Origin of the sequence: Chryseobacterium culicis, from assembly GCF_002979755.1 — a bacterium.
Classification (GTDB): domain Bacteria; phylum Bacteroidota; class Bacteroidia; order Flavobacteriales; family Weeksellaceae; genus Chryseobacterium; species Chryseobacterium culicis_A.
In genome coordinates this window covers 1-115,343 of sequence record NZ_PCPP01000003.1, presented here as the reverse complement: position 1 = coordinate 115,343, position 115,343 = coordinate 1, and the positions used below count along the sequence as shown (strand labels likewise).

Below are 115,343 nucleotides of genomic sequence, written 5' to 3'. Positions count from 1 at the left end.
ACAGTAGGAATAATTGGTGCTAACGGTTATACAGGAAGTGAGCTGGTACGCTTACTGGCTTTTCATCCCCATGTGACATTGAGTTTTTTATATAGTCGTTCGAATTCGGGAACAAGAATTTCGGATCTGTACCCGGATTTAACGACCGTTTGTGAAATGGTTTTGACAGATAAACCTGAAGACGTAGATATTCTTTTTCTGTGTCTTCCCCATAAAGAAAGTCAAAACTGGTTAACTCAAAATCCTGTAAAAGATGAAACGCTGGTGATTGATCTCGGAAACGATTTCCGTTTAGAAGGAAACTTTGAGAACAGAAATTTTATCTACGGATTACCTGAAATCAATAAAAAACAACTATCGGGAGCAAAAAGTATTGCGAACCCGGGATGTTTTGCTACAGCGATTCAATTGGCTTTACTGCCATTAGCAGAAAAAGAAGTGTTAAATGAAGTTTTTACTACAGGGATTACAGGTTCTACAGGAGCTGGGCAATCTTTGCAGGCAACCACTCATTTTACCTGGAGAAATGATAATGTTTCAGCGTATAAAACTTTAACGCATCAGCATGTAGATGAGATTTTACAACAGCTGGTTGCATTTAATAATAAAGAAGTAACCCTGAATTTTGTTCCATGGAGAGGAGATTTTGCAAGAGGAATTTTTACAAGTTCTACAATGAAGACGGATTTGGATTTGGAGGAAATAGAACAATTATATCAGGATTTTTATGCGGAGGAGCCTTTTGTTACCGTAAGTAGCAGGGCAATTGATTTAAAGCAGGTTGTCAATACTAATCGCTGTGTGATTCAGATTGAAAAGAGTGGAAATGTTGCCGTTATTCACTCAGCGATTGACAATTTGTTAAAAGGAGCCTCAGGACAGGCAATACAGAATATGAATCTGGCAATGAACTGGGAGGAAAATGCAGGATTAAACTTAAAACCAATAGCATTCTAAGGTAAAATGTATTAGGTAGAAAAGGTTGCAGATAATAGGTTGCAGTAGTATAAAGAATAACTATTTGAACCTGTAAACTTTCAACCATCAACTAACAACTAGCAACAAAAAAATGAATTTATTCAACGTATATCCATTATTCAATATAAATCCGGTTAAAGCAAAGGGATCTTTCCTTTGGGACGATAAAGGAGAGCAGTATCTCGATTTTTACGGAGGTCATGCTGTGATTTCCATTGGACACAACCATCCATATTATCAAAATAAATTGAAGGATCAGCTGGAAAAAATTTCATTCTATTCCAATTCGGTTCAGAATGAATTGCAGACTGAGCTGGCAGAAAAGCTGGGGAAACTTTCTGGATATGAAGATTATAATCTTTTCTTGTGTAATTCAGGAGCGGAAGCTAATGAAAATGCATTGAAACTTGCTTCATTTCATAATGGGAAAAGCAAAGTGCTTTATTTTTCAGGTTCATTCCATGGAAGAACATCCGCAGCGGTTTCGGTAACAGACAATCCAAAAATTGTAGCTCCGGTTAATTTTTCAGAAAGATTCATCAAATCAGAATGGAATGATGTGCAGCAGCTTGAGGAAACTTTTGAGAAACAGGGAAGTGAAATTTCTTCCATTATCATTGAAGGAATTCAGGGAGTAGGCGGAATTATGATTCCTACCCCGGAATTTTTATCTAAAATTAAAGAACTGTGCGACAAGTATGATGTTGTTCTTATTTTGGATGAAGTACAGTCAGGATATGGAAGAAGCGGATATTTCTTTGCTCATCAGGAGTTTGGAGTAGAAGCGGATATTATTACAACCGCAAAAGGAATGGGGAATGGCTTCCCTGTGGGTGGAGTTTTAATTCATCCTAAATTTCAGGCAAGCAATGGTTTGCTGGGAACTACATTCGGAGGAAATCATCTGGCTTGTGCCGCTTCAATTGCTGTTCTGGATGTCATGAAAGATGAAAATCTTATCGAAAATGCTCAGAAAATGGGTGAGTATATTGAAAATGAAATTAAAGATTTACCACATATTAAATCCATCCGAAGGAAAGGGTTGATGATCGGAATAGAACTCGACAGAGACTGTTCAGAAATAAGGAAAAGCTTATTGTTCGATCATCATATTTTCACAGGAAACTCTAATGATAAAAGTGTCTTAAGGATTCTTCCTTCACTGAATATCAAACAAGAGGAAACTGATCTTTTCATCAATGCCCTGAAAATGGTATTGGGGAAGATTTAAACCGCAAAAGCTACAAAAGAATTTAAACACTTAAGTGATTTTAAGAAAATACTAAACGCTTAAGAAGTATCCTTAAGTTTTCGAAAATTTTTGATTTTCTTCTTATGTGAGCTTATATATTTTAAAAAAATAAACTTTTGTGCCTTTTGTGGTTAGATCAACAATTAATGTGTAAACAAAATCTTTAAAATCAATTTTAAAATGAAAAAATTTACCTCTGTAAGTGATGTAGAAAACTTACAGGAAATCATAAAAAAAGCTTTACAAATAAAAGCAGATCCCCTTACTGAAACAGAAAAAGGAAAGGGAAAAACAATTGGACTTGTATTTTTGAATTCAAGCTTAAGAACCCGTTTGAGCAGCCAGATTGCAGCGCAAAATCTAGGGTTGAATGTTTTGACATTAAATGCAGCACAGGAAGCCTGGAATCTGGAGTTTGCTGATGGAGCTGTAATGAACGGTGATACTGTAGAACATATCAAAGATGCTATTGAAGTTTTAAATCAATATTGCGATATCATTGCAGTGCGTTGTTTCGCAGGGATGAAGAGCAAAGAAGATGATGTGAATGAAAGTATCTTAAGCCAGTTTGAAAAACATGCAAAAGTTCCTGTTGTTTCATTGGAATCTGCAACACGTCATCCGCTGCAAAGTCTGGCAGATTGTATTACCATTACAGAAAACTGGAAAAAAGACCACAAACCCAAAGTGGTATTAACCTGGGCGCCACATATCAAACCTATTGCCCATGCTGTTGGAAACTCTTTTGCAGAATGGATGCAGGAAATGGATGTGGAATTGGTGATTGCTAATCCTGAAGGCTATGATTTGGACAAAAAATTCACAAAAGATGTGAAGGTAATCCATGATCAGGATGAAGCTTTAAAGGATGCTGATTTCATTTATGTAAAAAACTGGTCTTCTTTTGATGACTATGCAGCAATGCCTGAAGTAAAAGGCGACTGGATGCTTACCAATGAAAAATTAGCCCATACCAATGAAGCGAAGGTAATGCACTGTCTTCCGGTTCGCCGTAATGTTGAGCTGAGTGATGAAGTGATGGATGGAGATCATTCTATCATCTATAAGCAGGCGAAAAACCGTATTTTCTCTGCACAGGCTATTTTCAGTGAGATTTTAGATGAACTGAATGCCGGATAATTTTTTCAATCTGGAATCTTGATTACTGATCCTTGTCAAGGTTCAAAACCTTAACAAGGATTGAAGTAAGGATCACAAAACGTTTACAATGAAAGAAAAGTTATACATCATAAAAATTGGCGGAGCTTTAATTGATGATGAAGAATTGTTAGCCCAATTCTTAGCCCAATTTTCTGAAATTCAGGAAAAGAAGATCCTTGTTCATGGTGGAGGAAAGTTGGCTACAACGTTGGCTGATAAACTCGGTATTGAACAGAAAATGATCAACGGAAGGAGGATTACGGATAAAGAAACATTGGATATTGTAACCATGGTATATGCAGGAGGAATCAATAAAAATATTGTTGAAAAGCTGCAGCAGAAAAAATGTAACGCCATAGGATTTTCCGGTGCAGACGGAAATCTGATTAAAGCTAAAAAAAGAGAACATCCTGAAATCGACTTTGGATTTGTGGGGGATATCAATAAGAAAAGCGTGAACAGAAAGCTGGTTTCAAAACTCATCAAGCTGGATCTTGTTCCTGTATTTTCTGCGATTACCCATGACAGAAAAGGGAATCTTTTCAATACCAACGCAGATACCATTGCTTCTGTAATTGCACAGGCTTTGTCAGAAAAATATGAAGTTGAACTGTTGTATTGTTTTGATAAAGAAGGCGTTTTAGAAGATGTAAACGATCCGGAGTCAGTGATTAAAAGTGTAAATGAGGAAGAATTTACGGCATTAAAAGAAGAAGGGAAACTTCACAAAGGGATTTTACCCAAACTTGAAAATGCTCTTGGAGCGATAAAAAATAATGTAGATAAAGTGTTTCTGATTAAAGAGACACAATTGAAAAATCATATAGAAAATCATCATGCAGGAACTGAAATCTGTTTATAATAAAGAAGAGCTATTGAATAATGCAGTCGGATTGCTTAAAAATTTGATTGAGATTCCTTCATTCAGTAAAGATGAGTTCAATACATCAGTAGAAATTGAGAATTTTTTCAAAAAACATCAGATTCCTACTAAACGTTTTAAAAACAACATCTGGGCGGTGAATAAACATTTTGATGTATTTAAGCCTTCCATTTTACTGAATACCCACCATGATACGGTAAAACCCAATAAAGCCTATACGCTGGATCCGTTTATTCCTATTGAAAAAGAGGGTAAGCTGTTTGGTTTGGGAAGTAATGATGCCGGAGCTTCTTTGGTTTCTATGGCCCAGGTTTTTTTACATTTTTATGATAAAGAAGATTTAAAATATAATTTAGTTATTGCTTTGACGGCAGAGGAGGAGATTTCAGGATTTGATGGAATTGAAGCCTTATTTCCGCAGCTACCCAATGTAGAACTCGCTATTGTAGGAGAACCCACGCAGATGAATCTGGCGATTGCAGAAAAAGGACTTCTTGTGATTGATGGAGAAATGAAAGGGACTCCTTCTCATGCCGCTCATCCTAATGATGATAACTCGATTGTAAAATGTATGGAGGATCTCCAGAATATTTTAGCCTTTAAATTTCCAAAGGTTTCAGAATATCTGGGTGAAGTGAAAGTTACTTTATCTGGAATTCATGCAGGAGTACAGCATAATGTTGTTCCGGAGTCATGTAATTTCACACTGGATGTGAGGGTTACAGATGAATATTCCAACGAGGAAGCGTTTGAAATTATCCAGTCTCAGATGAAATCTACATTGACGGCAAGATCGTTCAGACTGAATTCTTCAAAGATTGAAATGGATCATCCGTTTGTGAAAGCAGGTCTTGAAATCGGAAGGACTACTTATGGATCTCCAACCTCTTCGGATCAGGCGATTATTCCATGTACATCAGTGAAAATAGGCCCGGGTGACAGTAGGCGCTCTCACACGGCAGATGAATTTATCTATATCCATGAAATAGAAGAAGGAATAGAAATCTACATCAGAATTTTAGAAAAAGTGTTATAAAGAAAGGAAGAATGAAGTGGGAAGATGGAAGTTGTTATAGTTTGTAATTCACTTCCAGCCTCCAGCTTCGGGCTTCCAGCTCAATATATGTTTTGACTCCGCCCGGCAGGCACTAGAAGTTTAGTTTTTAATAAGATTTATGCAAAAAGAAAATTAGAAATGAAGGCTTTACATAAGGAAATGTTTTTTTATAGTTAATAGTAATAAGGATTGCCTTGCTGGGCATGTCAAAACCAATCAATATTTTAAATAAATCATATGAAAAAGATATGGCAGAAGGACGACCTTGCCACCAATATATTAGTCAATAATTTTACCGTTGGAAAAGATCTTGACTTTGACGAGCGTTTAGCAAAATATGATGCTAAAGGTTCTATGGCGCACTGCAAAATGTTAGCAGAAACCGGGATTATTTCTCAGGAAGAATCAGAGCAGATGTTATCTGTTTTAAATAGTATTTTACATAAAATTGAAGACGGTAGTTTTGAAATTGATAAAGATGCTGAGGATATCCATTCTCAGATAGAAGCTATTCTCATTGAAGAATTAGGAGACACTGGAAAGAAAATTCATACGGCACGATCTAGAAATGATCAGGTTTTATTGGATATCAAATTATATGTATTGGATGAGATCCGTGAGATCACAGTTCTTACCGATGAGTTTTTCCAGATTTTAATTCAGTTGGCAGATCAGCATAAAAATGTTCTGCTTCCTGGATATACCCATTTGCAGATTGCGATGCCTTCATCATTCGGATTGTGGTTCGGGGCTTATGCGGAAGCACTTTTGGATGATGTGGAAATGTTATTTTCAGTAAAGAATATTATTAATAAAAACCCACTGGGATCTGCAGCAGGTTATGGATCTTCGTTTCCGATTAATCGTGAAAGTACAACGTATAATCTAGGCTTCCAGTCCATGAATTATAACTCTGTATATGCGCAGATGACTCGTGGAAAGTCGGAAAAAATGCTGGCAATGGCCATGGCAACCTTAGCGGGAACTCTTGGGAAGTTCGCTTATGATGTATGTCTGTATCTGAGTCAGAATTTTGACTTTATCAGCTTTCCAAAAGAGTTTACCACAGGAAGCAGTATTATGCCGCATAAAAAGAATCCGGATATCTTTGAGCTGGTTCGCGCACGATGCAACAGAATTCAGTCACTTCCAAACGAACTGATCCTTTTAACGACGAATCTTCCTTCCGGATACCACAGAGATGTACAGCTTACGAAGGAAATACTTTTCCCTGCCATAGACTCTTTAAAGGAGTGTCTGGAAATTTTAAGCTATACTTTACCTAATATTAAGGTGAAAGACGGGATTCTGGAAGATGAAAAATACAAGTATCTTTTCAGTGTAGAAAAGATCAATGAAGAGGTAAAGAATGGAAGTTCTTTCCGTGATGCTTATGTAAAAGTAGGGCAGGAGATTGAAAACAATGCGTTTGATTTTGAACCTGGAAACCTTGAACATACCCATCAGGGAAGTATCGGTAATCTTTGTCTGGATAAAATAGAATATCAGTTCAATAAACTGAAAAATAAATTATTGGGTTAGAATCTAAGCCATTGAGATCATCAAAACTTAAGCAATATCAGTAGAAATTCTAAAAGTTATTTTTAGCCTGCTGTCTTTTTCGTTTGTGAATCTTAATCTTTAATAAATCTTAATTGCTTAAGTGATCTTAATGGCTGGATTGTAATTCCGCTCTTTGAATTTGATGATTGATTATCTTGAACCGTTAAGGAAGATGAAGATTTTAAGGTAAGTTAAGAAAATCTACGATTTTTTAGCCTCATAGTTTTAAAATTCGCTGGTGAATTCCTTAATTATTCTTCACCTCTTAAAAGCTCTTAATGGTTTAAAAATAGAATGATTATTCCAGATCAATTTTAAACTTGGTAGATTTTTTTACCTCATGAAGTACAATTGAACTGTGGTATTGACCGATATTAGGAATGTTTGAAATGACATTAACAGCAAATTCGTTATAAGAATTGATATCTTTGGCAATGATCTTCAACATATAGTCATACTCTCCGGAAAGACTGATGATTTCCTGTACTTCATCATATTTTCCAATGTGATTCTCAAAGGTTTCCAATACTTTCTTGGATTGTTCCTTAAGGCGGACATTACAGTAAACTACAATATTTAAACCCAGTTTTTCACGGTTTAAAAGTCCTACATACTTCTGAATGATTCCTTGCTTCTCCAATTGCTTGATTCGCTCATACGTAGGAGTAAAGGTAAGACCTATCTTTTCGGAAATTTCTTTAACCGATAATGTAGAGTCTTCCTGAATAATACTGAGAATCATTTTGTCTTTTAAATCCATAGAATAAATTTGAGTTTTAACAAAAATATTAATTTTAAATGAGAATAAGGAACGACTGAAGTTTTTAATTTATTTTAAACATAATTTTTGTAGGTTCATAAAATTGTTGTATCTTTGCACCTAATGAATAAAAAAGCATTTATATCATTAGATTTACCGGGCGAAAGCGCCCTTTACGATATTTATTGTTATTAAGCGAAGATAGTTGTCTTCGCTTTTTTTATGCCCAAAAATTAGAATTATGTTTACGATTACAGAACTAAGCACCGAGAGAATCAACAGTATACTGACAGAAGCATTGGCTTTTGCGAACGGTAAAACTGCTAAAATTGAAGGAGAAGTTTTTTGCTCAAACCTTTTCTTCGAAGACAGTACAAGAACGAAAACAAGTTTTGACCTTGCAGAAAGAAAACTGGGATTGCAGGTAGTTCCTTTTGATGCATCACACAGTTCGGTAAACAAAGGGGAAAGCCTTTATGACACCGTAAAGACGATTGAAAGTATAGGAGTAAACCTTGTGGTAATCAGAGATAAGAAAGACAGATACTTCGAAGAACTGAAAAATATTGAGATTCCGGTAATCAACGGAGGAGACGGAACAGGAAACCACCCTTCACAGTGTATGCTGGATCTGATGACCATTTATCAGGAATTCGGAAAGTTTGAAGGTTTAAAAGTAGGAATTGTAGGTGATGTAAAACATAGCCGTGTTGCCAATTCAAATGCTGAGGCATTAAGAAGATTGGGCGCAAAAGTATACTTCTCAGGACCGGAACAATGGTTTGATGAAGGAGCACTGATCAACGGGACTTATATGTCTGTAGATGAACTGATCACTGAAGTGGATGTATTAATGTTATTAAGAATCCAGCACGAAAGACATGATGCTGCAATGAGTTTTACCGCTTCGGAGTATCATAAAAGATACGGTCTGACCAAAGAAAGAGAGCAGGCGATGAAAAAAGAAGCAATCATCATGCACCCTGCGCCTATCAACAGAGGAGTGGAAATAGATTCAGACCTTGTAGAATGCAAGAGATCAAGAATCTTTAGACAAATGGAAAACGGTGTTTTCGCCAGAATGGCCATTTTGAAAGAAGCGTTAGAAAGCAAAGGGTATACATTTAAGTAAATTGTAAAAAGTAAAATGTACAAGGTAAAGAATACATTTTACATAAGACATTAGAAAAAAAAAGAAAATAATAGAAAATCTAATTTTTAAAAATGAAGAAAAAATTAATACTGGAGTCCGGTGAAGTGTTTCATGGAGAAGGTTTCGGAGCAGAATTGGAAACTGCAGGGGAAGTAGTTTTCAATACCGGAATGACAGGGTATCAGGAATTGATTTCTGACCCATCATACTGCGGTCAGATAGTTTGTATGACCTATCCGCTTATCGGAAATTATGGTATTAACCGTGATGATTATGAAAGTATCGAGCCGGCAATTAAAGGGCTTATCGTAAAAGAACTTTGCGATCTTCCTTCCAACTTCCGTACTCAGATTACTTTAGATGAATTATTTAAAAAGAAAAACCTTTCAGGAATTTCAGGAATCGACACCAGAAGACTGACAAGAGTTCTTCGTAACTATGGAGTCGTAAAAGGAAAAATTGTAAATGCTGATGCTGACGAAGCTGCTGTAGCTTCTGAGTTAAAATCAACAAATTTCCCTACCAATCAGGTAGAGGAGGTTTCTACAAAAACACCTTACGCAAACCCTAACAGAGGTTTCAAAGTAGTATTGGTAGACTTTGGTGCAAAACTGGGGATTATCAGAGAATTATCTCAAAGAAACTGTGATATCATCGTGGTTTCTCAGGATACTACAGCTGAAGAGATCCTATTGATGAATCCTGACGGAATTATGTTATCAAACGGTCCTGGTGACCCGGAAGATGTACCACACGCGTTGGATATGATCAGAGGATTGTTAGGAAAAGTTCCCATCTTCGGAATCTGTTTAGGACACCAGTTAATTGGTCTTGCTTGTGGAGCGAAAACTTTCAAACTGAAATTCGGACACAGAGGAGGAAACCACCCGGTATTGGATCTTGAGAAGAATACGGTAGCAATCACATCTCAAAACCATGGATATGCTGTAGATCAGGAAAGTTTAAAAGGAACAGACCTTATTGAAACACACATCGCCTTGAATGACAGAACAAACGAAGGATTGAAACACAAAATCCACCCTTGTTTCTCTGTTCAGTATCATCCTGAAGCGAGCCCTGGCCCTGAAGATGCAAACTACCTGTTTGATGAGTTCATTCAAATGATGGAGGACTTTAAGAAGTAAGATTTAAGAGCCAAGAACCAAGATTCAAGAATTAAGACTTAAGAGAAAAAGGACATGCATAACTTTGAAAAATTACTTTTCTGGCAAAAATCTATTGTGTTGGCAAAAAATATATACATGATTTGCCCGGAGATCAGTAGTGACGAAAAGTATGGGTTAATTTTACAGATTAAAAGATGTACTATTTCTATTCCGTCTAACATTGCTGAAGGTTCTGGAAGAAATAGCAATAAAGAGTTTAATCATTTTCTTGCTATCGCTTTAGGTTCTGCATTTGAATTGCAAACTCAGTTGATTTTGGTAAAAGAGTTGGATCTTTTATCTGAAGAAAAAGTAAACGCTTTACTCAATGAAGTTTCTGAAATTCAAAGAATGATTTATTCATTCAAAAATAATTTAAAATAAAGTCTGGAAATCTTGGCTCTTGGCTCTAGGTTCTTGACTCTAATAAAAAAAGAAAAATGGCAAAACGTACAGATATAAAAACAATTTTAGTAATCGGTTCAGGACCTATCATCATTGGTCAGGCAGCTGAATTTGATTACGCAGGAACGCAGGCTTGTCTGTCTCTGAAAGAAGAAGGCTACAAGGTAATTTTGATCAACTCAAACCCTGCAACAATCATGACGGATGTGGAAATCGCTGATAAAGTATATATCGAGCCGATTTCATTACAGTTTGTAAGCCACATCATCAGAAAAGAACGTCCGGATGCATTGTTACCAACATTGGGAGGTCAGACAGGACTGAATATGGCGGTAGAATTGGAGAAATCAGGAATTCTTGAAGAGTGCAAAGTGGAAGTATTGGGAACAAAGCTTTCTGCCATCAACAGAGCTGAAGACAGAGATCTTTTCCGTGAGTTGATGAGAGAATTGAACGAGCCGGTTCCGGAATCTGATATCGTAAACACGGTAGAAGGAGCCCTTGCTTTCGCCAATGAGATCGGTTACCCGGTAATTGTTCGTCCTGCCTTTACAATGGGAGGTACCGGAGGAGGTATTGCTTCTACAGAAGTTGAATTGAAAGAGATTGCTGAATTGGGACTAAAACACAGCCCGGTTACTCAGTGTCTTATTGAAAAATCAATCGCAGGTTTCAAAGAAATTGAATACGAAGTAATGCGTGATGCAAACGACAACGCCATTGTGGTTTGTAACATGGAAAATATAGATCCGGTAGGAGTTCACACAGGAGATTCTATCGTAGTAGCACCTTCTCAGACACTTTCAGACAGAGAGTATCAGTTACTGAGAAATGCTTCCTTAAAAATCATCAGAGCCTTAGGAATTGAAGGAGGATGTAACGTACAGTTGGCCTTAGATCCACACTCTTTCGAGTATTATATTATCGAGGTAAACCCAAGAGTTTCCCGTTCATCAGCGCTAGCAAGTAAAGCAACAGGATATCCGATTGCGAAAATTGCTGCAAAGATTGCTGTAGGATTAACACTGGATGAAATCATGAATCCGGTAACAGGAAAAACATACGCATGTTTTGAACCTGCTCTTGATTATGTGGTAACGAAGTTCCCAAGATTCCCATTCGATAAATTCGAAACGGCAGACAGAAGACTTTCTACTCAGATGAAAGCGACTGGTGAAGTAATGGCAATCGGAAGAAATCTGGAAGAATCTTTACAGAAAGCTATCCGTTCATTAGAAACAGGAATCAAACATTTAGGATTAAAAACTAAGCAGGCGGAAGCGCTTACTGCTGAGGAAATCGAAAGAAGAATCAGAGTATGTGATGATGAAAGATTGTTCATTATCGGAGATGCTTTAAGAAGAGGATACGACTGGGAGCAGATTGTAGAATGGAGTAAAATCGATAAGTTCTTCATCTGGAAACTGAAAAAACTAGTTGACTTCGAAAAAGTAATCGCTGAAAACAAATTCGATAAAGAAACTTTAATTGAAGCGAAGAGATTAGGTTTCGCAGATATCAATATTGCTGTTCTTTGGAATGTAAAAGAACGTGAGGTTTTCAACTTCAGAAAAGAAAACGGAGTAATGCCGGTGTACAAAATGGTTGACACTTGTGCTGCTGAATTTGAATCTGAAACCCCTTATTTCTACGGAACTTACGAGGAAGAAAACGAAAGTGTTGTTTCTGACAAAGAAAAAATCATCGTACTAGGTTCAGGACCTATCAGAATCGGACAGGGAGTTGAGTTTGATTACGCAACAGTTCACTCTGTATGGGCAATCAAAGAAATGGGTTACGAAGCGATTATCATCAACAACAACCCAGAAACAGTTTCTACAGACTTCTCAATCTCTGATAAACTATACTTCGAGCCGCTTACAGAAGAAGATGTAATGAACATCATCGAGCTTGAGAAACCTAAAGGAGTAGTGGTACAGTTCGGAGGGCAGACTGCGATTAACCTTGCAGATAAACTAGCCTCTCACGGAGTACAGATCTTAGGAACTTCATTAGAAGATCTTGACAGAGCTGAAAACAGAGATAAATTTGAAAAAGCACTTCAGGAACTGGGAATTCCTCAGCCAAAAGGAAGAACTTCAACTTCAAAAGAAGAAGCGATAAAAATTGCTAACGAAATCGGATATCCGGTATTGGTACGTCCAAGCTACGTTCTTGGAGGTAGAGCGATGGAAATTGTATACGCAGAAGCAGAATTGGCCCACTACATGGAAAATGCTGTAGAAGCAAGCCCTGAACACCCTGTATTGGTTGACAAGTACATGGTAGGAAAGGAAATTGAAGTAGATGCCATCTGTGACGGAGAAACTGTAGTGATTCCGGGAATTATGGAACACATCGAAAGAGCGGGAGTTCACTCCGGAGACTCAATCGCAGTATATCCACCACAAAATATCTCTCAAAGTGAGATTGATACTTTGGTAGACTATACAAAAAGACTGGCAAAAGGACTGAAGGTGATCGGATTAATGAACATCCAATACGTTCTTTTCGAAGGAAACGTCTATGTAATCGAAGTAAACCCTCGTTCTTCAAGAACAGTTCCTTTCTTATCTAAAATTACAGAAGTTCCTATGGCTAACCTTGCTACAAAGGCAATTTTAGGACAAAAACTGAAAGACTTAGGATACGAAAACGGACTAGTTCCAAACAAAGAAGGAGTATTTGTAAAAGTTCCGGTATTCTCTTTCTCCAAACTAACGAAAGTTGACATCTCTTTAGGCCCTGAAATGAAGTCTACAGGAGAGGTAATGGGGAAAGATACAACCCTTGAAAAAGCATTGTACAAAGGATTGGTTGCAGCAGGAAGAAAAGTTCCTATGCACGGATCTATCCTTTTCACAGTAGCAGATAAGCATAAAGACGAAGCAGCAGCTCTTGCGGCAAGATTCCATGAAGTAGGATTCAGAATCTGGGCTACGGAAGGTACTGCGAAGTTCTTCGAAGAAAAAGGAATTCCTTGCAAAATAGGATATAAAATCGGAGAAGAAAGTGTAAACCTTATCGACCTGATTCAGAAAGGAAAAGTTCAGTATGTTGTAAACACCACTACAAAAGGTAAACAAGCTGAAAGAGACGGATTCCAGATCAGAAGAATGAGCGTGGAAAACGGTGTTCCTTGTTTAACTTCAATGGATACTGTAGAAGCGATCTTAAAAGTAATCGAAAGCATGAGCTTCAAAATGGAGACGATGTAATTTCGAGTAAGAATAAATAGTGTAAGCCTCATAGATTTGTGAAATCTATGAGGCTTTTTTAATTTAAATTTTTAAGAAAAGAAGTAATTTTGAAACTTATTATTAGGATTTTTAGAAGCAGGATAAATATTTAAGAGCTCTGATTGAACATAATGATAAATACAAACTCAACAAAAGAAAAACTGAGAACTAGTTGAAAAATTGAAAACAGAATGAAAGAAAAATTACTATTTATTTACAAACCATTTTTATTAATTGCAATAGGTTTTACTTTAATATATACCTTTCTGAATTGGTTACTTTTTATGAAGATAGGTATCCCATTGAAAGAAGACATTACTGAGTTTTGGCTACCTTTTGGATTATCTTTTATTCCAATTTTGATTTGGCTTCGACCAAGGATAAAATTGTTGAAACTTAAAAACGAGAACTCTTCTTTTGTTTACCAATTCTTAGCTTGTATGGCTATTGCTATTCCGACAATTATTGCCCAAAAATATTTAGCAACTTCTACCGGGGAGCTAACAAAGCTTAATGCTATTTCGGAAATGTACAAAACAGAACATACAAAATATTATACCCTCAAAAATTATTATATAGATAAACGACATATTGCCATACAGAATACTGTATCTGTTACAGGCAGAAATAATGAGCGTTTTAATATGCTTATTTATGTAGCAATGCCAATCTTGGAAAAGGCGTCCGATACAATTAATCTTACTCATCAATATTGGCTTGGTAAGCTATATTCGGAGCAAATCAGTAACAGTCTTTCAGATGAAGAAAAGAATGAAAAATATAAACTGTTTGCTGAACAGTCACAGAAAGAATTTGAAAATACAGATTTTCATGAATTTACTTATTTAGAAACCATTGGAAATACAGAAGATCATGATGAATATAATAAAGCTCTTAAAAAAGCAGAGCAAAATTTATCTCAAGATAATATAATTTTTGAAGCAAGAACAGAACCATTTGAAACACGAAATGGAAATAAGTTTTCCTGGGTATTAGGTTCCTTTGCAATAGGAGCTATTATCTATTTTGTCTTATTGTTGTTTCCTAAGTTTAATGAAAATAAATTAGAAAGTTTTAAGGAAAAAGGTGTTACGAAAATAGATTCAGAATTAAAGGAAATGCTGGATATGTTTATTCCAAAAGAAGGATTTTTTATAACTCCTATTTTAATTGATTTAAATCTACTAATTTACATCTTAATGGTATTTTCAGGACTGGGATTAGTTTCTTTTAAAAGTGATGATTTGTTGAATTGGGGAGCTAATTTTAAACCATTGACTACAGATAATCAATGGTGGCGATTGTTGACAAATACATTTCTACATGGAGGATTAATGCACATTTTCGCAAATATGTTTGGGTTATTATTTGTTGGGATTTTCCTTGAACCATTATTAGGCAGAGGGAAGTATTTATTGATATATTTAATAGCAGGCATTTTGGCTAGTCTTACAAGTATTTTGTGGTATGATGCAACGGTAAGTGTAGGGGCCTCTGGGGCAATTTTTGGTTTATATGGTTTTTTTCTTGCTTGTATGCTTTTAAAAGTTTTCCCTGTGGATTTTAATAAAGCTTTTTTTATCAGTACAATTGTTTTTGTTGGTTTTAACTTGCTTATGGGGTTCACAGGAGGTATTGATAATGCTGCTCACATAGGTGGATTAGTCACTGGATTTATTATAGGAATGATTATGTCAGGACCATTAAAAAAAGAAATAAAGTTTACTGCAGAATATTATAGTAAAGATCATAAACCCCAATAATTTATTAATTATTTCTATCACCTTAGCATAATAATATATCTTGCTGGCTTTATGAAAAAAATTTAAAGCTATTGTATAGGAAGCATGAGCTTCAAAATGGAGACGATGTAATTTCGAATGCAATAAATATTCAAAATCCCACAAATTTTCTTGTGGGATTTTTTTATCAGAAAAACTAATAAATTAAAGTAATCTGATTATTTTTACAAAAGCCCTCTAAACTTCAATACAATGCGTATAAAATCAATGATGATAGGATTCTTAAGTTTTGTTTTCATAACGGTTCTTTCAGGATGCTCCTGGTTGACTGATTTTTATATTCAAAATCTCACTGGGGCCAAAAAAATAATCAAGATCAATTATAATTATCCTGTATCGAAAGCAATTGATGATGAATCCGGCAGTTTTGCATTTAATTACGAAAATGGAATATTGTCACCGCGCTCTTTTTATAAAATTAAAAATCCAAAGGCTCTTGAAAAAATACAAGTGAGAGATTCTTCCATTGTTATTGAGCTTTATCCAAATTCAACAACAAAAATTCACAAAAGTCATAATGGAAGCTGGAGATACATGATTAAAAGTGTTGAGATTGATGGAACAATATTTTATCCTGCAGAATTGAAAGATAAAATTAAGTTTATCCGTAATGATTATGTTTACAAAATTGAATAAAGAAACTTATGGTAGTTCAGAAGAATAGGATGGTATTATGAGCAATTTTATGAAAAAAACATTTTTAGTATTTGTAATAATATTAGTTGTTATGCTTATTCTCAATATTAATTTTCCATTAAAGAAGCAAGATATCTATGGAAAGTATATTAACAAGAATTTTGATAATTCAGTTTGTTGTGTAGAAGCTCCACATATGGCAGACACTTTAACTTTGTATGAGAATAAAACGTTTGAAAGTCATTTTTACGGAGTTGGAACATATAAATTATACAATGGAATAAATCCTGAAATAGAACTTTATTATAAAGATTTTGATCAATCAGCAGTCTATAAAACCTATTTTTCAAATGAAGTATTTGAAAATCCAAAAATCATGTTGAATGCAGATTTAAATCATTATTATGAAAAACTTAACAATAATGAAGAATGGATAAAAAAGCAATAAAGATTTTACTCAATACAATAAAAACTTCCCAGAACGAAAGTTTAAGCGACTGGTTTTATTGGGAAACCTATATGCAATACATCACCGAAGATGATTTTGAGTACGCAAAGAAACAGTCTGTCATGTATGATCAGGAGGAAATAAGCCATGATGAAATTTGCCGTAGAATTAAAAAAGCTGTTGCTAATATTACAAAGCAGGACGTTGTTGATGCCTTTATTTACAGCCTGAGTACAAGACAATTGGAATACCGTTCATTCTTATCCAGCTACTGTATTGCCCAAAGTCTGACTGAGCATAGCTTTACACCAAGCCCACAACCTAATGAAGGTATCTGTGCCGTATGTGGCATTCATACGTATGAATTTGAAGAACCTATCGAATTCAATACGATCAATTATTTCAAGTATAAAGATGGAGCCTGTTTTGATAATTTAATTCAGGTTTTATTTGATGTAGAACAGTTCCCAAAGCTTCCGGCTGTCAAACCCAATGAAAATGATTACAGAATACTCAATGAACTGAAAGGAATCATTGAAACAGCAGATCCAAACGACAGAATTTCTCAACTCAAAAAGAAAATTTCTAAAACCTTCAAATCAAATGATGAAGAACGGTTAGGAGTATTGGAAATTTTAGGAATCATTGGAATTTTACATGATGATGAGCATTTTGGATACGCAGATCACTACATTACCTATCCTGAAAGAGAACACAGACCTATAAGAAATGATGATGTTGGCTACCCCGCTAGATGGTGGCAGGGAAAATTCGGGATTGATAATGAAAAGTGGGAATACTGGTTCGGAAGCAAATAATAAGTTGTTCAGATACATATTTGAAAGCAAATTTTTATTATAAAAAAGATTCTCAGAATTAATTCACAATAGTTTTTATTCTATCATCTTAAAAGTAGATTATGTTTGAAGAATTATTTATAAATTAGAGCGTTAAAATTCAAGCTGTTAATGCGATCTAAAAACTAATAAAAACTTCACCAAATCCAGATATAACCATGGCAGAATATTACGCGAAATCAAGCAATTCTTTATCTTTTGAAGTCACAAAAGAAGAGACATTAATTGGAAAACTTACTTATACAAGCTGGTTTAAATTTAATGCTGTCATTGAAATTGCAGAGGGTCAGAGCTATCAGGTAGAGCCGAAAGGTTTTTGGGGAACCACCATTGAGCTGAAAGATCATGAAAGAGTACTTCTGAAATTCAGGATGAACTGGAATGGTGAAATTGTGGTACAGACTTATTTTGACGGTATAAAGAATGGTTACCTTTTTAAACACAGAGGGATTTTTAAAGAATCATTTGTTCTTACAGATCAGGAAGGGGTAGAACTGATGATTATAAAGCCACATCTGAAGTGGACTTCCCTGAATTACGAATATCAGATCACAACTTCTGATGCCTTTGAAACCTTTCCGGAGAAAGAAATTGTGTTAATTAATGCTCTACACTGCGCCAATTACTTTATGTCTATGATGGCTTCTGCTGTGATTTGATAGATAATTGTAGACATTAAAAGCAATGTCATTTTCACGAAAGAAGAATCTCATTGATAATAAACTTGTTTAAACTTTTTTGAAACATTAAGATCACATTAAGGTGTTTAGAGTATTAAGATAAGCTTCGCTTTAAGCTTAAAAATCAGTATGATTTATCTTAACTTAATTATGCTTTACTGCTTAAATCCTTCTTAATGGTTTAAGAAATATCCAATATTTTTTGATAAGTTTAAACAATTCCAATGTATGTTGTTATCAATAAGATAAATAATCTTTAGCTATTTATCCAAAGCCTTTGAAACTGCCAAACTATCTTCCAGTAGTCTATAGCGTATAATTTTATCGTTCTGAATGCGCATCTGAATACAAAATAAAGACTCTACAACATTACCTGTTTCCAGCATCTTTGTTTCAAATTCTCCCGTAATAACAACATTTTCATCATCATTGAAAATATGGTCAATTTTAGCAGAAACGGGTTCCGTATTCTTCCATAATAATTCAAAAAAATCAGATACTTCCTGTTTATTGTTTCTTACTCCCAGCCACGCTGCTTTTTGCTCATCTCCAGGGATATACCAGTCTACGGTGTCAGAAAATAGGTTCGTTAGTTCTGTCAGTTTTCTTCCTGAAAGAAATTGAAGAAAGTGCTGAATGGTCTCTTGGATATTGTTGTTCATTTCTGGAAATTATAATGAATAATGAGATTTATATAACATCACATTAAGATAAGAAAAATTTAAACATGAATTATCGTATTGACCACATATCACAAATTATTTAATTTTTTTTCTTTTCGTTAAACCCTTTATTGGTGGGCCATTTCACAAATGTAATTTTATGATTTGTGTCATGTTTTTATTTAGAATTAATAAAAATAAGATAATTTTGCGGAACTAACTTAATTATAAACATGAAAAAAACAATTATTTCTGCAGCTCTATTAGCCGTAACGATGCTGAGTGCCCAGGAAACGGATACCATTAAAGTGGCTGAAATCCAGTCCGTATCACTACAGGGAACTCATAATTACAGAACCAAAAAATCCGAATCTATCGCACGACTTCCTCTGGAAAATCTGGAAAATCCTACTGTTTACAATCTTGTTCCTAAAGAAATCATCAGTGAAATGGGAGCAATGGACTTCAATACAGCCATGGCCTCTGCTCCCGGAGTAGTAGTAAGCAATAGTGTGAACGACAGCGGGAATGATATTTTCATGAGAGGATTCAGTTCAAATGCCAGTTTCAGAAACGGACTGACCCAAAACCCAAGGGTACAGTCTGAAATTGCTAATATTGAAAGAGTAGAAGTAATTAAAGGACCATCCGGAACTTTATTCGGAGGAACCTTAGCCAACTATGGTGGAGTGGTGAATATTGTCACTAAAAAACCCCAGGAAAACTTCGGGGGAATTATCAATTATACCACCGGAAGCTGGGGAATGAACAGAATCACAGCAGATGTAAATACCCCTTTGAATAAGGAAAAAACAGCATTAGCAAGATTCAATGTGGCGGCATATTCACAGGATTCTTTTCAGGATGCCGGCTACAACAAAGGATTGTTCTTTTCAGGAAGTGTTTTATATAAAGTAAGCGACAAAACCACAGTAACGTTGGATACTGAGTTTCATGCACCGGATAAAACATTGAATGCGTATGTAAGAAACTCAGAAAAACTGACGCTGCACTCCATGAAAGACCTGGAAGTTGCTTATAAAAGAGCGTTTACAAGCAATGACATCGGTTCCAAAAGAACCAATTTTGTAACGATGGCTGAGGTTACGCATCAATTCAATGATCAATGGACTTCCAGAACATCTTACCAAAGAGGGGAAGCCAATGAGAATGAATCTATCTTTTTAGTCCTTCGATATTTGAATAACAATCAGGTAGAAAGAATGATCCGCCCTTTTGACAGCTTTAAAGTGACAACAGATAATATCCAGCAGAACTTTACAGGAGATTTTAAAATTGGAAACTTAAGAAACCGTTTGGTGGTGGGAATTGATTATTTCCAGCAAAGAACAAAATATCAGTTTCCTTATTATGAAGCCAACGGATACAGCAATGTGTTCATGCCTTATGACAAAGTGAATCTCGACAGCTCTTCAGCATGGGATCCTATTTCAAGAAATAAATTCATGAATAAGGAGAGAAAATCCACAGAATCTGATATTACAACATTCAGAACAATCAGCGGTTACATCTCTGATGTTTTGAATATCACAGATAATTTTCTGGTAATGGCAAGTTTGAGAGTAGACAGCTATAAAAATGATGATACGGTTGTAAACGGTGTAGAAATCTCTACGAAAAACGGATATCCTGAAAATAAAGTGACAGGGTACAGCCAGACCCAGTTTTCACCAAAATTTGGATTGGTCTATGAAATTGTAAAAGATCAGATTTCATTCTTTGCCAATTACGTAAACGGATTTAAAAATTATGCTCCTTCACTGAATGAAGTAGGTGTTTTAACAAAATGGGATCCTGAGCAGGGAAATCAGATTGAAACAGGTTTTAAAGTAGATCTTTTCCATAAAAAATTACTGACAACCGTAAGTTATTATAATATTAATGTTAAAAACAGATTGGTTGCAGATCCAGGCGGAATAGGAAGTATTCAGGATGGTAATATCAAAAGTCAGGGACTGGAAATAGGAATTATTGCCAACCCTTTCAAAGGATGGAATATCGTTGCCGGATATGGTTATAACGACAATAAATATGATGACCGTAGCAAAGACAGCGGAAAAAGAATTGCATGGACACCAAAACATGTAGCGAATCTATGGACGAGCTACAAAATTATGGAGGGTGCTTATGAAGGGCTTGGCTTTGGGGCTGGGTTTAATTTCGTGGATAAAACCTATATCAATATTATTAATCATTTTCTTGCGCCTTCTTATACCACTGTTGGTGCTACAATTTTCTATGACAAGAAAAAATACAGAATCGGTTTGAAAATGAATAATGCCCTGAATGAAACCTATTGGAACTTCTACGGACAACCACAAAAGCCAAGAGAAATTCTTGCCAATTTTGCCTTCAAATTTTAATAAAAAACAAAAAATAATCTCAATTACAATATAAGGATGAAAACCGCAAGGGCGCAAAACTTTGATTTATAATACATACCTATTTCTGATGCCTTCAAGTATGCTAAAGTAAATGGCAGCAGGAATAACTCTTTTCACTTTACAAACACGCCATTATAAATACAATTGCGTCCTTGCATTTTCTACACTTACATTTTTTGGAGAATGGAAACAGATATGGAAAATAAAAAAACTAATCCTAAAAAAAAACAGGGAAAATCCCTTACCAAACGGATCATCGGCTGGCTGCATCTCTGGCTCGGGCTGGTTTCCGGAATCATTGTGCTTACGGTTACGCTTTCAGGAACCGTATTTGTCTTTTGTGACGAAATTATTGATCTGTGCGGAGGAAGCGCCAAATATGTTCAGGTTCCGGCGAATACCAAGAAAATGACTCCTGAAGAATTACTGACCCAATTCCATCAGCAGGTTCCGGATAGAAAAGCATTCTATTTTGATACTTATAAAGATGCAGACAGAAGCTTCAGAGTAGCATCAGCCACTAAACCGCCTAAAGATAAAAATGCTGACAAAGCAGAAAAACCCAAAAAGAAAGAACGTGGTCCAAGAGGGGTATTTGCCTATCATTATCTTGACCCTTACACCGGAAAAGTAATGGGTTCCACAAAAAGCTATGAATTTTTCTATGTTGTAGCGCATATCCATGCCCAGCTGCTGGCAGGAAAGTTTGGAAAAACGGTGGTTGGAATTGCTTCTATCATATTTTTTATCCAGTTAATTGGCGGATTGATTCTCTGGTGGCCTAAAAAATGGAATAAAACCACAAGAACGACAGCTTTTAAAATCAAATCAGGAACAAAATGGCGCAGGAAAAACTACGATTTTCATAATGTCTTTGGGTTTTATTCATTGCTGCCGGCAGTGTTCATTACCATTACAGGACTGATTATGGCTTATAAGGTTTTAACGAATCTTACCCAGCAGACTTTCGGAGGTGCTGTTGATGCCCATAGTATTGCAGAAAAATATGAGCCTAAATTTGATCCTGAGAAAAAAGCATTGTCCTATACTGATTTTGTAGAGAAAAAATTTAAAGAGTTTCCTGAAGCAAAGCAATTCAGAATGAGTATTCCCAGAAATGATTCAGCAACAGTTTATCACGTGGGCATAGCTCAGTTTATTGGTTTAAAAAGCCTTGTCAATGGCAAAAGTATAGAAACGAATAAATATACCGGGAATGAGATAGATTATCCCAAAGAAGTTCAGATGCATGAAATCATTGAGCATATGAATTTTGACCTGCATGTAGGCTATTGGGGCGGAATGTTTGGTAAAATATTCACCTTCGTTATCGGGATTATCTGCACCAGCCTCCCGATTACCGGATTCCTGATCTGGTGGGGAAGAAGGAATAAATCCCCTAAAAAGAATAAAGAAATTAAAAATATTCATCAACACAGAAAAGATTCACACCATGAACAACTGGTTTAAAATTGTATACCTCCCATTATTTCTACTGTTTACGTTGGGGAAAGCCCAGGAAAAACTGACCATTGGAGAGAAGCAAAATTTATTTTCAAAAGTTTTAAACGAAAACAGAGAAATCTGGGTTCACCTGCCTAAAACGTATAATGACAATACCATCAGCCCTGCAAAATATCCGGTGATCTATCTTTTAGACGGAGAAATCAATTTCGAATATTACACAGGATTAACAGATTTTATTGCCCGAACTCCTTATGCCGATATTCCGGAATGTATTGTGGTAGGCATTAAAAATACAGAACGAACAAGAGATCTTACACCCACTAAAACTCAGAAGAAAAGTCCTGTAAATCCCAATGTTATTCTTTTTGCAGACAGTGGAGAAAGTGAAAATTTCTTGAAATTTATGCAGGAAGAACTGAAACCATTCATCAGTAAAAATTACAGAACTCAGGATTATTCTGTGTTGGTTGGACATTCTTTCGGAGGATTATTTGCTATCAATACATTTCTTACAAATCCTGATTATTTCAATGCCTATGTTGCCAATGATCCTAGCTTATGGTGGGATAATAAAGTAATGATTGCAAAAACAAAAGAATATCTGGAAAAGAATAAGAAATTCCCGGTCAAAAAATCTTTGTATGTTTCTCAGGCTGATAATGAAGAACAGCAGAAAAACTGGAATTCCGATATGACCCAGGCCATTGAAGAGTTTAAAGGAATCATAGAAAAGAACGGATCTTTAAACTATAAACATAGTTTCTTCGAAGGTGAGACCCACGGAACTGTTTCCTATCCCGGAAATTATGAGGCTTTAAAATTCATATTTAAAGGATTCAGATCCGATATAAAGCAGCTTGCTAAAAATCCAACGTTGCTTGAAGAAGATTATAAAAAGTTTTCCGAAAAAATGGGAACAGATTTTATCCCTTCAGAAAACTATTTGAATGTAGTGATCAAGTTTATGAAGAGCAATGGCTTCAAAGAATCTGAAACCTATTTTATCCATCTGAAAGAGAGATATTATCCTAAGAAATAATAAACTGAACATAAAAAAGCCAATCTGTTAATCAACAGATTGGCTTTTTTTGATCTATAACGATTCTAAAAATAAGTTTTGGCTAAAGCCCGTTCCTATTTAATTTTTCTCGCAGATTCTGCTGATTGAGCAGATTTATTCTAAAAGCATATTCACACAGTTTGTCATTCCGTAGGAATCTATGCAGATTTTCTCCGAAAGTCTTTCCTAATGTCTGTTATCACAATTAATCGGGAAATCCTTCTCTTTTTTATCTAAAAAACTAATGGAAGGACAGCCAAATGACTGCGCAATAAATCCAAAAATAACCGGAGGTTTTCCTTTGAAAAGATGACCTGTAAATTGGAAAATATTGGCTTCATCAGCATCTATTCCATAAAGAGGAAGAAATTCTCCACCATCACTTCCTGCAAGGCTGAATGTTTTCTCAGCAATCTTTTCTTTACGATCATTGATAACGGCCAGCTTACGTTCTACGGGATTTCCCTCTTCAAGATAATCCTGAAGATAGTAGGTCATATTTTCATATTGTGCCTGATAGGACTTTCCTGTAGCTAACTTTGATGGACTGAAATATTTTTTAGAAATATCAGCATTTGCTTTTTGCCATTTTACAGCTTTCATTTTATTTTCTACAAAAGGATTTTTATTCCCGAAATAAGCGATGGCATTATTGTATCGGTCGTAGTCTGTTGTCTTTTGGTGAGTGGCAACCTGAAATCCCATCATATAAGAATCAGGATCCAAATCTTCACTATCTGTATAAGGACTTAGGTAAGCCACTGCTTTTAATTTACTGACAGCCATTTTTTGCAGCTTGTTAGATCCATACTCATAAATATAGAGAGAATCATTTTCAGTGAGATGAATTCCGGTGAGGAGTTTTTTTCTGCTGGGAGCATCCAGTTCAAAATGCTGGCGTTCTTCATACGTCATCTGCTTCTGGTTTTTAAGAATAGCAGCAGGAATAGGCTGCTCTCCTTTATAGATATCCGAGACAGAAATAAAAATTTCCATATCAGAATCTTTTTCGGCTGATGAAATGATAGAAAGACTGTAAATATTAAAGTTGGTATAATCTATTTTCTCTTCAGTTTTTGTTGTTTTTACAGAATCAATCGTAGTTTTTGTTTCTGTGACAACGGTTTTCTTTTCTTCTTTCTGACAGCTTACTATAACCAGTTGAAAAAACAAAAGTGCTGCGGCAGTTTTGATCTTCATTATCTTTCTTGGCATTAAGGTGTTTATCATATTCTAATTCATTTTGTAATAAGGTTCCGAAAAGTATTTGCTGGGTTTTATGTATGCCATTTTTCTCTCTGCATCAAATATCCAGATGAATCTGCGGAGCATATCGGCACCGAGGTAGCTTACATTTTGTGTTTTCAGCTCTCCTGAGAAAAATCCTACAGAAACATCTTTAAAAACCTGATTTCCCAATTTAAAATAAGGAAGAACTGCCTGTTTGGTAATTAAGCTTTTCCCTTCAGAATTTTTCAAAGTTTTTTCTCCGGTTACTTTTAGTTTTTTGTCCAGTTCCTTTTCTTCTGCGAAGGTATTGCTGTACAAAATTGTTCCTGAAAATCCGGATTGTAAAACAAAATAGGCTTCCTGCTGCTGATCCCCATCAATGATATTATCTCCGGCAAGGTAGAATCCATCATGATCTAAAATGATATTAATAGGTTGATAATCTTTCAGATCCGGCATTTTATCGTACATCACAAATTGATTGTTGTCATAATCAATTTTAAAAGCTTTGCCTTCAAAAATTCCGGTACCTATTTTTCCGTCAGCCTCATGACCTGTTAATTGGTTATCAAAAAAGCGTACATTTTTCTGGGTAATTTTTCCAATTTCTACGGTATTATGATCACTTATTTCGTCTTTATTGAAAATAATATGACCTGCTTTCAGCTTGTGTTCGGGAGAGATTGAATAATCTTTCATGGCAATCTGGAACATCAGATTCAGTGAATCTTTTTTGTTGACCAAAGTTTTGACAATGATATTATGATGTTTGGTGATCCGGAAAGGAATGGTCTGCTGTGCTTTCATTCCGGAAAATCCGATAGAAAGCAGCATGAAAAAGGCTGTTCTTTTGAGCATTATCAGTGATTAGTGTTTTAAAACTTTAAAATTACCTATTATCTTTGGAAAAGCAAATAATAAAATGAAATGGTTGAAAAATTACTTCAAAGCGGAATCCATTGGGAAAAGAAAGAATTCAGGCGAAATGAATTTCTTAAGATTTCGGGGAGTACAGATACCTCTATTTATTATATTGAAAAAGGAAGTGTCCGGATTTTTATGATGGATGAAAAGGAAGAAAGAATCATTCGTTTCGGATATACCGGAAATATTATGGTCTGCCTTGATTCGTTTTTATCAGAAAAACCCTCGGATCTTTATATTCAGGCGATTAAAAAAACAATCGTAAAAACAGCTTCAAAAAAGGATTTTTATGGGTTTGTACAATCAGATGATGAACATATGAAATTCTGGATCAGTATCCTCGAAGATCTGGTATTGCAGCAGCTGGAAAGAGAAACAGATTTACTGATCAACGCTCCGGGAGAACGATTTGAGAGGGTTTTAAAACGAAGCCCAAAGCTGTTTCAGGAAGTTCCCAATAAATATATTGCCAATTACCTGAGGATGTCCCCGGAAACTTTATCCCGACTTAAAAAATCTTGAGTTCAGTCAAGATTTAAGAATAATCAGATCAGGATATTTGTATAAAAAATATAATGAAAATTTCAACATCAGCATTATTGGATGAATTAAAAGGAAGAACCAGCCAGCATATTCAATATGCGCAAATGCTTATGCAAAAAACGGAAGAAGAGCTGAACTTCAGAATTTCGGCAGACAGCTGGAGTCCATTGGAATGTCTGGAACATCTCAACCGATACGGAGACTTTTATATTCCTGAAATTACCAACAGAATAGCTGCATCCAAAACTTCTTCGAAAACTATTTTCAAACCAGGAATTCTAGGGAATTATTTTGCGAAAAGTATGCTTCCCAAAGAGAAACTGAATAAGATGAAAACCCTTAAGAAAATGAATCCTCTACACAGCCAGTTGAATAAAAATGTTGTGAATGAATTTATTGTCCAGCAACAGCAGTTCCTTGAATTATTAGAAAAAGCCCATAACGTTGATCTGCAAAAAACCAAAACAAGCATCAGTATTTCAAAGCTGATCAAACTGAAACTGGGGGATACTTTCCGTTTTGTTATCTATCATAATGCGAGGCATATGAGGCAGATTCAGAAAATAGTCAGTTCATAATGTTGGAGTTATTTATGAACTTTTCATAGTTTTGCGGAGCTAAAAACCTTTTATGAAAAAATATTTATTAGGAATTTTATTCTTTTCGATTGTAGCATGCGGAAGTTCAGATGATTTAGACAATCAACCCCCCAATAATGATCCACCATTAGGTAAAATTAAAACGCTTACTATTAAAGATGAAGAGCAGGTAAATGGGGTAGTTTCTATGATTGAGAAACTTGATTTTAAATTTGAGTACGACAATGATAAATTGGTTAAGGTTTGGGATATTAATGGAAATTATACTGAAAATCTTAGCTATACCAACGGATTACTCACCTCAATTTCTATTGAAGGAAACACTTATCCCGGACTTTCTGATGCCTCTCCATTCAGCGAAAAAAGAAAGCTTATTTATGATAATAATCAAAGACTTATAAAGGTAGAAAACATAGATGTGAACTATGTGAAGAATTACAAAACCTTTGAATATCCCTCTGGAGATATCATTATTGTGAAAAACTATATTAATAATTATTCTGGTATACCATTCAATACAGATATGCTTAAAATCTATATGAATAATAAGAATGTAACAAAGGTTGAAAGATATGAAGAAGGAAATTTATCTAAGTTAGGAAATGTTATCACTTATGAATATGACAATAATATAAATCCTGATTTTTTGATTGACAGGAACAGAATATTGGCACTACCTGAATATGCTTATAACATTTTCATGCTTCAGGATTACTCACAGATTTCCAGGAATAATATAAGTGAAAAAGTTGTGTATTATTTCGGTTCGCTGCCTGATAGCCCGAAAAAAGAAATTAAAATGGTTTCTCAATATCAAAATAGTGATCTCCCTTTCACTATTTATTATCAGGAGAAGATCGATAATACTCCAAATGATTATGTAAGAGTATCTGCTGTTTATGGATATTAAATTATTTTTTATATAAATTTAAACCTCGTAAGAAAGCTTATGAGGTTTTTTATTGTCATGAAATGGAAATACACCAAAAAAACATATCAACTCCACTGGGAGAAATGATTGCCTGTGCTGTAGATCAGGGAATATGTCTGCTTGAATTCACAGACCGGAAGAATATTGATAAACAACTGAAGGCTTTGGCAAAGGTTCTGAAAGCTGAGATTGTAGAGAAAGAACATCTGCATTTCACACAGCTGGAAAAAGAACTGGAAGAATATTTTGAAGGAAAAAGAAGCCATTTTGAAACACCTTTATTGACCACAGGAACTGAGTTTCAGGAAAAAGTATGGCAGTTGCTCCGTGAAATTCCCATGGGAGAAATAAGAACGTATAAGCAGCAATCAGAAATATTAGGAAATCCGAAGGCGATACGTGCCGTAGGAACAGCCAACGGAATCAATAAAATCGCCATTTTAATTCCCTGTCATCGTGTAATAGGTTCTAATGGTGAATTGGTAGGTTATGCCGGTGGTATTTGGAGAAAGCAAAAGCTGCTGGAACTTGAAAAAGCAATTTTATTTTAACCCCGAACTTCAGTTTTACATGATAATTTAAAAAATAGTTGTTCATTTTTCGGTTGTATAGAGCGCAATGATCTTTCTACTTTTGAATAAAAAAAATATGATTGGTTTTAAGCAATTACCTCATGATAAAGAACCATTACTCTTTGGGAATGGAGAAAGTGCAAAAGTACATGAAAAGCCAGACTGTTTTATGTACAGAGAGCTTGAAAAAACAAGTAAGACGATGACAACAGCAGGAAGATTTTCACCCCTTTTTATTGAATCATGGAACTCACAGAAAAAATAATGTACGAGGCATCTTATATGAAGGATGTTTCATTCGAGGGAATATTCTGGATGGGCGTAAAGACTACAGGGATATTCTGCAGACCCACCTGTACGGCAAGGAAACCTAAATTTGAAAACGTAGAGTTTTTTTCCAATACTAAAGATGCGATGTTAAAAGGCTATCGCCCGTGTAAAGTATGCAGACCTTTGGAAAACCTCAATGCAACTCCTTCATATATCAAGGAATTACTGAAAGAAATTGCTGATGATCCCACCTTGAAGTTTAAAGATTATGATCTCGTAAAAAGAGGGCTGGAACCCGCAACAATCCGGAGATGGTTTCTGAAACACCATGGAATAACTTTTCATGCCTTTCAGAGGATGTCGAAACTCAATACTGCTTTTAAAAAACTTCAGCAGGGAGAATCAGTTACAGAAGTTGCATTTGATACAGGATATGAAAGTCTGAGTGGTTTTAATGAGAGTTTTAAAAATATTTTTGGGGTTTCTCCTAAAAAGAATAGCATGGAAAAAGTGATTGACCTGAAGAGAATTGAAACCATGCTGGGAACGATGATAGCCTGTGCTGATGAATTTGGGATCTGCCTGCTGGAATTTTCAGATAGAAAAGCGCTTCCTACAGAACTTAAAAGTATCTCAGAATATTGTAAAGCGAATATTATCCAGGGGGAAAATCCCCATTTTACTATGCTGGAAGAAGAACTCAAAGAATATTTTGAAGGAAAAAGAACTCAATTTACGGTTCCTCTTTCTTTGGTAGGAACGGTTTTCCAGAAAGAAGTCTGGAATATTCTCAGAGAAATTCCTTACGGAGCAACAAGAAGTTATCAGGAACAGGCTGATATCCTTGGGAACCCTAAGTCCGTAAGAGCGGTGGCTAATGCAAACGGGTTAAATAAAATTTCAATTTTAATTCCCTGTCACCGTGTGATCGGAAGTAATGGGCAGTTAACCGGATATGGAGGAGGAATCTGGAGAAAACAAAAGCTATTGGAGCTTGAAAAGGCTATTTTGTTTTAGTAATCTTCTCAAAAGAATTTATGGCATAGATTTTATTCATTAGAATCCTATTTTACCATTTTATGACATCAAAAATTCCGATTATTTTAATTTTCTCAAGGCTTATTATTGGGTTTGTTATTATTTCCTTAAGCCTTATTAAAGTAGAGTTTTATCAGACAATCGCTGTTGTTCTTTTATCTTTAGGATTATTAACCGATATTTTTGATGGAATTATTGCCAGACATCTTAATATTTCAACGCAAAAACTCAGACGTCTGGATTCTACTGTTGATCAGATTTTTTTCATCTCAGTAGGTGTTGCTGCTTATATACAATGCCCTGATTTTTTCAAAACCAATGCTTATAAAATCATAATTCTTACAGGTGCTGAAATTCTGATTTATCTGGTAAGTTTTTTGAAATTCAGAAAGGAAGTGGCTACACATTCCATTGGCGCCAAGATCTGGACTTTATTTCTTTTTGGAACACTGATTCAGGTTATTTTACAATGTCAGTCAGTGATTTTATTTAATCTTTGTTTCTGGGTTGGACTCCTTACTAGAGCAGAAATTATAGCGATTCTTTTACTGCTGAAAACATGGACCAATGATGTTCCTTCCGTTTATCATGCCATCCTGCTTAGAAAAGGGGAAACGATTAAGAAAAATAAATTGTTCAATAGTTAATCATTTACTTTTTATAAGAATTTGATTAAAAATATCTTCATAGAAAAATATCGGTAAAACAAAAATTAACGAAGTTTGTGAAAGCTATTTCGTTTTGATTTTTGTAATTTTAAGCAAAAATTTACACGTGAAAAATTTAATAATAGCAGTTTGCATTTCAGTTTCAGCATTCAGTTTTGCTCAGGATTATTCTGTGCCGGCAGCAAGTCCACGTCAGAAGGTTGAGCAGCAGTTTTCAATGTCTAAAATCTCTATTGACTATGGAAGACCGGGAGTGAAAGGACGTAAGATTTTTGGAGAATTGGTTCCTTATGGCCAGGTTTGGAGAGCAGGAGCTAACTCATCAACAAAAATTACTTTCGGACAAGCCGTTAACTTCGGTGGAAAAACAGTACCTGCAGGAACTTACGGACTATTCATCGTTCCTACAGAAAAAGAATGGAAAGTAATCCTGAATAAAGATTTCCAGCAATGGGGAGCTTATACTTATGATCCTAAACAGGATGTAGTAGATGTTACTGTACCCGTTAATAAATTGACAGACAAACAGGAGTGGTTTGAAATTACCCTGAATCCTACAGACGAAAACACAGGAAACTTAGTTATCAAATGGGATATGGCTCAGGCAGAGGTTCCGTTGAAGCCGTCAAAATTAGATACAGTAATCAAGATTTCTGACAAACTGAAAGAAATCAAGAAAATAGAATCAGATTCTTCTAAAAAGAGTTAAACAATGAATTTTTCTGTTCAGCCTGTTTTAGAGAATGAAGAATTTCAATTAATCCCCTTACAGCAAGGGGATTTTGAATCTTTATATGAAGTAGCTTCCGATCCTAAAGTTTGGGAACAACATCCGAACAAAGATCGTTATAAGAGAGAAGTTTTTGAAAACTTTTTTACAGGAGCTATGGAGAGTAGAGGAGCTTTCAAAATTATGGAGAAAGCTACCGGAAATGTATTGGGAAGCAGCCGTTATTATAACTTTGATGAAGAGGATAATCATATTTTCATCGGATATACTTTCTATGGAACAAACTCCTGGGGAAAAGGGATCAATCCTCAGGTTAAGAAGCTGATGCTGGATTATATTTTTCAGTTTGTAGACAAAGTTCATTTCCATATTGGAAAAGAAAATTTCCGTTCACAGACTGCTTTGGAAAGGCTTGGAGGACAAAAGATTGCTGAAGAGGAAGTAGCGTATTTCGCAGAGCCTTCAAGAACCAATTTTGTTTATGAAATTAAAAAAGATGACTGGGCATGAAAAAATATAAAATCCAACAATCTCCATTTGTAGTTCCCACTACAGACGGAAAGCTGATCGAAGAACATTGGGGAAATTCTACCGGAAATTCTAATGTTTCCATCGCTCATATGGTAGCACCTCCGGATTGGAGTGAGCCTCATCAGACTCCTGAATTTGATGAATTCACTTATATCATTTCAGGGAAAAAGCAATTTGAAATTGATGGCGAAATTGTTGTTTTGGAAAAAGGACATAGCATTCTTATTGAAAAAGGGGCGAGGATCCGTTACAGCAACCCATTTTCAGAACCATGTGAATACCTTGCGATCTGCCTGCCTGCTTTCTCTATGGAGTTGGTAAACAGAGAAGAATAAGGAATAAATAAAATCAAAACATAAAAAGGCAAATTGGCGAATCAGCGAATTTGCCTTTTTCTATTATTTTATTCTCTTAATAATCCGGAGAAACTCATCTTTTTTCCTCTGTGATACCTGTAAAGATGTTTCATCGCTCATAATGATATAGCCGCCGCGTCCTCTGATGTATTTTTCAACATGCTGAAGATTGATGAGGTGCTGATGATGAATACGGACAAAGCCTTGCTCTTTCAATGCTTCTTCAAAATAGGCTAATGTATGGGAGATCATCATTTTCTTTCCTCCTTTGAAGAAAATAGAAGTATAATTGTCATCAGCCTGAAGACGTACAATATCAATGGTGTGAACATATACAAGACCTTCCAGGGTTGGCAGCGCAATTTTGCTCTGTTCTACAGGACTTTTAATATGATGAAGCAAAGCAGATAACTGTTGGATTTTATTTTTATCTTCCAAAAGTCTGGCAACCCTGTTTACGGTAATGATCAGCTCGTGGATCACAATAGGTTTCAACAGATAATCTACTGCATGATGTTTAAAGGCCTGCACAGCATACTGATCATAAGCGGTCACAAATACAGTGTAAAAATTACGGTCTGATATCTTTTCAAATAACTTAAATCCGTTTTCAACAGGCATATTGACATCCAGAAAAACCAGTTCCGGAGACATTTCCCTGATAACTTCCACTGCTTCGTTCACTGAACCGGCTTCCCCGATGAGTTCAACGTCCGGACAATATTTAGATAGAAAACGAAGAAGAGTTTCGCGTGATTCCTGTTCATCATCTACAACGATAGACTTTATTCTGCTCATAGAAATGGAGTGTTTTTAATGGTTATTTTTACAATAGTTCCCTGAACATCCGGATTTATACTCTTTTTATCCGTGATTTCTGTAGAAATGGATGTTCCATATAGTTCGTTAATTGCGGAAATTCTGCCGGCAGTAATTTTCAGTCCCATGGATTTATAATCGTCCGGTCTGCTGTCAAATTCACGGGCTTTTTCAAACCCCACACCGTTGTCTTCTACAATGCATATGATAGAATCTTCACTTCTGCTGCAGGAAATTTGCAGAATTCCTCCTGTTTTTAAATGTCTCAACCCATGGCTGATGGAATTTTCAGTATAGGTTTGAAGGAGCATAGTCGGAATTTTTAACTGTTCCAATCCTGCATCCACAGATATTTCATACGTGAAATGATTCTTAAAACGCATCTGTTCCAGTTCGATATACGTTTTCAGCATAGCCATTTCTTTCTCAATGGTGTTCCAGTGTTCTTTGGAGTGAGTAAGGGTTTTGCGGATCAGATCTGAAAAGGCTGCCATATAATAATTGGCATTCAACTCATCCTCTTTACCATAATAATTCTGAATAGCATTCAACACATTGAAGATAAAATGTGGGTTGATCTGAGCACGGAGCGCCTGCATTTCCAGTTCAGCAATCATCTTTTTTCTTTCGGTTTTTTCAGCTTCCTTTTTGCGGATAATATTGATGCGGTGCCTGTATATCACAATAATTAAAATCAGCAGCAGCAGGAATATTCCGCCCATAAACCAAAGCTCTTCCCAAAATGGTGGTTTTACAGCAATAGCCAGTACGGCAGGTGTTTTATTCCAGCTATTGTTTTTTCCGGAAGCCCAGACGTTGAGCTGATAGTTTCCAGGTTTTAAAGCACCCAGATTTAATGTACTTTCTTCTGTAATTACGGTATCATTTTCTGCTCCGGACAAAAGATATTTATACTTAATGTCTTTTTCATCCAGATAAGAAATGGCGGTGTAAGAGATCTGAGCATTATTCTGGTTGTATTTCAGGCTGATCTTTTGGGGATAGTACACAATGCTGTCTTTAAACGATGCTTTAAGGAAATACACTTTGTAAGGCTGGCTTTTGCTGACCTGATCCTGATTGATCACAATAATACCATTAGATGTAGCGAGAAAAGCTTTTCCTTCTCCAAAGGTAATATTATTGATCATGTGGCTCGGAACTCCGTCAGCTGCCGAAAAATGATAAATAGAGTAGTGCATACGGTCATCGAAAGTAACCCTGGATAACCCTTTGTCTGTATTGATCCATAATCTTTCCTTTTCGTCTATATAAGCTTTTTCACAAATATTACTGATGAGACCATTTGTGGTATTCAGCTTTATTACTTTTTGGCCATCCCGTATAAAAATACCATCAGAATGAGTACTGATGACAAGCCTGCCTTTCAGAAAATTCAGTGAGGTAATACGGTTTTTGCCTAAATAAGGATCCTGAATAAATTTTTTTAAAGATTGATTATAATAAAATAAACCCTGTATTGTACCCAGCCAATACACACCCTTTGCATCAATGGCTGTTGCCGGAGCTGCAATGGAAATCTTCAATTCAGGCAACTGACTGAATTTTCCTTCTTTTAGATCATAAAGAAGATGATTTCTCGGTTTGGTTTCCGTTTGGCTTAGAAGGATGGTATTATTTCTGATGGCGGCTGATTTCTGAGAATATTCAAGAAGTTTTGTGTATTGATTTCCGCTTAGGCTGCATTGATATAAACCTCTGTCTGTTCCAGCTAAGAAAATATGATCATTAATAGGTAAAATATACCGGAGTCTGTTCCATTGTCCGTCACCCAGCGTATATAATGGTTTGAAGCTGTTTTTTTCTCTTATCATAACAGCACTGTTGTTATATCCTGCCAGAAGTTTTCCTCCAGACAGGTATTTTACTATTAAAACATTATTATCAATAAGCCCGTCTGCTGTAGTATACACGAGGGTCTTATTGGTGGGCTGCATATAAACACCCTCATTGGTAGGATACCAGCTATTGCCTTGTTTATCTATAAAACTGCTATAGCTTACAATGCCTTTCATTGCAATATACCGTGGATTTTGATTCGTACCTTCATCAGGATTGTATTCCAGAATTCCGCTTGTGGTACAGATCCATATTTTGCCATTTTTACCTATTGTAAGATCAAGGATATTGCTGGGCATTTCAATTTTTTTGACAACAGGTATATTTTCTTTAAATACCAAATCATAAAGAATATTATAGTATTTCGCATACAAATGGCCATTGAGATAAAAAAAAGGTTTTATGGCTTTTTCCTTAAATGTATAAACAAGGGTGGATCCCGGATGATTTTTCCTTATGATTCTTTTTGTAGAGATATAGTACTCATTCCCTTGATCAGAGAAGTGCAGGTGCGGAGATTGTGCTGTGCTGTCTTTTGGATTAGAAATGCTGTTCTTACCTATATTGTATTTTTTATGCTGATCAGCGTATGGGCTCCATCTTGGAGCAATATCATAAAAACCTATTTTCCTTTTTTCCATGAGACGGCATAGCTTGTCATTCTGTGCAGAATATACCTTTCCATTATAAATATAGGTGGGGCTTCCATTATAGGTGCTTACCCATAATCGCTGCCATTCATCTTCCCATGCCTGAAAAGTTTCATTATCCGGAAGTCCGTGATTGCTGGTGATGGTCTCAAAATGATGCCCGTCAAACCTTGAAATTCCCCAGCTGGTACAGAACCAGATAAACCCTTTACTGTCCTGATACACAGAATATACTGTGTTACTGGGCAATCCGTCACTTAAGCTATAGTGCCGGAGCTGTGGCTTCTGACTGTATATCAGCAGGCTATGAAACAGCAGGAATAATATGAGACGGTAATGATGCATAGTTTTCAGGCTAATATAGAAAATTCCCCAGAATGAGAAATGCCCCCAAACATCATATTTACAGCTTTTTTACGCATTCAAAATAACAAAATACTCGCCTGTGTTTTTATCCTGCTCACTTACTCATTGGTTCTTTTTTTTTCCTTAAAAAAGAGACAACTTGTACCTGTTTATCGGTAACGGCGTCCCGTGATAAGAAAGAACGCTATCACCAAAATATTACTTTATGAAAAAAACTTTAACAACGATCTTTAGATCATCAGAATCATTTTTAAGAGGAAGAAAAGCAGGTTTTCTTCTTGTAGCGGCTGTATTTTGCAGTACAGTTTTAAGTGCTCAGTTTGTTCCCGTTGACCCCTCAGGTACAACAGTAAGTGTAAAGAGAGAAGACCAATCCCCGGTTCCATTACCTAATGCTCCCGGATATGTTCCCTCTTCGGTATCATTACAGTTTAAGACAGGTTCAATAGTAGAAACAAAAGGTTTTCCGGAAGGTCAGATTACTACTCAAAATTTTTTACTTCCGGATGTCTTTACAACTATAGGAAGCCCACCTGTAATACGTACTTTTAAAGTATCTTTTCCTAATCCGGGTCTGACAAGCCGTTATTATCCAATTCCAATGGCAATTGGAGGAGCTACAACCATTATTCCGGGATGCTGGACCCCTGAGATGGATCGTGGATTATTTTATGATATTGGCTCAAATAGCAGTTATGGATATGGAGTAACTCTTACCCGTACTACTTCTACAACCTATATTCTTCAATGTACTAAATTTCTCTGCTACATATGTGATACTAACCCATGTACTCCTATAACTTCAACTTTTAGTAAAACTTCAGCTGGGCAGAACAAAGCGAAACTTTATCCCAACCCAAGCAGCGGATTTTCAGAGTTTGAGTATACTGCTTCAGGAAGAGAGACCATTACGGTAATGGTAACTGATATTGCAGGTAAAACATTATATGGATATAAGACAGATATTGAATCAGGGGTTAATAAACTGCCGATAGATCTTCAAAAAGGATTATCAGGAACTTATTATGTAAACTGGAGCTCCAGTAATGGAAATGCAGGTTCATTACCCATTATAAAAAAATAAAGATGTACCGGTAAAAACTAATATTGATGAAAGAGCGCACTAAGGTGCGTTTTTGTGATTTATTATCCTGTAATCCTTATGATTACTATGTTTTGTAAGATATTTGCATCCATTGATAGCGTTTGTTTTTGAATTATTTTGTAAGTTCGCGGACTTAAAAAAATGAACTAATTAAGATCTATGAAAAACAAATTATCAATTGTATTGATGCTGGGGATTGCCTTTTCTACCACTTCATGTGCAACCATTTTTACAGGAACTCAGGATTCAATAGCTTTTTCTTCAAATCCTGAAGGGGCAAAAGTGTTTCACAAAGGAATAGAAAAATGTACAACACCTTGTACAACTAAAATCCCAAGAGCTTTGGGTAAGCAGATGGTTACCTTTGAAAAAGAAGGATTTGAGAAGAAAGAAGTAAAGCTTACCAAAAACTTTAATGCTGTGACTTTACTGAATATTATTCTCGGAGGAGCAATAGGAGTGGGAATTGATGCTGCTACAGGCTCTCTGACCAAATATTCCCCAAAGAAATATGATGTAGAGCTGCAAGCTAAACCATAATTAATTCTGATAAAAAATAAAAGGCAAATCCACTGAACTGCGGATTTGCCTTTTTTATTTTGGTTAGTAATTCTATTTCAGTATTTCTTTCAGGAACATCAGAGTATGGTTCCATGCTCTTTTAGCCATTGTTGCATTATAATCCGGAGATTTCGGATCTGTAAACGTATGTTTTGAATGGGCATACGTAATAATCTGCCAGTCGGCATTTCCATCGTTCATTTCTTTGATGAGGTTATTGTAATCATCCGGAGTTACACTTTTATCATCAGCCGGATTCTCAACCAGAATTTTTGCGGTTAAGGGTTCATTTTTTCTGCTTTGATCTCTGCTCAGGCTTCCATGAATAGACACCACACCCGCTACAGGCAGATGTCCTCTTGCGGATTCCAACGCACCTGTACCCCCAAAACAATAACCGATAACCGCTATTTTATCAGAAATGGCTCCGTTTTTCTTGAGTTGTTCTAATGCCAGTGAAATTCTTTTCTGGTACTCCTGATAATTCTGTTTATAATATCCTGAGCTCTTTGCCGCAGATTCATTGTCGGCAGGAATTTTTCCTTCCCCGTAAATGTCAGCGATAAAGGCAATATAACCTTGTTTTTCAAGCTCCGCAGCTGCTGTTTTAGCTTCTTCATCAATACCTTTCCAGGCAGGAAGAATCAATACACCCGGAAGTTTTTTTCCTGCATTGGACGTAATGAGACCATTCAGTTTCTGCGAACCATCCTGATAAGAAACAGTTTTAAGTTTCTGACTGAAAAAGGTTCCCGAGGTGATCATCATGGTGGTTAATAAGATGGAACGTATCATAATTAATTGTTTGTGAGTTAGAAATTGATAAAAGCAGTATTAAAATTAAGAAAATATTTTAAAGACTAAACCTCAACTCCAAATTTCTTCAATTCCTTTGCTAAGTCTGTCTCCGGGAAAACCTGAATCGTAATAAATCCCAGTGATTTTGCCATTTCAATATTCTTCGTATTATCATCTATGAAAAGAGATTCTTCTGCTTTGATGTTGTATCTTTCCAACAATACATGCCAGATTTTAGGGTCAGGTTTGATCAGTTTTTCTGTTCCGGACACTACAATTTTACCTTCGAAGATCTGGAAGAAATCATAGTTTTCCAATGCATAAGGGAAGGTTTCTGCAGACCAGTTGGTCAGTCCGAATAAATGATAATCCGTATTTTTAAGCTTTCGGAGCACCTCTACATTCTGTGGAATATCGCTTTTCAGCATCACAGTCCAGTTGTCATAGAAAGCGCGGATCTCTTTTTCCCATTCCGGGAATTTTTTCACCTGAATTTCTGTTCCTTCAGCAAGACTTCTTCCTCTGTCCTGTTCTACATTCCATTCATCCTGAGCGATGTTTTCAAGGAAGTATTCCATTTTTTCATTATCATTAAAATATGTTTTGAAATAATATCTGGGATTCCAGTCCATGAGTACCCCTCCGAAATCGAATATGATGTTTTTTATTTTCATAATAATTAATAGTGTTTTGAAGTCGTAATATTTTTGTGAATCATCCCTCCAAAGGATGGGAATTTTTTACCGTTCTTATCAATATTGGTAAACGGAAATGATTTTGTGCTATTCCGGTCTGTAAAACTGATACTGTCCGTCTTTATAGTAAGCATTGATATGCTGAAGTCCGTTGGTAAGGATGATTTCCCGGGCTCCGATAATGGAATTGTATCGGGCTGTCTGTTCAAAAGTCTTTTCTGTTAATTTAATCTGTGGAGCTTTACATTCGATCAGAATTATAGGTTCTGTTTTTTCTGTAATCAGGAGATCAATTCGTTTGGTAAGACCGTTCAGCACAATCTTTTTTTCGGTAATCAGGGCAGAGGTGGAGTAGGATTTTACGGTAAGGTAATAGTGTATCCAGTGCTGTCTGACCCATTCCTCAGGAGTGAGCAGAAGATAAGTTTTACGAACCAAATCATAAATAAAAAACTTATCTTTGTCTTTCTTGAATTTAAAATCAAAAGTTTCCTGAAAATTCAGTTTTGGAAGTTCCATTAGTAAGATGAAAGAATTAGATTTAATCCTCAAAAATATTAAAAATAAAGAAGTTTTACCTATTTATTTTTTCCACGGAGAAGAAGCTTACTTTATTGATGTTGTGGTAAAAGCGCTTGAGCATAACTTTTTGGAAGAAGATGAAAAAGCTTTCAACCAAACGGTTACCTACGGAAAAGATACGTCCTATCAGGAAGTTCTTTCCCTGGCGAGACAGTTTCCGATGATGGGTGATAAGCAGGTGATTATTGTAAAAGAAGCACAGGATTTAAGATTCAATGAAGAGGAAAACAGAATTCTGGAATCTTATGTAGAAAATCCGGTGCCTTCTACAGTGCTGGTTTTTGCGCATAAACATAAGAAACTTGACAGCAGAAAAAAAGCGACCAAAGCGCTAGACAAAGCCAAAGCTCTTTTCCTGAGTGAATCTGTAAAGGAAAATAATCTTCCCAAATGGATCTCAGATGAATGTATAAAGCTGTCTATCAAAACGGCTCCCAATATTTCTCATCTTCTGGCAGAATACTTAGGGAACGACCTTTCAAGAATTGCTAATGAACTGAACAAGTTAAAGATCATTCTTAAAGAAGGAGAGATTCTTGACGGATCGATCGTGGAAAACCATATCGGGATCAGTAAAGAATATAATATTTTTGAACTTCAAAAGGCTTTGGGAACTAAAAATGCCAATGCAGCCTTTAAAATTGCCCATTTTATGGGAAAAAATCCGAAGAATAATCCTTTTGTCATGATGCTGGCAAGCCTGTACAATTATTTTTCAAACGTTATTATCTACCAGACTATGGCAGGGCAGTCTCCACAAACGATTGCCTCACAAATGGGAGTAAATCCTTATTTTATTAAAGACTATGCAGAAAGTGCAAGACTTTATCCTTTAAAACATGCGACAAGGGTTATTTCTATTCTTCGCGAATTTGATATGAAAGGAAAAGGACTTGGAGCAGTGAATATGGGTGATGCGGAACTGATCAGAGAATTGGTATATAAAATTATCAATGTAGATAAGATTAAGATGAAAGTGTAAACAGGATGTGTGGCAATGAGTTACGTGATACGTGGTGATGAAGTGAGTCTGTGATGCTTGATGCGGGTTATGAAAACAGAAGTTTTTAATCTTCGCATCAAACCCCTAAACTTGAATCCCGAATACCGAACCCAAAAACAACTCCTATCGAAATTCAACATATCAGATATTGACAAGTATCATTAAAATAACTTTAAAGAGAAATTAAAAATTCCGAAATTAGCAGTCTTAATTCAAATTAAATCTTTTCGAATAAAGTAAATTATGGAGCAAAACATTTTAGATTGTGTGATCGTTGGATCCGGGCCTTCTGGCTTCACCGCTGCTATCTATGCAGCAAGAGCAGACTTGAAACCTGAATTGTATACAGGTCTGGAGCCGGGCGGACAATTAACAACCACTACAGAAGTTGATAACTTCCCAGGGTATCCAGCCGGGATTACAGGTCCTGAAATGATGATGGATCTGCAAAAACAGGCAGAAAGATTTGAAACCAAAGTTCACTACGAAATGATCACTAAAGCTGAATTCTCTAAGGAAGTAGGCGGTGTTCACAAATTATATGCAGGAAACAAAGAAATCCTTGCTAAAACAGTGATTATCTCTACAGGAGCTACAGCAAAATATTTAGGTCTTGATGATGAGAAAAAATATGCAGGAGGTGGTGTTTCGGCTTGTGCTACCTGTGACGGATTCTTCTACAGAGGAAAAGATGTAGTGGTAGTAGGAGCGGGAGATACTGCGGCTGAAGAGGCTACTTATCTTGCGAAATTATGTAAGAAAGTAACCCTGTTGGTAAGAAAAGACGTTTTCAGAGCTTCAAAAGCAATGGTTCACAGAGTAGAAAGCACTCCGAATATTGAAGTGAAATTCCACCACGAGTTAATCGGGATTGAAGGAGAAAACAGTTTAGTAGAAAGAGCAGTGATCATCAATAACCAGACTCAGGAGAAATCTACAGTGGATGTTGAAGGGATCTTTATTGCGATTGGTCACAAACCGAATACCGATATCTTCGTAGGTCAGGTAGATCTTGATGAGAACGGATATATTCTTACTGAAAAAGGTTCTACAAGAACGAATCTTCCGGGAGTATTTGCTGCTGGTGACGTTCAGGATCATATCTACAGACAGGCTATTACCGCTGCAGGAAGCGGATGTATGTCTGCAATGGATGCAGAAAAATATTTAGCTGAATTACACTAATCGTATTCAACTTATACAATACAAAGCGTACCCCATGGGTACGCTTTTTTTATTGGAAAACACAAAGGAGAAGAGATCTTCAAATTATTTTAAACCATTAAGGAACTTGAAGCTGTGAAGGAAAGTTAAGGAAACATCTAAGATGTTTTAGAAATTGTGGCGCTTTATCTTAATGTTCTTAATTATTTAATTCATCTTAATGGTTTAATATTATAAAATGTTTCAGAAAATTTTCAGTGAATGTTCTCGCAGATTATGGAGATTACGCAGATTTTTTTCATAATAATTGATCTGCTTTATCTGCAAAATCAGCGAGAGATTTAAAAATGTGCAGTTATCAATTTTATCGGAGATAAAATCTTTGCGCCTTATAACAGTCTTTTTTAAGATTACTTGCGCCTTTGCGTTTTCCAACAAAAATATTTCTTCATATCAAATATTCAATGAGAAATTCGTGAAATAGGTAATCAAAACATTAATATATTTGTGAAACTGCAAAACACATTAAATTTGCATCAGAAAACTATAGACTGAATAAAAACGAATAAAAAATGAAAAGAGTAACTGCTATCGGAGGAATCTTCTTTAAGTGCAAAGATCCGGAACAAGTAAATGAATGGTACAAAACCCACCTTGGATTACCCACCAGTCCCTACGGAGCGAAATTCGACTGGAAAGACGCAGAGTCCGGGAAAGAAGGATATACGCTGTGGAGCCCTTTTAAAGAGTCGACTCAGTATTTTGAACCTTCTGCCAAAGAATTTATGATCAATTATCATGTAGAAAATATTGAAGCATTGGTAGAAGAACTGAAAAAAGAAGGGGTAACGGTATTGGATGAGGTTGCTACTTATGAATACGGAAAGTTTGTGCACATCCTGGATCCTGAAGGAAATAAGATTGAATTATTCGAGCCAGCAGGAAAGTAATGTCTGTCTGTAAATACATTTGTTCTCATTTGTCATTCCGAAAGAATCTAAACAATCTTTTTTGTCTTTTAATAAAAAGTATCAATCTAGATTCCTACGGAATGACAGAATAACAATGCAGGTTTTATGTATAAAAAATGGTCATTTGCAGATCCTGAAGGGAATAAGATTGAATTATTCGAGCCGACAGGAAAATAATGTCTATCTGTAAATACATTTGTTCTCATTTGTCATTCTGAAAGAATCTAAACAATCTTTTTTGTCTTTTAATAAAAAGTAACAATCTAGATTCCTACGGAATGACAGAATAACAATACAGGTTTTATGTATAAAAAATGATCATTTTGCGGGATGCTGAAGGAAATAAGATTGAAACTCTTACCCTGAATATTCATACTGTTTGTCATTCTGACGAAGGAAGAATCTTATTGATGTTTGGGATTCTTCCTGCGTCAGAATGACAATTCTAATACAGCCGTTTTCTGTAATTATATTTCTAATCCAGAATATAGATTTTCTTCTCCTTAAGATTGAATCCCAGTTTTTTCCCCAGCCAGTTGATGCTTGTTTTACCTTCATAAATAAGACCGTCTACAAAAAAGACCTTAGGCTTTTCAACTGTGGCAAAAGGGGTAGAAATAGAGCCGATATCACTTTTATAAAACTTGGTCGTCAGATCAGGATTGAATTCACTTTTCTTTTCAACCACATTCAGGCCTTCTTTTTTGATATCCATCGTATTCATCAGGCGTTCACTCAGCCAGAAAGAATCTTTGCCGGAACCGGAATCCAGAAGAACGTTAATCTTATATTTATTGTTCAGAAGCACATAGGTTGTAATGTCCATGGACTGGTCTGCATTGGTAGAAAGCTGGATATCCATTACTTTCTTGCCATTCAGTTTTTCTTTTGGAAAGATAAGCTCGTTGGTGGTATAATCTATGATAAACTCTGTATCATAAAGCATTGGAAGGGAAATTAAACCGTCAATTCCTTTCATCTCCATATCATGCGTGGAGTACCAGGTATCTTTAAATTTTTTACCATTAAAAATAATCTCTTTTGATTTGAAAAGAGGAATCGTCATTTTCTCACCGGTTGCCCGAAAAGCCGTTAAATAGTTATACGTTTCTTTGGGTTCCAGACCTTTGGAAAAGTTTCCCAGGAAAAGATTGATTCCTCCTCCTGTGTCAAAAATAAAATTTCCCTTTTTACCATCTATTTCAGCGCCTACCACCAGATGACCGGAAGGAAGAACAGAAATAGGCATTTTTTGGGAAAAAGCCATAGAGGTGATGGCTAATGAAGCGGTAATAACCGATTTTTTAATAAAGGATTGAATAAGCATCTGAATATAGTAGTATTAGTTTTTATTATAGTATTGAAACCTTACAAATATAATACAATCTGATGACTGACAGGGTATATACCCTTTGAAAGGGTCTGGAGGGACTTGCTCAAGGGTCTTCAGGGACTTGTATAACCCCCTGTAGGGTGTTCATGTACGGTCTCCAGCCACTTCGGAAGAGGTTCTACCCCCTTAGTGAAGGGGCTTTACCCCCTTGGGTAAGGGGGTAAAGGGTGTTGGTGAACGGTCGCCCGACCCTTATTGAAGTGGCTTTAGGGGCTTTAGAAGGGGGTAAATGGATGTTTTGATAATAATAAAAGAAAAATGGCTTCCACTGAAAGGCATTATAATAACCAGTTTGTATCTGCCAGCTTGTCTATCTTCCTGAAAATATCTTCATACTTAAAGTAAAATCCTTACATTTAATTCCTAATCAAAATGTATATGGAAACCAAAGTTATCAAAATCACACATGTTACAGGAACTTATATTATTGAGGCTGCTCATGGAAAACTTAATGATCTGAAAACCCAGTTGGACAAATGCCTGAACGATGAGCAGGGAGCTATTGTAGTAAAGGGAGAAGATGGTGATCAGTTTGTATATCCTTCCGATCTTTTAAAAAATAGCTTCATTGCAATTGTAGACCGTGAATAGGAGCTTTTTACAGGTATAAAATAAAAACGGCTTCCATTGGAAGCCGTTTTGTTCTTTATGTAGAGGAGATTATCCCTTTTTTAAATTTTCATTTTCTTCTTTTAAAGCCTTAATCTGCTCTTTCAGAAGATTAATGTATTCCTGTTGATTTTCTAATAAGTAATTTGGAACGTTACAATTATAGATGCCAGACTGATGAAATGAACTAGTGTCATTAAATGTTATGTTTTCATTTTTCTGTACAACATTCGGTTCTTTCTCTTCTTTGATATCTTCTACAGGAACTTCCAAAGCTTTAGCCAGTTTTTCCCATTCGTCATCAAATATTCTGACATCTCCATTTTCTTTTCTGCTATAGTTGGAGACATCCGTAGCAAGAAGATCAGCAATCTGCTGCTGAGTATAGCCTTTCTGCTTTCTTAAAGTTCTTAGTTTTTCCATTGTCATAGGATACCTGTGTTTTTACAAATGTAGTGAAAAATGTGGATGTTTGTAAATAGAGTTTGGAAGTTTTTGTATTATGGAAAACCGTAGAGTAATAGCTTCAATAATGATTATTTTTGTTTTTAAATCTATATAACTAAAACTAATCATATGAATATATTATCAATTGAACTTGAAAATTGCTTTGGTATAGGTAAATTAAATCAAAACTTTAATTTTGAAGAATCAAATTCTCTTATTATATATGCTCCAAATGGCACTATGAAGACTTCATTTGCTAAAACTTTAGATTTAGTTTCTAAAGGTGATAATAAAGACATTCCAAAAGATTATGTATATAATAGAAAATCAAAGTATAAAATTTTATGTGATGGAAAACCAATAAATCCAAATTCTATTCTAGTTATTAATGCAGAAGATAGCACTTTTGATGCAGCTGATAAGATAACATCGTTTATTGCAAGTACAGAATTAAAAGATAAATATGATTCTTTATATAAAGAGATAAATAATGCTAAAGGAGATCTTCTTAAAAAACTTAAGCAAATTTCCAAAAGTAATGATTGTGAAGGAGAATATGTAGGTAGTTTTCGTGAAAATACAAATGATACATTTTTAGATATTTTAATTAAAAACAACTCTGAATTAAGTGATAATAATAAAGCTATCACGTTTAAATATAATGATGTATTTGATACAAAAGGAAATGTAAAAAAGTTTTTAGATAAAAACGAAGCTATTTTGGAAGATTATATTAATAACTATAATGATATAATCTCTAATTCAAGACTTTTTAAAATTAACTCAGATAATTCTTTTGGAACTTACCAAGCGAATGAAATAATAAAATCAATTGAAGATAATGCTTATTTTGAGGCAGGTCATATTTTTATTTTGGAAGATGGGACAGAAATTAAAAACTTCCAAGAATTAAAGACTTTATATGAACAAGAAATCGAAAAGATATTTGCTGATGAAAAGTTAAAAAAGTCTTTTGATAAAGTGGATAAAGCTATTGGAGCAAATGGTGAACTTAGAGCATTTAAAAAAGTTATTGAAGATGATAATTCATTATTAGTTGAACTTAAAGATTATAATGAATTTAAGAAAAAAGTTTGGAATAGTTACCTTTCTGAAATAAAAGAGGATGTTAATGATTTAACAAATTTGTATGAAAATAAAAAGAAAGAATTAGAAGATATAATCAAGGATGCCAATGAAGAAAAATCTCGCTGGATTGAAATTATAAAAAAGTTCAATGAGAGGTTTTATGTTCCTTTTACTGTGGGAATAAAAAATCAACAAGATGTTATTCTTAAACAGGAAACTGCTAATTTGGAATTTATTTATAAAGACTCCAATGACACACCAGTCAAGCAGACAAAAGAAAATATTTTGAAAATTCTTAGCAAAGGGGAACAAAGGGCTTATTTTATCTTACAATTTTTGTTTGAAATTGAATCTAGAATGCTTATTGATAATACTACGATACTTATTTTTGATGATATAGCTGATTCCTTTGATTATAAAAATAAATATGCAATAATTGAATATATAAGTGATCTACATTTGCTATCTAAATTCAAACTATTGATTTTAACTCATAATTTTGATTTTTATAGAACTTTAGCATTAAGATTAGAACTACCTGAACAATCACTTTTTATGGCTATAAAAGATGAAAATAGGTTGGTCGAGTTAAAACATGGATTATATGCAAAAGGAGTTTTTAAAGAATATTTGAAAAAATGTCATGATTCAAAGATTTTCATAAGTTTAATTGCATTTGTTAGAAATCTAATTGAATATTCTGAATCGTCTAAAGTAGACGATTGTCAATTACTTCTTAGCTGTCTGCATCATCGAGAGAATTCAAAAGATATTACTGTTGGGAATGTTTTTAATATTTTCAAAAATAGAATATCCAAATTAAAAGATGTTAATATTAATTTTGATGTTGATTTAAATATTCAGGATTTTATTTTTGCTGTAGCAGATTCAATTGTGGCTGAACAAAATGTTAATGAAATTTTATTGGAAAATAAAATTACTTTAGCATTAGCCAGTAGATTAAAAACTGAACAATATTTATTAAGTAAATTAACGGGAATAGACATGAAAAAGATTCAATTTAATCAAACAAAAGCCTTGTCTAAAGAATATAAGAAAAAATATAATGGAAGTATTAATTCATCTATTGTTGATAGGGTTAATTTAATGACGCCTGAAAATATTCATATTAATTCTTTCATGTATGAACCATTAATCGATATGTCAGTTTTTCATCTAATAAGTTTGTATGAACAAAGTAAAACCTTAAGATAGAGCTGATTCAAAATATAAATATTTGATTTTTATTTTAAATATTCTATATTTGTAAGTACCAAACAGATCATAGTGATTTTAAGTTATAATTAATTTAATTTAAATAATTATACTATGAGAACAAGATGTTTGGTGTGCGTAGGATTAAAGTCCGTCTTTGTAAGAGCTTATATTAGGGTCCGTTATGGGCGCGTTGAACATGTAAGTCAATACTGTAGAGCAAGGCCTGGCCAACGTATTTTTGAAGCAAGGTAACTTGCTTCTTTTTTTTTATTAATAAGCATTAAATTATAAATATAGATTTGTTTGCAAAATTGAACAGTTTATTTAATAAAAAATAATTCCCCTGATTCCTAGTCTATTATTAAGTTTTGTTAAAATTTGTGTGGAAAAAGTTTTGCAGAAATTAAAAATCGTTCTATATTTGCACCACTGAAAACAACGGTATAGCCGGAGTTTAGGGAGAGTTGGCAGAGTGGTCGATTGCGGCAGTCTTGAAAACTGTTGACTGTAACAGGTCCGGGGGTTCGAATCCCTCACTCTCCGCTTAGGGAGACATTCATTTTTGAATGTCTCCTTTTTTTATATATTCTATACGTGTTGATTTTCAACTGGTTATATTATTTTGGAATAATGTAAAAATGTGTTCGAGTTTTGAATATTTCTTAATATAAGAAAATATTTGCTATTAGAAGATTTCTATTATTATGTGTTCAATATTCCCTTAACCATTCAATCTCATAGCTCAAGATACAAGAGGTAATTTATAATTTTGTTGAAGATATATGCAGTTCAAGTATTGAAAACTCTTTTGGAATTTTATTATTTTTGTTTAAAAAGGTAAAAAACATGAATAATTGTGTGAATGGAATGAAGAAGGTAGCTACGCTATGTATATTAAGAAACAAGGATAAATTTTTGTTGCTAAAACGACTAAAAGAACCAAATAAAGATATGTATGTTCCTGTTGGTGGAAAAATAGATCCATTTGAAAATCCTGACGATGCCGTTGTACGTGAAGTAATGGAAGAAACGGGAATTCATATTACTTCGAAACAGTTTTGTGGGATTTTAACTGAAACTTCACCTGTAAAATACAATTGGATAAGTTATGTATATGTATCAGATATCGAATTTGTAGATGCCCCATATTGTAATGAAGGAGAACTAGAATGGATAGAAGCTGAAAATTTGGCGGATATTCCAACACCTTTAACTGATTTATATATATACGATTATGTTTCTAAAGGTGAGGTTTTTGCGTTTAATGCTATCTATGATTCAGAATTAAATCTGATATCTTTATGGGAACAGTACAGTAATACCCAAATTAGATAATATTAAAAATTGAATAATTAATATAATGAATATAAATAGAGAGTCCATCAAGATTATAGCCTTTGATGCGGATGATACTTTATGGATAAATGAACCCTATTACCAAAAGGCAGAGGTTGAATTTTGCCAATTATTAGAAAATTATCTTCCTCAACATTCAATATCAAAAGAACTGTTTGAAACGGAAATGAATAACCTGTCCTTATATGGATATGGAGTGAAAGGTTTTATACTTTGTATGATAGAAACAGCGAGTAGAATCTCAGCAGGCCAATTATCTTTAAAAACAGTGAATAAGATTATAGAAATTGGGCAGGATCTATTAAGGATGCCAATTGAATTGCTGGATGGGGTAGAAGATACATTGGCTCAACTTAATAAAAACTACAAATTGATAGTAGCCACCAAAGGCGATCTTTTGGACCAGGAAAGGAAACTAAATAATTCGGGTCTCCAAAAGTATTTTCATCATGTTGAGATTATGAGTAATAAAAAGAATAATGATTATTTAAAGCTCATGAGTAAACTTGAATGCGAGGCAGGAAATTTCTTGATGATTGGGAATTCAATAAATTCAGATATTTTGCCCGTTTTAGAAGTCGGAGCGCAAGCAATACATGTTCCGTATCATATAACCTGGGAGCATGAAAAAAATGATGAGAAAGTCAAACCAAATAATTTTTTACAGATAGAAAGTTTGGCTCAGCTTCTACCTATCCTGTTGTAGAAATGTACATTTTGGGTAGTTTTTTAATGGCTAACTATTAGATTAAGTCATATCTATTACAATGTACGAATTATCGTTGATGGAATTTTTGAAAAATATTCAATAAACTTAAGGAGACATTCAAAAATGAATGTCTCCTTTTTTTATGTCCTAAATTGCTTGATTTCTGGTCGGCTATACTGATATTCATCATTGTAAAGGCTTCATTAGCTACACGGCTAAAACGGTCAAGCTGGTCTACAACCAGATAGTTTACTGTTTTATGACGCTTTGTTATGAAATCTTTTAGTTTTATAAAATCAGACGGTCAAATGTTATAGGTTAGATTATTCTTACTTGCTATGAAAAAATTGCATACCTGACGAGAATCGTATTTGTTTTCATGCAAGACAACCATCAATTCATCTTTTCTTCTAATTCCCGCTTCAAAGTAGAAATCCGCTCATCTTTATCATTATGATGCCAGCCCGGAGCATTGAATATATACCCCAATTTCGCTTTCCATGTAGGTGCATTTCGGACATCCTTTATCATATTTCCAAACTCATCAAAGACGATATGAAAAACATTATAAGTATGAATGTTATGATAAATGCCGTAATCCATCGTTTTCTTTTCTTCGGCTTTGTACGTGCCGAAAAGATGATCCCAAATCATCAAAATGCCGCCATAGTTATTATCTAAATCCTCAATTTTTCTAGAATGATGCACCCGATGGTTGGAAGGAGAATTGAATACTTTATCGAACCACCCTAATTTTCCAATAGCATTGGTATGTGGCCAAAATTGAAAAATCAAGTTAAATTGATGCATCATAGCAATCATAATAGGATGAAAACCAATAATGATAAAAGGGATATACCAAATGTCTCGATATACGATTTCAAACCATCCTTGACGCAATGCAATAGCAAGACTCAAATGACTAGCCGAATGATGATTGACATGACCTGTCCAGAATAATCTGATTTTATGACTCAACCGATGATGCCAGTAAAAGCCAAAATCCTGAACAATCATAACCAATAACCAAAGCCACCAGTGATCTGCATGCCATTTTAAAGTGAAGAATTTGTTGAAATCTTTGATCCCGAAAATATCAGTAAGTCTAAAATGATTGTAAATCCAAAAAAAGTAGGACAATGAAATAGCTTTCATCCCAAAGTCTAACATTACTGCCCCTATCCCCAATCCGATACTCGATACATTATCTTTGATGAGTCTTTTTGTAAATACTTTTTGAGGAATTTGATACAAAAATATTTCCCCTACTATCAAGAAGATAAACACAGGAATAAAATAAGTAACAGGATCAGTAAAATCCAATGGACAGAATAGCCCGATACTATGAAAAAATCTTTTCATAAGTCTTGATTTTATCGAATAATTCTGTTCTTTTTTTCAATACCAACCACTCCCAACACCAACATCAATTGGGCTAAAACATAAGTAATCATCACAACAAGTTCTTTCTCAATACTATGCTGTACAAACATATTAATGGCCAATACAGAATCTGATATTACAAACAAAATCGCTCCTAGGATTAATAATGAAGAATAAGTACTGATACTAAAATACAGCATCGTAGCAATGGTAATTCCGTAAATCACCACGGGTATCTTCATTTCGTTTAAATAGGGATATATATAGTAAATAAATGAACCTAAATATAGAAAAACAAAGGGAAGCCAACTCCATGCATTTTTCTTTTTAATCTTAAAAAAATAAGCGATGTAAAAAATATGAGCCAATAAAAAGCTTCCCAAACCGGGCATAAATCCCCATCCAAATAACAAAAACACATCACCCAAAAAGCTCAAAATTAATCCAGATAAAAACCATTGGTTGATCCGAAATACATTTTGTTGAGAATACGTAAAATAAAACCAGATAATAATAGGTAACAAAAGTGGCTTGGTAAAAAACCGCCATGAACTATGATCCATAGCTATAAATACTAAATCAAATGCAAAAACAATGGCAAGAAGGACTAATAACAATTTGATATTGACATATTTTATCATGGTACTATTTTATTGCAATCTTTTAATTATCTTTTTTCTTGTTACAATATGGATATATCTCAGGTTTGCGCCAAATCATTCTATATGTGACACTTAGCTCAGATTGTTAAATTACAAATAAAATTAAGATAAAATACTTTTGAAATATAAAAATACAATGCATCACACTTTAGTTTATTTTATATTTTAGAAATAGGCTATTATTAGAAATATTATTTAAGTTTATACAGTTTAATTACATCTTTTCCAAATTAATTTTCGAATTTTCTGGAAAATTCTTCATCCTTGAACTTTAGGATTGTATGACTACTATCAAAAGTATTGAATGTTCTAAGGATTTTGCAACACAGGCAGGATTTAATGCATCATGGGGAGGAAGTGCTTCTCCAAGATATATGTTAAATACTGCTGCCAATTATGCTACTCATAGTTCCAAACCTAAAACAATTCCAAGAATAAAGCAATTAATGACAGAAGGAGATATTGTTGTAATTTATGGCGTTAAAGATAAATATCACATAAAAGGAACTTTTGAAGATTCCACAATAGGACATTGTTTTGTAGGGTTGAAAAAAGGTGGAGAATTGCATTTGTTTGATGGTCAAACTGGCGAATATGTAATATATACGAATAATGACAAAGCCCGTAATTTTCTTCAAAGAGGTTATCCCAAGCGCAGAGTTCATTTCAAAAACTTCGGAATGTGATGCTTTGATACAAAACGGTTTTTTTTTCATGGAACTTGATGCAGTCGCTATTATGGAGCTTGTTGGGGGGAAAAGGAGATGTTAATCCTGAAGAATAATCCAAAAACTTAATGAAGATAAAAAGTAGGGAATGTGTAATCCACAAAGATGATCTAATACTGAGACTATTTGTACAACTCCTTTTCTATAAAATTATTGAATCGTTTTAAGAATTCCTTTGCGCGCGTTTCTTTGTTTCTGATTAATTCTTGTTTGCTCAGGGGATTTTTGGTATTTGAATCAAACATTATGGTTTCTGACATTCCAGAGGAGCTGTGCATTAGTTTGATGTTTTTAGCAGGATCTTTTATATATTCATGCCAAAGTTTATTGAATTTTTCCTTTGTCAGGAAGATTTCTGCGGTTTTTGCATCGATAAGTGAAAAGCTGTCGGTGAGCTTCTGGCTTCCAACCATATTGAAAATATGAGTTCCCTCTTCATCTTCAATATGTAAGATCAAGCCGGGCAGGCCGCAAAATTTATAAGGTCCGTCCTGAATTTGAATGTCATTGGTAAACCATGCAATCCAGTTTCTTCCGCCGAAATGGGTGATAGCCTTCTGCGCTTTAAAACCTTCGAAGGTTTTTGTTTCAGGAAGAACCTCCCAATTGATTTTATTGAGTTCTTTTACGGCAACATTACTGGCATTAAGTGAAGTGTGGTACACTGTTTCTAAGCCTGGGTATATTTTGGAAATTCTGAAATTAGCTTTCGGATGTTGGATCTTTCTAAGATCAATATGGATGGTATTTGAAACCTTTCCTTTTTCAAGTTCTGCATTGAAAAGAGAATCCCGCGTAATCAACAAAGCGCTGTAAAAATAAGATCCCTTTTGGGTAATATCGAGATTCATAATCTCCTTTTCAACCTTATCTTGGTTTAAGGTATCCATCTTGAACGAATATTCATAGATAAATCTTTGATTTTGAGAAAACAAAATTCCAGAGATAAAAAGTAAAAGAGTAATGATGATTTTCATTTTCTATTTTGAATAAGGGTCAGTTTTAAATTAACGGATGACTCATGACATCATTCAAATATAAGCAATGTTTCTAAAAATAGACGGTCTGTCTATCTATGAACCAGCAAAAGCGAAAGTTTCAGGAACCTTAAGCTCTTACTTTCTTGTACTTTCTGATGTATAAATTGTTCCTACAAAAAAGAACAATGATATTCCGGTCTTGCTGAAAATCTTGATCTATGGTATTTTGTGAGTCATCATAAAAATCTACTTTTGCATTGAACAGCATAAAAGGCATTATAACTGATCATGTTGTTTTCTTAAAAAACTAAACCTTAAAACTAATTAAACCATGAAAATGAACAAAACTACACCGTATTTGTTTTTACGAATACACGCTCTTTTTTCCCAGTAATTTAAAACAACAGTAAGTCCTTAAAATTTCTTAAGGGCTAGAGCTGACATCTGCAAAAATCTTTCAAAATCAACGCTTATTCATTGGTTAACATCCCTGTTTCTCTATGAATTTATTTGATTCTGAGTGTTTTGGGTGTTCAGATGACTTGTGGTATGGAGTTCAGAAACCATGTAAACGAAGCGGAACCGAAAAGCTATACGAGTAGGAAAATAACATGAAAATTAAAATATGAGAAAAATACTTTTATTAGGTGTATTCATCAGTATACACTCCTTTGCGCAATGTTGGCAAAGTCTTAATGCAGGAAATGAGCATTCTGCAGGAATCAAAACAGACGGATCATTGTGGGGATGGGGAACTAATTTTTCAGGAGAATTAGGTGACGGAACCTCGATGACCAGAAAAGCACCACACCGAATAGGAAAAATTACAGATTGGAAAATGATCAGTGCCGGAGGCAACCAGACTTTCGCCATTAAAAATAATGGAACATTGTGGGCATGGGGACGTAACGAATACGGACAGTTGGGAGATGGAACTACCACTACAAAGAATATCCCAACACAGATTGGAACAGATACGAATTGGCAAAGTGTTAGTATTGGGGAGGACTTTTCGGTAGGAATCAAAACAGATGGAACGCTATGGACGTGGGGACGTAATGATTCCGGACAATTGGGAGATGGAACTACCATTTCAAAAAAGACCCCAACGCAAATTGGAACAGATACCAACTGGCAAAGCGTTGATACAGGATATAAGTTTGCCTTAGGAATCAAAACAGACGGGACATTATGGGCATGGGGTACTAATACTTCCGGACAACATGGAGATGGAACTAACATTTTAAAAAAGATCCCTACGCAAATAGGAACAGATACGAATTGGAAAAATGTTGACGCTGCAGATAATTATTCATTAGGTCTGAGAACAGATGGAACACTCTGGGCATGGGGTCAGAATGTTTATGGGCAATTAGGGGATGGCACTAACGTTTCAAAAAAAATCCCACAGCAAATTGGAACGGCAACCGATTGGCTTTATATAGGGGCTAAAAATGGAGCTGCATTTGCAACAAAGACAGATGGAACCCTTTGGTCATGGGGATATAATGCTTTTGGACAATTGGGGCATGGAAACGACACTTCAAGTGCTACATTTCCCCCTACACAAGTAGGCTCTTCTACGGACAATCTTCAGATCTATGTCGGAAAAAATCATGTTCTTGTAAAAAAAACTGATGGTACTTTTAGATCTTGTGGCCTAAATAGCTCAGGTCAGTTAGGTGATAATACCACTATTGAAAGAGATTCGTTTGTAGAGATTGCCTGGCCTGAAGTTTGCATCTCTCCGACACAGTTTTCTACAAATAATATTACTTCGGCAGCAGCTACTATTAGTTGGACGGCAGCAACCCAAGCTCCCAGCAAAGGATATTTGTACATGTATAGCACAAATCCTACGATGAGTGGAAATAATGGAACTACTGCTTCTACAACCGTAAATTTAACAAACTTGCTGCCTGCAACCACTTATTACTGGTGGGTGGCCTCTGATTGCGGATTCAGCCAGGCGGTTTGGTTGGAAGGCGGATCCTTTACTACACTTCCTGCAACTGAACCAGGCTGTTGGAAAAATGTGAGTGCCGGTCTTAATCATTCCATAGGATTAAAAAAAGACGGAACATTATGGGGATGGGGAGATAACTCTGATGGTGCGCTGGGAGATGGAACTACGATTAACAGAAATATACCCACACAAATAGGAACTTCTGATAACTGGGTGAAAATAGTAGCCGGACTTTCTTATTCGGCAGGAATAAAAGCAGACGGAACACTGTGGACTTGGGGATGGAATTATGACGGGCAACTAGGGGATGGAACTACAGTGAATAAAACCTTACCTATACAAGTCGGAATAGCAACAGACTGGGTAAATATTACAACCGGAGATGGTAATATGGCCGCCATAAAATCTGATGGAACGCTTTGGGGCTGGGGAAATAATAAGAGTGGACAATTAGGGGATGGCACAACAGTGAACAAAACCTTACCTATACAAATAGGAACAGCTACTGACTGGCTAAGTGTATCCTCTAAAGGTAATCATACGCTTGCTATCAAAACAGATGGAACACTTTGGGTCTGGGGAGATAACAAGTTTGGACAATTAGGAGATGGTACAACAGTGAATAAAACCTTACCTATGCAAATAGGAACAGCTACAAACTGGAAAGCTATTGAGGGAGGAAGGACTCATTCGATGGGACTTAAAACAGATGGTACAATTTGGGCCTGGGGAGATAATAGATGGGGGCAACTGGGAGATGGTACAACAGTAAATAAAACCTTACCTATACAGGTTGGAACTGCAACAGACTGGCGAAATTTTAGCAGTGGTACTAATGGTTCCACTATAGCTGTCAAAACAGATGGAACGCTTTGGACATGGGGATATAATGCCTCAGGACAATTGGGAGATGGATTTACAGTACACAGATCTACTCCAATGCTTATTGGAACTACCACTGACTGGCAAAGCATCTCAGCAGGAGCTCAAAATACATTGGCTATCAATACGAACGGACTTTTAGTGATTTCTGGTAGTAATAGCCACGGAGAGCTGGGAGATGGAGGAGATACTCAAAGAACAATTTTTACACCTGTGGGATGTCCTGCAAATAATGTAGTGGTTAATGGAACTTCAGCAAACAAAGGTTTGAACATGGATAAAGCTTCATTCAATGCAGATCAGCTTAAAGTCTATCCTAATCCGGTATATGATATTCTGAACCTCTCATTGGATCAGAAAATTCTTTCAGTAGCAGTTTACAATACAGCGGGAAAAGAGGTGCTTGCTAAAGTAATCAATGATACTAAAGGAACACTTAACTTTTCAGCTCTGTTACCGGGTATTTATCAGGTGATAGTACATTCAGTGAATGGCGCTGTAAAAACTGTAAAAGTAATCAAACGCTAAACATGACCATTATAAAATGCATTGAGAAATGAACCGAATAGTTATCTCTTGAGAACGTTTATCGGAAAAATAAGATTATTTACGCAGAAAGGCCTTGAATCATTCGATTCAAGGCCTTTTATTGTTGAATATCCCGTGATGATTATTGCACCGCAAGATCTCCTGAAACCTTTTTTATTCAATCCAAAAATGTCCCACAGAATACGTTTTGGCTTTCCCTGCCACAATTACTCTTTCACTCTTGTTTTCACAATAAAGCTGGCCGCCTCTTTCAGAGATCTGACGGGCAAAAAGCTTATCTTTTCCTAATCTTTCAGACCAGAAAGGAATAAGCGAGCAGTGGGCAGAGCCGGTAACAGGATCTTCAAGAATGGAGGACTGTGAAGTAAAATATCTTGAGACAAAATCACTGTCCGTACCTGCTGCTGTCACGATAACACCTCCCGGATCCAGATTGATAAGATCAAAAATAGATCTTTCAATTTTTATGTTTTTGATATCCTCCTCAGAATCATAGACCAGCACATAATCTCGGGATTTGAAGACTTCTTTAGGTTGTATGGTAAGAGCTCGGGTGATAATATCCGGAAGAGTAGCTGTTTCAGGCATTCTTGATGGAAAATCCATATAATACATCCCATCTTTTACTTCTACAGTCAATGCACCGCTTTTGGTATCAAAGATTATTCTATTGCTCTTATAATCTAAGATGGTGGCCAAACAATGAGCCGTGGCAAGGGTAGCATGTCCGCACAGATCCATCTCTATTTCAGGAGTAAACCATCTCAGGTGAATCGTATTGCCGTTATCAATGAAAAAAGCGGTTTCTGCTACAGCATTTTCACGGGCTATTTTTAAGAGGGTTTCATCAGGTAACCAATTTTTTAATGGAACAACACACGCAGGATTTCCACGGAAAATCTCATCTGTAAAGGCATCTATTTGATATAATTTTAACTTCATGATTGGTAAAAATTTCATTTGTATAAAGATAATCTATTTCAGAAAGCCTATCCTAATTATTCATGCTTCTGTAAAATAGTTATTGATAGGATTCTGGAGGTAAAAAATGTGGTGGATTTAATCATCTTATACAAATTAATAGTAGTTTCTTCCTTATACATTTTGTCATAATTTTTCCACATACAGATGGAGATTTCTTTACACTTATTTCTTCGAAAACGATTCTGTAACCTATAGTTTTGTACTATTAAAAACAGGAAACAATGAAAAAATATTTTTATAATTTTCTTCATTTAGATTTTTCAGGGCACCCGCTGGCACTATCTACGGTTTGTTTACAGAGAATCCAAAACTTACCATAGCTGCTGTATCGTAAAATCCTTATACAGTTTAATTTCCTAAGATTTATTCACTTTATCAATAACTCATAATCATATTATAATGTTTAAAAATTTTACTGCATTATCAATCGCGGCCGCTTTGCTTTCTTACAGTATTGGGTCTGCCCAAAGTGTGGGGATCAATATGTCCCAACCCGGATCAACACTGGATGTTAACGGATCTTTGGCTGCAAAATACAGTTCTGTTACCTCTGCAGCTTATGCCATGACTTCGGGAGATTTTCACATCTCGTATAACGGAACGGCAAATGCTGTTTTCACCCTTCCGGCAGCTGTTTCAGGAACAGGCAATTTCAGAGGACGTATGTATACCGTTAAGAATAACACCGCTTTTACGGTTACCGTAAATCCTGCGGCTTCAGAAACAATTAATGGAAGTGCAAGTACCACAATAGGCCCTAACCAGAGCCTGCAGCTGATCAGTACCGGACTTACAGGCGCTGTTTCTACATGGGAAGTCTCAGGAAACACCAATATTACAGCAAGTAATGGACTTACTGCTGTAGGAGAGGATGTGAGACTTGGTGGCACCCTTTTGCAAAATACAGCGATTGATTACTTAGATAAAGCTTTATACTTCAGAAGTAATGTGAATGGGGCAGGACTTACATCCATCAGTAATACAAACTCCGGAACCAATGCTTCGGCTCTTTTAAGGCTTACTAATGATACGGGAAGTTCTATGGATATGTTTCTTAATTCTTCAACCAAAACCACGGAAGGAGGAGTCAATGCAGGAACAATCAATAATATAGGAGGTGCTCTTACTATAGCAGGGAATAATAATGTTGCCCAATTTAAGCTAAGTCAGGCTAGTGGTGGTGATTATTTTTATAATGCAGACCGAAAGCTTAATTTCAACGGAGATGGTGATATTACAGCCTTTGGTGCAGCAGGGAATGCTCTTAATGCCTATAATGGTCTTCTAACGTTAAAAGGGAATAGCAGCAGTCCGGCATTTGCCCAGGTAACAGTAGGTACTACAGGTTTTCGATATTATTATGCCAATAACACCAATAGCATGCTCGATATTGATGGGAATGGTGATATCAATATGAATAGGCCAGAAGTAGGTGGTATTGGCGGAAATAAAGTTGCAGCCACCAAAGGACATCTTGATTTAAGTGGATACAACACGCTGAATGGTTCTGTTACTCAGGTCTATCTTGGCGCAGAAGGATTCAAATACAGCTATAACGGCAGTACGAAAGTGACTATTGACGGTAACGGGCTGGTGAGTGCAGCAGGTGGTTTTGTCAATACTTCGGACATGCGTTTAAAAACTCAGGTTAAAGAAATAGGATATGGTCTCAGTACCATTATGGCATTGCAGCCGAAACAATACGAGTTATCTGCTAATACTCAGATTAAAGAAGGAAAACCTGCTGTAAATCCTCTACAGAAAACACAACATAAAATCGGATTCCTGGCGCAGGATCTTTATAAAGTAATTCCTGAGGCAGTCTATAAACCGAAAGATGACACAAAAGAAGCCTGGGCCGTCGATTATGCTTCTCTTGTACCTGCCCTTACAAAAGCGATTCAGGATCAGCAGAATGAAATAGAAGAGCAAAAAGCCACAATTAAAAAACTGGAAACAGAACTGGAAACAATCAAAAAGAAATTAGGATTGAATTGATTGAAATGTCCACGGTTCTAAAAACACACGATAAGAATGATTATCTTATTTTATAAGGAGAAACATTTTAATGAACCATCCCTCGGTTTTCATTTTTTTGATTTTTCAATACGTTGCTAAAGCCTGCCATTTTGCAGGCTTTTTATATTCATCAATACAGATTGTTTCAACAGTAATGGGATTTGTGAAGCTGTTTTTATTCATGTATCTTTATGTAAATATATTTTGAATATTACATTGATATTATTGAGCTTATATGACAAAGCCATTATTATTCTTCTCAGCTGGGTACTTTATCTATCTTGGACGTGCTGTTGATACTGTAGTTCATGAGCATCATGCAATACAGATTGCTATAAGTCTTGAGGAGAAAATAGAGGTACCTTTATGGTTCTTCCTGTCAGATTACTCATGATACCATTTCTTTTTTAGGAATACACTTGCTTTTACCAGAAGTATTAACACCGGAACTTCTACCAAAGGGCCAATCACGCCTACAAATGCCTGCGATGAGTGAATACCGAAGACGGAGATCGCAACAGCAATGGCCAGTTCAAAATTGTTTCCTGTAGCTGTAAAGGCAATAGATGCATTTTTATCATAAGGAATTTTTAATGATTTGTTGATGATAAAGCTTACGAAAAACATAAGAATAAAATAGATCACCAAAGGGATTGATACTTTAATCACATCCATTGGCAGTTCCAGTATTTTTGAACCTTTCAGGCTAAACATCAGTACAATGGTAAATAATAAAGCATACAGTGTAACAGGTGATATTTTAGGAATGAATTTTCTGTTGTACCATTCCGTTCCTTTAGACTTTATCAGGAAATGACGACTAAGAAATCCTGCCAGAAAAGGAATTCCAAGGTAAATCAGTACACTTTCTGTAATATCTTTCACAGAGATATTTACATTAAAACTGGCCAGACCTAACTGATTGGGAAGCACATTAATAAACAGCCAAACCATAAAACTATACGTAAACACCTGAAAGATGCTGTTTAAAGCAACCAGTAAAGCCGCATATTCTCTGTTCCCTTTGGCAAGATCATTCCAGACGATTACCATGGCAATACATCTTGCAAGCCCGATCAATATCAGCCCTGACATATAATCAGGTTCGTGCCTTAGAAAAAGAATTGCCAGTCCGAACATCAAAGCCGGACCAATGATCCAGTTGAGGAATAAGGAGACTCCAATTACTTTTTTATCCTTAAATACCAATGGCAGAAGAGAGTAATCAACCTTTGCCAATGGGGGATACATCATAAGAATAAGGCCTATTGCCAGAGGAATATTGGTGGTTCCTACAGACTGTGAATTGATGATATTAGGAATAGACGGAAACAAATGTCCCAAAGCAACTCCAATACCCATGGCAAGAAATATCCATAGCGTGAGATAACGATCCAGAAACTTTAATCTTGGCTGCATAATTATTTTTTGATTTTAGAAAAAACATAGAACATTTCTTCTGCAATTTGTACGCTTCTTTCAGTATATATTGCTTCCTGCTCCGGGGTATTGTCTGAAACCTTTGGATCTTCAAAGGTAATGGGGATTCTTTTTTCTGCCCCGGCGATAAACGGACATCCTCCATCAGCCTGTGAACAGGTCATAATAGCTGCAAATCCTGATACAGGGTTGAAATGGCTGTCATATTTCTTGGAAAAACCAATGATAGGAAGGTGGTTGTCATCGTATTTTATAGCATACACGGGATTAGTCGTATCGGCAATACTAAAGACTGTAAAACCTTGCTTCGTTAAGACTTCTGCAATCTTGGGAAATACGGCTGTTGTCTCCGTTCCCCCAGAATAACAGTTAACCTCCGGAATCGTAAAGAAAGAAGCCGCTGCCTGTGCCCAGACCTGTGTCAAATGGCTGCGGCGGGAATTGTGGGTGCAGATAAAATTCAGATTGATTTCTTTGCCATCATCTACCTTTTGCTGGATAAAACTGATGAGTGGTTCCAGCGTTTCTTTTCTATCAGTCTCTATATTTTCCCACTGTAAAGACTGAACTGTATTTGATAATTCTTGGTACATATTATTATATAAAAATTAATTAGCAGCAGCCTGATTCCGGATTGCATGCTGATGTTGAGGTTACAGATAATTCAGACAGGTTTTTCTTTTGTTTTTCCGAAGGAATGCCACAGGCTTCCTGTGCAAGGCAAGCTGTTGTCTTGTTTTTGAGGATAAAGTTTTTCCCGTTAAATTCCAAATCATATTTACCAATGGTTTCTCCTTGATATTCTACTTCAATTTCTGAATCTTCTATTCCCAGTTTTTCTTCAGAAAGCTGAATGATATGAAGCAGTTTTCCCGCTTTCAGACGATGTTCATAATCATCCGCATTCCATAGCTGGAAGTTGACCACTTTTTCGCTTCTGATTACACCGCCGCAATCAATGAATTTTTTGATAATCTGACCTACTTCCGTTACATGAAAATGCTCAGGGACAAACGTGCCGTTTTCCAATTGAAATTCAACATTTTCCAATGCCGGCAGAATTTCTTTGATTTCTGATAGTCTCATAATAGAGTAAAATTTAGTGAGTAATTATTTTAAATTGTTATATTGCAATATTACGATATATTGAGTGAAAAAAAATGCTTTAGCAGCATTGTTTTATAGTAACATCCTGATTAAAAAACAGGTTGAATTCATTTTGAAACTGTTTCCAGGTAGTTTCATTGATGCAGTAGCATACCGACTTTCCTTCAATTGAACCTTTGATAATACCAATATTTTTCAATTCTTTTAAATGTTGGGAAATGGTCGCTTGCGCAAGACCAAGTTCTTCAACAAGATCGTTACCTATACATGCTTTCTGATTAATGATATGCTGTAAAATAGCTATTCTTGCAGGGTGACCCAACACTTTAAGTAAAGAAGCCAGCTTGTTTTGCTCTTCAGTATAAATGTCTGTTTTAGTTACTCCCATTATCTTTATTTTTATATTGCAATATTACGATGTTAAATTAATATAACAATGAAAAAACTTTCTAATTTTAAATAATTCGAATTAATATATTGAATATCAATTGTTTGAATTACATGTATTTAATGATTGCAGAAAAAAGATAGAAGCAGAAATGGAAGCCATCAAAAAGAAACTGGGATTGTAATAAACTGGTGCAATATTTTGGACTTAAAGTTATTGCATTTCCGATTCTAAGAACACATAAAAAATACCTTATTCTGTTGGAGAAACTATTTTAATAAAGCATTCCCTCAGTTTTTATTAAAATATTCAACTATTTAAGGTTTAAAATTCCCAAATTTTTTATTTTCCAATACGTCGCAAAAGCCTGCTATCTGCAGGCTTTTGTATTAATGAATCTGGTTTTACAAATAATCTTATTTCAGGTTTTTCTTAAAAAAAACATCCAGTGTATTGAAAGGAATAATGTCTGTTTTGTCGTAAAGATCTGTATGTACGGCGCCAGGAATGATTATTAACTCCTTAGGTTCGGCAGCCATCTTGTAAGCATCTTCACTGAAGTATCTGGAATGTGCTTTTTCTCCAGCAATAATCAGTACCGAACGGGGAGAAATTTCTTTGATATAAGTGAGTAATGGCATATTCATAAAAGAGAGTGCATTGGTTGCATTCCACGAGCCGACTGAGTTTAATGAACGTTCATGAAACCCTCTCGGAGTACGGTAGTAATCAAAGTATTCTTTTACAAACTGAGGTTCATCTCCTTCCAGTTTTTCAGCATTCAGCCTTGGTCCGGGTTGAAATGTTCCCTTCTCAGCATCTTTCCAGCGTTGTTCACCAAGTTGGTGTAACAATTGTGTACGCTGTTCCGGAGTGATGGCATCATAATAACCTCTCGCCATTACCCGTGACATATCATACATACTGGTTGTTGCAACAGCCTTTATACGTTGATCCACTGCTGCTGCATTTAATGCAAACCCTCCAAATCCGCAGATTCCGATAATTCCTATACGATTTCTGTCCACTTCTTTCTGTAATCCCAGAAAATCTACTGCAGCACTGAAATCTTCCGTATTGATATCAGGAGATGCCACACTTCTCGGTTCTCCATTGCTTTCCCCGGTATAGGATGGATCAAATGCCAGTACAATAAATCCACGTTCTGCCATCTGATTGGCATAGAGACCAGATGACTGTTCTTTTACTGCTCCAAAAGGCCCGCTTATGGCAATAGCTGATAGACCTTTATTTTTAACGTGGGATGAAGGGCTGTACAGATCACCGGTAAGTACTATTCCGTAACGATTTTTAAAATGTACTTTTTTACGGGTAACTTTGTCGCTCAGTTTAAAAGTATAGTGTTCGTTTTTTTCAATATTTTTCATTTTCTTTTCATTTTGCTGTGCATAGGCTTTTCCTGTGAGCAGCAATGCAAATGCTGTTAAAATTGTCCATTTTTTCATGGGAATATTTCTTTAGATAGGTTTTATGATTTTTGCAGGAATTCCTCCAGCAATGACGTTGTCCGGAATGTCTTTAGTAACAACAGCTCCTGCAGCTACTATGGTATTTTCGCCTATGGTAACTCCGGGAAGAATGGTTGCATTGGCTCCAATCCAGGCATTCTTTTTAATATGAATACGTCCGGGAACAAGCGATTGGCGGTTTTCTGAAGAAACAGGATGTCCTTCAGAAAGTAAACTGACATTGGGAGCAATTAAGACATAATCTTCTATTGTAATGCCTCCCAGATCAAGAAATGTACAGCCGAAATTGATGAACACATTTTTCCCGATTTTTGTATTCTTTCCGTAATTGATATATAAAGGAGTAAAGATGGTTGTGTTTTCTTCAATATATTTACCGATGATCTCACCTAGAAACTTCCTTATTTCTGCCGGATCAGAAGTACTGTTCATTCTGATCAGTAATTTCTTTGTTTCAAAAGAGGCTTCACGCATTCTGAAGGCCTGCGGATCATCTGCAGGAATGGTTTTCCCTTCTGTGAGTCGTTCAAAAATATCCTGTGTTTTCATTATTATTTATTTACAGGACAAAATTAAAAAGTGAACCTCACAGCACTATTACTGCGAGGCTCAAATAACTTTTCTCTGAAGCTCAGGTTATATTTCCTTTGGCGAAAACCCGTATTGTTTTTTGAATGCTGTGGAAAAGTGTGAAGGATTTTTAAATCCAACCTCTACATAAACATCCTGTACTTTCCTGCCTTCATTTTTCAGTTTGAAATAGGCGGCTTCAAGACGTTTTCTGATCAGCCATTTTTGCGGACTCAGGTCACTTATCTTTTGGAAATCACGCTTGAAAGTGGCCAGACTGCGACCGGTATAGGAAGCAATTTGTTCCATGGTAAGTTCATCCATATAATTTTCATTCATGAACTCCATTATATCAATTTTCCACGGCTCTGTAAAATCAAACAAAATAGGAAAAAAGATCTCTGATTGATTGAGTAAGGCGTAGATTCCTTCCTGTAATTTAAGATGAACAACCCCTTCAGTCGGTCTTGTATTTTCATCAAAATAAGGGGTGAGCGATTGAAACAGGCTTGTAATATCGGCACGCGGATCTATTTTAAATACATTTTCTTCAGAAAAATGAATCTCTTGAGGCAGATCTGATTTATTTAGTTTATTATAAAAATCCCGGAGCAAGTTACGGTTGAAGGTTAATGAAATTCCTTTGTAAAGTTCATCGCCTTTACTGTTTTTATGCATCATCAGACGGTGGTTACGCCGTATAAAAGCACATTCTCCTGCTGCTATGGTTATTTTCGTATTCCGATCTTCAATGATTTGTTCTCCGGAATACAAATAGAGTAGTACATGTTCCGGGGTTGCGTGAATGCATTTTTCACTATAATCTGAAAAACAGGAAAAAAATATTCCTGAGTAATTTATGGTTTTCAATGGGTCATCCTGTTCCATCTTATGTTAAAAATAAAGGGTCTTTAATGACAAAGTTAGTTATTAAATGCTCAGCTTTATTTTCTTTACGGCTCAATATATATTTCTTAGAAGCTCATCAATTACCTTGCCTGCACGTTATTTTTGATGGTTGCGGTTTTTCTTCATCACTGTAATTCATTATATTAGCTGCCTAAAGTATTAATTTGCACTTATTATGTGTGTATACCTATAAGGTGCAACGATCTATTTTCACAGAAAAACTTTAACCACAAAGAATTTAACCATGAAGCAGACTGTTCTTACAGCATTCTTTTTCTTGTTTGTATTGGGTGTAAAAGCACAAAAACAATCTATTTCCTCTGATACAATTTCTGTTTATTTTGATGAGCTAAACACCGCTTCAAAAAAGAATATCGGACTTTGGAACAAAGATTTATATGGCCCTATGATGTTAATCGATCCTAAAACCAGGGAATTTTTTGCCAACGAGCCGGATTCGGAGGGAATTCTGAAACGTAATGGCACTATCTATTCTGGAGTTTTGCCTGCTGCTGTCAACATCGCAAATACCGCCATCAATTGGGGTGGAAAAAGATGGGCAATGATCATGCTTCCTCTTTCTCAAAATAAGGAAAACAGGATTAATCTTTTGGCTCATGAATCTTTTCACAGCATTCAGCCTTCATTGGGATTTACTCTTAACAATGCAGAAAATAGTCATCTGGATCAGAAAGAAGGGAGGATTTACCTTCGTCTTGAATTGGAAGCGCTAAAGCAGGCAGTCCGATCATCTTCAGAAAAGGAATATACACATCACCTCACCAATGCATTGACCTTTAGAAAATATAGGAATAGGCTTTACAAAGGTTCAGAGAATACAGAAAACCTGCTGGAACTGAATGAAGGAATTGCTGAGTTTACAGGGCTGATTGTGAGTGGCAGAAATAAAGATCAAACAAGATTATATCTTTTGAATGGCATTGATGGTTTTATGAAAAATCCAACATTTGTACGTTCATTTGCTTATTATACAACACCTGTTTATGGATATTTGCTGTATCTTAAAGATCCGGACTGGAACAAAAAAATTAATGCAAAAACTGACCTGACCGGCTATTTCATTAAAGCATTCGATGTCAGGATTCAGACTGACCTGCAAAAAGCAGTTGAAAAACTATCTGACAATTATAATGGTACATCAACTATAAAGGAGGAAACCGAAAGAGAAGAACAAACGAAAAAACGTATTGCCGAATACAAAATGAAATTCATTCAACAACCTCACTTTGAAATCAAATTTGAAAAAATGAATGTTTCGTTTGATCCGAGAAATATTGTGCCTGTAGAAGATCATGGGACGGTATATCCGAATATCCGGATTACTGATTTGTGGGGCATTCTGACGATTGAAAACGGAGCATTGATGAGCCCAAACTGGGATAAAATTTCAATATCAAATCCAGTGAGTACTGAAAATAAAAAAGTATCAGGTGACGGATGGATCCTTGAACTGACAGATGGCTATACCATAGCTAAAGATGAAGGTAGTGGAAATTATAAATTGCTTAAGAACTGATCAACAAAATAGAAAAAACTTCATGATTTTAATGAATCGTATGTAAATGCTTGTAATTTAGTTGATTATTTTGTTGGGTAATGATGCATAAAATAAAAAAGATGAAGCCGAAATAAGCTTCATCTTTTGATTGATAATTAGGGTAAACTAATTTTTTTACCTTGCTCAGGGAAAATATAATTTACGTTTAGAGGATTGTTTTTCAATAATTCCTTTTTGATAAGTTCTGGATTATCACCTGTCGGTTTTCTATGGGTAACGACAATATTGAGCCCCTCAAGATTGTTCTGACCTGTTTTTTCTTTCAGCTTACTTAATTCTTCAACCAGAAGATTAGGAGTAAGGTGACCAAACAGAAGATGCTCAGGCTGGCTGTTAGGAAAAGAAACTTCAATTAATATAGTATTCAGTTTTCTTTTTTTAACCAGAGGAGCAATGGTATTCCAAAGATGATCCAGACGGTCAGATTTTTCAATACGGTCAGCACCTGTATCTCCCAGATACAGTAAATAGTGTTCATTTCTTCTTACCAATGCAGCACTGCTTTTATAAGGGGTTACATGGCTCAGTTCATAACCTGTGATAAAGAAAGGTGTTTTAGGTGCAGGGATTTCAGCGCCTTCCTGAAGTTCATTATAATGGTATTTTCCAAGGATAGGTTTTTGTCCCTGATCCGCAAAATTGATCCAGGTATCTGTGATGAAGTAATGATTCTGTAAAATCTGAATCACAGGTGCTATAGCAAAGATATCCTTTTTGGAGTCGGCCGGGGAATTGATGATCAGTCCTGATAAGTGATCCAGATGACCATGCGACACAAAATATCCTTTTATCTGATCTTTTAAAACTGTTTCCGCTGATCCTTCAAGACTTTTTAATTGAATTGCTTTCCGTATTCCGGTATTTACGGTACCGGCATCAAGACATAGAAATGCATTGTCTTTCGGTGCTCCTACCAGATAGGCTGATAAATTGTCTTCCTGCTCACCGCCATATATCCCTAAAGGAATAACATCAAAATTTTGTGCCTGACAAACAATATTCAGAAGCAGGGCTAATAAAGAAACTGCTGTTTTTTTCATAATACTTACAATAGAAAACCACCTTTTAGCAAGATGGTCAGACAAATTTACGCTATTTTTGGGGACTGGCATTCTTTATCAGGAAAGCCTGCTGATTTTCAGCAGGCTTTATTTTTAATAGTATTTATTGGGGCTGTTGCTGGGTTACACAGTGTACCATTCCGCCATTGGCAAATAAGTTACGGCAGTCTATTCCCACTACCTGTTTGCCAGGATACAGCTGTTGAATAATATTATTGGCCACAGCATCATTGGGATCGTTATAGTTAGGCACCAATACGCGGTTATTCGCGATATAATAATTAATATAAGAAGCACGGCCTACATTTTTTCCATAGGTTGTTATTACATCATTTCTTGTGAGGGGTACTTTTACAAAATGATAAGCAGATCCGCTTTTTGTGGTAGCATCATATAGCTTATTAATGTCACCATCCGGAACCTGCCAATAGTTAAGATCATCAGGATTCATCGTGATAATCGTGGATGAATTGGCAAATCTTGCGAAACCATCAATGTGCATATCTGTGATATCAAGACCCGCTTTTCCATTCAGCCAGATAAATTTGGTTACTCCCAGATTTTTAGTAAATATGGCTTCTGCTTCCTGTTGGGTCATTCCCGGATTTCTGTTATTATTCAGGATAGAACTTTTACAAGCTATCAAGACTCCGTTTCCGTCAATTTCCACACTTCCGCCTTCATTAATCATCACTGAGTTAAGATTGATTTTTGGAATATTGGTATCTGTAGCTATTTTGGAAGGAATGGTGTTGCATTTGCTGTAATCGGCTTTATTACCCCAGCCATTAAATCCCCAATCCTGAATAAATAACTGTCCGTTTTGATCCTTCACGTAGATAGGACCGTTATCTCTTACCCAGAAATCATCTGTCTGATAAAGTTTGAAATTAATATGGGTAAGCGGAACTCCGGCACTGTTTAATAGTGCTGTAATACGATCCTTTTCTACACCGTCATAAGCAATGATGTGAACTTTTTCACTTTGTACCAGTTCTTTGGCCATGGCTACCCATGTTGCATCCAGTCTGTTACGGTAAGTAGTTCCATATTGATACTGATGGGGCCATTGAAGCCAGGTTCCTTCGTGTGTTGCCGATTCTTCCGGCATTTTGTAAAGAGCTGCCACGGGGTTCACTGTATCTGGATTCTCTACTGTATCTGTCTGTGAACAGGAAAGTAAAAGGGCAGGTAAGAGCAGGGACAAGATTTTCTTTTTTTGCATAATTGATCTATTTTTAACAAGGCAAAATTAGATCGATAAAAGCTGTAAAAGTTGTCCCAAATTGACAACTTACTTCAGGGGCAATAAAATATAAGTCAGCTGCTTTTCCTGGTCATCTTCATTTTCAACATGCCTTTCATACTTTTCGATAATGGGAGTATGGGTGAATTCAAGACCTGAATTAAAAATCCAGCGGGAATAGATTTTGGTATAGGTTTCGTCAATGGTGTCATAGCTGCCTGCGTGGGTGAAGCGGGCATATTTTCCTCCAAATATTGTTTTTGAAGGAAGCTTTTTTTGGTCAGACTGTACGGAAGAACATGCATCATACCGGCAGTTGATTTCAGTGGTAATCAATGGTTCATCTGCGATGACTCCAAAATAGGCTGTCCCGGAATCAGGAAACTCATTTTCCATGAATTTTTCCCACAGGACTTCAATTTCTTCATTGTTGTAATATGTGTTAATACTCTGATAATATACCTGCATTGGTTTCAAAAATACAATTTCAGGTTCCAGCAAAATATCTGATGTAACCGGAATGATGGCGTCCTCACAAAGGAGCTGTTCTTTACTTTGTCTTGCTGCTTTGGGTGAAATTCCAAAATGTTGTTTAAAAGCTTTGGAAAAAGAAGCGATATTGGCAAAACCCACTTCAATAGCAATGGAGGTAAGGTTTTCCTGAGTATAAAGAATCCGTTTATAGGCATTTTCTACTTTTAATCTTTGCTGGAAAGCTCCAATGGTTTCCCCACAACTGTACTTAAAAATGCGCTGGATATTTCGGTAGGAGTAATGGGAAATATCTTCCAGTTCCTTTACAGAGACGGGCTGATCGTAATTCTTTTCCATGAAATTGATAATTCTGTAAATACAATTCAGGTTGTCTTCCATAAGCTTTGAAATTTTCAGAAATAAATTACAAATAAAAGAAATAAAAAAATGTCTCAGCAATGTTGTATTTTAGCTTTCGGCGAAAACAGATGGTAAAACAACCCCTTTTTGCTGATTTAAAACAAAAAATAACCGGGAAACCTTAAGCAAACCATGGAAAAAGAACTATCAGAATTAACAGATCAGGAACTTTTGGAGAAAAAAAGAACCATTGAAGCCCGCAATATCTCCAATGCTGTTATCCTTGGAGTATTAGTGGGTATAGCTATTTATAGTATGATCACCAAAGGGCTTAGTTTGATGACTTTTATACCGATACTATTTGCCCTTTTTGTGGCTAACAGCTGGAATAAAAATAAGAAGGAATTGAAAAAAGAATTAAACGCAAGAAATCTAAAATAAGTGCAGGATTTTAATAGAAAAACAGAAGCCGGTGCTGTAGCATATTTCCGTTATTGTATTAAAAATGGAGATGTGGCAGGAGCATTAAGTTGTTTTCATCCTGATGCCGTATATATAGACAGAGAGGGAAGAGAGCTGAGAGGGCTTGATCAGATCGCATTGGCAATGAATGAGATTTGCCGTTTACAACTGGATATTCAGGGTGAAACTCCCCATGTAACCGTTGTGAATGATGTTGCCATGTGGCTAGACCATTGGGAAATGACCGGAAAAGCTCCGGACGGGCATCTGATTGAAATGAAAGGCCATACTTCCTGCATTATGAAAAGAAATGAAGATGGAGAATGGCTGTGGCTGGTTGATAATCCTTTTGGTGCTGCTATACTTAAAAATGATAATATGGTGTAAAGAAAAAATAAAAAACCTTCAGATCAGTTCTGAAGGTTTTTATATTTAATCTATCGGATATTGATTTTAATTACGCAAAAACTGGCCAATTCCCGGCGAATCAAAAGTAAAGGCATTTTGATTTTCAGATTTATCAATTTTGTTGCTGATGGTTAATGCCCATAAAATTAGCTCTTTACAGAAATTCTGGTCTTCAGCGTTGAGTTCAGAGGTATTTTCTTCCACTACAGCTGTCAGAGGAGCTATCTTATCAAGTTTAGCATAAAATTCTTCATCTGTATCATTGTAATTAAGTTCTAAATGGTTTTTATTGAACCATCTGATCAGATCGGTATAAGGTGTTTTGATGCCTTCTTTTTCCAGTTTGGAAATACGGGGGAATATACTTTCAAACTGGGTCATGACTGCTTTGTCAATCAGAATTTTGGCTACGTAATCAGCTCCTTCCTGTTCTCCTTCATATACCAGCTCAATTTTTCCTGTAATAGACGGAATGATGGACATGAAGTCGAGCAGTCGGATGGTGGTTTTCTCTGCTCCGGATTCAATCAGACGTAATTTGGCGGCTGCAACTAAGTTTTCCATTGCACTGATCGTCAAACGGGCACTTACACCACTTTTTGCATCTACATATTCACTGATTCGGGCTGCAAAAGCCACTTCTTCCAAAAGATCTTTCGCCAGATCAGGAATCTGTATCTGTGCTTTATCTTCAGCAGAGATCAGTGCTTCCTGCTCGGTAATCTGTCGGGCAAGAGCAATTGTTTTTGGATAATGGGTGAAAATCTGCGATCCGATTCTGTCTTTCAACGGAGTTACAATACTTCCTCTGTTGGTATAATCTTCCGGATTGGCGGTAAAAACAAATTGAATATCAAGAGGCATTCTCAGCTGGAATCCCCGGATCTGAATATCTCCTTCCTGTAGAATATTAAACAGGGAAACCTGGATTCGGGCCTGTAAATCCGGCAATTCATTTAAAACAAATATGGAACGGTTAGCACGGGGAATCATTCCGTAATGGAGAACCCGTTCATCAGAATAAGGAAGTTTTAAAGTAGCTGCTTTGATAGGGTCTATATCACCGATTAAATCAGCAACATTCACATCCGGAGTTGCTAGTTTTTCATAGAAACGTTGAGAGCGGTGTACCCAGGAAATAGGAGTTTCATCACCCAATTCATCAATGAGGTCTTTGGCAAATTTTGAAATGGGATGAAACGGGCTGTCGTTGATTTCGGAACCTTTTACAACAGGCATATATTCATCAAGCAGATTAACCATACTTCTTGCAATTCTGGTTTTTGCCTGGCCGCGCAGTCCAAGTAAATTGATGTGGTGTCCGGCAAGAATTGCTTTTTTCAATTGAGGAACAACGGTGTCTTCATAGCCCCAAAGTCCTTCGAATACGGGTTCTTTAGCTTTAATTCTGGCAATTAAGTTGGCCTGAATTTCCTCATTAATTGTTTTATGGGTATAACCGGAGTCTTTTAATTCTTTAAATGTGATATCGTTTTTCATTTCTTGTAATACTTTATCGGGTAAGGTTTTATTTTCAATGCTTTAAAGTCTGAAATCTGACCTTTAAATTCTTCTTATTCTGTTTTTTTCGTAATCTTCAAAAATCATTTGTCCTAAACCTGAAAGCCCTGTCAGGAAAGCTTTTCCTTTGTTCTGAGCGGTAAATTCTTCTACAAACTGCCGCAGATAAGGATCCTGAGCAATCATAAAAGTAGTGATGGGTATTTTCAGTTTTCTGGCTTGTGCTGCTCTGTTGAAGCATTGGTTAACAATTTTTTCATCCAAACCAAAACTATTCATATAAAACTCTCCACTGGGAAGCTGAATGCAACTTGGCTTTCCATCGGTGATCATAAAAATCTGTTTATTGGTATTTCTTTTTCTGCGGAGAATATCCATTGCCAGTTCAAGTCCGGCAACGGTATTGGTATGATAAGGTCCGACTTTTAAATAGGGAAGGTCTTTGATCTTGATAGGCCATGCTTCATTTCCAAAAACAATGATGTCGATAGAATCTTTGGGGTATTTTCGTTTAATCAGTTCCACAAGTGCCATGGCTACTTTTTTCGCCGGAGTAATACGGTCTTCACCATATAGAATCATGGAGTGGCTGATGTCTATCATCAGAACGGTACTCATCTGTGCCTTGTGTTTCGTTTCTTCTACGATGAGGTCTTCCTCTGTCAGGCGCAGGTCTGAAATTCCGTTATTGATCTGTGCATTCTTTAAGCTTTCAGTCATATTCACTGCTGCAAGATCATCTCCGTATTGGAAGGAGCGGTTTTCGCCATCTCTTTCATCTCCGATTCCTGTTTTGCTGGTGCGATGATTTCCTGCCCCGTTTTTCTTCAGCTTTCCAAAAATCTGGTCTAAGGCATACTCACGAAGGGCTGCTTCCAGTTTAGGTGTTAATATATTTTTACCTTTTCCACTTCCTGTATTGCCTTCTTCAGGATCTTCTTCTCTGATATAACCTCTTTTTTTCAAATCTTCTTCAAAATCCTGAAGGGTATATTCATCATTGAAGATATCATACTCTTTATCAAGCATATCAAGCCACTCGAAAGCTTCCTCTATATCTCCGGAGGTATGGGTGAGCAAATCTTTGAAAACATCAAAGACCCGGTCAAAATGTGATAATTCCTCTGGTACATGCTTACTGAATATAAAGCCTTTATGAGGATTAAAATTTTTATCTGTCATAAGATGATACGCTGTTTTTGCTGTTATTGGGTTTTGAATAGTTCAGATAATCCAAAAATTATCAGGAGTATTCTTTATTTCGTTTCAATCTGAAAAGTTAGGAAAATATCACTTCAAGATTCCCTTTGATAAATAGAAAAAACTAATGGTGGTGATATGGAATAAGAATATAATAGCTTGCTCTTTGATAGAGCTTAAAAAGAGTCTATTTCATATATTTATACTGAAAAATGCACAAATAAGGATTTGTGCATTTTAAATGTTATGGAAGAAAATTTGTTTTTATGAATGAATGGCAATCATAGTTGCTGTCATTTTTGCAATGAGCTTTTCCTCTTTTTGATCATAGACATAACCTTCACAAATGGTAAGTGTTCTTCCTGCCTGTAAAACTTTTCCAATGGCAACAAGTTTATCCGTATTGGCTGGCTTCATAAAATTAACTTTGAACTCTACGGTCAATACATTGGAATTTTCAGGCATTGTGGTTAGAGCTGCATATCCGCAGGCGCTGTCTACAATGGTTGTGAGAATGCCTGCATGAAAAAAGCCGTTGTGCTGGGTCAGGTTTTCCGAAAATTTGCAGGTAATTTTTACCTCTCCTTGCTGAACTTCTTCTAATTGGGCACCAATCGTTTTCATGATTCCCTGTTTATCAAAACTCTGTTTTATTCTATCGTACATAATGATTGGTTTTTATTCATGAAATTTTAATCCATCCAGAGCTTTATCTACTTTTTTATTCTCACCATACACGATAATACCAACAAGATCCAGATGATCTGCAGGATGTTTTGCGATCTCAAGAACATTCTCTTCACCGGAGCGGGTCGCAAAAAGCTGTTAGGTATAAACTCCAATGGAAAGTTCTCGATCTCTTGAGCGGCGGAATGCCCGCTGAAGTTTTTCTGTATTATCTGCTTTATAAATAAGGGTAGGATGTTTTATAAAAGCTAAAAATTCTTCCTGATCTGCGGTGATGAACTTTTCACCATGAGTTTCCGGAAATTCAATAGCGATGCTTCCCGCCAGAAAAGAAACAACATTAAGTTTTTGCCATGGCAAGAGATCATCTTTAATGACAATGGCTACTTTTTTATCGTACATATCTTAATTTTTTAGAGATAATTCCATTTGAATGTTACAGCGCTGATAGGGTGTTGCGCGACCGGATACTTTTTGGAATCCAAGTTTATAATACAGGTTAATGGCTGGCTTCAGGATGGTATTGCTTTCGAGATATATTTTCGATACTCCGATTTCTTTGGCCGTATTGATAATTGCCTTTCCCAGCAGCCAGCCTATGTTTTTTCCCTGTGCTTTTGGGGAGACAGCCATTTTTGCAAGCTCAAAATCATAATCCGGATCTTCCATTTTGATGAGAGCACAGACCCCAAGCGGTTCATCATTATAAAGGGCGACAAGTATTTTCCCTCCTTTATTTAAGATATATTCTTCAGGGCTATCCAATGCTTTATAGTCGGCATCTTCCATTTTAAAATAAGCGGAGATCCATTCTTCATTAAGTGCTTTGAATGCAGATTGGTATTTCGGATTATAATCAACGATTTTTACATTTTTACTTTCACGGGCCTTTTTCTGTTCCTTTACTCTTGAAAGCAAGGATTTCTGTTCAAAAAGGTGTTCCCATTCTGCAAGTGCTTCCCAGAGATTGTGTGTAGCTTCTTCAATAATTCCGTCAATAGCAAGATCTATATCCGCACATTGTATTGTTACCATTTTCTCTGCAATCTGTTTCCCTTCCGCAGTTAAGCCTACAATATTTCTTCTCTTATCACTTGATTTAAGATTATCCTCAACCAATCCTGCCTTCAGCATTTCCTTGATAATTTTTGTTACTGAAGGTTGAGAGTGTCCAATTTGTTCGGCAATCTCAGTAATGGTTTGATTGCTTTCTTCATGCAATACAAAAAATACAGGAAACCATTTGGGTGAAAAGTTTTCTACATTATACAACTCATAAATTTTAGTGGCATCTTCAGTCACTTTTGCTGTAAGCAAACGGAGCCTGCTACCTAACGCCATTTTACCTGTTCTGTTGAATAAGTCCATATTTCAAGATTTTTTTATTAATAACTCTCAGTTTTGACAGGGAAATTCATTGTTTTTACATCATCTATGTAGTTCTTTGTAGCTTCTGTCATTACGGTGTGAAGATCTGCGTATCGTCTTAAAAATTTGGGTGAAAAATCTTTATTCATTCCCATTACATCCTGTATGACCAGTACCTGTCCGTCTGTACTCACACCGGCACCTATTCCTATTGTCGGGATAGAAATTTGTTGAGAAATTTGAGCAGCAAGATGAGCCGGTATTTTTTCAAGCAGTATTCCAAATGCTCCTAATTCTTCCATTAAATGGCAATCTTCTATCAGTTTTTTTGCTTCGTCTTCATCTTTTCCTCTTACAGCATACGTTCCATATTTATTGATGGATTGAGGCATTAGCCCTAAATGAGCCATTACAGGAATACCGGCATCAATTATTTTTTTTACATCCTCCCTGATTTCTGCACCACCTTCAATTTTAATAGCATCTGCACCAGTTTCCTGCATCATGCGGATAGCTGCATCAAGAGATTTCAAGGGATTTCCAGACACGGTCCCAAATGGCATATCAGCGATCACCAAAGCTCTTTTGGTACCATTCACTACTGATTTTGTATAATAGATCATTTGATCTAAAGTGATGCTTAATGTCGTTGGATTTCCAATCATTGTATTGGATGCACTATCTCCCACAATGATTACATCAATTCCTGCTTCATCAATGATTTTTGCGGTTGTATAGTCATAAGCCGTCAAAACACTTATTTTTTCGCCTTGCTCCTTCATTTTTTTTAATTGAAGCGTGGTAATCTTTTTCTTATCGTCTTTATGAACTGACATTTTTATGTTTTTTGTTTTACACTAAGTTCCTGTACTTTATATAAATATTATAAAATAACCAATTATATAACTAGTTATGCAAATGTAATAAATTAATAAGTACCATCATAAAAGTATTGAGTTAAAATTATTAATTGTATTTAAAACAATGTCATAGAATATCTTACAGGAAGATTGTCCGTGCAATGATTTACTGTAAATAAGGAAATAATAAAGCTCCGAAATACTCCGGAGCTTTATCTATACATATCATCTTACTATTATGTATTCAAGATTACCATCCTAAATAATAATCAGGATCCAGCCAGTACGGCCAGTCTAATTTATAATGGGTCTGAAGCATTTTTTCCGCTTCACAGAAAGCACCTTCCACCCATCCTTGTTGGTCGGAATAAGCTTCCCCGATAATATGAATCTGCTCATCTATCAGAGGTTTTCTCATATAAGGCATGACATCTTTCACGGAGAAACCTGCTTTCCATGCATGATATCCGGCGCCGTAAGGATCATCGGTCCAGTCTCTGAAATAGGTTACATAAGGCTGTGGAATATCTATACCATGTACTTCTTTCAGCTGGTTTATCAATTCGTTGACCATAAATTCTGTGGCCTGAACATCATCAAATTTGTGTAATTCTTCCATGGATGTAGACTTGTTAGCTCTTACTTTGAACAGAACTTTATCATCAGAAAGTGCTTTCCAGAATGTTTCTGTTTCCATATCACCGTAGCTTCCCAGCAACATTGAATTGTTGTTTTCAGGATCAGTACCGAAATAGTAGCACTGTCTCATCGGTAAGTCTGTAATGGAATGCCCGGAATCAATTCCCAGATCTTTCCACCACGGGCGCTCGAAGCCCATCAGGATTTTAAAGGCAGGTTCCATAATGATAGAACGGATATTTTCATTCAGTTTCTGATGTCTGTTAACATCAAAAAAGAAGTTATTCTGATCCAACAGTTCAAGAGATTTTCTTGGCATACCCAATACTATTGAATTGGCATACACTTTCCACGTTGTATTGCTTTGTATATTCAGGAAAGTAAGTTCATATTTATGAGTATGGATCAAATGATGATCTTTGGTGAAAGTAATCAGCTTATTTTCAGACCAGATGCGTGCTCCTTCATATTCCATATAAGCATTGGCAATTGCATAAGCGATACTGTCATAGCCTTCTTCAATCGTTTTGTAGGTAGTGTTGGCAGAAAAATCTCCTACCATATAAGGAAATGCCTCTGCAGAATTCCAGTTGATGGTATTGGAATAGTATCCTCCGGCATTTGCTAAGAATTCATATCCTTCCTGAGAAACCTGATCTTTGATTAAGTTCCAGAAACCAATATCATTTACCAGGCGTTTGTCATAAGGAGAACCCGGGAAATTGTAAACCATTCTTGGTTTGATGGCATCCCAATCCCTGCTGGTCAGCTTGAAGGTATAATCATAACCGTTAGGATCTTCAATGATTAATTCTTTATAGTTTTCTACTACCCACGGATCCGACATTAAAACATTGTAAATGATTTTATTGAATAGCTGGTCAGAGCTTAAACCTTCGTCATTTTTATTCAGAAAATAACGGGTAATCAGTTTGTTACCCTGATCTTGCTCTTCCGTCCATGCATTTTGTTTGAAACGTTCTTTTCTGATATACATGAAGAGTTTTTCCGGGTTACCCATAGGAAAGAGAACAGGAGTCATCTTATCCTTTAATACGGGTGTTCTTTTGCTCGGATCCTCTTTCAGTGGATAACCTTCTATTAATGTGGTTACAATCTCTTGAGAAGTCAGATAACGCATTCCTCCGAGTTCACCCCAGAAATTCATTCCCGGCATGATTACGGATTCAAGTCTTCCGCCTAACCTGTTACTCATGTCGAAGATCTGTACTTCATGACCTTTATACTTATTGTCTGTTACCAAACGAAAAGCAGTATACAATCCGGAAGTTCCGGCACCGATAATGGCTACTTCTACTTTCAGATCGGGCTGCATTCCCGGATACAGCGGGGTATCTTTATTGACGTTTTTTTGATTCATGGTTCTATAATTTTAAAGTGCTAAGAAATATTTATATCCTAATCGGAATGGAGTAATATCAAAATCAGTATGTCCGTCTAATGCAAGATCCGACATGATTTTACCTAAGAAAGGAGTGAATTTGGCAGCCCATCCGGTGGCATATACCACAATGTTTTTATGGTTGGGAACATAAGGTGGTGCAAAATCAATCAGCAGTTCTTTATTGGGAATTGTACTTAAAGCGATAAGGCATGTTGAAGTATATTCCGGTTCAATACTTAGCCCGGTCATATGGCTTTGTACCCATTCAGAAGTGTAGGCCAGCTCCTGGGGATTTGGAATTAATGTTCTGTCACTTGGTTCTTCCAAAGGTTTGATGACAAAATCTGGGGCTACGCGGATGTATTCCGGATGATCCCATTCCACGGATGGAAAACCATAAAACTGGTTGCCGTTATCTCCTGTTGCATTCTGGAATACAAACCAGGTTGGATATTGTATCGCAGGATCAGTCTTTTTAAAATAAGCAGAAGACATATTCCAGTAAGTGGCTTCTATTTTAAAATCAAGCAGGTTGATAACGCTGTTGATATAAGGTCCGGGAATGATGGCCAGTTTTTTGGCGATATAAACTCCGTTGGGTGTGGTAAGCTCAAAAAGGTCTCCGTTTTGTTTGATCTCCAGCACCGGAGAATTTTCTCTAAGTTCTACGGTTTCTTCTTTTTGGCAAAGACCTAAAAGAGTTTCAATGGTTGCTTTAAAATTAATGCTGGCACCATCCGGCTGAAACAAGCCTGTATAATTTTCCGGAAGGTTTTTGAAATGATATTGTTCTTCAATTTCTTTTGAAGTTAATGTGGTATACGGAACTCCTAATGCTTTTAAAGCTTTTTCAGCTTCAGCAATATTTCCTTCTGTAGAATGTACTTCCGGATCACCAAACCAGAGTGTTCCTACTTTATCAAGCAATTGAGTATCCGTCTTTTTTTGCAGTTCATCCCAATAAGGCAATGCATCCAAAGCCATTTGTACCATATATTCATCCGGATAAGGAATCCGGAACTGGCGTGATACTCCTGCAGAACTGCCGAGCTGATTCACAAAAGTGTACTGTTCCAATACTAATGTTTTTGCCTGGCGCTGGCCAAGATGATAAGCCGTAGCCAGCCCTATTGCTCCTCCGCCAATGACGATTACGTCGTAGTTTTCTGTAATCATAGGTTATTTGTTTTATTTTTTAAATCGTATTGAAGAGAACAGAGAACGTAAAGAGATCAATAGGGAGGAATGTACCACTATTACTGATCTTCAATACGCTCTGAGTTCTATCTGCTACGATAGATTAGGTATAGAGACGAATCTGCCGGTACATGTGCATATTCTGGTTTCCCATTGAATATTGTCACTATTAATAAGCATTTCAAAGTAACAAAGAAGAGGGTATATGTTCTTAGAGTGTAAATGACCAAATGTGGTATGTAGTAGAAATACTTAATGGTGAAAAAACAGGAATTCTGACCCCTCAAAATTACTGATATGATGAGTAGCCGTCTATTGATTTTTCACACGTTATTGATTATATATTATTCGCTAGATATAATAATACAGGCAGATGCAGAATATTTTAGAGCACCCCAACTTTTGCAATTGATCTAAAAAAATAGATTTACGCAGATCAAACTGAATATTTATATGGCGTTTTGATAGAGAAAAAAATTAAATTCTGTGAGTTTTATCAAATATTCATTATTATAAGAAGACAAAAATTACTTTAACTTTGCCAATTGGATGATATACAGCTATTATGAAATTGTTGAAAATAATGGTATATTGTTGAAGGCTAATATCTAATGGACTTATGTAGTCAGGAAATTAATTTAACTGATAAACAAATATGAAATATAAATTCTTAAATTTTAAATTGAGAAAACTTGTTCATTACTCATTGATCTTTTGTATTTTACTGATACAGGTCATTATCGCCATATTTTTTTATAACGAATTTGTTAACGGGAAAAAGCTGAAATTTATTAAAGATCAGCTGGAGGAAAGCCGTGCATTGGGAGGATTGACAGATAATTCGAGGAAAGATTTTCTGGATGCCCAGGAACATCTTCAGAAATATATGGCGACTCAGGATAACGGAGAATTACAGTTATATTTCCAGTCGTTGAGAAAACTTAAAACCAATTTTGATAAAATTGGGGAATATGAAAATACAAGTCCCAGACTGAAAAAGACGTTGTCTCTTCATCGTCAGGATACGGTGAAGACTGCAAAACTGAAAACATTAATAGATTCGGTATACCAGACTTCTCTGAATCCACCTCAAAATATTGAAGATAAACAGTTCGAACCAGCAAAATACAAAAATGATTTTGAAGATTTGAAAATTCAAACCCGTACTTATGCCGATACCATTAAAAAGAAAGGCTTTTTCGGACGTTTAAAAGACGCTGTAACAGGGAAAGTGGATGTTCAGAAAGAAAGTACGGTGATCACGATGACCAACAACAAAACGCTGGATCTTTCTCAGGTTAAATCCAAAATGGACAACACAATAAAGTCTATGGATAAGCATTATGCTGCTGAAGTAAAGAAGGTACAGATGCTTGCCGTTCAAAATCAGAAAAATAACCTGCAGTTTTACAGCAATTTCAGTAAACTTCTGGTGTATAGCAACAGCTTAATAGAAGTGTACGAAAATGCCATCAAGGATTTTAAATCCCAACTGGAAAAAGAATACAATGAACAAAGCTCTAATAATAACAAGATCAGAAGCTATCTGGTATTGGGATTGATGATTCTGATGTTTATTGTGTCCATTCTGATCATGTACTTTACAAGAGTAGCATTTATCTATGAACAAAAGCTTAATGCAGCAAATAAAGAGATTAAAAAGAACCTTAATTTTAAAAACAGGATTCTGGGAATGCTGAGCCATGATCTGAGGTCTCCGTTAAAAATTATCAATATTTTCATAGATAAGATCCACAGAACGACGGAAGATGAAACGATAAAGGATTATCTTAAATCGATCAAATTTACCAATAGTACATTGCTTCTGCAGTCTAATCAGATCTTAGAATACACCAAAAATGAAAATGCTGAAAAAGAACTTATACCCTCAGTTTTCAATCTTAAAGAGGAGATCAGTTCTATTGTAAAGGTGATTACGCCTTATCTGGAAACGAGAAATAACAGGTTTGTGGTAACAGACAGAATTCCGGAGAATCTGAATGTATTTTCGGATAACATCAGAATCAACCAGATTTTTATGAATATTCTCGGAAATGCCAACAAGTTTACAGAAAACGGACAGATTGATCTGGTGATGGCTACGGAATCTCTTGGAGAAAATAAAATTTCCCTGATCACAACGGTAGGAGATACCGGAGTAGGAATATCAGAATCGGATCTTGGTAAAATTTTTGATCCTTATTATCAGGGAATGGTGTCTGATGAGGTGGATAATCTGGGAGCAGGACTTGGGCTTAATCTGGTCAAAGAAATTGTTGAACTTTTCGATGGTGATATATCAGTTGAAAGTAAACTGCACAAAGGAACGAAAGTGACATTCAGGATCAATTTAAATAGTAATAAAAATGGAAACACCAATTCAAAATAAAGAGATTGTTTTCCTGCTTGCAGACGATCACAGCATTGTACGCCAGGGAATGGAAATCGTAATCAGTGATATTATTCCTCACGCTAAGATTTATCAGACTTCATCCTTACATCAGGTATTGGAGATCATAGAGTCAAAAGGAGTAGAAATGGCCGTCATTGATGCCCATTTCCCGGATGGAAACAGTCTTCATATTTTACCTCAGATGAAAAGTGTAAATCCAGATCTTAAAATTTTGATTTTTACAGGACTTGAAGAGGAACTGCATGGCCTTAAATTTATCAAAGCCGGTGCGAATGGCTATCTGAGTAAACTGAGTGAAGAAGAAGAGGTAAGGGAGGCCATTACAACCTTTATCGAGAAAGGAGAATATTTTTCTAATCTTTTACGGGATCTATTGGTACAGCTTGTATACAATCCGGATCTGATAAGTCCACTCAACAGTTTAACCAAAAGAGAACTTCAGATTGCAGAACTTTATGCTGAAGGATATGGAAACCTGGAAATTTCAAACAGCCTGAATATCAAACAAAATACAGTAAGCACCATCAAAAAAAATATCTTTGAAAAACTAAAGATTGAAAATATGGTTGAGCTTGTTGAACTTGTCAAAACCCATCATAAGCTATAGTGTTTTAAGGGGTTATTCACTTCTTATTGTCAGAAAATAATATTTCATCGATAAATATCTATAAGTCGATCGACATGTATCGATGGGGTTTATAGAAGATTTTATGTTGTAATGTTGTTCCTTTGTACTATGAAATTTAAGTAATGAAAAAAGCAACTGAGAAATGCTTTTTGAAGGAATAAAATTTCATACACAAAAAACAACAAATGATGATAGCTATACAAATAATAAATGGATAGTTATAAGAACACAAATGATGAAAATTAATACACACTGATGAAATTAAAAGAAGTGTATGAATAACCTTAAACGGACTTCTTAAAAAAAGCCAAATGATCAAAAAAAAACACAAACACATATAGTGAGGTTCAGTTGATAGGTTACATTACAAACAAAAAGGAGGCAGACAGCCTCTTTTTTTGTTTTTGAACGAGGAATCTATTTTTCTCCCTTTTTTAATTGGATGTTTGAGTGTTTTTTTATCAAATGATAAACAGAATGCTGCCATCTATCCCTTAGTTTTGTATCAAAAAAAAGATGTCAGGAGAAAAAGACTTATCGGTTTTGATTCAGAATATGGAACCTGTATTGAATGCCGGAGAATTTGTGTTTTGCACTGTTGAAACTTTAAACGGAATACCGGATATAGAAAAGATTCTGTTTTTCTTCCGGGAACATGAAGCCATTACCATTGTGCTGGAAAGAACGATAGCCGATGAATGGAAAATGCCCTATAGTTATATTTCTTCATGGATCACGCTCACTATTCATTCCTCTCTGGAAGCCATAGGGCTCACCGCAGCTTTTGCCAATGCCTTGAAAAAGGAAAATATCAGCTGCAATGTGGTTGCCGCTTATTTTCATGATCATATTTTTATAGCGAAAGAAGATGCTGAGAAAGCAATGGAAGCCCTTATTGCATTGAAAAAATCCAAAGAGTTTTAAAAACAGTTTTAGGAATTTTAATTTTCACCTTCAAAAATGTCTAATTAACTCATTAAAATGTCCTGTTGATAAAGCTTTTGAGTGTCCTGCCTGTTTTTGTGTTTTATGTTTGCACCATAATCATACAAAAATAAACTACAATGAAAACAATCAGAAAAATCTCAGCCGTAAGCTTATTATGTTTAACTCTTTTTACCGTAGTGACCGTATCCTGCACGGAAGAAAATGAGCCTCCCACGACGACACAGGAGGTACAAAACAGAAACCACCAAACGGCCAAGACCCAATTCATAACGGTTAAAGGAAATGCCATTGCATATCGTGTGCTGGGAAAAGAAGACGGCATTCCATTGGTACTGTTGCCGGGGTTAGGAGGCTCAATGGATGACTGGGATCCTGCAGTGACAGACGGACTGGCAAAAAAGTATAAAGTAATTATCTTTGACAATAAAGGAGTGGCTTCCTCAAAAGGAACAACCCCGAATACTGTTCAGGCAATGGCTGACGATGCCGTAGATTTTATCAAAGCTTTAAATTTGACCCAAGTGAATATCATGGGGTTTTCTATGGGAGGATTTGTTGCCCAGAGAATTGTGCTGACCAATCCGTCACTGATCAACAAAGTAATTTTAACAGGAACAGGTCCGCAAGGAGCAATCGGATTGTCGAATCTGCCTAATATTATTGCAGGAACAGCCGGATTAAGTCCCGAAGCTTCCTATCTGAAATTTGGGTTTACAGAATCTGCTCAAAGTACAGGAGAAGGTAAAGCATCTTTCGCAAGAGTTCAGCTTCGTACCACAGACAGAGATCTTCCATTAAATGATGCTGCTTCCAACGCACAGTTTACGGCGGTTTTGAGCTGGGCTCAACCCAATGCTGATGCTCTTACGGAAATTGAAAAAATCAAAAAACCGGTATTAATTGTTCATGGTGAAAATGATCTTCCGGTATCGGTTCAGAATGCTAAAAATATGGCTCAGCATTTAGATGATGCAGAACTGGTTATATTTCCGGACTCAGGCCATGCTTCTTTTTATCAGTATCATGATACTTTTGTAGCGAAAGCCATTGAATTCCTTGGGAAATAAGAGTGAATTTTAAAATTAGAACAAAAACCTCGTTGATGAACAGCGAGGTTTTATTTTTATTGAAGAAAGGTTTAGCTGAACTTCTTTACAGCCTCATCACTTACAGGAGTAAAAAAGTTTATCATATTTCCATCCGGATCACAGAACAGAAGTGATCGGTTTCCCCAAGGCATGGTTGTTGGCTCCTGAATAATTTCAGAAGCTATATTTTTGATTCTTTCATATTCTTCATCTACATTTTTAACCAGAAATTCGATAATGATTGATTTTGTTCCTGCGAAATCTGTCAGACCCTCCGAAAACATTTTCATCGTTCGGGTACTTCCGATGGCAATGGTAATGGAGTCAGCAGAAAGTTCTGCAAAATCTTCAGTATACCATCGGGCAGATAATCCAATAGCCTGTTCATAAAATTCTACTGCTGCTTTGATGTCTTTACTGATGAGTCTTAATGAGGTAAGTTTCATAAGGTATTTTGTTTGAATTAATTTGAAACAAAGGTAATAGACACTTATGACAACAGGCTGTCAGTAGAGAACTGAGGATTTTAAATGTTCATTTTTAAGAAGATAAAATTAATAGAAATTAGCAATATGAATCAATCGCTTAAAGTCGATGATCTGTATTTTCCTTCCTTCAGATCTGATTAATTTTTCCTGTTTAAAATCATTGATGATGCGGGCCAAAGTTTCTCTGGCAGTTCCCACCATATTGGCAAGATCCACACGGGAAAGAGAAATGAATACTTCATCATCAGGAGCATCATTTGATGTATACTTATCGTGAAGAATCAGTAAACTGAGAGCCGCTCTTTCCCGTACTGTACGATGAGACAGAACAGCGATAAGATTTGCCATCACACTGAATTCATGACTTAAAGATTTCAGCAGCAGCCTTGAAAGAACGGATGACTGACTGAGGATATCCATAAAATTGTCTTTAGAAATAAATGAGATAACAGAATTTTCCAGCGTTGAGGTGGTATCTCCATAAGATTCATTGCTCAGAATAGCAGAATACCCGAAAAATTCACCGGAGCTGTAAATGTAAATAATCTGTTCCCTTCCGTCATTATCAACCTTGTATTTCTTTATTTTCCCTTCGTTAAGATAGTAAACGCCATTAGGCTTTGTCCCGTCTGTAAATATAGGCTCATTTTTACGGTAGTTTTTGGTTTTCATCGCTCCTGTAAGAAGATTCTTATCATATTCAGGGAGTTCATCAAAAAGATACTGATTATTAAAAATAAATTTTGAGATCATAATTTTACTTTACATGATGTTGAATCTACGCTCAGTTTTTAACTTAAATCACATTTTAAGCCGATCTATATCACAAGCTTTTCTTCCTGAACGGATTACTTTTACAAAAGTAATAAAATTGATTCTGAAATAGGGTACAGAACATTTTGAAGCGGCCTGTAAAAGCTATTTTTGCTTCATTTGCAGACTCATTGTTTATTACAAAAAAATAGAATTTTATGGTAAAAAGGATGTAGTAAATCTATATAGAACACTGGATAAATATTTAAGCGGATATGTTTTTCACAGCTGTATGCTGACATTTCTTATTTATTTTTTTACTTATTTATCTTATCCAGCTGTTTTTAAGTTATAAAAGATAACATGAGATACCAGCCTTACAGAAGTTTAAAATGTTCAGACACAGAGGGAAAAACAGAACTTATTTTCACAATCTCAAACTGGCTTCAGCCCTGTCATTTGTTGCCGGGATCGTGAATATTGTAGGTGTTTTATCTGTTAAAGTACTTACCACTAATATAACGGGGCATTTTGCCTTCTTTTCCGAAGAGATTCTTCTCGATCATTATAGCGAAGCCTTTACTTACTTTATCTTCATTCTATGTTTTCTGGGAGGAGCTTTCTGTTCAAGTTTTATGGTTGAATTTTCGTTCGGGCGCAGAATGTTCCGTCCGCATCTCATCCCTTTGATTACCGAAATTCTGATATTGGGTTTTGTGGGAATAGCAGATGATAAGACACTCGGAATCTCAATATCTCCTTATACTATTGCGGGACTTTTACTTTTTGCCATGGGCGTTCAGAATTCATTGGTGACGAGAGTATCCCAGTCTGTAGTGAGAACCACTCATCTTACGGGATTGTTTACCGATCTGGGAATAGAGCTTTCAAAACTGTTTTTTAAGGAGCGGGAAAATGAACAGCGTCAGCTTAAAAAGAATATCACCCTGAAACTGGTCATTATTGCCTGCTTTTTTTCGGGATGTATGATGGGTGGTTTTGTTTATAGTATGATCTATTTAAAAACACTGATTGCAACTGCAGGATTGCTGTTTTGTGTAATCAGGTATGATAAACTCCTGTACAGGTATTACGCTTTAAAAAGGAGATTAAGATAGAACGGAGAATAAAAAAAGGATATTCCGTAGTGGGAATATCCTTTTTTACATTTATGGAGTAACAGGCTGGATGACAAAAGTCTCCGTATCTGTTGTATGAGCTGAAAAGTATCCCAATGCTCCATTGCTGATGTTACTTGGAGGATTGGCTGGAGTAGCGGTTCCGCCATTGCCGCCGGAAATCTGAAGTAAGGCACTGTAATAAGTGAATATGTTGGTGTCGATAGACTGCATTTCCACATGGATTTTATCACCTACTACCACTTCGTGGTCTCTGCCTTTATTATCGTCATTAGGGAGAATCAAAGGCTGTTGGTTAGGCAATCCGTTGTTCACATTGTCTGAAAAAGTATTCATGTATTTTTTGGGAAGATCATTGATCGTAAAACTAAAAAGATAACGGTTTCCCAGTGGCATTGGATCTGTAAAGAGTGGTAACAGGGTATAAGTGATTTTATCTCCAAATTTAAAGGAACTCTGTTTCAATCCATCGAAATAGACTACTTCAGGCATTGTACTTTGAGCAGTATACTGTTTTCCCTCGGCCTGTACCTTCAGGGTATAGGTTCTGCCAGGCTCTCCGGCGAAAGTTGTCGTTTGATACATACCGTTTCCTGCATAATGAAGGGTTTCGGTTTGTCCCATATCATCACTTAGAATGACCTGAGCTCCCGTGACCGCCGGATATTGATTCGGTTCTGAGAAACTTACTGATTTTGTTATTTTTACCGTATAAGGTCCGGATTGATTGGTTATATTTCCTTCAATAACAATATTCCCGCTTTGATCATTCAGATCCAGATCAATCTCCTTTTCACAAGAGGTTAATGCAAAAAGAGATACTATGATATAAAATGTATTTTTCATGATTTAGAATTTGAAGTTATAAGTGATGTTGGGTACCCAGCGGAATAAAGAGGTCTGCATGGCACGCGTAGTTCCGGGACGGTCTGGATTGTCTTCGAAATTAATAGTGTAAGCATTTTCACGGCCATAAAGATTGTAAATACCGAATGTCCATGAACCACGGAAGCGTTTATTGGAACTTGGTTCATACGTTGCACTCAGATCCATTCTGTGATAGGCCGGCATTCTGTCAGCATTTCTGTTGCTGTACTGGAAGATCGTTTGTCCGTTCAACTCATATTTTCCGGTAGGGAAGGTAACCGCATTTCCTGTGCTGTACACAAACAATCCTGAAAAACTCCATTTTGGATTAAGCTGGTAAGTAGCAACAATAGAAAGATCGTGAGTCTTATCCATTCTGGCATTATACCACTCATTATTATTGATTCCGTTAATCTTTCTTTCTGTTTTAGAGAGCGTATAGGAAATCCATCCTGTCAGTTTTCCGCTTTTCTTTTTGGCAATAAGTTCCAGACCGTAGGCTCTTCCTTTTCCAAATAACAGTTCACTTTCTACATCGGATCCAGTGTCAAAACCAATCTGAGCCCCATTTTTGAAGTCGATCTGGTTTTTCATATCTTTATAATAAACTTCAGCATTCAATTCATAATTATTGTTGTTGAAATTCCTGCTGTAGCCCACACTGATCTGATCTGCAATTTCCGGTTTTACCGTATAGCTGCTTCCTATCCACTGATCGGTAGGATTTCCGCTGTTGCTGTTGCTTAAAAGATGAAGATTCTGGGTGTTTCGGGAATATCCTCCTTTTACACTGCTGACTTCGTTGATGCGATAGTTGGCACTAATACGCGGTTCAATATTCACATATGTTTTCCCGAATTTTCCTTTCTCTAAAAACTGGCTGTCGGTAAGCACACCATTCTCATAGGTATTGAATGTATCGCCTCCCAATACACTGAACATGGAAAGCCTTGCCCCATAATTGATGGTTAGCTTTTCTGTTGCTTTATAATCATCATTGATGTACACGGCATTTTCCCACGAGTATCTCGGATTTCTTGTAAAACTGCTCACCGTAGTTCCGGAAGCACTGCTCGGAGTTAGCGTATGATAAATAGACTGCAGACCGAAACGTACAGAGTGTTTGTTTCCGGCAAACCAGGTAAAGTCCTGCTTAAGATTCCAGTCACGGATTTTCGAATTTAAATCAAATACGGTATCATCATTTTTTAGACTGATTTTATAATCATAATTGCTGTAGATGAAAGAGGTATTGGAGAATAATTTACTGCTGATGATGCTGTTCCATCTCAACGTTGCCGTTGTATTTCCCCAATCTGTATTGAAAGTATCTCCCAGTCCCAAAACATCTCTTCCGAAATATCCGGAAAGGTAAATACGGTTGTTTTCATTGATCTGATAATTGGCTTTCAGATTGAGATCATAAAAATATAACTTGTTGTCTTTATAATCTTTATTGGTTTTCAGGAACAAATCGGCATAGGTTCTTCTTCCTGAAACAATGAATGAAGATTTTTCCTTTTGAATAGGACCTTCTACACTCAGTCTGCTGCTGATCAGACCAATTCCTCCGTTGATGTTATAATCTTTATTGTTTCCGTCTTTCATTTTAACATCCAGCACAGAAGAAAGTCGGCCTCCATATTGAGCCGGACTGTTTCCTTTAATGATGCTGGCATCTTTCAGGGCATCACTGTTGAATGTACTGAAAAACCCAAGAAGGTGAGAGGCGTTATAAACCGGAGCTTCATCCAGTAATATCAGGTTTTGGTCGGTAGCACCACCTCTTACACTGAAACCACTGCTTCCTTCACCGTTACTTTTAATACCCGGTAAAAGCTGTATGGTTTTCATGACATCCTTTTCTCCAAAAAGAACAGGAAGTTTTTCTATATTTTTAATACTCAGCGTTTCTGCTCCCATTTGCGCTGAGGTTAAGTTTTTATCCTTTTTGATTCCGGTTATTACCACTTCATCAATCGCTTTTGCTTCTGTCTCCGCAGGAAGAAGAGGTAGATCAAGCTTTATATTCTGGTCTACTTTGATCTGCTGTTCAAAATCTCTATATCCAGGGTAAGAAATAATAAGGGTATAATTCCCTTCAGGCAGTGAAAGGGAATAAAAGCCATATTCATTGGCAACAACATTGATGGTGGGATCTTCGCTTACTTTTACAGATACTCCGATGAGCAATTCACCGTTTTTTTTGTCTTTCACGGTTCCACTTACAGAATAGTTTTGTTGGGCCATTGCCAGGGTACTGAAACAGAGTGCAGCGGTGGCAGCGGTGATTTTTAGAAAGGATGTTTGCATTAGTTTATTTTAAAGTAGTAGATCTCTTGTATATGAATTAATGTTTTGATGATGTACGATTAGTTGGATGAACAGAGGATTTGTTACACGTAACAATTTAATTATGAAATAAATCCATTGAAAAAACAGGTTTTTGAAAATTGTAATAGCAAGGATAAAATAAGACTGTTACACAAAAAATAATATTATGCATTGTATATTGATTTATTGTTGTTTTTCAATGGATTTTGTTAAAAACAAATTATTAACGATGATGAGTTGAATTTTATTATGGTCAGGTATAAGAAATCGATCAGAAAGAGCTCAAAAGCGTGCTGGCTGTTACCTGTTTCTGAGTTTGCTGGGTACTATGTTAAATTTTCGCTTAAATGCTGCTGAAAAATGTCTTGGGTTTTTATAACCGATATTGTCGGAAATTTCACTGATATTCAGATTGCTGTCGAGAAGCAGTTTTTTTGCCTGTGCCATTTTGAGATCATTCCAGAATCCAAATACGGTAGTCCCGAAAATTTCTTTAAAGCCTTTCTTCAGGGTAAATTCATTAGTTCCTACCAGATGGGCAAGGTCATTCAGTGAACTATCTGCATTCAGATTATTGATAATATAATCTCTTACATCGTACATTTTTTCAATATCTTTTTTCTGAAGAGAAGAAGGGAAGGAGTCACGGTCAAAAAAATGTTCAAGCTGTAACAGAAGAAGTTCACTTACTTTGGCTTCAAGATAGATTCGTTTGAATATACCTTTTCTGCTGCAATGCATAATGTCATTCAGGATCTGATACATTTCCTGGGTAATACGGTTGTGTTCCGGCTGGAGGAGAGAGGAATTTTGTCTTTCGATCGAGTTTCTGAATATTTCAAATACTCCCGAATGCTCAGGCAGAAATTTTTTAAAGAATTCCGGAGCCAGATTGATTTCAAATAAATGCATTTCCGGGCCTTCAAATTCCATTCTGCCTTCCATATGATGGGCATAAATAATATTGTGCTGATAGCTGTCAAATGCTACAGTTTTCTGGAAGTTACCTGAAATCGCCTTACTTTTTCCTTTAAGGGTAAAATGCATTTCTACCGAATCAAAATCACTTTCCAGGTACAGCTGAAGCCGCTTCGGCAATAAAATATTTCCGAAACTGATATGAACGTTGGCGAAACTTATTTCGTGATAAAAACCATTTCCATAGGGAGGAAAGAGCTGGGTGATGCATTCCTGAATTTCCCCGTCATTAAAGAAATAAGGAGCAGGATAATTCTTCTCCATCAGTAGGTTTCCAAAGTTTTTATCATATAGTCTTACTGTCATTTTGCTTCCCTTTTTAGAATTTCCTTTTTGCGGACTTTTTATTCCGTTTTACGTACCCATCCTGTTACCTATTTAGGGTAGTTTTGCACAAAGATAATTATTATTTAGAATTGTTCTTAATAATAAAAATTCACTTTTCTAATTCCTCATGAAGAACCTATACAAAGGAATGATGTAAAGTTTGCTAACCATTAATGATATAAAAATTATGAAATTTTCAGCCAAAATAAACTGGTCTTTTGCAGCTGCCATAGCCGTTTCAGTATGTTGGATCATCGGTGATGTGTATGTTGCCGGATTTGATCCGGATCCTTCAGATTATCCATTATTTTCAAAGACCTATGCAGATCAGGTAAATGTTGAATTTGCCACTTTAATGTTGGAAGGTTCCTCTTCCAGATTGATGTTTGGAGCTTTGATCGGAGCGCTTACTGGTCCTTTGCTGCTTCCTGCCACATGGCTGGTGTATCAGTTTTTCAAAGATACCCAGAAATGGTATGCAGTCTTTGTCTATTGGATTTTATTGGCCGGGGCAGTTTTGTCGCCTTTAGGGCATGCCGGATTCTTCTATGTTGGAGAGATTTATAAGGCGGTTTATCACACCGATTCAGTTGCTCATCCTTATCTTCTGGAAACAGGAAGAGGTTTTATGAAAATGCTGAATATCGCATGGGGAATGGCTATTGGAGTACTGGCGGTGGGCTGGATTTCATTGGCTGTATGTATTCTTTTAAATAAAACACTGTTGCCGAGATGGATGGCTTTGCTGACTCCATTTGTACTGACTTTATGTATTATCCCTATAAAAGGACTCTTACCGCTTCCATTTTCTGGTTGGGTGGGAGGTGCAATATTCAATATTGCCTATCTGACATTTTTCAGTTCGCTCCTTTTTATTTTCAGAAAGAAACTGTTGAATAAAATATAGCTTTTAAAGAATCTTACCATGATCATAACTTAAAGTAAAAACACAGAGAAAGGCCTTTAAATTTAAGTATTTGAAGGCTTTTTATTGTAAAAACAATTCTTCCGGATTTTTGATCAAAATATTAATCTTATATTGGCTAAGAATTAAGCGGAAGAAAATGGAAAATCTGAAAACATGGCTAAGGAAAAATGTTTCTACTATAATACTCACGGTATTGTTTATTGTCATCTTAGTGAATAAAGATGCAAAAGTTTGGCTGATGAGACAGGTTGCTTCCACAGGAATTCTCAATTCCAGCATATCAGAACCAAAAGAACCACAAAATAATTCAACCAGAGTTTCCTATGCCGGATTTATTCTGAAAAATGAGGATGAAAAGATCATAGATATTTCTGCCTTCCGGAATAAAGTAGTTTTCATTAACTTTTGGGCATCATGGTGTCCTCCGTGCAGAGCAGAGTTCCCATCTGTCCAGAAACTATATGATCAATATAAAAACAATCCTGATATGGTATTTCTTACCGTAAATCTTGATGATAATGTTGCCTTAGGAAAATCTTATTTAAGAAAAGAAGGCTTCACGGTTCCTTTTCTGGTGCCGGCTGGAAATATTCCTGCTGTACTGTATAGCGGTTCTTTGCCTACTACTGTTGTTCTGGATAAAAAAGGGGAAATCCGTTTGTATCATAAAGGATTTGCAGATTATAGTAAAGATTCATTTTATAAACAGATGGACGAACTGTTGAAAGAGAAACCTTAGGATTAAATTGTAATTTTATAGGGTAAAGAAACTGAATATGCTGGATCAGCTGCGAAACCACATCGAAAAAATAACTCCTCTTAATGATGATGAATTTGAATTCATATCATCCTGTTTCACCTATAAAAAATATAAAAAGCATCAGTTTTTAGTGCAGGAAGGAGAAGCAGTACCTTACAATTATTTTGTATTGAAAGGCTTGCTGAAGTTGGTGTATACAGACAAAACAGGGAAAGAACATATTGTAGGGTTTGCCATGGAAGACTGGTGGGAAACAGATTTTCCCGCTTATTATCAACAAAATACAGCAACCATGTCTGTGGAATGTATAGAAGATACAGAAGTATTATGCCTTACGTTAGCTGATTACAAAAAACTCTGTGCCCAACTTCCAAAACTGGAGCATTTCTTCCTTGAAAAAGCTTATATGGGTTTCATTTCGGCCCAGCAGCGTACTATTTCCATGATGACAACGGGAATAAAAGAACGGTATGACCAGCTTTTGAAAAAATATCCATCTCTTGTACAGCGCGTTCCGAAGTCTCTTTTAGCAGCTTATTTAGGTGTTTCCAGAGAAACGTTAAGCCGCCTGCCTCTGTAAAGTGATTATGCTCACATGATAATCGTGATCCGGATCACACGAATTTACTGCATCTGTTGTGCAATTTTGTATGGTAATAACAGATAACAAATTCAATACAATGGAAAAAAGAACAGTTAATCCATGGAAATGGCAGGAGGAGAGAAGCTACTCACAAGCTGTAGAAGTAAAAAATGTTGAAAGTACTTTATACTGCTCCGGACAGGCAGCTATTGATCCTGATGGAATATCCAGTGATAAAGATATGAAATCTCAGCTGGAACAGGCTATTGCCAATCTGGAAGAGGTGATCAGCTCCGCAGGATATGAATGTGGAAATATAGTAAGATTAAATATCTATACAACTTCTACTGAAGAGCTCTGGCCTCACTTTCCCATTCTCCAGGAGTGGATTGCAAGGCATAAGCTTCAACAGGCCGTAACAATGCTTGAAGTAAAAGGTTTGTTTGAAACTTTAAAGGTGGAACTTGAAGCTACAGCCGTAAAATAAATGAGAAACAGAGCTTAAAAAATTAAACCTTCAAAATATAATTTGGAGGTTTTTTCTTACATTTATCCTATACCAATTAGTATATCCAAAGATCATATGAATATTCAACTTTTTTCAAAAAATGCTTTAGTAGGAGGAGCAACCCAGGGAATAGGAGCAGGAATTGCTTTAGAACTGGCAAAATGTGGCGCTAATGTTACCGTTATGGCTCGTAATGAAACAAAACTTAAAGCCTTTGTTTCTTCACTGCCGGTCATCACTTCTGATCAGAAACACAGCTATCTGGTCGCTGACTTTTCGGATTTTGAAAGGTATAAGAAAATAATAGCAGGATATTTCAATGATCATTCCGTAGATATTCTGGTTAATAATACCAATGGACCGGAACCTGGTTTAGCACAGGATAAGAATGCCGAGGATTATCAGAAAGCATTTGATCTTCTTTTTAAAACAGTTTGTGAAACAACATTATGGGCTCTGCCTCATATGATTAAACAGGGAAATGGGCGTATCATCAATGTTTCCTCTTTATCAGTAAAAGAACCGATCGGAAACCTGGCCTTATCAAATTCTATCCGCTCTGCAGTAATGGCCTGGGCAAAAACACTTTCCAATGAGATTGCCGAACATAATATTACAGTAAATAATGTTTTAACAGGGTATTTCGATACTGAACGAATTCAAAAACTGGTTGCGCATGAAGCTCAGCAAACGGGCGCTCCGGCAGAAGAAATAAGAATGGCGAGGGAAAATAAAATTCCTATGAAAAGATTCGGAAAACCTGAAGAATATGGACATCTTGTAGCTTTTCTCGCTTCAGAATATGCAGGCTATCTTACCGGAACAAGTATTCCTTTGGATGGAGGCTTGAATAATACGTATTAAAATTTTACCATTTAAGAAATATAAATTCTTTTAAACCACAAAAGTCACAAAAGTTTTTGAATTTGTTTCTAAGCTTCTATTTTGAGTGTTAAAGTACACTTAAGTTATTTGAAGTCTTTGATTTACTTCTTCTTATATGAACTTTTTGCAGCATTGTTTTTAAACTTAATTAAACTATAGTAAGACTTTTGTGGTTTGAGAATAAAATAAGGTAAATGTAATAAACTCTTTCCTCTGGTTGTCATATCAATATTGGAAAATATTATATGAAAAACTGGTCTTTTAAAAAATGGAACACCGTGCTGGGATGGTTCCTTTTCGCTATTGCACTTATTACTTATCTTTCAACGATAGAACATTCTTTGAGTTTTTGGGATTGTGGAGAATATATCTCTTCAGCGGTAAAACTGGAAGTAACTCACGCTCCGGGAGCCGCTTTATTTCAGATTATGGGAGCCGTGGCAAGTATTTTTGCATTAGGAAATGCTGAAAATTATTCTATTGTGATCAATGCGATGTCAGCGTTATTCAGTGCTTTTACCATTCTGTTCCTGTTCTGGACAATTACCCATTTTTTAAGACGACTTTTACATAAAGATTTTGAAGACCTTACAAAACATCAGGAAAGCGCGATTCTGTTTTCCGGAGTGATCGGAGCTTTATGTTTTACATTTTCAGATACATTTTGGTTTTCAGCAGTAGAAGGAGAAGTATATGCAATGGCTTCCATGTTTATTGCTTTGCTGGTATGGCTCATCACCAAATGGGAAAACGAATACAAAGCTATTGATAACGAAAGATGGGTCATTCTTATTTTCTTTATCATAGGACTTTCTGTGGGAGTACATATGATGTGTATGCTGGCAATTCCTGCTATCTGCCTTGTTTATTATACCAGAAACTATACTTTTTCCTGGAAGAGTTTTATGCTGGCTAATGGAATCACATTGGGAATTCTGGCCTTGGTATTCAAGATTATTTTCCCTTTGATTATGACCCTGTTTGGAAAGCTTGAGATTTTTTTAGTAAATGGTGTTGGGCTTCCTTTCCATTCGGGAACCGTTGCTGCATTTATCCTTATGACAGTAATCTGTTATTTCCTGATTAAATATGCCAGAAAAACCAAAAGAAAGATATACCAAACTGTAGTTTTATCCATTGTCTATATGATCATTGGATTCTCTTGCTGGCTGGTAATTCCCATCAGAGCCAATGCCAATCCTCCGATGAATCTTAATGATCCGGATACGGCGATCGGGATGAGAGATTATTATAACAGAGTACAATATGGTGACTGGCCCACTATTTACGGACAGAATTACACCGCATTTCTTGATAAAAACGGACTGGAAAAAGATGAAGACGGAAGTTACAAAAGGGAGATTACCGGAGATATTTACGAAAAAGATGAAAAAACCGGAACGTACAGAAAGACCGGAGAAAGATTCAACTATGTGTTTAATAAATCGCACATAAGTTTTATGCCAAGGATGTTCAATGAAGATAAAGAGGTAACGGCAAACTATATTTCTTTATATGGGGCTCCGGATTTTACTTTTAATTATGATAACGAAGAGGTTGCAGACAATCCGGAAGCCAAACGTATTTTTGAAGAACTGAGAGCCAAATATGAAGGAGATTCCATCACAGCAGAAGATTATCTGAAAGTGAAACCTTATGATCTTATCAAGGTACAGCGTCCTTCTTTTGCCCAGAATATGGATTATTTTATTTCATTCCAGAACGGATATTACTTTGTCAGATATCTGATGTGGAATTTTGTAGGAAGACAAAATGATTTTCAGGGTCATATGGAAAGTACAAAAGGAAACTGGATATCAGGGATTTCTTTTATCGATAATGCTTTGCTTGGGGATCAGGATCATATGCCTGCCCAATTTAAAAATGAAAGTACCGTAAAGTTTTTCTTTCTTCCATTGATTGTAGGACTTATTGGTTTCTTTTTCCAGCTGAACAGAGATTTTGGACGGTTTTATGCCATTCTTTCCCTGTTTATTCTGACAAGTATGGGAATTGTTTTTTATACCGGAGTAAAACCATTTGAAGTAAGAGAAAGAGATTATGCCATGGTAGGCTCATTTTATGCCTTTGCCATCTGGATTGGTCTGGGAGCCGGAGCCATCCTTTTGATGATTCAGTCTAAGGTGAAATCCAATGTTTCCAATATTCTTCCGGGAGTTATTTTATTAGGAATTCCTTTGATGATGGGATTCCAAAATTATACTTCTCACGACAGAAGCAAAAAAACAGCAGCCCGCGATTATGCCTATTCATTTTTACGGTCACTTCCTAAAAACGATATCATGTTTATTTATGGGGATAATGATACTTTTCCGGTATGGGCCATTCAGGAAACAGAAAGGTTCAGGAATGATGTAAAAACGGTAAATTTTACCCTTTTGGCCACTCCATGGAATATCGATCAGGTAAAAAGAAGAACATACAATGCAATGGGAATTCCAGGTGAATTAACTCATGAAGAGTATCGGGATGGCGTAAATGATCAGGTATATCTGATGAAAAAAGAAGATTGGGAAGGACTTTTCCAAATGCTTAAAGAACAGGGAGCTCCGGACAACACTTTCCAGGATTTTAGAAAATATCTGACGCAGGATTCCTTGACTTTGAAGGATGCTATGAAATTCCTGAAATTAAAATCATCAGAAAAAGATGAATTGCTGAAGATGTACTTTGGGGACAAACAATATGAAAAATACAATATTCTTCCGGTCAGTAAATTTATACTTCCGGTAAATAAAGAAAATGCCGTGAAATATGGAATCATTAATCAAGCTGATCTTCCCAACGCTGTGGATCAGATTATGATCAATTACGAAGCCAATACACTTTATAAAAGTAATCTGATGATACTTGATATGCTGGCCAATTTTGATTGGAAGCGACCTGTAAATTTCTCATCAGGCGGAATGTATGACAGTGAAAATATTTTTTATCTAGATGATTATCTTCAGTTTGATGGCTTCAGCTACAGGCTGATTCCTATTCGTACACCTCAAAGTCCGGATGGAGATAAGGGAAGGGTAGATGCCAACTCTCTTTATCAGGTGGTGAAAAACTTCAGATGGGGCAACTTTAAAGATCTCAGTATTTATTATGATGAAACGGCTACCTCCAATATTCTGGGCTACAGAATGTCTGTGGGCAGAGCTATTTCTGCACTGGTAATAAGCGGACAAAAAGCTAAGGCACTGGAATTACTGGATCTTGCTGCCAAAGAAATTCCTGCTGAGAAGTACAATGATCCGCGCTCATTAAGTGCAATGGTTACCGGATATATTGTTGCAGGGCAGGAGCAGAAAGGTCTTCAGCTGGCAGAAACCCTTAAAAAAGAAATATTTGAAGAATATGATTACTATCAGAATCTCTCTCCGTCATTTAAAGCAATGGCCAGAAGACAGATGAGGTCAAAACCGATGGAATATGCATTGGTTGTAGCAGCGGTAACGGATGCTTACAAGACCTTAGGACAGAGAGAAAAAGGTCATGAATACCTTTTGAAATCTATTGAACCCATTGATAAGAAATTCAGCGTTTTTATAAAAAGGCTGCAGCAAATGGACAAAAATAATGCAGTGAAGGAATCTGAAAATATACGTCAGATTGCTCCTTTTTATCAGTATTTATTCAATGTGATGGAACCTTTTGACTCTACTTATTCCAGGAAAAAGGAAATTGAAATTACCGATGCAATGATGAAAGCAACACAATAAACTACCAAATAAAAAGCCTTTAAATATTGAATTTAAAGGCTTTTTTAATGTAAATCAGAATGAATTAATAGAATCTCATTTTATCAACGCAAAGCTTTATCTGTAATTCTTATGATTGTAAGGGAGCAAAGAGGTTTGATTAATTTCATGGATCATTTTTAAGCGAATGTATTACCATAACGCTTCATCCGCGACAAAGTCGCTCTTCTTCGCTTCCTTAAATAAACATAATGATAATATTCCTTTTACGTTAAAAATTAAATTCAAGTAATGTAAAAATCATCAAATTTTAAAGATTAAAAATCCTACGAGATTTGAACCATTCATACTATCGTTTTTCTTTCAACGACCATCCAAATTTCAGTCCGATGATGAAAATAACGAAAAGCAGCTCACCAGCAGCCAGTAAAATATCTCCGGGTACACGCAGCCATCTCAGAAAATGCATGGTATCAGTCTGCATAAATTCTGCAGATCTTGCATACCAGTACCCTTCTTTTATAGAGGCTACGGACTGCATGATACCTATGGGAAGAAGACTAATCGTTACCATCACCAGCAATCCGATATTGATAAGCCAGAAAGCCCATCCTATTAATTTATCATTCCACTGTCGGTCAGGATAAAGTCCTCGCAAAACAAACATCATTAATCCGATTCCCAGAATTCCATAGACTCCGAATAAAGCCGCATGGCCATGCACAGCAGTGGTATTCAATCCCTGAATATAGTAAAGAGCAATAGGAGGATTGATGGCAAATCCGAAGATTCCTGCCCCGAGGAAATTCCAGAAACACATGGCAATGAAGCAGTAGATGGGCCATTTGTAGGCTTGAATCCATTGGGTGGATTTACTCAGCTGATAATTTTGATAGGCTTCATAACCAATCAGAACAAGCGGTACTATTTCCAGGGCACTGAAAGTAGCTCCTAATGCCAGAACAGCTGTAGGGGTAGCACTGAAATACAGATGATGGAACGTTCCCAATATCCCTCCGCCAAGAAAGATGATGGTTGAGAATAAAACGGCATTGGTTGCAGATTTTAGCCTTAGCAATCCTAATCTTGTAAATAAAAAGGCCGCCACTACGGTTGCGAATACTTCAAAAAAACCTTCTACCCAAAGGTGAACTACCCACCATCGCCAATATTCTGCAATCGCCATATGGGTTTGTCTTCCATACATTAGTCCGGCTCCATAAAATAATGCAATGGCTACTGATGAAAGAGTAAACAGGGTCAGCAAATGACGGTCTCCATCTTTCCGCTTCAAGGCAGGAAGAAGAGCCCGAACCATTAAAACCAGCCAGAGAATAAGTCCGATGAGCAGTAAGATCTGCCAGACTCTTCCCAGTTCTACATATTCATACCCCTGATGTCCCCAAAGGAAATTATCTACCAGACCCAGTTTTTGCATAACTCCGAGCCACTGACCCGTTAAAGATCCCAGCACAACGATCAGTAAAGCTCCGAATAGAATATTTACGCCCAGTTTCTGATACTTTGGTTCATATCCTGAAACGGCAGGAGCAATATAAAGTCCGGTTGCCAGCCATGAGGTAGCAATCCAGAATATGGCCAATTGTACATGCCAGCTTCTGGAAACCGATTGTGGTAGAAACTGATCCAAAGGAATACCATAAAATCCGCTTCCTTCCACTCCGTAATGAGCAGTCACCACTCCGGCAAGCATTTGAACAAGGATTAATAGGGCAACAACCCATATGTACTTCAAAGTGGCCTTCATGGAGGGAGTCGGTTTCATGCTTCGCAGCGGATCTTCGTGTGGAAGCGCTTCACTGATCTCTTCTTCTTTGTTTCTGGCATGATAAAACACCAAAAGGCCTACACATGCTAATAAAAGTAATATACTGAAACCAGACCATACATGCAGGGAAGGTGGAGGAACATTTCCAACCGATTCATCATGAGGCCAGTTATTGGTGTATGTCACATCATCTCCCGGTCTTTCCGTAATACAAACCCAGGTGCTCCATGCAAAGAAAGCATTCATTTTGGCCATTCTTCCGGTATCTTTGATCGTATTTTTCGGAATAGCATACTGATCACGAAGTTTTGCCATGGAAGCATCATCCATGAATAATTTTGAATAATACAGGGAAAGCTTTTTCTGCACTTCAGCCCGTTCTGGGGAGAAAATAATTTCGTTATTGCTTTCATTGAAGGTGTTGGTACGAAGTTCTTTTTTCAGCAGTACCTGATATTTGGCTTGTTCTTCATCCGGAAGTTCCTTGTAAACTTTTCCATCCTTTTTTGCCAGCTCATCAAGCAGCAGAACAGATTCCCGGTGGAGGTAATCGGCCGTCCAGTCTGGAGCAATATAGGCACCATGTCCCCAGATACTTCCTACTGTTTGTCCGCCGATAGACTGCCAGACGTTTTGTCCATCTTTAATATCCTGTCCGGTAGCAATAACAGTTCCGTCTGTGCTTACTACTTTGTCAGGAATTGGGGGGATTTTTCTGTAAATTTCAGTTCCATAGAAGATAAGAACAGCAAATGAAGCAACCATTACTACCGCCAGCCATATCCAAAGTTTTTTAGGTGTCATTCTGTTTTAGTTTTTAAGATTCAACGGCAAATTCTTTTTCCAGTTGGATGGCTTTTGGAAAGAGGATATTATTTTCAAGATGGATATGTTTATGTAAATCATTTTCAAAATCCTGAAGCATGGCAAAAGCTACTTTGTAGGTATTGCAGGCATCTGCAGGAGGAAGATATTCATTGGTGATTTCTGCAATTCTTCTGAAACGTTCGCCTTCTACTGTATGTTCGTGTTCCATCATATGGACAGGATTTTCCACTGTTCCAAAATGAGCCTGGGGAAGGGATGTACCTGATATTTTAGCTTTTACCATATTCCGTACAAAAGGGAAAAGAATCAGTTCTTCTTTTTTCATATGAGCAGCCAGATCGTGCGCAGAGTCATTAAATAAGGTGTTAATTTCGAACAGCTCCGGATGTCTTCCTCCATGAACTTTACACAGCTTATCAAGAAATGCCTGCAAAACAGAAGTTTTTTCTTCTACATAACGATGGTGCGTTTTCTCAATATAATCCGCCAGTAGATCCAGAGGCCAGCTGTTGAAATCTATGGCAGTACCTTCATTTTTTGGAAGGGCTTCCAGTTCTTCATAAATCCTTTCAGCATCAAGTTTTTTATTACTGCAGGCATCTTCAATGGTTCTTCCGCCTTTACAGCAGAAATCAATACCGTGTCTTTTAAAAATTGCTGCTGTTCTGAAATCTTCAGCAACCATATGTCCTATAAAGTCTGTTCTTGTATTCATAATATAATACTTTTTTGTCTTTTATTGTTTTAAATTTTTTTACTTTTTGAGCGACAGGATGTATTTTACCATCTGTCTGGCATTTTCTTTACTTAATCCTGTATGAGGAGTCATCGGAATTTCTCCCCAATTGCCTTTACCACCATCAATTATTTTTTGTGCCAGCATATCAAGGTCTGTTTCAGTATATTTTGCGGCCACTTCCTGATAGGAAGGACCTATTAATTTTGAATCTATTTTATGGCAGGTAAGACAATCAGTTCCTTCAATGAGTTGTAACCCTTCATGTTTTGAGGCATCTGGTGAAGGAGAAGGAGTGGGAACTGGCGCTGCGGGCTGTGGTTGAATTACCTGTTCAGCAGAGTAAGGTTCTGCTTTGGGGATGGGAGTAGTTTCACTTTTAGAGCAGGAAAGCGCTGTGAGTGATAAACTTAAGATGATCGCAATATTGAGAAATTGGGCTTTCATAATAGATGTTGTTTAAATTTTTTGAGCAAGAATGGCAACAGCACAAAGGCTGTCTTCATATTTTTTGAATATTTTTTTCATCTGAAGGATTCGGGAACGGATTTTAGGTTTTGTAAGAATATTTCCTGCAATTTTTAAGAATCCGGAAAGTCCTTCATCACTGATGATTCTTTGTGGTCTTAGAAGTTGCATAGGAGCTGTTTCAACCTGCAAAACTTTAAATCCTTCTTTTTCCAGCAGTTTTTTCCACTCAGAAACAGTCAGTGGACGTGCATTGACTTTAATGGCTAAAGCCAGCTCTTTCTGAATATGCAGTTTCACATTTTCATCCAGGTGATCCGGCATTAATGCCAATTCATGAATAGCATATAACCCCTGAGGTTTCAGAATGTTTTTGGTTTCATTAACGATTTCAGATTTTCTGTGATCTGCATGCATACTCAGCATCGCCTCACCAAAAACTTTGTCTGCGGACTGCACTGGTAATGAGCTGTGTGTTGCATTTCCTAACTGAAAGAGTGCCTGGCTGTGTTTAAACTTTCTTTGTAAAAGTTTTACAGCGTTTTCTTCAGCATCAATTCCTATATAAGATTTTGGATTCTTTTCTAAGATGAGTTGTGCTGTTAAACCCAGCCCAGGTGCAAATTCAACGACATCATCATGAGGAGTGATATTAATCATGGTGAGCATCTTTTGGGTGAGCGCCAGACCTCCAGGGCGGAGTACTTTTTTACCAACTTTAGCCAGTAGCCAATGTCCGGACATTTTTTCAATAGGATCTGTTTTCATGAGGTTGGGTTTTAAATTGTAATAGAATTGCCAGAATCAGAATGAATGCTTTTGTTGTTTCTGCATAGATAAAATAATCATGCAGCGGAGTAGGAGATAAGGTTTTTCCTGATGAAAGTACATCTACCCGTGAATCAAGTACCGGCAGCAGCCAGAGTTGCTCTAATGCAAGTATAGAAAGCAAAGCAGTCAGAATGATAAAGTCAAATTTTGTATGTTTTTTACGGCTTATGAGCATCAGGATCAGGATGATCGTAAGAAATATCCATTGTATTTTTGTAGATATTCCAAACATCAGTTTTCCCAGTCCTAATGCTGTAGGAAGGGTAATTCCCTGCACCTGAAATTTCAAAGGTGTTTCCAAAAAACTGATTGTCAGAAACATTCCTGTCATCAGACAGAGCAACATCAATGTCAATGGATTTTTAAGATATAATTTCATATATAAAGATCTTTTTATCTTTTATTTGATTAAATTTTTTTAAGCCTTCAAATGAGTAAGCTGTAAGTCCAGATTATCGACAAACATTTGAATTTTTGAAGTTTCAAGCATGATTCGCAGATCTTGTCTGATGCTCTTAAATTGGTCATGAAGCGGACAAGGATGCGTTTCTGAACATTGATCAAGCCCAAGCCCACAACCCGTGAAAAGCTTATCTCCGTCAATTTCTCTTACAATATCAGCAATAGAGGTATTCAGATTTTTCTGATCCATATAGAAACCTCCGTTCGGACCTTTAGCAGACTGTACAAAGCCTTTTCTGCTCAGATCCTGTAAAATTTTAGCGATAAAATGTTCCGGTGAATGAATGCTTTTTGAAATGTCTTTAATCCCAACCCTGCTGCCACTCTTAGACTGCTGGGCAATATAGATCAAAGCTCTTAAAGCATATTCACAGGTTTTTGAAAACATTCTTCTGAATTTTATAGGACAAAGATAGAAAGATATTTTTAATAAAAGATAAATAAGTCTTTTATTTTTTCTAAATCTGATATAACTCATTTGCAAAAAGTTTATCCTATACTATTTTGAATCGCTTTATTACTCTTTCTCAGGTCTGAAGGTCTGGAACGGGTAAATTCATGGAAGGTATCACTGAATGCACTGATGGAGCTGTAGCCCACGTCATCAGCAATTTCATTGATGGGTTTGTCTGTATTTAAAAGCAATTCAATGGCTTTGATGATCCTTAATGTTTTCAGATACTGAAGAAAAGAAATGTCCATGTCTGCTTTGAAAAGTCGGGACAAAGAGCGCTCACTCAATCCAAATCTGCTGCTTATATTGGCAAGGGTAAGCTTTTCCCCGATATTCCATTCCAGATAGGAAACAATTTTCATCATCTGTTTATTATGGGTTGCAGGAAGAATAATAGGTAAAGGCTGTTTATGAGTTTTGGGAAGAATTTTTTTTAAAGCCACCAGAAATTCAAAATTTTCATCTTTTACGGTAACATGTTTTTCGTCCCAGATTTCAGTGTACTTAATCATCTGGATCAGAAGTTCTGATGCCGGATATATTCCCAGCCTGCTGTAGAAAGGATCTGAGATATCATCATAGGCATAAAAATAAAGAGATCTCAGAACAGTTGCTGTATACCCAATTTCCAATATATGTTCCATTCCCTGCGGAATCCAGAAGAAGTGTCTTGCCGGAACTACGTAGGTTCTGTTGTTGATGGTAATATAAGCAATACCGCCTTCTACATAACTCAGCTGTCCTTTTGTATGTTTGTGAAAAGGAATCAGTTTCTCCGATTTTTCGTGCATTACAAATACACTTTTGTCATCTTTATCAATGTCCGGAAGCGCAGCAATTAATCCCATAGAAAAATTTAAAATACCAATGAAAATACAAATATAAGCATTTGGCCGGAATCATGTAAAAGTTGACTATTTTAGGTAAATATAATTTCAGGATTGCCAATAAATTTGCATTGCAATAATTCAAAAATTCAAATGAAAATTTATGTCGCCGGATTGCTGATGCTGGGAATTTCCTACACTCTATCAGCTCAAACTGGCAGTCCAACAAAGGATACGATACGACTCTCCTTAAAAGATGCGTGGCAGAAAGCTGAGGAAAACAGCCGCCATATCAGAATTAATACCATCAACGTAGACATTGCCGAAGCCGAAGTGAAAGATGCCAAAAGAGAACGTCTTCCGGAAATTGATGTTAAAGGTTCCGTAGAAAAAGCTTCTAATATTCCTATTTATGAAAACGGAATTTTTTCCAAACCTACACAGCATGAAGTTATCCATACGCTCTACAGAGCGGGAGCAGATTTTTATCTGAATATTTACAATGGAAACAAGCTGAATCTTAAGATTAAAGAGAATCAGACCCTTCAGAAAATTAAGGATATCCAGAAAGAACAGTCGGTTTCTGATATTCATTATAAAGCAGCTGCGCTTTATCTTGAACTCCAGAAAACATTAATTTTCAGGGATCTTATAAAACAGGACATAGCCGATCAGAAAACACAGCTTAAAGAAATACAGGCTCTGTATAAAAACGGAGTTGTTTTAAAAAGTGATGTTTTAAGAATAGAGCTTGAACTGTCAAAACGGAAAATGACTCTGATTACCATTGAAAATGATATTCTCATTGCCACACAAAAGCTGAATATTATTCTGGGTATTCCTGATGAACAGATCGTCATTCCTGAAGTTCCAATGAATCAATGGAATGAAAATACCACCTACAAAGAATATTTGAAACTGGCACTGGATCATTCTTTTAATTATCATGTCTCTGAACAGCAGACAGAACTGAGTATGATCAAACTGAAACAGGTAAAAGCCAATGTAAGACCTAAAATTGGAATGTATGGAGAGTTTTATTATGCCAATCCGCAGATTTTTCTTTATCCCTATAATCCGTACTGGTATTCATTAGGAATAGTAGGAATTAAAGCTTCTTTTTCCATTTCTTCCCTTTATCATAATACCCATAAAGTAAAAGCAGCTCAACTGGAGTTTGAAAAAGAGGAAGAGGTACACAAGAATACAGAGGATCAGGTAAGGCAGCAGGTGAAAGAAGCTTATTTAAGATATCAGGAAGCCCTTGAGCAGATAAAGGTAGCGGAAGCGAATGTCATTCAGGCCAAAGAGAATGCACGGATCATTAAGAATACCTATTTCAGCCAGACCTCTCTGATTACAGAACTGCTGGATGCGGATATACAGCTTCTTCAGACAAAATTTGAATTGGAAGCCGCCAAAATTATGGCACAAAACAATTATTATTTATTACAAAACATTACAGGCATTTTATAATACAATGAAAAAAAAATATACTCCCACCGATAGACTCATCACAAAGATGACAGGATGGATTTCCCTTTTAATTGTTGCTGCACTTGCAGTCTGGGGCGGTTTTACGTTAAAGAATTACTATGCCTATGAGCAGACCAATGATGCACAGGTTCAGGAATATGTGAATCCCATTATTTCGCGAGCCGGAGGATTTATTGTAGCCGTAAAATTTGAAGAAAATCAGGAAGTTAAAAAAGGAGATACACTGCTGATTATTGATAACCGCGAATATGTTCTTCAGGAAAAACAGACTCAGGCAGCGATTCAGAAAGCACGTGCTCAACTAAAAGTGTTGGAAAGTACTACAGGTACTACAGAAAAAGAAGCTGCTGCTGCAATGGCTCAGGTAGATGCCAGTAAAGCAAAAGTATGGAAACAACAGCTTGATTATAACAGATATAAAAAACTTTATGATGAAGAATCTGCTACCAAACAACGTCTTGAAGATGTAAAGGCAACTTTAGAGATCAACGAAAGTGATTATCAATCTTCTCAGGATAATTATGCTGCCTCTAGATCTAAGATTAATGATATTCAGGCTGAAAAAACGGTTGTCCGTGCAGAAATTGCAAGACTGGAAGCTTTATTGGACCGCCATAAACTGGATGTAAGCTATACAGCGGTCACCGCTGCCTATGATGGAAGAATGGGACGAAGAACCGTTGAAGTAGGGCAGATGATTGATGCCGGAGAAACACTGGCATTTATTGTGAATAATGAAACGGATAAATGGGTGGTGGCCAATTATAAAGAAACACAGATCAAAGATATGCACATCGGAGATCATGTGAAAATTGTAGCAGATTCTTATCCGGATAGGGAATTTAAAGGGACTATTATTTCACTTTCTCCCGCCACAGGGTCAAGTTTTTCACTGCTTCCACCTGATAATTCTACCGGAAATTATGTGAAAATTGTACAGCGTATCCCTGTGAGGATCAAAGTAGATGGGATGAGAAGAGATATTGATGTCTTGAAAGTAGGGATGAACGTCAATGTATATGCGGATAAAAAGCATTCCAATGGTTAAAAGACAAATGCCTTTTTTCAAAAAATGGGCACCAGAGTGGCTTATTAAGATCATTCTTTTTTCAATGACTCTTCCGGGGATCATCATATTTTTTCTTCCTTTGACGAATGTGAATGCTGCTGCCGGATATTATGGAAGTGAGCCGGCAGATATTCAGTTCTCTGTAGCATTGTTTTATGCAGGATATGTAGGCTTTTACAGTCTGGAAAGAAGATTTTTTAGTTTTCTGGCAGCAAAAGAATACTTTCTTCTGTTCACTACACTGCAGATTTTAGCGTGTCTGGTATGTTATTGTACCCGGGAGATTTATATTCTGTTTCCGGTCCGATTTATTCAGGGAATGCTGTTTGCAGGGAATGTAAACCTTTCACTTACTCTTATTTTTACCCGATTGAGCAGCGAGAGGGGACGCGAGATCAGTTTTTCCGTATTTTTCGGGATTTTGATCTGTGCCTTGCCGTTTAATAATCTGATTACTGCGGATCTTATTGACTCTTATAATTTCAATATTGTTTATAAAACGGCCATATTCTCATACCTGCCAGGACTTATTTTCCTGACTCTTGCAATGAGCAACTACAGAACACACGCAAGATTTCATCTGTATAAACTCGACTGGCAGAGTTTTGGACTCTTCAGCGCTATGCTGGTGCTTATTGGGTACATTACCATTTTTGGACAGGAATATTATTGGCTGGAAGATAACCGGATTCTCGGAAGTGTAATAGGAATTGTTGTTTTAGGGATAATCTCTGTATTTCGGCAGCAGGCAATTAAAAGACCTTATATTGATCTGCGCGTTTTCAGATACAGAAATTTTAAAGTGGGTTTGCTGATCCTTTTTGTGATGTACATCTGCAGGTTTGCATCAGGAATTACCAATAATTATTTTGCTGCGGAACTGCATTTGGATCCGTTTCATATTTCCTATATCAATATATTTAATCTTACCGGGCTGGTTATCGGTGTAGTTATCGCCTGTTGTATGGTTTTACAAAAGAAAAACATTCGATATATCTGGGGGCCAGGTTTTTTAATGTTATTGGTTTTTCATGGATTGATGTACTATTCTTTTGATATTCAGGCTGATGAATTTAATTATTATATCCCATTATTCATACAGGGATTAGGAGTCGGGCTGATTATGGTTCCCACAATTATTTTTATTATTTCATCGGTTCCTGCGGTTATTGGCCCTTCAGCTGCTGCAACCGCTTTAGCAATCCGGTATCTGGGTTTTTGCGTGAGTATAGCCCTGATCAATTTTTTTGAACTGTTTGAAAAAAGCCGTCATTACAATGCTTTTCAGGATCATTTAAGTGCTGTTGATCCGGAAGTCAAAAGCTTTCTTCATGATCAGACCGCAAAACTTATTGCCAGAGGAATGCCAGAAGATAAAGCGGTAAAAGCTGCCCATAAACTATTGGTTGGAAGAATGAATGTTCAGGATCATGTCCGTTTTGCAATGGATTATTATGAAATGATGGCTGGGCTTCTTGCAGTTTCATTGTTGTTGATTTTTCTTTTTCCTTATCTGAACCGTACTGCCCTTTATTTGAAATCCCGCCGATTATCACCTGCATAAGGGAAGATTTTAATTTTTAATAAAACAAAAAGTATAGCTTATTAGCTAATTTTATAGTAGAGTGCTGAGGCTGTCCTGTAGGGCAGTCTCTTTTATAATCACAAAAAAGATAAAAGTACTTTGGCCGGAATCGTATGTTTTTTGTCATTGCAGACAAAGCGCTTTCTCTTTACATTTGTATTCATACAGAACGAGATATGAAGACAGAAAGACCACATACCGGGATGAAAAATATAGTGCTTTTGGCACTGCCACAGGTGCAGCTACTTGATATTGCAGGACCGTTGGATGTTTTTACATCAGCCAACCGTTTTTTAAATGATGGCAGAGAAGGATCCGGTTATCATGTTCATCTGGTGTCCGGAACTTCAGAAAAGTTCATATATTCCAGTTCAGGAATGCCATTATCTTGCAGTCATACGATTTATGATATTGATTTTCCTATAGATACTTTGCTTGTAGCAGGGACAACTTTGAGTGTACTGGATGAGATCAGCCCTGATGTCTATCATTTTCTTCAAAATATAAGCCCGGAGGTGAGGCGGATGGGTTCTGTTTGCGTGGGTGCATTTGTTCTTGCCAAAGCAGGTCTTCTGGAGGGAAAGAAGGTGACTACCCATTGGAAATTTGCAGATACACTACAGAAATCCTATCCAAAACTTGAGGTGAACGTTAATCCTTTTTTTATTCGGGACAGACCTATCTATACTTCGGGCGGAGTTTCTTCAGGGATGGATCTGGCATTGGCACTCCTGGAAGAAGATTTTGGAAAACCTTTGGCCACAGAGGTTGCCCGCCATCTTGTCCTGCATTTGAAAAGATCCGGAATGCAGTCTCAGTTTGGAAATACATTGCCGGAATATGAAATAATGTCTCCTTTTACAAAACAAGTCCGTGATCTGTTGAAAGATAAACTGAGTGGAATGATAACAGTAGAGTACATTGCCGAGTCCTTGAATATGAGTACCCGTAATTTTTCCAGGGTTTTTCTTAAAGATTCCGGGATGACTCCTGGCAAGTTTCTTGAAAAGATGAGACTGGATCAGGCCAAAAATATGCTGGAATACACCGATATGAGTGTCGATATGATTGCTGATAAGTGTGGTCTTAGCAGTGCCGCTTCGCTTCGCCGCCTATTCCTTAAAAATATTTCACTTTCTCCGGCACAATACCGGAAAGCATTCAAAACCACAGAATAAATATTTTCCCCTCACTGATTTATAGTAAAACTGATGATTGTCAATGATCAGAATGGAAGACTCATGCCTTTATTTAAAAATAATAATCTTAAAATAATAGAATTATGAAGCACGTAAAAAACAAGGAAACAATGAATGTGGCATTTTTAATTTATGACCAAGTGGAAGCACTTGATTTAAATGGCCCTTTAGATGTTTTTGTTAAAGCGAATGTTATATGTCCGGATAGTTATCATTGCTTTACAGTCGGAAGGACAAGAGAGGCTGTATATATGGAAGCAAATACAATGGCTGTTGTCCCTACTTATGATATAGATACATGTCCCAAGCCAGATATGATTGTCGTTCCCGGAGCAAACCCCGAGTATATTATGAAATATATTCAGGATAAAGATTTTCAGGAAACGGTACTGAAATGGATTAAAACTCATCACGATGCCGGAACAGTAGTATTTACAGTGTGTACAGGGAGTATGCTGCTATCCGGAACGGGTATCCTTGATGATCATCATATTACCACTCATAGTATGCTGTTAGATACTTTAGAACAATATAATCCTGAAGCTAGTGTCATCAGGAATGTACGCTATATTGATCAGGAACAACTAATAACTACAGCAGGAATTACGGCTGGGATTGATGCCGCACTCTATCTGATTGGAAAACATCTGGGTCAGGAAACAGCAGATACAGTCATCAAAATTTTTGAATATCAGAATGCCAAGACTCAAATTGCTGTTTAAAGAGATAAGTTGATTTGAAAATTTTCGCCAGCTTTTACAGTTGGCGAAATTATATTTTAGAGTAGAAATTACTGACGATAACTGAATATTTTAATACAAAGAGGAATAATCCCTATTGAAAGAGCAATATAAATTGCTACCCGAATATAATTAAGATTTTTCCAAAGTGATATTCTGGCAGCTATTTCTTCTGAAAGGGAAGAAGTTGCAGCTAAATTCTGAAACTGTATAATGTTAGGAGCAAAAAATGTTAGTGTCCAGACCCTTACAGCTGCATGAACGAGAAATAAAGCCAAAAGCCAGTTCCTTACCGGATCAATTTTCCAGCAAAAAATAATCGCGAGGATAAAAGCGATTTCATGCAGTGAATGAAGAATGATCCAAAAAAACTTAAGACTTGCTCCTTGTCCATCCTGAAGAAGTTTAAATGTATCGGGTGGGGAAGAAGCCCATTTCGGTACAAAGATGAGCGTTTCGAAGATCTGCGCACCATTCATAAGAAAATAAAGCAACGTAGTAAGACAAAGCCATATTTCTGCACGGGTTATGTATGTGGCTGTTAATTCCATGGTTTTATATTGGTTTATGGGTGGTTTAAGTGGTCTGCCGTTTCTTTCATAATGAGGGTGGCTTCCCTGAAATAGCGTTCAATGGTTTCTATTTCCTTTTCAGAAAAAGTAGAGATAAGAGTAAGCGTTTTCTGTTGCAATTCATCGAAAATAGGACTCAGTAGTTTCATACTGTTCTCAATGTTCGGGATAATGATTACTTTTCTTCGGTCTTCCTTAATGAACTGTCTTTTAAGAAGATCCTTCTTCTCCAGACGGTCTATCAATCCGGTTACCGCGCCAGTGGTAAGACCTGTTATTTTAGAGATTTCCCCAGCTGTGATAGATTCATGCTGCAAAATAAGTCCAAGATATTTATGATCAGCGCTGGTAAGTCCTGCTTTTCTGGCGATAGCCTCGTGCATGAAAATAGAAGCATCAGAATAGGCTCTGCTGGCTTCACGGAATTGTTGTATAGTATTTTTAATCATTGACTAATTATCTTAGTTGCTAAGATATATGTTATTTCTGACTTGACAAATTAAATTTTTATGTTAAAAAGGCATTTCATCCTACAAATCCTATTATCCCGGCACTTTTTATCTAAAAAAAAATATATTGTAATTGATTTATAAACAGGTGTTTGACTTTTTTGATGTAAATTTTATGATAAAAAAGTCTGAAAAAGTTTGGATTTAAAGAGGGCTTTCCTATCTTTGCAGTCCCTTAAACAAAGGGATTTACTGAAAAAGTAAGTGGCCGACTCGGTAGCTCAGCTGGTAGAGCAATACACTTTTAATGTATGGGTCCTGGGTTCGAATCCCAGCCGGGTCACAAAAAAAGATATTCCTCAGGAATGTCTTTTTTTATTTTATCTCTTTATCGTGTTTTTATTATCACAAATACCTTTTCCCAGGCTGAATAAATTAAACTCTGCTGGCTAAAGATCATTCCTTTGTCATAGCTTTCAGTAAGGCATAGCTGTATCTTTACAGTCAAATTACAGAGTATATGAAATTCATTCATCAGATTGATCCGTCAAAATTTATTTTTTTTGAACTTTCTCATGCTCCGGCTAATTATCTATACCGTTCTCAACGAGCTCATTTTTTTGAGATTATCTGGATGAAAGATTATAAAAGAGGAGAAGATAATAGCAATGAAGAGGGTGGTTATATAAACTTTATTCCTCCGTATCGTAGTACAAAACCGGAGGTGGAAGATAAAAAAGCTTGTATAATAGCTTTTGATAGAGAATATTTGGAGGAAGATAACCAGGAATATGCCCTGGATGTTTTCAATCTTTTCAATATGCATGGTCAGCTTAGTGGTTTTGCAATAGACCGTAATACTGCAGAAACTTTACAGCACCTCACATTATTGATAGAGAAAGAATATAATAATCCGATGGGAACCTATTTGGCTTTAAAAGCACTTTTGAAAGTTCTCTTACTAAATCTTATCCGTATCAACCAGCATTATTTTTTGCATCAGGATCTCAATCAGAAACGGGTTTATCAATTCATTATGTTAATGGATAAACATTATAAAACAGAACGTAAAGCTGACTTTTATTCCAAAAAAATGGGAATCAGTGAAAAACGGATTAATCAGATTCTGAAAGAAAAAATGGATCGTACACTTACACAGCTGCTCCATGAAAGAGTAATTGTAGAGGCTAAAAGAATGCTTGTTTCCTGTGAATTGACCATCAAAGAAATTGCCTATCATTTGAATTTTGATGATCCTGCCTATTTCTCCCGGTTTTATAAAAAGCAGACAGGCCATACACCGGAGGATTTTAAAAATCAAATTACGGGTATGTGACATTGCAAACGCATATATTTTTCTGTTTTTCTCATATTTCCAGATTGTGCCATTGGATTGGAAAATAATACAAGTAAACTTAGAGGTGTCCGATTTAATTTTGTTTCAGGATTCAAAGCCCAAAAGCTGAAGAGTTATTTTATAAATCTAAAAAATATTTGAACTATGGAACTTACGAAAGAAGTGGAACAACTTATGTTTAAGGATATAAACAACCTTTTGTCTCCAAAACCTATTTCTCTGGAAGCAGGTATCAAAAGATTGGAAAACGGAATGCTGCACGTAGCGATGAGAAATGTAATGCCCAACTGTAAAGGGAAGATGCTGGATTGGTGGTTTACTTATTTTGAAACAACTGAAGACCTGAAGTTATGGCATCCACATGATCATGTGGTACATAGCGGCTGGGACAACAAATGGATCAAGAATGAAAACTATATCGGGGCTACCATACATGCCACGGAATCATTGGGAGAAATACCTCCTGTGCCGGCAGTCATTAAGTTTCATCATCCTGCAGAAATTTTTAATCCTGAAGTTTTGGAGCAGGCATATACAAATATAGACGTAAGTGCAGTTGTATATGCCAGAATCGGTTTTGGAGAAAATACTCCTACGGATGGCAATGGAGATCCTATGGATGGATATATGTTTCATGTTGTAAGAGATACGCCACAGGGATGTACGTTGAGAAGTCACTTTTTTCTTGGCGCTTCAAGTGCCGGAAGTAATGATCCATTACCGGATGAGATAGGGTTTGGATTGATGGAACATTGCTACTGTGAATTTACGTATCTGGCACAAGTTCTCCCTTCTCTTTATTATGCTGAAAATACAAGAGGCGATAAAGCTCCTTTTCTTTGGTAAATTCTATAATGATGGACCGATTCGATATTTTTTTAATTTTAATTTAAAATATCTTTAAAAGGTCTTTCGGTGTGTTGTTGATCGCAAATTATTTAATAAACAGATGCTTATAAATTGGAAATAATAATTTCTGCTTTGATCAATTGATATGGGCTGACATTTTTTTGGTTTTGCACCCATTTTTTTAAGTAAAAATGTGAAGAAAAATTTGGATTTAGTGAAAATGTTTTTATCTTTGCAGTCCCTTAAACAAAGGGATTTACTGAAAAAAGTAAGTGGCCGACTCGGTAGCTCAGCTGGTAGAGCAATACACTTTTAATGTATGGGTCCTGGGTTCGAATCCCAGCCGGGT

At 36.3% G+C, this 115,343-nt stretch carries 108 protein-coding genes, 2 tRNA genes and 1 pseudogene (1 of these 111 running past the window's edge); 64 read left to right on the top strand and 47 right to left on the bottom strand.

From position 1 onward, the window contains the following. The 6 genes from argC to argH form a co-directional block, all read left to right on the top strand. On the top strand, positions 1-957 hold the 3' portion of the coding sequence (gene argC / locus CQ022_RS17110) for an N-acetyl-gamma-glutamyl-phosphate reductase (RefSeq protein WP_105683529.1). Its footprint begins 9 nt before the window's first position; 957 of the gene's 966 nt are visible here — the last part of the coding sequence; its start codon lies off the left edge, out of view; its stop codon occupies positions 955-957. 112 nt (positions 958-1,069) lie between these two features. Continuing rightward, positions 1,070-2,209 (top strand): aspartate aminotransferase family protein, encoded by a 1,140-nt coding sequence (locus CQ022_RS17105; RefSeq protein ID WP_105683528.1) that lies wholly within the window; start codon positions 1,070-1,072, stop codon positions 2,207-2,209. Between the two features lie 201 nt (positions 2,210-2,410). After that, positions 2,411-3,370: an N-acetylornithine carbamoyltransferase gene (locus tag CQ022_RS17100; RefSeq protein WP_105683527.1), complete on the top strand. Its 960-nt coding sequence runs from the start codon at positions 2,411-2,413 to the stop codon at positions 3,368-3,370. An 88-nt stretch (positions 3,371-3,458) separates the two neighbouring features. Next, on the top strand, positions 3,459-4,253 hold the full coding sequence (gene argB / locus CQ022_RS17095) for an acetylglutamate kinase (protein ID WP_105683526.1): 795 nt from the start codon (positions 3,459-3,461) through the stop codon (positions 4,251-4,253). Further along, positions 4,228-5,310, top strand: a complete 1,083-nt coding sequence (locus tag CQ022_RS17090) for a M20 family metallo-hydrolase (protein WP_105683525.1) — start codon at positions 4,228-4,230, stop codon at positions 5,308-5,310. The genes argB and CQ022_RS17090 overlap by 26 nt, the downstream gene beginning before the upstream one ends. Positions 5,311-5,568: 258 nt before the next feature. Next, a complete protein-coding gene (gene argH, locus CQ022_RS17085) occupies positions 5,569-6,873 on the top strand; it encodes an argininosuccinate lyase (protein ID WP_105683524.1) in 1,305 nt (434 codons plus the stop codon). Positions 6,874-7,192: 319 nt separating this feature from the next. Here the strand turns inward: argH and CQ022_RS17080 are convergent, their stop codons facing one another. Next, a complete protein-coding gene (locus CQ022_RS17080; protein ID WP_002980286.1) occupies positions 7,193-7,654 on the bottom strand; it encodes an Lrp/AsnC family transcriptional regulator in 462 nt (153 codons plus the stop codon). 241 nt (positions 7,655-7,895) lie between these two features. On the opposite strand from CQ022_RS17080, the gene CQ022_RS17075 reads away from it, so the two are divergent. From CQ022_RS17075 to CQ022_RS17035, 9 genes are all read left to right on the top strand, one after another. Continuing rightward, the gene (locus tag CQ022_RS17075) at positions 7,896-8,786 is read left to right on the top strand and encodes an aspartate carbamoyltransferase catalytic subunit (protein ID WP_105683523.1); all 891 of its coding nucleotides are present in this window, start codon (positions 7,896-7,898) and stop codon (positions 8,784-8,786) included. A 92-nt stretch (positions 8,787-8,878) separates the two neighbouring features. Next, positions 8,879-9,952: a carbamoyl phosphate synthase small subunit gene (locus tag CQ022_RS17070; protein ID WP_105683522.1), complete on the top strand. Its 1,074-nt coding sequence runs from the start codon at positions 8,879-8,881 to the stop codon at positions 9,950-9,952. A 54-nt stretch (positions 9,953-10,006) separates the two neighbouring features. Then, the gene (locus CQ022_RS17065; RefSeq protein ID WP_105683521.1) at positions 10,007-10,357 is read left to right on the top strand and encodes a four helix bundle protein; all 351 of its coding nucleotides are present in this window, start codon (positions 10,007-10,009) and stop codon (positions 10,355-10,357) included. A gap of 56 nt (positions 10,358-10,413) precedes the next feature. Continuing rightward, positions 10,414-13,596 carry a carbamoyl-phosphate synthase large subunit gene (carB, locus tag CQ022_RS17060; RefSeq protein WP_105683520.1) on the top strand — a complete coding sequence of 1,061 codons (3,183 nt, stop codon included), beginning with the start codon at positions 10,414-10,416 and terminating at the stop codon, positions 13,594-13,596. Positions 13,597-13,808: 212 nt separating this feature from the next. Further along, complete coding sequence (locus tag CQ022_RS17055) at positions 13,809-15,380, top strand: rhomboid family intramembrane serine protease (RefSeq protein ID WP_105683519.1); 1,572 nt, start codon at positions 13,809-13,811, stop codon at positions 15,378-15,380. A 231-nt stretch (positions 15,381-15,611) separates the two neighbouring features. Beyond that, entirely contained in the window at positions 15,612-16,055 is a 444-nt protein-coding gene (locus CQ022_RS17050) for a hypothetical protein (RefSeq protein ID WP_105683518.1), read from the top strand. 49 nt (positions 16,056-16,104) lie between these two features. Next, positions 16,105-16,503, top strand: a complete 399-nt coding sequence (locus CQ022_RS17045) for a hypothetical protein (protein WP_123864453.1) — start codon at positions 16,105-16,107, stop codon at positions 16,501-16,503. Further along, positions 16,485-17,321 (top strand): hypothetical protein, encoded by an 837-nt coding sequence (locus CQ022_RS17040; protein ID WP_105683516.1) that lies wholly within the window; start codon positions 16,485-16,487, stop codon positions 17,319-17,321. The genes CQ022_RS17045 and CQ022_RS17040 overlap by 19 nt, the downstream gene beginning before the upstream one ends. A gap of 197 nt (positions 17,322-17,518) precedes the next feature. After that, complete coding sequence (locus tag CQ022_RS17035) at positions 17,519-18,019, top strand: hypothetical protein (RefSeq protein WP_105683515.1); 501 nt, start codon at positions 17,519-17,521, stop codon at positions 18,017-18,019. Between the two features lie 281 nt (positions 18,020-18,300). Here the strand turns inward: CQ022_RS17035 and CQ022_RS17030 are convergent, their stop codons facing one another. Continuing rightward, entirely contained in the window at positions 18,301-18,702 is a 402-nt protein-coding gene (locus tag CQ022_RS17030) for a nuclear transport factor 2 family protein (RefSeq protein ID WP_105683514.1), read from the bottom strand. A gap of 233 nt (positions 18,703-18,935) precedes the next feature. On the opposite strand from CQ022_RS17030, the gene CQ022_RS17025 reads away from it, so the two are divergent. From CQ022_RS17025 to CQ022_RS17015, 3 genes are all read left to right on the top strand, one after another. Continuing rightward, complete coding sequence (locus CQ022_RS17025) at positions 18,936-21,086, top strand: TonB-dependent siderophore receptor (protein ID WP_105683513.1); 2,151 nt, start codon at positions 18,936-18,938, stop codon at positions 21,084-21,086. 216 nt (positions 21,087-21,302) lie between these two features. Further along, positions 21,303-22,577, top strand: coding sequence for a PepSY-associated TM helix domain-containing protein (locus CQ022_RS17020; protein WP_228421762.1), 1,275 nt, complete (start codon positions 21,303-21,305; stop codon positions 22,575-22,577). Next, positions 22,561-23,613 (top strand): alpha/beta hydrolase, encoded by a 1,053-nt coding sequence (locus tag CQ022_RS17015; protein WP_105683511.1) that lies wholly within the window; start codon positions 22,561-22,563, stop codon positions 23,611-23,613. Before CQ022_RS17020 ends, CQ022_RS17015 begins: the two co-directional genes overlap by 17 nt. Before the next feature lie 207 nt (positions 23,614-23,820). On the opposite strand, the gene CQ022_RS17010 is transcribed toward CQ022_RS17015, so the two are convergent. After that, positions 23,821-24,849: a hypothetical protein gene (locus CQ022_RS17010; protein ID WP_105683510.1), complete on the bottom strand. Its 1,029-nt coding sequence runs from the start codon at positions 24,847-24,849 to the stop codon at positions 23,821-23,823. 18 nt (positions 24,850-24,867) lie between these two features. Further along, the gene (locus tag CQ022_RS17005; RefSeq protein WP_105683509.1) at positions 24,868-25,722 is read right to left on the bottom strand and encodes a hypothetical protein; all 855 of its coding nucleotides are present in this window, start codon (positions 25,720-25,722) and stop codon (positions 24,868-24,870) included. Positions 25,723-25,791: 69 nt separating this feature from the next. Between CQ022_RS17005 and CQ022_RS17000 the strand changes: the two genes are divergently transcribed. The 10 genes from CQ022_RS17000 (at position 25,792) to CQ022_RS16955 (ending at position 32,005) form a co-directional block, all read left to right on the top strand. Then, a complete protein-coding gene (locus tag CQ022_RS17000) occupies positions 25,792-26,310 on the top strand; it encodes a Crp/Fnr family transcriptional regulator (protein ID WP_105683508.1) in 519 nt (172 codons plus the stop codon). Between the two features lie 53 nt (positions 26,311-26,363). Next, positions 26,364-26,909, top strand: a complete 546-nt coding sequence (locus CQ022_RS16995) for a DinB family protein (RefSeq protein WP_105683507.1) — start codon at positions 26,364-26,366, stop codon at positions 26,907-26,909. 52 nt (positions 26,910-26,961) lie between these two features. After that, on the top strand, positions 26,962-27,840 hold the full coding sequence (locus CQ022_RS16990; RefSeq protein WP_105683506.1) for a hypothetical protein: 879 nt from the start codon (positions 26,962-26,964) through the stop codon (positions 27,838-27,840). A 62-nt stretch (positions 27,841-27,902) separates the two neighbouring features. Then, on the top strand, positions 27,903-28,412 hold the full coding sequence (locus tag CQ022_RS16985) for a methylated-DNA--[protein]-cysteine S-methyltransferase (protein WP_105683505.1): 510 nt from the start codon (positions 27,903-27,905) through the stop codon (positions 28,410-28,412). A 97-nt stretch (positions 28,413-28,509) separates the two neighbouring features. After that, positions 28,510-28,698, top strand: coding sequence for a hypothetical protein (locus tag CQ022_RS16980; RefSeq protein WP_123864452.1), 189 nt, complete (start codon positions 28,510-28,512; stop codon positions 28,696-28,698). Continuing rightward, complete coding sequence (locus tag CQ022_RS23300) at positions 28,677-29,720, top strand: bifunctional transcriptional activator/DNA repair enzyme AdaA (protein ID WP_105683503.1); 1,044 nt, start codon at positions 28,677-28,679, stop codon at positions 29,718-29,720. Before CQ022_RS16980 ends, CQ022_RS23300 begins: the two co-directional genes overlap by 22 nt. 62 nt (positions 29,721-29,782) lie before the next feature. After that, a complete protein-coding gene (locus tag CQ022_RS16970) occupies positions 29,783-30,388 on the top strand; it encodes a CDP-alcohol phosphatidyltransferase family protein (RefSeq protein WP_105683502.1) in 606 nt (201 codons plus the stop codon). Between the two features lie 127 nt (positions 30,389-30,515). Next, positions 30,516-31,118: a DUF2911 domain-containing protein gene (locus CQ022_RS16965; protein ID WP_105683501.1), complete on the top strand. Its 603-nt coding sequence runs from the start codon at positions 30,516-30,518 to the stop codon at positions 31,116-31,118. Between the two features lie 3 nt (positions 31,119-31,121). Continuing rightward, a complete protein-coding gene (locus CQ022_RS16960; RefSeq protein WP_105683500.1) occupies positions 31,122-31,649 on the top strand; it encodes a GNAT family N-acetyltransferase in 528 nt (175 codons plus the stop codon). After that, on the top strand, positions 31,646-32,005 hold the full coding sequence (locus CQ022_RS16955; protein WP_105683499.1) for a cupin domain-containing protein: 360 nt from the start codon (positions 31,646-31,648) through the stop codon (positions 32,003-32,005). Before CQ022_RS16960 ends, CQ022_RS16955 begins: the two co-directional genes overlap by 4 nt. Positions 32,006-32,068: 63 nt before the next feature. On the opposite strand, the gene CQ022_RS16950 is transcribed toward CQ022_RS16955, so the two are convergent. Together CQ022_RS16950 and CQ022_RS16945 are read right to left on the bottom strand one after the other, a co-directional pair. Further along, on the bottom strand, positions 32,069-32,824 hold the full coding sequence (locus CQ022_RS16950; protein ID WP_105683498.1) for a LytR/AlgR family response regulator transcription factor: 756 nt from the start codon (positions 32,822-32,824) through the stop codon (positions 32,069-32,071). Continuing rightward, positions 32,821-35,700 carry a sensor histidine kinase gene (locus CQ022_RS16945; RefSeq protein ID WP_105683497.1) on the bottom strand — a complete coding sequence of 960 codons (2,880 nt, stop codon included), beginning with the start codon at positions 35,698-35,700 and terminating at the stop codon, positions 32,821-32,823. Before CQ022_RS16945 ends, CQ022_RS16950 begins: the two co-directional genes overlap by 4 nt. 226 nt (positions 35,701-35,926) lie before the next feature. Here CQ022_RS16945 and CQ022_RS16940 point away from each other — a divergent pair, with 226 nt between their 5' ends. Further along, entirely contained in the window at positions 35,927-36,805 is an 879-nt protein-coding gene (locus CQ022_RS16940; protein ID WP_105683496.1) for a T9SS type A sorting domain-containing protein, read from the top strand. A 180-nt stretch (positions 36,806-36,985) separates the two neighbouring features. Continuing rightward, on the top strand, positions 36,986-37,366 hold the full coding sequence (locus tag CQ022_RS16935) for a PEGA domain-containing protein (protein ID WP_105683495.1): 381 nt from the start codon (positions 36,986-36,988) through the stop codon (positions 37,364-37,366). A 72-nt stretch (positions 37,367-37,438) separates the two neighbouring features. Here the strand turns inward: CQ022_RS16935 and CQ022_RS16930 are convergent, their stop codons facing one another. From CQ022_RS16930 to CQ022_RS16920, 3 genes are all read right to left on the bottom strand, one after another. Beyond that, a complete protein-coding gene (locus CQ022_RS16930; RefSeq protein WP_105683494.1) occupies positions 37,439-38,182 on the bottom strand; it encodes a dienelactone hydrolase family protein in 744 nt (247 codons plus the stop codon). Positions 38,183-38,247: 65 nt separating this feature from the next. Then, positions 38,248-38,859, bottom strand: coding sequence for an HAD family hydrolase (locus tag CQ022_RS16925; protein ID WP_105683493.1), 612 nt, complete (start codon positions 38,857-38,859; stop codon positions 38,248-38,250). A 108-nt stretch (positions 38,860-38,967) separates the two neighbouring features. Then, complete coding sequence (locus CQ022_RS16920; RefSeq protein ID WP_105683492.1) at positions 38,968-39,399, bottom strand: type I restriction enzyme HsdR N-terminal domain-containing protein; 432 nt, start codon at positions 39,397-39,399, stop codon at positions 38,968-38,970. A 7-nt stretch (positions 39,400-39,406) separates the two neighbouring features. Here CQ022_RS16920 and holA point away from each other — a divergent pair, with 7 nt between their 5' ends. The 4 genes from holA to CQ022_RS23260 all read left to right on the top strand — a co-directional run bounded on the left by holA (position 39,407) and on the right by CQ022_RS23260 (position 43,040). Beyond that, positions 39,407-40,444, top strand: a complete 1,038-nt coding sequence (gene holA, locus CQ022_RS16915; protein ID WP_105683491.1) for a DNA polymerase III subunit delta — start codon at positions 39,407-39,409, stop codon at positions 40,442-40,444. A gap of 264 nt (positions 40,445-40,708) precedes the next feature. Beyond that, on the top strand, positions 40,709-41,650 hold the full coding sequence (gene trxB / locus CQ022_RS16910; protein ID WP_105683490.1) for a thioredoxin-disulfide reductase: 942 nt from the start codon (positions 40,709-40,711) through the stop codon (positions 41,648-41,650). Positions 41,651-42,201: 551 nt separating this feature from the next. After that, on the top strand, positions 42,202-42,579 hold the full coding sequence (locus tag CQ022_RS16905) for a VOC family protein (RefSeq protein WP_105683489.1): 378 nt from the start codon (positions 42,202-42,204) through the stop codon (positions 42,577-42,579). A gap of 335 nt (positions 42,580-42,914) precedes the next feature. Continuing rightward, the gene (locus tag CQ022_RS23260; protein ID WP_262497587.1) at positions 42,915-43,040 is read left to right on the top strand and encodes a hypothetical protein; all 126 of its coding nucleotides are present in this window, start codon (positions 42,915-42,917) and stop codon (positions 43,038-43,040) included. Positions 43,041-43,075: 35 nt separating this feature from the next. Here the strand turns inward: CQ022_RS23260 and CQ022_RS16900 are convergent, their stop codons facing one another. Beyond that, complete coding sequence (locus CQ022_RS16900; protein ID WP_123864451.1) at positions 43,076-43,927, bottom strand: hypothetical protein; 852 nt, start codon at positions 43,925-43,927, stop codon at positions 43,076-43,078. A gap of 444 nt (positions 43,928-44,371) precedes the next feature. Between CQ022_RS16900 and CQ022_RS16895 the strand changes: the two genes are divergently transcribed. Next, positions 44,372-44,584 (top strand): glyceraldehyde-3-phosphate dehydrogenase, encoded by a 213-nt coding sequence (locus CQ022_RS16895; RefSeq protein WP_079241254.1) that lies wholly within the window; start codon positions 44,372-44,374, stop codon positions 44,582-44,584. Positions 44,585-44,653: 69 nt separating this feature from the next. On the opposite strand, the gene CQ022_RS16890 is transcribed toward CQ022_RS16895, so the two are convergent. After that, positions 44,654-45,025, bottom strand: coding sequence for a helix-turn-helix transcriptional regulator (locus tag CQ022_RS16890; RefSeq protein WP_317046951.1), 372 nt, complete (start codon positions 45,023-45,025; stop codon positions 44,654-44,656). 153 nt (positions 45,026-45,178) lie between these two features. On the opposite strand from CQ022_RS16890, the gene CQ022_RS16885 reads away from it, so the two are divergent. The 4 genes from CQ022_RS16885 (at position 45,179) to CQ022_RS16870 (ending at position 49,418) form a co-directional block, all read left to right on the top strand. Continuing rightward, positions 45,179-47,353, top strand: a complete 2,175-nt coding sequence (locus tag CQ022_RS16885; protein WP_105683486.1) for an AAA family ATPase — start codon at positions 45,179-45,181, stop codon at positions 47,351-47,353. Between the two features lie 461 nt (positions 47,354-47,814). Further along, positions 47,815-47,899, top strand: a tRNA-Ser gene (locus CQ022_RS16880). 324 nt (positions 47,900-48,223) lie between these two features. Next, the gene (locus CQ022_RS16875) at positions 48,224-48,691 is read left to right on the top strand and encodes an NUDIX hydrolase (protein WP_228421760.1); all 468 of its coding nucleotides are present in this window, start codon (positions 48,224-48,226) and stop codon (positions 48,689-48,691) included. Positions 48,692-48,716: 25 nt separating this feature from the next. Further along, positions 48,717-49,418 (top strand): HAD family hydrolase, encoded by a 702-nt coding sequence (locus tag CQ022_RS16870; protein ID WP_105683484.1) that lies wholly within the window; start codon positions 48,717-48,719, stop codon positions 49,416-49,418. A 396-nt stretch (positions 49,419-49,814) separates the two neighbouring features. On the opposite strand, the gene CQ022_RS16865 is transcribed toward CQ022_RS16870, so the two are convergent. After that, complete coding sequence (locus CQ022_RS16865; RefSeq protein WP_105683483.1) at positions 49,815-50,783, bottom strand: sterol desaturase family protein; 969 nt, start codon at positions 50,781-50,783, stop codon at positions 49,815-49,817. Positions 50,784-50,794: 11 nt separating this feature from the next. Further along, positions 50,795-51,445 (bottom strand): lysoplasmalogenase, encoded by a 651-nt coding sequence (locus CQ022_RS16860; RefSeq protein ID WP_105683482.1) that lies wholly within the window; start codon positions 51,443-51,445, stop codon positions 50,795-50,797. A 302-nt stretch (positions 51,446-51,747) separates the two neighbouring features. Between CQ022_RS16860 and CQ022_RS16855 the strand changes: the two genes are divergently transcribed. Then, positions 51,748-52,152, top strand: a complete 405-nt coding sequence (locus CQ022_RS16855; RefSeq protein ID WP_105683481.1) for a hypothetical protein — start codon at positions 51,748-51,750, stop codon at positions 52,150-52,152. Positions 52,153-52,316: 164 nt separating this feature from the next. Here CQ022_RS16855 and CQ022_RS16850 read toward each other — a convergent pair whose 3' ends face one another. Beyond that, positions 52,317-53,171 carry a GLPGLI family protein gene (locus CQ022_RS16850; RefSeq protein WP_105683480.1) on the bottom strand — a complete coding sequence of 285 codons (855 nt, stop codon included), beginning with the start codon at positions 53,169-53,171 and terminating at the stop codon, positions 52,317-52,319. A gap of 628 nt (positions 53,172-53,799) precedes the next feature. Here CQ022_RS16850 and CQ022_RS16845 point away from each other — a divergent pair. Then, the gene (locus CQ022_RS16845; RefSeq protein ID WP_105683479.1) at positions 53,800-56,550 is read left to right on the top strand and encodes a T9SS type A sorting domain-containing protein; all 2,751 of its coding nucleotides are present in this window, start codon (positions 53,800-53,802) and stop codon (positions 56,548-56,550) included. 174 nt (positions 56,551-56,724) lie between these two features. Here the strand turns inward: CQ022_RS16845 and CQ022_RS16840 are convergent, their stop codons facing one another. Then, complete coding sequence (locus CQ022_RS16840; RefSeq protein WP_105683478.1) at positions 56,725-57,513, bottom strand: PhzF family phenazine biosynthesis protein; 789 nt, start codon at positions 57,511-57,513, stop codon at positions 56,725-56,727. Positions 57,514-57,954: 441 nt separating this feature from the next. Between CQ022_RS16840 and CQ022_RS16835 the strand changes: the two genes are divergently transcribed. Continuing rightward, positions 57,955-59,553, top strand: a complete 1,599-nt coding sequence (locus CQ022_RS16835; protein WP_105683477.1) for a tail fiber domain-containing protein — start codon at positions 57,955-57,957, stop codon at positions 59,551-59,553. A 405-nt stretch (positions 59,554-59,958) separates the two neighbouring features. On the opposite strand, the gene arsB is transcribed toward CQ022_RS16835, so the two are convergent. The 7 genes from arsB to CQ022_RS16800 form a co-directional block, all read right to left on the bottom strand. Continuing rightward, the gene (gene arsB / locus CQ022_RS16830) at positions 59,959-60,993 is read right to left on the bottom strand and encodes an ACR3 family arsenite efflux transporter (RefSeq protein ID WP_105683476.1); all 1,035 of its coding nucleotides are present in this window, start codon (positions 60,991-60,993) and stop codon (positions 59,959-59,961) included. A gap of 2 nt (positions 60,994-60,995) precedes the next feature. Next, positions 60,996-61,607 carry a low molecular weight phosphatase family protein gene (locus tag CQ022_RS16825; RefSeq protein ID WP_105683475.1) on the bottom strand — a complete coding sequence of 204 codons (612 nt, stop codon included), beginning with the start codon at positions 61,605-61,607 and terminating at the stop codon, positions 60,996-60,998. Positions 61,608-61,626: 19 nt separating this feature from the next. Then, complete coding sequence (locus CQ022_RS16820; RefSeq protein ID WP_105683474.1) at positions 61,627-62,100, bottom strand: DUF6428 family protein; 474 nt, start codon at positions 62,098-62,100, stop codon at positions 61,627-61,629. Between the two features lie 79 nt (positions 62,101-62,179). Then, positions 62,180-62,509 (bottom strand): ArsR/SmtB family transcription factor, encoded by a 330-nt coding sequence (locus CQ022_RS16815; RefSeq protein ID WP_105683473.1) that lies wholly within the window; start codon positions 62,507-62,509, stop codon positions 62,180-62,182. A gap of 416 nt (positions 62,510-62,925) precedes the next feature. Further along, positions 62,926-63,975, bottom strand: a complete 1,050-nt coding sequence (locus CQ022_RS16810; RefSeq protein ID WP_105683472.1) for an alpha/beta hydrolase — start codon at positions 63,973-63,975, stop codon at positions 62,926-62,928. A gap of 12 nt (positions 63,976-63,987) precedes the next feature. Beyond that, positions 63,988-64,548 (bottom strand): sugar O-acetyltransferase, encoded by a 561-nt coding sequence (locus CQ022_RS16805; protein WP_185126823.1) that lies wholly within the window; start codon positions 64,546-64,548, stop codon positions 63,988-63,990. Positions 64,549-64,635: 87 nt separating this feature from the next. Continuing rightward, positions 64,636-65,457 (bottom strand): helix-turn-helix domain-containing protein, encoded by an 822-nt coding sequence (locus CQ022_RS16800; RefSeq protein WP_105683470.1) that lies wholly within the window; start codon positions 65,455-65,457, stop codon positions 64,636-64,638. 265 nt (positions 65,458-65,722) lie between these two features. On the opposite strand from CQ022_RS16800, the gene CQ022_RS16795 reads away from it, so the two are divergent. Further along, entirely contained in the window at positions 65,723-67,015 is a 1,293-nt protein-coding gene (locus CQ022_RS16795) for a hypothetical protein (protein ID WP_105683469.1), read from the top strand. A 137-nt stretch (positions 67,016-67,152) separates the two neighbouring features. On the opposite strand, the gene CQ022_RS16790 is transcribed toward CQ022_RS16795, so the two are convergent. The 3 genes from CQ022_RS16790 to CQ022_RS16780 form a co-directional block, all read right to left on the bottom strand. Further along, the gene (locus CQ022_RS16790) at positions 67,153-68,097 is read right to left on the bottom strand and encodes an MBL fold metallo-hydrolase (protein ID WP_105683468.1); all 945 of its coding nucleotides are present in this window, start codon (positions 68,095-68,097) and stop codon (positions 67,153-67,155) included. A 124-nt stretch (positions 68,098-68,221) separates the two neighbouring features. Next, complete coding sequence (locus tag CQ022_RS16785) at positions 68,222-69,343, bottom strand: agmatine/peptidylarginine deiminase (protein WP_105683467.1); 1,122 nt, start codon at positions 69,341-69,343, stop codon at positions 68,222-68,224. A 69-nt stretch (positions 69,344-69,412) separates the two neighbouring features. Then, positions 69,413-70,237: a GyrI-like domain-containing protein gene (locus CQ022_RS16780; RefSeq protein WP_105683466.1), complete on the bottom strand. Its 825-nt coding sequence runs from the start codon at positions 70,235-70,237 to the stop codon at positions 69,413-69,415. 153 nt (positions 70,238-70,390) lie between these two features. On the opposite strand from CQ022_RS16780, the gene CQ022_RS16775 reads away from it, so the two are divergent. Then, positions 70,391-70,639 (top strand): FUSC family protein, encoded by a 249-nt coding sequence (locus CQ022_RS16775; RefSeq protein ID WP_105683465.1) that lies wholly within the window; start codon positions 70,391-70,393, stop codon positions 70,637-70,639. After that, positions 70,640-71,047: a YybH family protein gene (locus CQ022_RS16770; RefSeq protein WP_105683464.1), complete on the top strand. Its 408-nt coding sequence runs from the start codon at positions 70,640-70,642 to the stop codon at positions 71,045-71,047. Positions 71,048-71,113: 66 nt separating this feature from the next. On the opposite strand, the gene CQ022_RS16765 is transcribed toward CQ022_RS16770, so the two are convergent. From CQ022_RS16765 to CQ022_RS16725, 8 genes and pseudogenes are all read right to left on the bottom strand, one after another. Then, positions 71,114-72,568, bottom strand: a complete 1,455-nt coding sequence (locus CQ022_RS16765) for a sigma 54-interacting transcriptional regulator (RefSeq protein ID WP_105683463.1) — start codon at positions 72,566-72,568, stop codon at positions 71,114-71,116. Positions 72,569-72,631: 63 nt separating this feature from the next. Further along, positions 72,632-73,771: a vWA domain-containing protein gene (locus CQ022_RS16760; protein ID WP_105683462.1), complete on the bottom strand. Its 1,140-nt coding sequence runs from the start codon at positions 73,769-73,771 to the stop codon at positions 72,632-72,634. 282 nt (positions 73,772-74,053) lie between these two features. Further along, positions 74,054-74,455: a PaaI family thioesterase gene (locus CQ022_RS16755; RefSeq protein ID WP_105683461.1), complete on the bottom strand. Its 402-nt coding sequence runs from the start codon at positions 74,453-74,455 to the stop codon at positions 74,054-74,056. Between the two features lie 12 nt (positions 74,456-74,467). After that, a pseudogene (locus CQ022_RS23200) lies at positions 74,468-74,878 on the bottom strand (DUF2000 family protein). Positions 74,879-74,881: 3 nt separating this feature from the next. Continuing rightward, a complete protein-coding gene (locus CQ022_RS16740) occupies positions 74,882-75,844 on the bottom strand; it encodes a helix-turn-helix domain-containing GNAT family N-acetyltransferase (RefSeq protein WP_105683459.1) in 963 nt (320 codons plus the stop codon). A gap of 17 nt (positions 75,845-75,861) precedes the next feature. Further along, positions 75,862-76,680, bottom strand: a complete 819-nt coding sequence (panB, locus tag CQ022_RS16735) for a 3-methyl-2-oxobutanoate hydroxymethyltransferase (protein WP_105683458.1) — start codon at positions 76,678-76,680, stop codon at positions 75,862-75,864. A gap of 274 nt (positions 76,681-76,954) precedes the next feature. Next, on the bottom strand, positions 76,955-78,724 hold the full coding sequence (locus CQ022_RS16730; RefSeq protein WP_105683457.1) for a flavin monoamine oxidase family protein: 1,770 nt from the start codon (positions 78,722-78,724) through the stop codon (positions 76,955-76,957). Positions 78,725-78,736: 12 nt separating this feature from the next. After that, positions 78,737-79,924, bottom strand: a complete 1,188-nt coding sequence (locus tag CQ022_RS16725) for an FAD-dependent oxidoreductase (protein WP_105683456.1) — start codon at positions 79,922-79,924, stop codon at positions 78,737-78,739. A 676-nt stretch (positions 79,925-80,600) separates the two neighbouring features. On the opposite strand from CQ022_RS16725, the gene CQ022_RS16720 reads away from it, so the two are divergent. From CQ022_RS16720 to CQ022_RS16705, 4 genes are all read left to right on the top strand, one after another. Further along, a complete protein-coding gene (locus CQ022_RS16720) occupies positions 80,601-82,334 on the top strand; it encodes a sensor histidine kinase (RefSeq protein ID WP_105683455.1) in 1,734 nt (577 codons plus the stop codon). After that, positions 82,312-82,965, top strand: coding sequence for a response regulator (locus tag CQ022_RS16715; RefSeq protein ID WP_185126822.1), 654 nt, complete (start codon positions 82,312-82,314; stop codon positions 82,963-82,965). The genes CQ022_RS16720 and CQ022_RS16715 overlap by 23 nt, the downstream gene beginning before the upstream one ends. Before the next feature lie 537 nt (positions 82,966-83,502). Then, a complete protein-coding gene (locus CQ022_RS16710; RefSeq protein WP_105683454.1) occupies positions 83,503-83,910 on the top strand; it encodes an ACT domain-containing protein in 408 nt (135 codons plus the stop codon). 140 nt (positions 83,911-84,050) lie between these two features. After that, positions 84,051-85,001, top strand: a complete 951-nt coding sequence (locus CQ022_RS16705; protein ID WP_105683453.1) for an alpha/beta fold hydrolase — start codon at positions 84,051-84,053, stop codon at positions 84,999-85,001. A 71-nt stretch (positions 85,002-85,072) separates the two neighbouring features. On the opposite strand, the gene CQ022_RS16700 is transcribed toward CQ022_RS16705, so the two are convergent. Further along, a complete protein-coding gene (locus CQ022_RS16700) occupies positions 85,073-85,468 on the bottom strand; it encodes a VOC family protein (protein ID WP_105683452.1) in 396 nt (131 codons plus the stop codon). 108 nt (positions 85,469-85,576) lie between these two features. Next, positions 85,577-86,263: a Crp/Fnr family transcriptional regulator gene (locus CQ022_RS16695; RefSeq protein WP_105683451.1), complete on the bottom strand. Its 687-nt coding sequence runs from the start codon at positions 86,261-86,263 to the stop codon at positions 85,577-85,579. Between the two features lie 392 nt (positions 86,264-86,655). Here CQ022_RS16695 and CQ022_RS16690 point away from each other — a divergent pair, with 392 nt between their 5' ends. Continuing rightward, positions 86,656-87,381, top strand: a complete 726-nt coding sequence (locus CQ022_RS16690; protein WP_105683450.1) for a YoaK family protein — start codon at positions 86,656-86,658, stop codon at positions 87,379-87,381. Positions 87,382-87,432: 51 nt separating this feature from the next. Here the strand turns inward: CQ022_RS16690 and CQ022_RS16685 are convergent, their stop codons facing one another. The 3 genes from CQ022_RS16685 to CQ022_RS16675 form a co-directional block, all read right to left on the bottom strand. After that, the gene (locus CQ022_RS16685; RefSeq protein WP_105683449.1) at positions 87,433-88,248 is read right to left on the bottom strand and encodes a DUF4249 domain-containing protein; all 816 of its coding nucleotides are present in this window, start codon (positions 88,246-88,248) and stop codon (positions 87,433-87,435) included. A 3-nt stretch (positions 88,249-88,251) separates the two neighbouring features. After that, the gene (locus tag CQ022_RS16680; RefSeq protein ID WP_105683448.1) at positions 88,252-90,582 is read right to left on the bottom strand and encodes a TonB-dependent receptor; all 2,331 of its coding nucleotides are present in this window, start codon (positions 90,580-90,582) and stop codon (positions 88,252-88,254) included. Positions 90,583-90,903: 321 nt separating this feature from the next. Continuing rightward, positions 90,904-91,887: a helix-turn-helix transcriptional regulator gene (locus CQ022_RS16675; protein ID WP_105683447.1), complete on the bottom strand. Its 984-nt coding sequence runs from the start codon at positions 91,885-91,887 to the stop codon at positions 90,904-90,906. Positions 91,888-92,095: 208 nt separating this feature from the next. Here CQ022_RS16675 and CQ022_RS16670 point away from each other — a divergent pair, with 208 nt between their 5' ends. The 6 genes from CQ022_RS16670 (at position 92,096) to CQ022_RS16645 (ending at position 99,303) form a co-directional block, all read left to right on the top strand. Next, positions 92,096-92,815, top strand: coding sequence for a DUF6796 family protein (locus CQ022_RS16670; RefSeq protein WP_105683446.1), 720 nt, complete (start codon positions 92,096-92,098; stop codon positions 92,813-92,815). A gap of 157 nt (positions 92,816-92,972) precedes the next feature. Continuing rightward, complete coding sequence (locus CQ022_RS16665) at positions 92,973-93,575, top strand: TlpA family protein disulfide reductase (protein WP_105683445.1); 603 nt, start codon at positions 92,973-92,975, stop codon at positions 93,573-93,575. 37 nt (positions 93,576-93,612) lie between these two features. Continuing rightward, complete coding sequence (locus CQ022_RS16660) at positions 93,613-94,176, top strand: Crp/Fnr family transcriptional regulator (protein ID WP_105683444.1); 564 nt, start codon at positions 93,613-93,615, stop codon at positions 94,174-94,176. Between the two features lie 100 nt (positions 94,177-94,276). Then, positions 94,277-94,666, top strand: a complete 390-nt coding sequence (locus tag CQ022_RS16655; protein WP_105683733.1) for a RidA family protein — start codon at positions 94,277-94,279, stop codon at positions 94,664-94,666. 96 nt (positions 94,667-94,762) lie between these two features. Next, positions 94,763-95,551: an SDR family oxidoreductase gene (locus CQ022_RS16650; RefSeq protein WP_105683443.1), complete on the top strand. Its 789-nt coding sequence runs from the start codon at positions 94,763-94,765 to the stop codon at positions 95,549-95,551. Positions 95,552-95,817: 266 nt separating this feature from the next. Beyond that, positions 95,818-99,303 (top strand): DUF2723 domain-containing protein, encoded by a 3,486-nt coding sequence (locus CQ022_RS16645; RefSeq protein WP_105683442.1) that lies wholly within the window; start codon positions 95,818-95,820, stop codon positions 99,301-99,303. A gap of 328 nt (positions 99,304-99,631) precedes the next feature. On the opposite strand, the gene CQ022_RS16640 is transcribed toward CQ022_RS16645, so the two are convergent. From CQ022_RS16640 to CQ022_RS16610, 7 genes are all read right to left on the bottom strand, one after another. After that, the gene (locus CQ022_RS16640; protein WP_105683441.1) at positions 99,632-101,875 is read right to left on the bottom strand and encodes a nitric-oxide reductase large subunit; all 2,244 of its coding nucleotides are present in this window, start codon (positions 101,873-101,875) and stop codon (positions 99,632-99,634) included. Between the two features lie 13 nt (positions 101,876-101,888). Continuing rightward, complete coding sequence (gene ric / locus CQ022_RS16635) at positions 101,889-102,614, bottom strand: iron-sulfur cluster repair di-iron protein (RefSeq protein ID WP_105683440.1); 726 nt, start codon at positions 102,612-102,614, stop codon at positions 101,889-101,891. Positions 102,615-102,653: 39 nt separating this feature from the next. Beyond that, positions 102,654-103,082, bottom strand: a complete 429-nt coding sequence (locus CQ022_RS16630; protein WP_105683439.1) for a c-type cytochrome — start codon at positions 103,080-103,082, stop codon at positions 102,654-102,656. A gap of 12 nt (positions 103,083-103,094) precedes the next feature. Further along, positions 103,095-103,871 (bottom strand): class I SAM-dependent methyltransferase, encoded by a 777-nt coding sequence (locus tag CQ022_RS16625; protein ID WP_105683438.1) that lies wholly within the window; start codon positions 103,869-103,871, stop codon positions 103,095-103,097. Next, positions 103,852-104,313 (bottom strand): hypothetical protein, encoded by a 462-nt coding sequence (locus CQ022_RS16620; protein ID WP_105683437.1) that lies wholly within the window; start codon positions 104,311-104,313, stop codon positions 103,852-103,854. Before CQ022_RS16620 ends, CQ022_RS16625 begins: the two co-directional genes overlap by 20 nt. 39 nt (positions 104,314-104,352) lie before the next feature. Continuing rightward, positions 104,353-104,784 carry an RrF2 family transcriptional regulator gene (locus CQ022_RS16615; protein ID WP_105683732.1) on the bottom strand — a complete coding sequence of 144 codons (432 nt, stop codon included), beginning with the start codon at positions 104,782-104,784 and terminating at the stop codon, positions 104,353-104,355. Positions 104,785-104,885: 101 nt separating this feature from the next. Continuing rightward, positions 104,886-105,698 carry a helix-turn-helix domain-containing protein gene (locus CQ022_RS16610; protein ID WP_105683436.1) on the bottom strand — a complete coding sequence of 271 codons (813 nt, stop codon included), beginning with the start codon at positions 105,696-105,698 and terminating at the stop codon, positions 104,886-104,888. Between the two features lie 132 nt (positions 105,699-105,830). On the opposite strand from CQ022_RS16610, the gene CQ022_RS16605 reads away from it, so the two are divergent. The 5 genes from CQ022_RS16605 (at position 105,831) to CQ022_RS16585 (ending at position 111,749) form a co-directional block, all read left to right on the top strand. Beyond that, positions 105,831-107,153 (top strand): TolC family protein, encoded by a 1,323-nt coding sequence (locus CQ022_RS16605; protein WP_105683435.1) that lies wholly within the window; start codon positions 105,831-105,833, stop codon positions 107,151-107,153. A gap of 4 nt (positions 107,154-107,157) precedes the next feature. Then, the gene (locus CQ022_RS16600) at positions 107,158-108,222 is read left to right on the top strand and encodes an HlyD family secretion protein (protein WP_105683434.1); all 1,065 of its coding nucleotides are present in this window, start codon (positions 107,158-107,160) and stop codon (positions 108,220-108,222) included. Next, on the top strand, positions 108,215-109,807 hold the full coding sequence (locus CQ022_RS16595) for a beta-carotene 15,15'-monooxygenase (protein WP_105683731.1): 1,593 nt from the start codon (positions 108,215-108,217) through the stop codon (positions 109,805-109,807). Before CQ022_RS16600 ends, CQ022_RS16595 begins: the two co-directional genes overlap by 8 nt. Before the next feature lie 197 nt (positions 109,808-110,004). Next, positions 110,005-111,006, top strand: coding sequence for a GlxA family transcriptional regulator (locus tag CQ022_RS16590; protein ID WP_165791680.1), 1,002 nt, complete (start codon positions 110,005-110,007; stop codon positions 111,004-111,006). Positions 111,007-111,110: 104 nt separating this feature from the next. Then, complete coding sequence (locus CQ022_RS16585) at positions 111,111-111,749, top strand: DJ-1/PfpI family protein (RefSeq protein WP_105683432.1); 639 nt, start codon at positions 111,111-111,113, stop codon at positions 111,747-111,749. A gap of 68 nt (positions 111,750-111,817) precedes the next feature. Here CQ022_RS16585 and CQ022_RS16580 read toward each other — a convergent pair whose 3' ends face one another. Next, positions 111,818-112,318, bottom strand: coding sequence for a transposase (locus tag CQ022_RS16580; protein WP_105683431.1), 501 nt, complete (start codon positions 112,316-112,318; stop codon positions 111,818-111,820). A 14-nt stretch (positions 112,319-112,332) separates the two neighbouring features. Continuing rightward, positions 112,333-112,788, bottom strand: a complete 456-nt coding sequence (locus tag CQ022_RS16575; RefSeq protein ID WP_105683430.1) for a MarR family winged helix-turn-helix transcriptional regulator — start codon at positions 112,786-112,788, stop codon at positions 112,333-112,335. A 270-nt stretch (positions 112,789-113,058) separates the two neighbouring features. Between CQ022_RS16575 and CQ022_RS16570 the strand changes: the two genes are divergently transcribed. The 3 genes from CQ022_RS16570 (at position 113,059) to CQ022_RS16560 (ending at position 114,991) form a co-directional block, all read left to right on the top strand. Beyond that, a tRNA-Lys gene (locus CQ022_RS16570) sits at positions 113,059-113,131 on the top strand. A gap of 177 nt (positions 113,132-113,308) precedes the next feature. Continuing rightward, on the top strand, positions 113,309-114,124 hold the full coding sequence (locus tag CQ022_RS16565) for a helix-turn-helix domain-containing protein (protein ID WP_105683429.1): 816 nt from the start codon (positions 113,309-113,311) through the stop codon (positions 114,122-114,124). Between the two features lie 165 nt (positions 114,125-114,289). Further along, the gene (locus tag CQ022_RS16560; RefSeq protein ID WP_105683428.1) at positions 114,290-114,991 is read left to right on the top strand and encodes a DAPG hydrolase family protein; all 702 of its coding nucleotides are present in this window, start codon (positions 114,290-114,292) and stop codon (positions 114,989-114,991) included. Positions 114,992-115,343: the final 352 nt, after the last annotated feature.

Coding starts and splice junctions, on each gene's coding strand:
- CQ022_RS17105 (WP_105683528.1), top strand. CDS start 1,070: ATGAATTTATTCAACGTATATCCATTATTCAATATAAATCCGGTTAAA.
- CQ022_RS17100 (WP_105683527.1), top strand. CDS start 2,411: ATGAAAAAATTTACCTCTGTAAGTGATGTAGAAAACTTACAGGAAATC.
- argB (WP_105683526.1), top strand. CDS start 3,459: ATGAAAGAAAAGTTATACATCATAAAAATTGGCGGAGCTTTAATTGAT.
- CQ022_RS17090 (WP_105683525.1), top strand. CDS start 4,228: ATGCAGGAACTGAAATCTGTTTATAATAAAGAAGAGCTATTGAATAAT.
- argH (WP_105683524.1), top strand. CDS start 5,569: ATGAAAAAGATATGGCAGAAGGACGACCTTGCCACCAATATATTAGTC.
- CQ022_RS17080 (WP_002980286.1), bottom strand. CDS start 7,654: ATGGATTTAAAAGACAAAATGATTCTCAGTATTATTCAGGAAGACTCT.
- CQ022_RS17075 (WP_105683523.1), top strand. CDS start 7,896: ATGTTTACGATTACAGAACTAAGCACCGAGAGAATCAACAGTATACTG.
- CQ022_RS17070 (WP_105683522.1), top strand. CDS start 8,879: ATGAAGAAAAAATTAATACTGGAGTCCGGTGAAGTGTTTCATGGAGAA.
- CQ022_RS17065 (WP_105683521.1), top strand. CDS start 10,007: ATGCATAACTTTGAAAAATTACTTTTCTGGCAAAAATCTATTGTGTTG.
- carB (WP_105683520.1), top strand. CDS start 10,414: ATGGCAAAACGTACAGATATAAAAACAATTTTAGTAATCGGTTCAGGA.
- CQ022_RS17055 (WP_105683519.1), top strand. CDS start 13,809: ATGAAAGAAAAATTACTATTTATTTACAAACCATTTTTATTAATTGCA.
- CQ022_RS17050 (WP_105683518.1), top strand. CDS start 15,612: ATGCGTATAAAATCAATGATGATAGGATTCTTAAGTTTTGTTTTCATA.
- CQ022_RS17045 (WP_123864453.1), top strand. CDS start 16,105: ATGAAAAAAACATTTTTAGTATTTGTAATAATATTAGTTGTTATGCTT.
- CQ022_RS17040 (WP_105683516.1), top strand. CDS start 16,485: ATGGATAAAAAAGCAATAAAGATTTTACTCAATACAATAAAAACTTCC.
- CQ022_RS17035 (WP_105683515.1), top strand. CDS start 17,519: ATGGCAGAATATTACGCGAAATCAAGCAATTCTTTATCTTTTGAAGTC.
- CQ022_RS17030 (WP_105683514.1), bottom strand. CDS start 18,702: ATGAACAACAATATCCAAGAGACCATTCAGCACTTTCTTCAATTTCTT.
- CQ022_RS17025 (WP_105683513.1), top strand. CDS start 18,936: ATGAAAAAAACAATTATTTCTGCAGCTCTATTAGCCGTAACGATGCTG.
- CQ022_RS17020 (WP_228421762.1), top strand. CDS start 21,303: ATGGAAAATAAAAAAACTAATCCTAAAAAAAAACAGGGAAAATCCCTT.
- CQ022_RS17015 (WP_105683511.1), top strand. CDS start 22,561: ATGAACAACTGGTTTAAAATTGTATACCTCCCATTATTTCTACTGTTT.
- CQ022_RS17010 (WP_105683510.1), bottom strand. CDS start 24,849: ATGCCAAGAAAGATAATGAAGATCAAAACTGCCGCAGCACTTTTGTTT.
- CQ022_RS17005 (WP_105683509.1), bottom strand. CDS start 25,722: ATGCTCAAAAGAACAGCCTTTTTCATGCTGCTTTCTATCGGATTTTCC.
- CQ022_RS17000 (WP_105683508.1), top strand. CDS start 25,792: ATGGTTGAAAAATTACTTCAAAGCGGAATCCATTGGGAAAAGAAAGAA.
- CQ022_RS16995 (WP_105683507.1), top strand. CDS start 26,364: ATGAAAATTTCAACATCAGCATTATTGGATGAATTAAAAGGAAGAACC.
- CQ022_RS16990 (WP_105683506.1), top strand. CDS start 26,962: ATGAAAAAATATTTATTAGGAATTTTATTCTTTTCGATTGTAGCATGC.
- CQ022_RS16985 (WP_105683505.1), top strand. CDS start 27,903: ATGGAAATACACCAAAAAAACATATCAACTCCACTGGGAGAAATGATT.
- CQ022_RS16980 (WP_123864452.1), top strand. CDS start 28,510: ATGATTGGTTTTAAGCAATTACCTCATGATAAAGAACCATTACTCTTT.
- CQ022_RS23300 (WP_105683503.1), top strand. CDS start 28,677: ATGGAACTCACAGAAAAAATAATGTACGAGGCATCTTATATGAAGGAT.
- CQ022_RS16970 (WP_105683502.1), top strand. CDS start 29,783: ATGACATCAAAAATTCCGATTATTTTAATTTTCTCAAGGCTTATTATT.
- CQ022_RS16960 (WP_105683500.1), top strand. CDS start 31,122: ATGAATTTTTCTGTTCAGCCTGTTTTAGAGAATGAAGAATTTCAATTA.
- CQ022_RS16955 (WP_105683499.1), top strand. CDS start 31,646: ATGAAAAAATATAAAATCCAACAATCTCCATTTGTAGTTCCCACTACA.
- CQ022_RS16950 (WP_105683498.1), bottom strand. CDS start 32,824: ATGAGCAGAATAAAGTCTATCGTTGTAGATGATGAACAGGAATCACGC.
- CQ022_RS16945 (WP_105683497.1), bottom strand. CDS start 35,700: ATGCATCATTACCGTCTCATATTATTCCTGCTGTTTCATAGCCTGCTG.
- CQ022_RS16940 (WP_105683496.1), top strand. CDS start 35,927: ATGAAAAAAACTTTAACAACGATCTTTAGATCATCAGAATCATTTTTA.
- CQ022_RS16935 (WP_105683495.1), top strand. CDS start 36,986: ATGAAAAACAAATTATCAATTGTATTGATGCTGGGGATTGCCTTTTCT.
- CQ022_RS16930 (WP_105683494.1), bottom strand. CDS start 38,182: ATGATACGTTCCATCTTATTAACCACCATGATGATCACCTCGGGAACC.
- CQ022_RS16925 (WP_105683493.1), bottom strand. CDS start 38,859: ATGAAAATAAAAAACATCATATTCGATTTCGGAGGGGTACTCATGGAC.
- CQ022_RS16920 (WP_105683492.1), bottom strand. CDS start 39,399: ATGGAACTTCCAAAACTGAATTTTCAGGAAACTTTTGATTTTAAATTC.
- holA (WP_105683491.1), top strand. CDS start 39,407: ATGAAAGAATTAGATTTAATCCTCAAAAATATTAAAAATAAAGAAGTT.
- trxB (WP_105683490.1), top strand. CDS start 40,709: ATGGAGCAAAACATTTTAGATTGTGTGATCGTTGGATCCGGGCCTTCT.
- CQ022_RS16905 (WP_105683489.1), top strand. CDS start 42,202: ATGAAAAGAGTAACTGCTATCGGAGGAATCTTCTTTAAGTGCAAAGAT.
- CQ022_RS23260 (WP_262497587.1), top strand. CDS start 42,915: ATGATCATTTTGCGGGATGCTGAAGGAAATAAGATTGAAACTCTTACC.
- CQ022_RS16900 (WP_123864451.1), bottom strand. CDS start 43,927: ATGCTTATTCAATCCTTTATTAAAAAATCGGTTATTACCGCTTCATTA.
- CQ022_RS16895 (WP_079241254.1), top strand. CDS start 44,372: ATGGAAACCAAAGTTATCAAAATCACACATGTTACAGGAACTTATATT.
- CQ022_RS16890 (WP_317046951.1), bottom strand. CDS start 45,025: ATGGAAAAACTAAGAACTTTAAGAAAGCAGAAAGGCTATACTCAGCAG.
- CQ022_RS16885 (WP_105683486.1), top strand. CDS start 45,179: ATGAATATATTATCAATTGAACTTGAAAATTGCTTTGGTATAGGTAAA.
- CQ022_RS16875 (WP_228421760.1), top strand. CDS start 48,224: ATGAAGAAGGTAGCTACGCTATGTATATTAAGAAACAAGGATAAATTT.
- CQ022_RS16870 (WP_105683484.1), top strand. CDS start 48,717: ATGAATATAAATAGAGAGTCCATCAAGATTATAGCCTTTGATGCGGAT.
- CQ022_RS16865 (WP_105683483.1), bottom strand. CDS start 50,783: ATGAAAAGATTTTTTCATAGTATCGGGCTATTCTGTCCATTGGATTTT.
- CQ022_RS16860 (WP_105683482.1), bottom strand. CDS start 51,445: ATGATAAAATATGTCAATATCAAATTGTTATTAGTCCTTCTTGCCATT.
- CQ022_RS16855 (WP_105683481.1), top strand. CDS start 51,748: ATGACTACTATCAAAAGTATTGAATGTTCTAAGGATTTTGCAACACAG.
- CQ022_RS16850 (WP_105683480.1), bottom strand. CDS start 53,171: ATGAAAATCATCATTACTCTTTTACTTTTTATCTCTGGAATTTTGTTT.
- CQ022_RS16845 (WP_105683479.1), top strand. CDS start 53,800: ATGAGAAAAATACTTTTATTAGGTGTATTCATCAGTATACACTCCTTT.
- CQ022_RS16840 (WP_105683478.1), bottom strand. CDS start 57,513: ATGAAGTTAAAATTATATCAAATAGATGCCTTTACAGATGAGATTTTC.
- CQ022_RS16835 (WP_105683477.1), top strand. CDS start 57,955: ATGTTTAAAAATTTTACTGCATTATCAATCGCGGCCGCTTTGCTTTCT.
- arsB (WP_105683476.1), bottom strand. CDS start 60,993: ATGCAGCCAAGATTAAAGTTTCTGGATCGTTATCTCACGCTATGGATA.
- CQ022_RS16825 (WP_105683475.1), bottom strand. CDS start 61,607: ATGTACCAAGAATTATCAAATACAGTTCAGTCTTTACAGTGGGAAAAT.
- CQ022_RS16820 (WP_105683474.1), bottom strand. CDS start 62,100: ATGAGACTATCAGAAATCAAAGAAATTCTGCCGGCATTGGAAAATGTT.
- CQ022_RS16815 (WP_105683473.1), bottom strand. CDS start 62,509: ATGGGAGTAACTAAAACAGACATTTATACTGAAGAGCAAAACAAGCTG.
- CQ022_RS16810 (WP_105683472.1), bottom strand. CDS start 63,975: ATGAAAAAATGGACAATTTTAACAGCATTTGCATTGCTGCTCACAGGA.
- CQ022_RS16805 (WP_185126823.1), bottom strand. CDS start 64,548: ATGAAAACACAGGATATTTTTGAACGACTCACAGAAGGGAAAACCATT.
- CQ022_RS16800 (WP_105683470.1), bottom strand. CDS start 65,457: ATGGAACAGGATGACCCATTGAAAACCATAAATTACTCAGGAATATTT.
- CQ022_RS16795 (WP_105683469.1), top strand. CDS start 65,723: ATGAAGCAGACTGTTCTTACAGCATTCTTTTTCTTGTTTGTATTGGGT.
- CQ022_RS16790 (WP_105683468.1), bottom strand. CDS start 68,097: ATGAAAAAAACAGCAGTTTCTTTATTAGCCCTGCTTCTGAATATTGTT.
- CQ022_RS16785 (WP_105683467.1), bottom strand. CDS start 69,343: ATGCAAAAAAAGAAAATCTTGTCCCTGCTCTTACCTGCCCTTTTACTT.
- CQ022_RS16780 (WP_105683466.1), bottom strand. CDS start 70,237: ATGGAAGACAACCTGAATTGTATTTACAGAATTATCAATTTCATGGAA.
- CQ022_RS16775 (WP_105683465.1), top strand. CDS start 70,391: ATGGAAAAAGAACTATCAGAATTAACAGATCAGGAACTTTTGGAGAAA.
- CQ022_RS16765 (WP_105683463.1), bottom strand. CDS start 72,568: ATGAAAAACGATATCACATTTAAAGAATTAAAAGACTCCGGTTATACC.
- CQ022_RS16760 (WP_105683462.1), bottom strand. CDS start 73,771: ATGACAGATAAAAATTTTAATCCTCATAAAGGCTTTATATTCAGTAAG.
- CQ022_RS16755 (WP_105683461.1), bottom strand. CDS start 74,455: ATGTACGATAGAATAAAACAGAGTTTTGATAAACAGGGAATCATGAAA.
- CQ022_RS16740 (WP_105683459.1), bottom strand. CDS start 75,844: ATGGACTTATTCAACAGAACAGGTAAAATGGCGTTAGGTAGCAGGCTC.
- panB (WP_105683458.1), bottom strand. CDS start 76,680: ATGTCAGTTCATAAAGACGATAAGAAAAAGATTACCACGCTTCAATTA.
- CQ022_RS16730 (WP_105683457.1), bottom strand. CDS start 78,724: ATGAATCAAAAAAACGTCAATAAAGATACCCCGCTGTATCCGGGAATG.
- CQ022_RS16725 (WP_105683456.1), bottom strand. CDS start 79,924: ATGATTACAGAAAACTACGACGTAATCGTCATTGGCGGAGGAGCAATA.
- CQ022_RS16720 (WP_105683455.1), top strand. CDS start 80,601: ATGAAATATAAATTCTTAAATTTTAAATTGAGAAAACTTGTTCATTAC.
- CQ022_RS16715 (WP_185126822.1), top strand. CDS start 82,312: ATGGAAACACCAATTCAAAATAAAGAGATTGTTTTCCTGCTTGCAGAC.
- CQ022_RS16710 (WP_105683454.1), top strand. CDS start 83,503: ATGTCAGGAGAAAAAGACTTATCGGTTTTGATTCAGAATATGGAACCT.
- CQ022_RS16705 (WP_105683453.1), top strand. CDS start 84,051: ATGAAAACAATCAGAAAAATCTCAGCCGTAAGCTTATTATGTTTAACT.
- CQ022_RS16700 (WP_105683452.1), bottom strand. CDS start 85,468: ATGAAACTTACCTCATTAAGACTCATCAGTAAAGACATCAAAGCAGCA.
- CQ022_RS16695 (WP_105683451.1), bottom strand. CDS start 86,263: ATGATCTCAAAATTTATTTTTAATAATCAGTATCTTTTTGATGAACTC.
- CQ022_RS16690 (WP_105683450.1), top strand. CDS start 86,656: ATGTTCAGACACAGAGGGAAAAACAGAACTTATTTTCACAATCTCAAA.
- CQ022_RS16685 (WP_105683449.1), bottom strand. CDS start 88,248: ATGAAAAATACATTTTATATCATAGTATCTCTTTTTGCATTAACCTCT.
- CQ022_RS16680 (WP_105683448.1), bottom strand. CDS start 90,582: ATGCAAACATCCTTTCTAAAAATCACCGCTGCCACCGCTGCACTCTGT.
- CQ022_RS16675 (WP_105683447.1), bottom strand. CDS start 91,887: ATGACAGTAAGACTATATGATAAAAACTTTGGAAACCTACTGATGGAG.
- CQ022_RS16670 (WP_105683446.1), top strand. CDS start 92,096: ATGAAATTTTCAGCCAAAATAAACTGGTCTTTTGCAGCTGCCATAGCC.
- CQ022_RS16665 (WP_105683445.1), top strand. CDS start 92,973: ATGGAAAATCTGAAAACATGGCTAAGGAAAAATGTTTCTACTATAATA.
- CQ022_RS16660 (WP_105683444.1), top strand. CDS start 93,613: ATGCTGGATCAGCTGCGAAACCACATCGAAAAAATAACTCCTCTTAAT.
- CQ022_RS16655 (WP_105683733.1), top strand. CDS start 94,277: ATGGAAAAAAGAACAGTTAATCCATGGAAATGGCAGGAGGAGAGAAGC.
- CQ022_RS16650 (WP_105683443.1), top strand. CDS start 94,763: ATGAATATTCAACTTTTTTCAAAAAATGCTTTAGTAGGAGGAGCAACC.
- CQ022_RS16645 (WP_105683442.1), top strand. CDS start 95,818: ATGAAAAACTGGTCTTTTAAAAAATGGAACACCGTGCTGGGATGGTTC.
- CQ022_RS16640 (WP_105683441.1), bottom strand. CDS start 101,875: ATGACACCTAAAAAACTTTGGATATGGCTGGCGGTAGTAATGGTTGCT.
- ric (WP_105683440.1), bottom strand. CDS start 102,614: ATGAATACAAGAACAGACTTTATAGGACATATGGTTGCTGAAGATTTC.
- CQ022_RS16630 (WP_105683439.1), bottom strand. CDS start 103,082: ATGAAAGCCCAATTTCTCAATATTGCGATCATCTTAAGTTTATCACTC.
- CQ022_RS16625 (WP_105683438.1), bottom strand. CDS start 103,871: ATGAAAACAGATCCTATTGAAAAAATGTCCGGACATTGGCTACTGGCT.
- CQ022_RS16620 (WP_105683437.1), bottom strand. CDS start 104,313: ATGAAATTATATCTTAAAAATCCATTGACATTGATGTTGCTCTGTCTG.
- CQ022_RS16615 (WP_105683732.1), bottom strand. CDS start 104,784: ATGTTTTCAAAAACCTGTGAATATGCTTTAAGAGCTTTGATCTATATT.
- CQ022_RS16610 (WP_105683436.1), bottom strand. CDS start 105,698: ATGGGATTAATTGCTGCGCTTCCGGACATTGATAAAGATGACAAAAGT.
- CQ022_RS16605 (WP_105683435.1), top strand. CDS start 105,831: ATGAAAATTTATGTCGCCGGATTGCTGATGCTGGGAATTTCCTACACT.
- CQ022_RS16600 (WP_105683434.1), top strand. CDS start 107,158: ATGAAAAAAAAATATACTCCCACCGATAGACTCATCACAAAGATGACA.
- CQ022_RS16595 (WP_105683731.1), top strand. CDS start 108,215: ATGGTTAAAAGACAAATGCCTTTTTTCAAAAAATGGGCACCAGAGTGG.
- CQ022_RS16590 (WP_165791680.1), top strand. CDS start 110,005: ATGAAGACAGAAAGACCACATACCGGGATGAAAAATATAGTGCTTTTG.
- CQ022_RS16585 (WP_105683432.1), top strand. CDS start 111,111: ATGAAGCACGTAAAAAACAAGGAAACAATGAATGTGGCATTTTTAATT.
- CQ022_RS16580 (WP_105683431.1), bottom strand. CDS start 112,318: ATGGAATTAACAGCCACATACATAACCCGTGCAGAAATATGGCTTTGT.
- CQ022_RS16575 (WP_105683430.1), bottom strand. CDS start 112,788: ATGATTAAAAATACTATACAACAATTCCGTGAAGCCAGCAGAGCCTAT.
- CQ022_RS16565 (WP_105683429.1), top strand. CDS start 113,309: ATGAAATTCATTCATCAGATTGATCCGTCAAAATTTATTTTTTTTGAA.
- CQ022_RS16560 (WP_105683428.1), top strand. CDS start 114,290: ATGGAACTTACGAAAGAAGTGGAACAACTTATGTTTAAGGATATAAAC.